Source organism: Nocardia sp. NPDC057668 (assembly GCF_042799795.1).
Taxonomy (GTDB): domain Bacteria; phylum Actinomycetota; class Actinomycetes; order Mycobacteriales; family Mycobacteriaceae; genus Nocardia.
This window is the reverse complement of the sequence record NZ_JBHVIC010000001.1, coordinates 1850482-1964055: the sequence shown is the minus strand read 5'-3', so window position 1 is coordinate 1964055 and position 113574 is coordinate 1850482. Positions and strand designations below refer to the sequence as shown.

General features: G+C 70.2%; 102 protein-coding genes (2 of these 102 cut by a window edge). 64 read left to right on the top strand and 38 right to left on the bottom strand.

What is annotated here, in order from left to right; translation table 11 throughout:
- The 5 genes from ACFVBH_RS09075 to ACFVBH_RS09055 form a co-directional block, all read right to left on the bottom strand.
- Window positions 1–227, bottom strand: partial view of a hypothetical protein gene (locus ACFVBH_RS09075; RefSeq protein ID WP_379000979.1) — the 5' portion only. It extends 43 nt beyond the left edge of the window; only the first 227 of its 270 coding nucleotides appear in the window; its start codon is at window positions 225–227; its stop codon lies beyond the left edge, outside the window.
- The gene (locus ACFVBH_RS09070) at window positions 224–1408 is read right to left on the bottom strand and encodes an ABC transporter ATP-binding protein (protein WP_379000978.1); all 1185 of its coding nucleotides are present in this window, start codon (window positions 1406–1408) and stop codon (window positions 224–226) included. Before ACFVBH_RS09070 ends, ACFVBH_RS09075 begins: the two co-directional genes overlap by 4 nt.
- 34 nt (window positions 1409–1442) lie before the next feature.
- Complete coding sequence (locus tag ACFVBH_RS09065; protein WP_379000977.1) at window positions 1443–2510, bottom strand: 2-aminoethylphosphonate ABC transporter substrate-binding protein; 1068 nt, start codon at window positions 2508–2510, stop codon at window positions 1443–1445.
- An 83-nt stretch (window positions 2511–2593) separates the two neighbouring features.
- Entirely contained in the window at window positions 2594–3247 is a 654-nt protein-coding gene (locus tag ACFVBH_RS09060; RefSeq protein ID WP_379001666.1) for a phosphonatase-like hydrolase, read from the bottom strand.
- Window positions 3248–3318: 71 nt separating this feature from the next.
- Complete coding sequence (locus ACFVBH_RS09055) at window positions 3319–4434, bottom strand: TIGR03364 family FAD-dependent oxidoreductase (protein WP_379000976.1); 1116 nt, start codon at window positions 4432–4434, stop codon at window positions 3319–3321.
- A 96-nt stretch (window positions 4435–4530) separates the two neighbouring features.
- Between ACFVBH_RS09055 and ACFVBH_RS09050 the strand changes: the two genes are divergently transcribed.
- The 6 genes from ACFVBH_RS09050 to ACFVBH_RS09025 all read left to right on the top strand — a co-directional run bounded on the left by ACFVBH_RS09050 (window position 4531) and on the right by ACFVBH_RS09025 (window position 8786).
- The gene (locus ACFVBH_RS09050; RefSeq protein WP_354989979.1) at window positions 4531–5322 is read left to right on the top strand and encodes a GntR family transcriptional regulator; all 792 of its coding nucleotides are present in this window, start codon (window positions 4531–4533) and stop codon (window positions 5320–5322) included.
- Between the two features lie 281 nt (window positions 5323–5603).
- Window positions 5604–6098 carry a hypothetical protein gene (locus ACFVBH_RS09045; protein ID WP_354989980.1) on the top strand — a complete coding sequence of 165 codons (495 nt, stop codon included), beginning with the start codon at window positions 5604–5606 and terminating at the stop codon, window positions 6096–6098.
- A gap of 101 nt (window positions 6099–6199) precedes the next feature.
- Entirely contained in the window at window positions 6200–6655 is a 456-nt protein-coding gene (locus tag ACFVBH_RS09040) for a DUF4259 domain-containing protein (RefSeq protein ID WP_379000975.1), read from the top strand.
- Window positions 6656–6886: 231 nt separating this feature from the next.
- On the top strand, window positions 6887–7207 hold the full coding sequence (locus tag ACFVBH_RS09035) for a hypothetical protein (RefSeq protein ID WP_354989982.1): 321 nt from the start codon (window positions 6887–6889) through the stop codon (window positions 7205–7207).
- A 111-nt stretch (window positions 7208–7318) separates the two neighbouring features.
- Window positions 7319–7708 carry a VOC family protein gene (locus ACFVBH_RS09030; RefSeq protein WP_379000974.1) on the top strand — a complete coding sequence of 130 codons (390 nt, stop codon included), beginning with the start codon at window positions 7319–7321 and terminating at the stop codon, window positions 7706–7708.
- A 103-nt stretch (window positions 7709–7811) separates the two neighbouring features.
- Window positions 7812–8786, top strand: coding sequence for an alpha/beta hydrolase family protein (locus ACFVBH_RS09025; RefSeq protein WP_354989984.1), 975 nt, complete (start codon window positions 7812–7814; stop codon window positions 8784–8786).
- Window positions 8787–8843: 57 nt separating this feature from the next.
- Here ACFVBH_RS09025 and ACFVBH_RS09020 read toward each other — a convergent pair whose 3' ends face one another.
- Entirely contained in the window at window positions 8844–9740 is an 897-nt protein-coding gene (locus ACFVBH_RS09020; protein WP_379001664.1) for a DUF1295 domain-containing protein, read from the bottom strand.
- Window positions 9741–10067: 327 nt separating this feature from the next.
- Window positions 10068–10757, bottom strand: coding sequence for a TetR family transcriptional regulator (locus ACFVBH_RS09015; protein ID WP_379000973.1), 690 nt, complete (start codon window positions 10755–10757; stop codon window positions 10068–10070).
- Window positions 10758–10844: 87 nt separating this feature from the next.
- Between ACFVBH_RS09015 and ACFVBH_RS09010 the strand changes: the two genes are divergently transcribed.
- The 4 genes from ACFVBH_RS09010 to zomB all read left to right on the top strand — a co-directional run bounded on the left by ACFVBH_RS09010 (window position 10845) and on the right by zomB (window position 17134).
- Window positions 10845–11918: a DUF3089 domain-containing protein gene (locus ACFVBH_RS09010; RefSeq protein ID WP_379000972.1), complete on the top strand. Its 1074-nt coding sequence runs from the start codon at window positions 10845–10847 to the stop codon at window positions 11916–11918.
- A gap of 4 nt (window positions 11919–11922) precedes the next feature.
- Window positions 11923–13263 carry a hypothetical protein gene (locus ACFVBH_RS09005; protein ID WP_379000971.1) on the top strand — a complete coding sequence of 447 codons (1341 nt, stop codon included), beginning with the start codon at window positions 11923–11925 and terminating at the stop codon, window positions 13261–13263.
- A 421-nt stretch (window positions 13264–13684) separates the two neighbouring features.
- Entirely contained in the window at window positions 13685–15121 is a 1437-nt protein-coding gene (locus ACFVBH_RS09000) for a glycosyltransferase 87 family protein (RefSeq protein WP_379000970.1), read from the top strand.
- A gap of 84 nt (window positions 15122–15205) precedes the next feature.
- Window positions 15206–17134 carry a flagellar motor control protein ZomB gene (zomB, locus tag ACFVBH_RS08995; protein WP_379001662.1) on the top strand — a complete coding sequence of 643 codons (1929 nt, stop codon included), beginning with the start codon at window positions 15206–15208 and terminating at the stop codon, window positions 17132–17134.
- Between the two features lie 62 nt (window positions 17135–17196).
- Here the strand turns inward: zomB and ACFVBH_RS08990 are convergent, their stop codons facing one another.
- Together ACFVBH_RS08990 and ACFVBH_RS08985 are read right to left on the bottom strand one after the other, a co-directional pair.
- Entirely contained in the window at window positions 17197–17907 is a 711-nt protein-coding gene (locus ACFVBH_RS08990; protein ID WP_354988980.1) for a hypothetical protein, read from the bottom strand.
- 122 nt (window positions 17908–18029) lie between these two features.
- A complete protein-coding gene (locus ACFVBH_RS08985) occupies window positions 18030–19043 on the bottom strand; it encodes an LLM class flavin-dependent oxidoreductase (RefSeq protein ID WP_354988984.1) in 1014 nt (337 codons plus the stop codon).
- Between the two features lie 123 nt (window positions 19044–19166).
- Here ACFVBH_RS08985 and map point away from each other — a divergent pair, with 123 nt between their 5' ends.
- The 3 genes from map (at window position 19167) to ACFVBH_RS08970 (ending at window position 22618) form a co-directional block, all read left to right on the top strand.
- A complete protein-coding gene (gene map, locus ACFVBH_RS08980; protein WP_354988979.1) occupies window positions 19167–20030 on the top strand; it encodes a type I methionyl aminopeptidase in 864 nt (287 codons plus the stop codon).
- 154 nt (window positions 20031–20184) lie between these two features.
- Window positions 20185–21975 (top strand): cobyric acid synthase, encoded by a 1791-nt coding sequence (locus tag ACFVBH_RS08975; RefSeq protein ID WP_379000969.1) that lies wholly within the window; start codon window positions 20185–20187, stop codon window positions 21973–21975.
- A 79-nt stretch (window positions 21976–22054) separates the two neighbouring features.
- Window positions 22055–22618 (top strand): alpha/beta hydrolase, encoded by a 564-nt coding sequence (locus tag ACFVBH_RS08970; protein WP_354988978.1) that lies wholly within the window; start codon window positions 22055–22057, stop codon window positions 22616–22618.
- Here the strand turns inward: ACFVBH_RS08970 and ACFVBH_RS08965 are convergent.
- A complete protein-coding gene (locus ACFVBH_RS08965; RefSeq protein WP_379001660.1) occupies window positions 22598–23536 on the bottom strand; it encodes an alpha/beta hydrolase in 939 nt (312 codons plus the stop codon). The genes ACFVBH_RS08970 and ACFVBH_RS08965 overlap by 21 nt on opposite strands.
- A gap of 279 nt (window positions 23537–23815) precedes the next feature.
- Here ACFVBH_RS08965 and mqo point away from each other — a divergent pair, with 279 nt between their 5' ends.
- The 8 genes from mqo to ACFVBH_RS08925 all read left to right on the top strand — a co-directional run bounded on the left by mqo (window position 23816) and on the right by ACFVBH_RS08925 (window position 31740).
- Window positions 23816–25339 (top strand): malate dehydrogenase (quinone), encoded by a 1524-nt coding sequence (gene mqo / locus ACFVBH_RS08960; protein WP_379000968.1) that lies wholly within the window; start codon window positions 23816–23818, stop codon window positions 25337–25339.
- Between the two features lie 18 nt (window positions 25340–25357).
- Window positions 25358–25807, top strand: coding sequence for a GNAT family N-acetyltransferase (locus ACFVBH_RS08955; RefSeq protein ID WP_354988976.1), 450 nt, complete (start codon window positions 25358–25360; stop codon window positions 25805–25807).
- A gap of 276 nt (window positions 25808–26083) precedes the next feature.
- Window positions 26084–28210: a magnesium chelatase subunit D family protein gene (locus tag ACFVBH_RS08950; RefSeq protein WP_379000967.1), complete on the top strand. Its 2127-nt coding sequence runs from the start codon at window positions 26084–26086 to the stop codon at window positions 28208–28210.
- Between the two features lie 302 nt (window positions 28211–28512).
- On the top strand, window positions 28513–28683 hold the full coding sequence (locus tag ACFVBH_RS08945) for a hypothetical protein (protein WP_379000966.1): 171 nt from the start codon (window positions 28513–28515) through the stop codon (window positions 28681–28683).
- Between the two features lie 81 nt (window positions 28684–28764).
- Window positions 28765–29385 (top strand): cob(I)yrinic acid a,c-diamide adenosyltransferase, encoded by a 621-nt coding sequence (gene cobO / locus ACFVBH_RS08940; RefSeq protein WP_379000965.1) that lies wholly within the window; start codon window positions 28765–28767, stop codon window positions 29383–29385.
- A complete protein-coding gene (locus ACFVBH_RS08935; protein WP_379000964.1) occupies window positions 29379–30968 on the top strand; it encodes a cobyrinate a,c-diamide synthase in 1590 nt (529 codons plus the stop codon). The genes cobO and ACFVBH_RS08935 overlap by 7 nt, the downstream gene beginning before the upstream one ends.
- Window positions 30955–31332 carry a cobalamin biosynthesis protein gene (locus ACFVBH_RS08930; protein WP_379000963.1) on the top strand — a complete coding sequence of 126 codons (378 nt, stop codon included), beginning with the start codon at window positions 30955–30957 and terminating at the stop codon, window positions 31330–31332. Before ACFVBH_RS08935 ends, ACFVBH_RS08930 begins: the two co-directional genes overlap by 14 nt.
- A 54-nt stretch (window positions 31333–31386) precedes the next feature.
- The gene (locus ACFVBH_RS08925) at window positions 31387–31740 is read left to right on the top strand and encodes a VOC family protein (protein WP_379000961.1); all 354 of its coding nucleotides are present in this window, start codon (window positions 31387–31389) and stop codon (window positions 31738–31740) included.
- Between the two features lie 97 nt (window positions 31741–31837).
- Here the strand turns inward: ACFVBH_RS08925 and ACFVBH_RS08920 are convergent, their stop codons facing one another.
- The gene (locus ACFVBH_RS08920; RefSeq protein WP_379000960.1) at window positions 31838–32947 is read right to left on the bottom strand and encodes a hypothetical protein; all 1110 of its coding nucleotides are present in this window, start codon (window positions 32945–32947) and stop codon (window positions 31838–31840) included.
- Between the two features lie 5 nt (window positions 32948–32952).
- The gene (locus ACFVBH_RS08915; RefSeq protein WP_379000959.1) at window positions 32953–34089 is read right to left on the bottom strand and encodes a phosphotransferase family protein; all 1137 of its coding nucleotides are present in this window, start codon (window positions 34087–34089) and stop codon (window positions 32953–32955) included.
- Between the two features lie 316 nt (window positions 34090–34405).
- On the opposite strand from ACFVBH_RS08915, the gene ACFVBH_RS08910 reads away from it, so the two are divergent.
- A complete protein-coding gene (locus ACFVBH_RS08910) occupies window positions 34406–35779 on the top strand; it encodes a DoxX family protein (protein ID WP_379000958.1) in 1374 nt (457 codons plus the stop codon).
- Between the two features lie 4 nt (window positions 35780–35783).
- Here ACFVBH_RS08910 and ACFVBH_RS08905 read toward each other — a convergent pair whose 3' ends face one another.
- The gene (locus ACFVBH_RS08905; RefSeq protein ID WP_379000957.1) at window positions 35784–36779 is read right to left on the bottom strand and encodes a hypothetical protein; all 996 of its coding nucleotides are present in this window, start codon (window positions 36777–36779) and stop codon (window positions 35784–35786) included.
- Between the two features lie 146 nt (window positions 36780–36925).
- On the opposite strand from ACFVBH_RS08905, the gene cobA reads away from it, so the two are divergent.
- The 4 genes from cobA (at window position 36926) to ACFVBH_RS08885 (ending at window position 42120) form a co-directional block, all read left to right on the top strand.
- Window positions 36926–38203, top strand: coding sequence for a uroporphyrinogen-III C-methyltransferase (gene cobA / locus ACFVBH_RS08900; protein WP_379000956.1), 1278 nt, complete (start codon window positions 36926–36928; stop codon window positions 38201–38203).
- Window positions 38204–38393: 190 nt separating this feature from the next.
- The gene (locus ACFVBH_RS08895; protein ID WP_379001658.1) at window positions 38394–39854 is read left to right on the top strand and encodes an MFS transporter; all 1461 of its coding nucleotides are present in this window, start codon (window positions 38394–38396) and stop codon (window positions 39852–39854) included.
- A 102-nt stretch (window positions 39855–39956) separates the two neighbouring features.
- On the top strand, window positions 39957–40589 hold the full coding sequence (locus ACFVBH_RS08890; protein WP_354988964.1) for a metal-dependent phosphohydrolase: 633 nt from the start codon (window positions 39957–39959) through the stop codon (window positions 40587–40589).
- A gap of 427 nt (window positions 40590–41016) precedes the next feature.
- The gene (locus tag ACFVBH_RS08885) at window positions 41017–42120 is read left to right on the top strand and encodes a metallophosphoesterase (RefSeq protein ID WP_379001656.1); all 1104 of its coding nucleotides are present in this window, start codon (window positions 41017–41019) and stop codon (window positions 42118–42120) included.
- A gap of 208 nt (window positions 42121–42328) precedes the next feature.
- Here ACFVBH_RS08885 and ACFVBH_RS08880 read toward each other — a convergent pair whose 3' ends face one another.
- Window positions 42329–43702, bottom strand: a complete 1374-nt coding sequence (locus ACFVBH_RS08880; RefSeq protein ID WP_379000954.1) for an aspartate aminotransferase family protein — start codon at window positions 43700–43702, stop codon at window positions 42329–42331.
- A gap of 11 nt (window positions 43703–43713) precedes the next feature.
- The gene (locus tag ACFVBH_RS08875) at window positions 43714–45204 is read right to left on the bottom strand and encodes a CoA-acylating methylmalonate-semialdehyde dehydrogenase (protein WP_379000953.1); all 1491 of its coding nucleotides are present in this window, start codon (window positions 45202–45204) and stop codon (window positions 43714–43716) included.
- A gap of 122 nt (window positions 45205–45326) precedes the next feature.
- Between ACFVBH_RS08875 and ACFVBH_RS08870 the strand changes: the two genes are divergently transcribed.
- The gene (locus ACFVBH_RS08870) at window positions 45327–46955 is read left to right on the top strand and encodes a PucR family transcriptional regulator (protein ID WP_379000952.1); all 1629 of its coding nucleotides are present in this window, start codon (window positions 45327–45329) and stop codon (window positions 46953–46955) included.
- A 185-nt stretch (window positions 46956–47140) separates the two neighbouring features.
- Here ACFVBH_RS08870 and ACFVBH_RS08865 read toward each other — a convergent pair whose 3' ends face one another.
- Entirely contained in the window at window positions 47141–47755 is a 615-nt protein-coding gene (locus ACFVBH_RS08865; protein ID WP_379000951.1) for a DUF4126 domain-containing protein, read from the bottom strand.
- Window positions 47756–48103: 348 nt separating this feature from the next.
- The gene (locus ACFVBH_RS08860; protein ID WP_379000950.1) at window positions 48104–48946 is read right to left on the bottom strand and encodes a hypothetical protein; all 843 of its coding nucleotides are present in this window, start codon (window positions 48944–48946) and stop codon (window positions 48104–48106) included.
- A gap of 112 nt (window positions 48947–49058) precedes the next feature.
- Here ACFVBH_RS08860 and ACFVBH_RS08855 point away from each other — a divergent pair, with 112 nt between their 5' ends.
- A complete protein-coding gene (locus tag ACFVBH_RS08855) occupies window positions 49059–49508 on the top strand; it encodes a nucleoside deaminase (protein WP_379000949.1) in 450 nt (149 codons plus the stop codon).
- 37 nt (window positions 49509–49545) lie between these two features.
- On the opposite strand, the gene ACFVBH_RS08850 is transcribed toward ACFVBH_RS08855, so the two are convergent.
- Window positions 49546–49905 carry a DUF4189 domain-containing protein gene (locus tag ACFVBH_RS08850; RefSeq protein WP_354988957.1) on the bottom strand — a complete coding sequence of 120 codons (360 nt, stop codon included), beginning with the start codon at window positions 49903–49905 and terminating at the stop codon, window positions 49546–49548.
- Window positions 49906–50115: 210 nt separating this feature from the next.
- Window positions 50116–50595: a nuclear transport factor 2 family protein gene (locus ACFVBH_RS08845; RefSeq protein ID WP_354988956.1), complete on the bottom strand. Its 480-nt coding sequence runs from the start codon at window positions 50593–50595 to the stop codon at window positions 50116–50118.
- Between the two features lie 94 nt (window positions 50596–50689).
- On the opposite strand from ACFVBH_RS08845, the gene ACFVBH_RS08840 reads away from it, so the two are divergent.
- From ACFVBH_RS08840 to ACFVBH_RS08830, 3 genes are read left to right on the top strand one after another with little or no spacing between them, the layout of a single operon-like run.
- Window positions 50690–51448, top strand: a complete 759-nt coding sequence (locus tag ACFVBH_RS08840) for a sporulation protein (RefSeq protein ID WP_379000948.1) — start codon at window positions 50690–50692, stop codon at window positions 51446–51448.
- Between the two features lie 60 nt (window positions 51449–51508).
- Window positions 51509–52582: a dihydrodipicolinate reductase gene (locus ACFVBH_RS08835; RefSeq protein ID WP_354988954.1), complete on the top strand. Its 1074-nt coding sequence runs from the start codon at window positions 51509–51511 to the stop codon at window positions 52580–52582.
- Window positions 52579–53088, top strand: a complete 510-nt coding sequence (locus ACFVBH_RS08830; protein ID WP_354988953.1) for a carboxymuconolactone decarboxylase family protein — start codon at window positions 52579–52581, stop codon at window positions 53086–53088. The genes ACFVBH_RS08835 and ACFVBH_RS08830 overlap by 4 nt, the downstream gene beginning before the upstream one ends.
- A gap of 50 nt (window positions 53089–53138) precedes the next feature.
- Here the strand turns inward: ACFVBH_RS08830 and ACFVBH_RS08825 are convergent, their stop codons facing one another.
- Window positions 53139–53930, bottom strand: a complete 792-nt coding sequence (locus ACFVBH_RS08825; RefSeq protein WP_379000947.1) for an alpha/beta fold hydrolase — start codon at window positions 53928–53930, stop codon at window positions 53139–53141.
- Window positions 53931–54119: 189 nt separating this feature from the next.
- The gene (yaaA, locus tag ACFVBH_RS08820; RefSeq protein ID WP_379000946.1) at window positions 54120–54863 is read right to left on the bottom strand and encodes a peroxide stress protein YaaA; all 744 of its coding nucleotides are present in this window, start codon (window positions 54861–54863) and stop codon (window positions 54120–54122) included.
- Between the two features lie 58 nt (window positions 54864–54921).
- On the opposite strand from yaaA, the gene ACFVBH_RS08815 reads away from it, so the two are divergent.
- Window positions 54922–56679 (top strand): proline--tRNA ligase, encoded by a 1758-nt coding sequence (locus ACFVBH_RS08815; RefSeq protein ID WP_379000945.1) that lies wholly within the window; start codon window positions 54922–54924, stop codon window positions 56677–56679.
- A 393-nt stretch (window positions 56680–57072) separates the two neighbouring features.
- Here the strand turns inward: ACFVBH_RS08815 and ACFVBH_RS08810 are convergent, their stop codons facing one another.
- From ACFVBH_RS08810 to ACFVBH_RS08800, 3 genes are all read right to left on the bottom strand, one after another.
- The gene (locus ACFVBH_RS08810; RefSeq protein ID WP_379000943.1) at window positions 57073–58479 is read right to left on the bottom strand and encodes a three-helix bundle dimerization domain-containing protein; all 1407 of its coding nucleotides are present in this window, start codon (window positions 58477–58479) and stop codon (window positions 57073–57075) included.
- A 175-nt stretch (window positions 58480–58654) separates the two neighbouring features.
- Window positions 58655–59089, bottom strand: a complete 435-nt coding sequence (locus ACFVBH_RS08805; RefSeq protein WP_379000942.1) for a ferritin-like domain-containing protein — start codon at window positions 59087–59089, stop codon at window positions 58655–58657.
- A gap of 109 nt (window positions 59090–59198) precedes the next feature.
- Window positions 59199–59744: a hypothetical protein gene (locus tag ACFVBH_RS08800; RefSeq protein ID WP_354988947.1), complete on the bottom strand. Its 546-nt coding sequence runs from the start codon at window positions 59742–59744 to the stop codon at window positions 59199–59201.
- Between the two features lie 314 nt (window positions 59745–60058).
- On the opposite strand from ACFVBH_RS08800, the gene rimP reads away from it, so the two are divergent.
- From rimP to car, 8 genes are all read left to right on the top strand, one after another.
- Entirely contained in the window at window positions 60059–60748 is a 690-nt protein-coding gene (rimP, locus tag ACFVBH_RS08795) for a ribosome maturation factor RimP (RefSeq protein WP_354988946.1), read from the top strand.
- Window positions 60745–61773, top strand: coding sequence for a transcription termination factor NusA (gene nusA, locus ACFVBH_RS08790; RefSeq protein WP_354988945.1), 1029 nt, complete (start codon window positions 60745–60747; stop codon window positions 61771–61773). Before rimP ends, nusA begins: the two co-directional genes overlap by 4 nt.
- 123 nt (window positions 61774–61896) lie before the next feature.
- Window positions 61897–62211, top strand: coding sequence for a YlxR family protein (locus ACFVBH_RS08785; RefSeq protein ID WP_354988944.1), 315 nt, complete (start codon window positions 61897–61899; stop codon window positions 62209–62211).
- 111 nt (window positions 62212–62322) lie between these two features.
- Entirely contained in the window at window positions 62323–65412 is a 3090-nt protein-coding gene (infB, locus tag ACFVBH_RS08780) for a translation initiation factor IF-2 (protein WP_379000941.1), read from the top strand.
- A 179-nt stretch (window positions 65413–65591) separates the two neighbouring features.
- Complete coding sequence (locus tag ACFVBH_RS08775; RefSeq protein WP_379000940.1) at window positions 65592–65882, top strand: DUF503 domain-containing protein; 291 nt, start codon at window positions 65592–65594, stop codon at window positions 65880–65882.
- A 27-nt stretch (window positions 65883–65909) separates the two neighbouring features.
- Window positions 65910–66359 (top strand): 30S ribosome-binding factor RbfA, encoded by a 450-nt coding sequence (gene rbfA, locus ACFVBH_RS08770; RefSeq protein WP_354989960.1) that lies wholly within the window; start codon window positions 65910–65912, stop codon window positions 66357–66359.
- Window positions 66360–66392: 33 nt separating this feature from the next.
- Entirely contained in the window at window positions 66393–67388 is a 996-nt protein-coding gene (locus tag ACFVBH_RS08765) for a bifunctional oligoribonuclease/PAP phosphatase NrnA (protein WP_379000939.1), read from the top strand.
- A gap of 516 nt (window positions 67389–67904) precedes the next feature.
- The gene (gene car, locus ACFVBH_RS08760; RefSeq protein ID WP_379000938.1) at window positions 67905–71378 is read left to right on the top strand and encodes a carboxylic acid reductase; all 3474 of its coding nucleotides are present in this window, start codon (window positions 67905–67907) and stop codon (window positions 71376–71378) included.
- A 20-nt stretch (window positions 71379–71398) separates the two neighbouring features.
- Here car and ACFVBH_RS08755 read toward each other — a convergent pair whose 3' ends face one another.
- Complete coding sequence (locus tag ACFVBH_RS08755; RefSeq protein ID WP_354989940.1) at window positions 71399–71623, bottom strand: hypothetical protein; 225 nt, start codon at window positions 71621–71623, stop codon at window positions 71399–71401.
- A gap of 398 nt (window positions 71624–72021) precedes the next feature.
- Here ACFVBH_RS08755 and ACFVBH_RS08750 point away from each other — a divergent pair, with 398 nt between their 5' ends.
- From ACFVBH_RS08750 to ACFVBH_RS08740, 3 genes are all read left to right on the top strand, one after another.
- The gene (locus ACFVBH_RS08750; protein WP_379000937.1) at window positions 72022–72261 is read left to right on the top strand and encodes a hypothetical protein; all 240 of its coding nucleotides are present in this window, start codon (window positions 72022–72024) and stop codon (window positions 72259–72261) included.
- A gap of 112 nt (window positions 72262–72373) precedes the next feature.
- On the top strand, window positions 72374–72835 hold the full coding sequence (locus ACFVBH_RS08745; RefSeq protein WP_379000936.1) for a hypothetical protein: 462 nt from the start codon (window positions 72374–72376) through the stop codon (window positions 72833–72835).
- Between the two features lie 164 nt (window positions 72836–72999).
- Window positions 73000–74373, top strand: coding sequence for an MATE family efflux transporter (locus tag ACFVBH_RS08740; RefSeq protein ID WP_379000935.1), 1374 nt, complete (start codon window positions 73000–73002; stop codon window positions 74371–74373).
- A 64-nt stretch (window positions 74374–74437) separates the two neighbouring features.
- Here the strand turns inward: ACFVBH_RS08740 and ACFVBH_RS08735 are convergent, their stop codons facing one another.
- Together ACFVBH_RS08735 and grpE are read right to left on the bottom strand one after the other, a co-directional pair.
- A complete protein-coding gene (locus tag ACFVBH_RS08735; RefSeq protein WP_379000934.1) occupies window positions 74438–75574 on the bottom strand; it encodes a Rieske 2Fe-2S domain-containing protein in 1137 nt (378 codons plus the stop codon).
- Between the two features lie 93 nt (window positions 75575–75667).
- Entirely contained in the window at window positions 75668–76255 is a 588-nt protein-coding gene (gene grpE / locus ACFVBH_RS08730; protein ID WP_379000933.1) for a nucleotide exchange factor GrpE, read from the bottom strand.
- Between the two features lie 50 nt (window positions 76256–76305).
- On the opposite strand from grpE, the gene ACFVBH_RS08725 reads away from it, so the two are divergent.
- The 6 genes from ACFVBH_RS08725 to truB all read left to right on the top strand — a co-directional run bounded on the left by ACFVBH_RS08725 (window position 76306) and on the right by truB (window position 84925).
- On the top strand, window positions 76306–77988 hold the full coding sequence (locus ACFVBH_RS08725) for an Hsp70 family protein (RefSeq protein WP_354989961.1): 1683 nt from the start codon (window positions 76306–76308) through the stop codon (window positions 77986–77988).
- Window positions 77989–77998: 10 nt separating this feature from the next.
- Complete coding sequence (locus tag ACFVBH_RS08720; RefSeq protein ID WP_379000931.1) at window positions 77999–80422, top strand: Ig-like domain repeat protein; 2424 nt, start codon at window positions 77999–78001, stop codon at window positions 80420–80422.
- Between the two features lie 278 nt (window positions 80423–80700).
- A complete protein-coding gene (locus ACFVBH_RS08715; protein ID WP_379000930.1) occupies window positions 80701–81657 on the top strand; it encodes a metallophosphoesterase family protein in 957 nt (318 codons plus the stop codon).
- 382 nt (window positions 81658–82039) lie between these two features.
- Window positions 82040–83218 carry an XdhC family protein gene (locus ACFVBH_RS08710; protein WP_379000929.1) on the top strand — a complete coding sequence of 393 codons (1179 nt, stop codon included), beginning with the start codon at window positions 82040–82042 and terminating at the stop codon, window positions 83216–83218.
- 97 nt (window positions 83219–83315) lie between these two features.
- Window positions 83316–83990 (top strand): 4'-phosphopantetheinyl transferase Npt, encoded by a 675-nt coding sequence (gene npt, locus ACFVBH_RS08705; RefSeq protein WP_354989962.1) that lies wholly within the window; start codon window positions 83316–83318, stop codon window positions 83988–83990.
- Window positions 83990–84925: a tRNA pseudouridine(55) synthase TruB gene (truB, locus tag ACFVBH_RS08700; protein ID WP_379000928.1), complete on the top strand. Its 936-nt coding sequence runs from the start codon at window positions 83990–83992 to the stop codon at window positions 84923–84925. Before npt ends, truB begins: the two co-directional genes overlap by 1 nt.
- A gap of 35 nt (window positions 84926–84960) precedes the next feature.
- Here the strand turns inward: truB and ACFVBH_RS08695 are convergent, their stop codons facing one another.
- Together ACFVBH_RS08695 and ACFVBH_RS08690 are read right to left on the bottom strand one after the other, a co-directional pair.
- On the bottom strand, window positions 84961–86058 hold the full coding sequence (locus ACFVBH_RS08695; RefSeq protein ID WP_379000927.1) for an amidohydrolase family protein: 1098 nt from the start codon (window positions 86056–86058) through the stop codon (window positions 84961–84963).
- A gap of 142 nt (window positions 86059–86200) precedes the next feature.
- On the bottom strand, window positions 86201–86797 hold the full coding sequence (locus tag ACFVBH_RS08690) for a TetR/AcrR family transcriptional regulator (protein WP_379000926.1): 597 nt from the start codon (window positions 86795–86797) through the stop codon (window positions 86201–86203).
- A 101-nt stretch (window positions 86798–86898) separates the two neighbouring features.
- On the opposite strand from ACFVBH_RS08690, the gene ACFVBH_RS08685 reads away from it, so the two are divergent.
- From ACFVBH_RS08685 to ACFVBH_RS08670, 4 genes are all read left to right on the top strand, one after another.
- Entirely contained in the window at window positions 86899–87348 is a 450-nt protein-coding gene (locus ACFVBH_RS08685) for a DUF4345 domain-containing protein (RefSeq protein WP_379000925.1), read from the top strand.
- Between the two features lie 153 nt (window positions 87349–87501).
- Window positions 87502–87888 (top strand): hypothetical protein, encoded by a 387-nt coding sequence (locus tag ACFVBH_RS08680; RefSeq protein WP_379000924.1) that lies wholly within the window; start codon window positions 87502–87504, stop codon window positions 87886–87888.
- A gap of 231 nt (window positions 87889–88119) precedes the next feature.
- Window positions 88120–88947, top strand: a complete 828-nt coding sequence (locus tag ACFVBH_RS08675) for a hypothetical protein (protein WP_379000923.1) — start codon at window positions 88120–88122, stop codon at window positions 88945–88947.
- A gap of 45 nt (window positions 88948–88992) precedes the next feature.
- The gene (locus ACFVBH_RS08670) at window positions 88993–89889 is read left to right on the top strand and encodes a LysR family transcriptional regulator (protein WP_379000921.1); all 897 of its coding nucleotides are present in this window, start codon (window positions 88993–88995) and stop codon (window positions 89887–89889) included.
- A 44-nt stretch (window positions 89890–89933) separates the two neighbouring features.
- Here ACFVBH_RS08670 and ACFVBH_RS08665 read toward each other — a convergent pair whose 3' ends face one another.
- Window positions 89934–90722 (bottom strand): metal-dependent transcriptional regulator, encoded by a 789-nt coding sequence (locus ACFVBH_RS08665; RefSeq protein ID WP_354989955.1) that lies wholly within the window; start codon window positions 90720–90722, stop codon window positions 89934–89936.
- 164 nt (window positions 90723–90886) lie between these two features.
- Here ACFVBH_RS08665 and ACFVBH_RS08660 point away from each other — a divergent pair, with 164 nt between their 5' ends.
- The 4 genes from ACFVBH_RS08660 to ACFVBH_RS08645 all read left to right on the top strand — a co-directional run bounded on the left by ACFVBH_RS08660 (window position 90887) and on the right by ACFVBH_RS08645 (window position 96471).
- Window positions 90887–91858 carry a bifunctional riboflavin kinase/FAD synthetase gene (locus ACFVBH_RS08660; protein WP_379000920.1) on the top strand — a complete coding sequence of 324 codons (972 nt, stop codon included), beginning with the start codon at window positions 90887–90889 and terminating at the stop codon, window positions 91856–91858.
- A 138-nt stretch (window positions 91859–91996) separates the two neighbouring features.
- The gene (gene rpsO, locus ACFVBH_RS08655; RefSeq protein ID WP_354989957.1) at window positions 91997–92266 is read left to right on the top strand and encodes a 30S ribosomal protein S15; all 270 of its coding nucleotides are present in this window, start codon (window positions 91997–91999) and stop codon (window positions 92264–92266) included.
- Window positions 92267–92726: 460 nt separating this feature from the next.
- A complete protein-coding gene (locus ACFVBH_RS08650) occupies window positions 92727–94988 on the top strand; it encodes a polyribonucleotide nucleotidyltransferase (protein WP_379000919.1) in 2262 nt (753 codons plus the stop codon).
- Window positions 94989–95106: 118 nt separating this feature from the next.
- Entirely contained in the window at window positions 95107–96471 is a 1365-nt protein-coding gene (locus tag ACFVBH_RS08645; RefSeq protein WP_379000918.1) for a M16 family metallopeptidase, read from the top strand.
- 245 nt (window positions 96472–96716) lie between these two features.
- On the opposite strand, the gene ACFVBH_RS08640 is transcribed toward ACFVBH_RS08645, so the two are convergent.
- Window positions 96717–98261, bottom strand: a complete 1545-nt coding sequence (locus ACFVBH_RS08640) for a long-chain fatty acid--CoA ligase (protein WP_379000917.1) — start codon at window positions 98259–98261, stop codon at window positions 96717–96719.
- 142 nt (window positions 98262–98403) lie between these two features.
- Here ACFVBH_RS08640 and ACFVBH_RS08635 point away from each other — a divergent pair, with 142 nt between their 5' ends.
- The gene (locus ACFVBH_RS08635; protein ID WP_379000916.1) at window positions 98404–99564 is read left to right on the top strand and encodes a PucR family transcriptional regulator; all 1161 of its coding nucleotides are present in this window, start codon (window positions 98404–98406) and stop codon (window positions 99562–99564) included.
- A 46-nt stretch (window positions 99565–99610) separates the two neighbouring features.
- Here the strand turns inward: ACFVBH_RS08635 and ACFVBH_RS08630 are convergent, their stop codons facing one another.
- Entirely contained in the window at window positions 99611–100312 is a 702-nt protein-coding gene (locus ACFVBH_RS08630; RefSeq protein ID WP_379000915.1) for a lipase family protein, read from the bottom strand.
- 97 nt (window positions 100313–100409) lie between these two features.
- Between ACFVBH_RS08630 and ACFVBH_RS08625 the strand changes: the two genes are divergently transcribed.
- The gene (locus ACFVBH_RS08625) at window positions 100410–102143 is read left to right on the top strand and encodes a VWA domain-containing protein (protein WP_379000914.1); all 1734 of its coding nucleotides are present in this window, start codon (window positions 100410–100412) and stop codon (window positions 102141–102143) included.
- A gap of 522 nt (window positions 102144–102665) precedes the next feature.
- Here ACFVBH_RS08625 and ACFVBH_RS08620 read toward each other — a convergent pair.
- Genes ACFVBH_RS08620 through ACFVBH_RS08610 form a run of 3 tightly spaced genes read right to left on the bottom strand, consistent with a single transcriptional unit; the run spans window position 102666 to window position 104271 of the window.
- The gene (locus ACFVBH_RS08620) at window positions 102666–103352 is read right to left on the bottom strand and encodes an SMI1/KNR4 family protein (protein WP_379000913.1); all 687 of its coding nucleotides are present in this window, start codon (window positions 103350–103352) and stop codon (window positions 102666–102668) included.
- A gap of 36 nt (window positions 103353–103388) precedes the next feature.
- Window positions 103389–103898: a GNAT family N-acetyltransferase gene (locus ACFVBH_RS08615; protein WP_354990098.1), complete on the bottom strand. Its 510-nt coding sequence runs from the start codon at window positions 103896–103898 to the stop codon at window positions 103389–103391.
- 31 nt (window positions 103899–103929) lie between these two features.
- Entirely contained in the window at window positions 103930–104271 is a 342-nt protein-coding gene (locus ACFVBH_RS08610; RefSeq protein ID WP_354990097.1) for a helix-turn-helix domain-containing protein, read from the bottom strand.
- Between the two features lie 93 nt (window positions 104272–104364).
- Here ACFVBH_RS08610 and ACFVBH_RS08605 point away from each other — a divergent pair, with 93 nt between their 5' ends.
- Complete coding sequence (locus ACFVBH_RS08605) at window positions 104365–105612, top strand: MFS transporter (RefSeq protein ID WP_354990096.1); 1248 nt, start codon at window positions 104365–104367, stop codon at window positions 105610–105612.
- A gap of 218 nt (window positions 105613–105830) precedes the next feature.
- The gene (locus tag ACFVBH_RS08600) at window positions 105831–107288 is read left to right on the top strand and encodes a pentapeptide repeat-containing protein (protein ID WP_379000912.1); all 1458 of its coding nucleotides are present in this window, start codon (window positions 105831–105833) and stop codon (window positions 107286–107288) included.
- Window positions 107289–107390: 102 nt separating this feature from the next.
- Here the strand turns inward: ACFVBH_RS08600 and ACFVBH_RS08595 are convergent, their stop codons facing one another.
- Entirely contained in the window at window positions 107391–108494 is a 1104-nt protein-coding gene (locus ACFVBH_RS08595; RefSeq protein WP_379000911.1) for a PQQ-dependent sugar dehydrogenase, read from the bottom strand.
- Between the two features lie 289 nt (window positions 108495–108783).
- Between ACFVBH_RS08595 and ACFVBH_RS08590 the strand changes: the two genes are divergently transcribed.
- Window positions 108784–109554 carry a hypothetical protein gene (locus tag ACFVBH_RS08590; protein WP_379000910.1) on the top strand — a complete coding sequence of 257 codons (771 nt, stop codon included), beginning with the start codon at window positions 108784–108786 and terminating at the stop codon, window positions 109552–109554.
- A gap of 302 nt (window positions 109555–109856) precedes the next feature.
- Here the strand turns inward: ACFVBH_RS08590 and ACFVBH_RS08585 are convergent, their stop codons facing one another.
- Window positions 109857–110519, bottom strand: coding sequence for a methyltransferase domain-containing protein (locus ACFVBH_RS08585; protein WP_354990092.1), 663 nt, complete (start codon window positions 110517–110519; stop codon window positions 109857–109859).
- Window positions 110520–110616: 97 nt separating this feature from the next.
- Between ACFVBH_RS08585 and ACFVBH_RS08580 the strand changes: the two genes are divergently transcribed.
- Window positions 110617–111732, top strand: a complete 1116-nt coding sequence (locus ACFVBH_RS08580) for an alcohol dehydrogenase catalytic domain-containing protein (RefSeq protein ID WP_354990091.1) — start codon at window positions 110617–110619, stop codon at window positions 111730–111732.
- A gap of 24 nt (window positions 111733–111756) precedes the next feature.
- Here ACFVBH_RS08580 and ACFVBH_RS08575 read toward each other — a convergent pair whose 3' ends face one another.
- Window positions 111757–113322 (bottom strand): esterase-like activity of phytase family protein, encoded by a 1566-nt coding sequence (locus ACFVBH_RS08575; RefSeq protein WP_379000909.1) that lies wholly within the window; start codon window positions 113320–113322, stop codon window positions 111757–111759.
- A 195-nt stretch (window positions 113323–113517) separates the two neighbouring features.
- Here ACFVBH_RS08575 and dapB point away from each other — a divergent pair, with 195 nt between their 5' ends.
- Window positions 113518–113574 carry the start of a 4-hydroxy-tetrahydrodipicolinate reductase gene (dapB, locus tag ACFVBH_RS08570; protein ID WP_354990105.1) on the top strand. It continues 684 nt past the right edge of the window, so only the first 57 of its 741 coding nucleotides appear in the window; it begins with the start codon at window positions 113518–113520; its stop codon lies off the right edge, out of view.

Sequence of the window (113574 nt, the reverse complement as noted above, 5' to 3'; positions counted from 1 at the left end):
AGCTCCGCCCAGCCGTCGCTCGAGGCGGGCCGTAATGCGAACGACTCCGCCGGCGCGACCGGAGGCACGGCGGGCTCTGCCTGCGCGGCCGGGGATGTCGAAGCCTCGGCTCGCCGGGACGGCGCGGCGGGCCCCGCCGCCCCGGTCAGCACCGTCACCTTGCGCCCGGCGAGCCCGAGAACATCTCCGGTCGCCGCGCGAAGTCGTTGCGGCAGCGCGTCACTCATGCCCGCACCTCGGGATCGGCCGTGGCGGCGTCGGTCCCGATGCCCGGCGGAATGAGCACGCCGGCCGGGTCGGGGAAGCGCACGCCCACCTGGTCCCCGGCCACCAGTTCGGTGTGCCCCGGGGTCTCGGCGGTCAGCTCACCGGGAATTCCGGCGACCGACAGGTGCAACCGGGTGACCGCGCCCTTCCAGACCGCGGTGATCACGGTGCCGCGCAACGCGTCCCGCTCGGTGAGCGGCACGATCCGCACCGTGTGCGGCCGCACGCACAGTTGGGCCCGCGCGTCGGGAACCCAGTCGGGTCGCCCCACGCCCGGCAGCGGCGCCTCCGCCCGCAGCGTGTGTTCGCCGACGGTCACCAGCGCCGCGGTTCCCGAGACGTGATTCACGCGGCAGGGCAGCAGATTCGCGCCGCCCAGGAACGCGGCGGTGAATTCGGTGGCCGGCTGCCGCCACAGGTTGTGGGCGGTGTCGATGTCCACCAGCCGTGCGTCGCGCATGACCGCGATCCGGTCGGCCAGGGCCAGCGCCTCGGACTGATCATGGGTCACATACAGCATCGCGGTGTCCGGCAACGCCTTTCGCAACTGCTGCAACTCGCCCAGCATGGATTGGCGCAACTGGGCGTCCAGCGCGGCGAGCGGTTCGTCGAGCAGCAGCACCTTGGGCCGGATGGCCAGCGCGCGGGCGATGGCCACCCGCTGCTGCTGCCCGCCGGAGAGCTCGCGCGGCAGCCGCCCGGCGTACGCGCCCATGCCGACCATCTCCAACGCCTCGCGCACCCGGTCGCCGATCTCCTTGCGCGGCACCCGATGCGCCTTCAGCCCGAAGGCCACGTTCTCGCTCACCCGCATGTGCGGGAACAGCGCGTAGGACTGCACCACCACCCCGATCCCGCGTTTGGCGGGGGACAGATCGGTGACCTCGCGCCCGGCCAGCCGCACCGCGCCCGAGGTCGGCCGGACGAATCCGGCCAGCGCCTTGAGCGCGGTGGACTTGCCGGACCCGCTGGGCCCCAGCAGCGCAACCGTTTCCCCCGCGGCGACGCGCAGGTTGAAATCGGCCAGTGCGACGGTGGTCGTGTGGCCGCGACGGTAGGTGACACCGACCCGGTCGAACACGATGGCCGGCTCGGTGGCGGTGGCCGCCGTCGCCGTGGATGTCGTCAACGCGGAGGACATGGTTGCTGCTCCTGGGCTCTGCGGGATCGAGAACTCAACTACCGGTTGCCTTCTGGTACGCCGCGACATCGGCGTCGAGATCGGTCAGGACCTGATTCCAGTCCGGGCGCACGATCTCCACGTTCTTGACCAGCGCGGCGGGGGAGGGGCCGTTCCCCGCGGCGGGCGCGTCCTTGGCGTCGGTGCGCGCGGAGACCGCGTTGGCCTCGGGCAGGGTCTTCTGCACGTCGGCCGAGAGCAGGAATTCGATGAGCTTCTTGCCCTCGTCGGTGTGCGGGGCGCCCTTGGCCAGGCCCACCAGGTACGGCAGCGCCACGGTGCTGGCCTTGCCGTCGGCGGCGGCCGGGAAGAACACGCTGAACTTGGAGCCCTTCTCCTTCACCGTGGCCAGGTTCATCTGGATGTCGCCGTTGGCGATCAGGATCTCGCCCTTGTCGACCTTGGCCTGCAGCTTGCCGGTGGAGGAGGACGGCCCGACGTTGTTGACCTGCAGCTTGGTCAGGTAGTCCAGCGCGCCCTGCTTGCCGTAGAGCTGCTGCAGCAGGATCAGCACGGCGGTGCCGTCACCGGCCTGGCCGGGGGTGGAGTACTGCAGCTTGCCCTGGAACTCCGGCTTCAGCAGGTCGTCCCAGGTCAGCTTGGCCGCGTCGACCGACGGGTTGGCGATGAAGCACAGGTAGTTGCCCGCCAGGGTCACCCACTTGCCGCCCGCGTCCTTGTCCGCGGCCGGGAACGCGGCGGTGTCCACGCCACTGGGCTGCAGCAGCCCCTGCTTGTCGGCCTTCTGCATGAACGGCGGCAGGGTGACGATCACGTCGGCCTGCGGGTTGGACTGCTCCTTGTCGACCCGGTTGACGACCTCGCCCGAGCCCGCCTCCACCAGGTTGACCGCGATGCCGGTCTGATCCTTGAACTTGGCGAACTGGCTCTTGTACCAGTCGCCGACGCCGTCGGCGGAGTACACGGTGACGGTCTTGCCGTCAGCGGAATCGGTGCCGGTGCCGCCGCATGCGGTCAGGCCGAACGCGAGCGCGGTGGCCGAGGTGAGCACGAGTGCGGTGCGGGCGAGGGTGCGTGCGAGGCGGTTGTTCGTATTACGCACGGTGACTACAACTTTCGGTTCGATGGGAGACGAGTCGAAGGGATGGGGGCAACCCCGCGTCGCGAACGCGGGGAGTCTTCGGGTCAGGCCCGCTGATCCAGCACCAGGCGCGCGAAGTCGGCGACGGAGGGCACCACGTGGGTCGCGCCCGCCGCACGCAGCTGTTCTTCCCCGTGCGCGCCGGTCAGCGTGCCCGCGACGATCCGCGCGCCCGCGGCCAGGCCGGTGGCGATGTCGCTGGTCGTATCGCCCAGTACCGCAACGCGATCCACGGCGTCGATCTCCAGGCGCAGCACCGCGGTGAGAACCATGTCGGGGAACGGGCGGCCGCGCCCGGCATCGGAGGGCGCCAGGGTCAGGTCGGCGATCTCGGTCCAGTCCAGTGCCCGCAGCAGCCGGTCCTGGGTCTCGCGGCTGAATCCGGTGGTGAGCGCGACCCGCACGCCCGCCGCGCGCAGCTCGGCGATGGCCTCGGCGGCGCCGGGAATCGGTGTGACACCGGCTTGTTCGGCGAGTTCGGTGTACGCCGCCTCGAAGGCGCGGTTCGCGGTCTGCGCGAGCTCCTCGTCGCCGAGCAGCGTGCGGAAGCACCAGATCTTGGACTGCCCCATGGTGTCCAGGACGAAGGCGCGCGCCGCCTCGCGTTCGGGGCCCTCGGCCGGGATGCCCGCGGCGGTGACCGCGGCCTCGAAGGCGCGTTCCACCAGACCGTCGTCGGCGACGGTGGTGCCGGCCATGTCCAGTACCGCGAGGTCGATGCGCTTGTCGGACAAGATGATTCCCCTGTCGGGTAGGTGTGGTGGGTGGTTCACAGGTGCAGCAGGTCGGCGGTTTCCTCGCCGAGCGCGGGACCCAGGGTCATGCCGCGCCCGCCCGGGCCGGTGATCACCCAGACGGCGTCGCTCGCCTGCGCGCGGGTCACGATGGCGCCCGGATCGATGGACTGGCTGTACACGCCCGCCCAGCGGCGCACCACCTGCGGCAGCTTGCGGCCCAGCAGTTCCTCGGACACCGAGATCAGGTGTTCGTACGGGGCCTCGTCCACGTCGAAGGCGAACGGTTCGTCGTATTCGTGGGTGTCGCCGATGGTGAGCCCGCCGTGCAGGCGCTGCACCATGAGCAGCTGCATCTTGTGCTGCGCGGCGGTGAACGGTTGTGCCTGTTCGAGATTGAGGCGATCGAGCTCCGCGCCCGCGAAGGCGGGGTAGTAGCGGAAGCTGTCGCCGTCGGCGACGGCGGTGGTCAGCGGCTCGCCGAGCGGCGCGGTCTGCATCATCTGCAACCGGACCCGGCGGACCGGGAGATCGCCGGCGAGTTCGCGGGTCAGCCCGGAGTGCGCGGCGCCGGGGCAGACCAGGACGAGATCGCCCTCGTGCCGGCGGCCGCGGTCGTCGATCACGGTGCTGCCGGTGACGGTGCGCGCCTCGGTGCCCGCGAAGAAGCTGTAGCGCTCGGTGGCCTCCATGTAGCGGCGCAGCGCGGGCAGGGCCTGGCGGGATTCGACCGCGGCGTCGGTCGAACAGTGCAGTCCGGCAAGGAATTTGCCGCGCAGGGCCGGGTTGAGCGCGCGCACCCGATCGGCGTCCAGGAGTTCGAAGCCGCGGTCCGCGGCGCCGGGGTTCGCGACCGCGGCCTCGGCCACCGCCAGTTCGTGTTCGTTGCGGACCAGGGTCATCGATCCGGTGGCGCGGAACCCGACGCCGGGCACCTGGCCGCCGATCTCCTCCCACAGCTGCCGCGAACGCAACGTGATGTCGAGTTCGTTCGCGCTGCGGCCCGAGACCCAGACCAGGCCGAAGTTGCGGACGGTCGCGCCGCGGGCTTCGACCTCGCGTTCCAGGTGCACGACCTCGTGCCCGCGCCGGACGGCGGCGAGCGCATGGGCGGTGCCGAGGATGCCGCCGCCGATAATCACCAATCGCATGGGCTCATGGTGGCCAATGGTCTAGACCTAGGAGTGTTTCGTGGGATAACGCTGGGTAAACAATTGGTATAGACCAATAGTCTGTATGCTGGGGGCATGGACACAACCGAGGTTGCCGGGGTGGGCGGCCGGCGGTCCGGGGGCCGTGCGAGCGATGAAACGGCATCCGGCGCAGCGTCTTCCGCCGCCGAGGCGCGTTTGCCCAAGTCGTACCGGGTGCGGACCGAGCTCGAATCGCTGCTGGGGGAACTGGGCGAAGGGGATCCGCTGCCGTCGGAGCGCGATCTGGCGCTGCGCTGCGGGGTGGCGCGCGAGACCGTGCGCCAGGCGGTGCGGGAACTGCTGGTGGAGGGGCGCATTCGCCGTCAGGGCCGGGGCACGGTGGTCTCGCGCCCGAAAATGGTGCAGCCCCTGTCGCTGCGGTCCTACACCGAGGGCGCGCTGGCGTTCGGGCGCACGCCCGGCCGTGTGCTGATCGGCTGGACCGACGAGCCCGCCGATCCCGATACCGCCGCCGCCCTGGGCATCGCGCCGGGCACGCCGGTCATGCATCTGGAGCGCGTCCTGCTCGCCGACGGGGAACGCATCGGCCTGGAGTCGACCTTCATGCCGCTGCCGCGGTTCGCCGGGCTGCGCGCCACCTACGACCCGCAGACCTCGCTCTACGCGGCCACGCGGGGCATGGGCGTCGTCTACGCCAGTGCTACCGAACGCATTCAGACCGTGCTGGCCTCCCCGCGCGAGGCCGCGCTGCTGGAATGCACCACCGCCCTGCCGATGCTGCTGCTCAACCGGCGCAGCGTCGATGCCGCGGGCGTCGCCATCGAGCATGTGCGCTCGCTCTATCGCGGGGACCGCATCGCGTTCCAGGCGACCCTCACCGACTGATGCGCGGCGGCGCGTTCGCCACCCCCGGATTCGCCGTGATGTGAGTCCGGGTTCGCGGCCGATCTCGGGCCGGCGGCGCGGGTGCGTCAATCGTTATGCCTGGTCCCGGGGCCGCGCCGTGTCGGTCGTGGCACGGATTCGTAAGCGAGGCTAACCTCGAGATCGGGACAATTACGGCGCTCACTCACCGGCGCGGGGGCGTCCGGAGTTGTTGTTCCCACCTGCCTTTTTCGGGTTTGGGTTTGAAAGGTACTGAAGAACAACGAGTTTGGAGATCCACCGTGACGATGAGAACCGCGCCGACGGCTGCCCTGAATCTACGCGGAAACACCCTGCCCGCCACCAATGCGGCCGCACAACCCGGTTCGATGTGGTGGAACGCGCTGTCGGTGCTGGTGACCCGCCCGATCGCGCCGAACCGCATCGCGACCACGCCGCACCTCGTGGTGCCCGCGGAGTACGGCCGCTTGAACTTTCTGCTCTCCTCCTATGACATCGAGTCCGAGCAGCTCGCTCACGATCGCCGGGTGGTGATCCAGGCGGGCGACTGGCGCGGCAGACCCGCGATCGGCAGTCGTCAGCACTACGGGGTCGTGCAGATCGTCCGTGATGATCACTGGGCCGCCCACCTGAACGAAACGGTTCGCACGAAGCACGGCTTCCGCTCGGCCCTGGCCCGGTTGGGCCACCGCTTCTCGCACGGCACCGCGCCCTACGGCGACCTGGTGGCCACGATCCATCTCCAGCCGCACCCGCCCCGCATGCTCGCCCCGTAGCCTCGCGCGTCCAATGACGCTCTGCCGCGCCAACTCCCGCGTCGGTGCGGACTTTTGTCGGCCCGATTGCGTACGGTGCCGGTACCGACGAAAGGATGCTGATGGGTACCTGGGACACCGGCCCGTTCGACAACGACAGCGCCGCCGACTGGTGCGGCGCGCTCCACGACGCCGACCCGGCGCTGCGCCCGGAATTGGTGCGCCACGCCCTGACGGTGACCGCCGAGACCACCGGCTACCTCGACGACCACGAGGCCTGCGCGGCCGTGGCCGCCGCCGCGATCGTGGCCTCGACCCTCCCCGGCGGCACGCCGATAACCTCCCACTACGCCCCGGCGTTCCTGGCCGAAGGCGGCACGATCGCCTTCTCCGAAGACTTTGCGCCGCTGGCGGTCCGGGCCCTGACCCGCGTGGTCGGCGAGAACTCGGAATGGTTCGACCTCTGGACCGAGGACGGCGCCGACAGCCCCGACGAGGCCTTCGCTGCCATAGCCGACCTCCGCAAGGTCCTCCTGCCCGCCACGGTGGACAAGGACCAGCAGGCTCTCCCGCTGTAGACCGGCGCTGCCCATGCCCGGGCGGATGCTCGGCCGGGCACGGGAATCGGTGCGACGCGAGTCGCTCGGGCGGTCCGGGGCGCGGGCGGGAACTTCCACCGGCATAGCGGACTTTTCGGTCTGATCCGGTGCGGGGCCGATCGCAATCCCCGGTTCCGGGGGATCGGGCCGGTAGATTCCGGGCATCGGTCATAGCGGCCGGGTATCGGTGGAGATGGAAGGCGGGTTCTCGTGTTTCGTCGGATCGTCGCGGTCGGCATCGCCGCCGCCGCACTGTCGCTGGCCGGGTCGGTGCAGGCGCAGGCCTATGCGCCGCAGGACGAGTTGCGGCTGCTGCTGATGGGTGACCAGGGTCAGTCCGATGCGTTCAAGCAGCTCTCGATCAAGCTGGGGCGCAAGACCTGTGCGGACATCGATCGCAACCCGGGCCGCAAGGGCGTGCTGATCGCCTTCGACCGCCTGCATCCCGGGACCAACGTGGGCATCAACGGCATGACCGCCACCGAGATCGACATCATGACCTACTGTCCGAATCACCTGCTCACCCCCTGATGTAACCCGCCCCTCGGGGAGCCCGCCCCGGCGGGCTTCCGACCTCGGCGCCACCCCGCTGCACAGCAGCGCCGGGCGATGGATCAGAACCGACGAATCGGAGTGCACCCCATGCGGATCAACCTGACCAGTGTTTTCGTCGACGATCAGTTGCGGGCGCTCACCTTCTACACCGAGATCCTGGGCTTCCAGGTCAAACATCAGGTTCCGATCGGCGCGGACTGGTGGCTCACCGTGGTCTCCCCGGAACAGCCGGACGGCGTCGAACTGCTCCTCGAGCCGTCCGGTCACCCCGCCGTCAAGCCGTACCGTGACGCGCTGCTCGCGGACGGAATCCCGCTGGCCTCCTTCGCCGTCGACGACGTGCGCGCGGAGTACGAACGCCTGCGCGGGCTCGGCGTCCGCTTCACGCAGGAACCCGCCGAGATGGGCGGGGTCACCACGGCGGTGCTGGATGACACCTGCGGCAACCTCATTCAGATCATGCAGACGAACCGGTGAACGCTGCCCGGTAGCCGAGTGGGCCTGTCCGCTATGTCGGACATCCGCGAAGTCGCCGCGTGGGATACCGGAAACCGGGCCGCTGCCGGGGAATAATCCCTCCATGCGCCGGTCCTCGCTCTGTCTGCTCGTCCTGATAGCCGCATTAGCCGCATTGGTGCCCGGGGTGGCAACGGCGGCCCCGGGCGGTGCGCCCGCGCTCGTGGACGTGCGTCCCCTCGGCGGCCGCCAATACGAGGCCACCGTCTACTCCGCCGCCATGGATCGCACAGTGCCGGTGTGGATTTCGCACGCCGGCGGCTCCGCGCCCGCGCTGTACCTGCTCAACGCCATCGACGGTGGCGAATCCGGCGGCCCGTGGACCAACCGCACCGACGCCGCGCAGTTTTTCGCGGACAAGCCGGTCACGGTGATCCAGCCCATCGGCGGGCGCGCCTCGCAGTACACCGACTGGGCGGTCGACGATCCGGCGCTGGGCCGCAACAAATGGTCGAGCTTCCTGCTCGACGAACTGCCCGCGGTGCTCGGCGACCGCTTCGGCCTCAACGGCCGCAACGCCATTGCCGGAATCTCCATGTCGGCCTCCGCCGCGCTGGCCCTGGCCCTGGCCGCCCCCGGTCACTATCAGGCGGTGGGCGCCTTCAGCGGCTGCCCGCGCACCAACGACCCCTTCGCCCGCGCGGTCGTGCGCTCCTCCCTGCGCCTGTTCGGCGCGAACCCGGACAACATGTGGTCACCCGACGATCCGGCCTGGGTCGCCAACGACGCGGTCGTCAACGCCGAACGCCTGCGCGGCACGGCCCTGTACATCTCGGCGGGCAACGGCGGTCCCGGCGTGCACGACACCCTCGCGGACCCGTCCATCGGGGGCGATGTGGCTCGCCTGACCGATCGCATGCTGGTCGGCGGCGCGATGGAGAGCGTGGTGCGCGACTGCACCCTCTCGCTCACCGGCCGCCTTGCCGCACTGGGCATTCCGGCCACCACCGTGTTCCGGGCAGGCACCCACGCCTGGCCGTACTGGCAGGACGACCTGCACGACTCCTGGCCGGTGTTCGCCGCCGCCCTGGGCGTGTGAGGTCCGCGCGCCGCAGAGCCAACGGACCCGCTGAACCCCGCACCCGCGCAGCCTGAATCAGCCCCGCACCGCCGCGGGCTTGCGCGGCGGCCGCGGCAGGAACTTCGACACCCGGTCGACCACATCCTGATACTCCGGCCGCCGCGCCAGCGAACGCTGCTCCATCATCGGAATGCTCGCGCCCAGGAACATGGCCAGCATGGCCAGCGCCCCGACGAACATCCACCACGCGTCCCGCGGCGCGGCGGCCACCCCGAACAGCGCCATGGCCGTCCAGAAACTCACCTCGCCGAAATAGTTCGGATGCCGAGACCAGCTCCACAGCCCCGAATCCATGGCCTGCCCCGGCGCGCGCCGCGCCACGAACCGGTGCATCTGGGTGTCGGCCACCAATTCCAGTGCCACCGCGGCCGTTCCGAGCGCGAAGGCCACCCACAGCAGCCAGGTCACGCTCGCACCGGGCCGGGTGACGGCCACGTACACCGGGATCATGCCCAGGAACACCTGGAAGGTCGGCACCAGGTGGATCGCCACCAGATCGGCCAGGAACCCGAATCGCCCCGCGCGTTCGCGCAGCATCGGATAGCGCCAATCCTCGTGATGCAGACCGGGAAACGCGTACACCCAGTTCCCGGTGAGCCGCACGGCCCACAGCATCATGACCGTCGCGATCAGCCAGCAGCGCAGCTGATCCACGCCCGGCCCGGCCTGACTCCACCAATACACCAGCAGCAGAGGCGGAATGACGCTCCAATACGCGTCATAGAAACTCGAATTGCGGTAGGCCCGGCTGAATCCGAACACCACCAGGGTCGCCAGGACGTCGGCGATCAGCCCGTCGAGCCACAGCCGGCCGGTATCGGGCCCCCACGCCAGCCATGCGCCGCCGACCGCCACCACGACGACATAGGCGAGGCCGACCAGCCCCAGCGACGCCGACTTGCTCCGGACCACCGATGAACCCGCGCTCGGGGACTCCACTGACCGCCACCTCCTACCGGCCGTACCTGCCGGCCTCGGCCCTGAGCTGGCGCGACGCCGGGTACGGCGGCCAAAAATGTAACACGTTTCACTGAACGGGGGACGGCTCGGCGAGATCCCGGCCCGGGAGGTGCGGCCGCGCCCCGCGACGACGCCGGGCATCGCCACCGTCTGCTCGGTGGCGCCCGGCCCGCCTACCGGATCGGCGGCATCGGGCTGCGGTGCCGCCGGTCGGGCGCGAAATACGCACCGCCCGAATCGATCTCGAGCGTCCCCGGGCCGGCGGTGAGCCCGCGGCGGTCAAGCCCGGTTGGCGTGGCTTTCCGGGGGCTGGGTGCGGGTGACCATCTGGCCCAGGCTCTCGGAGACATCGGCCAGCGAGGCGTTGATCTGTCCCTCCGCGTGGCTCGCGGTGCGCTGTTTCGAGGCGGTCTCGTTGTCGGCGGTGAGCCGGTAGACGGTCCGCTCGAGAATCGGCAGAATGCCGGTGATTTCCAGTGTGCCGGTGGCGAATCGGCTGATCAGCGCCAGCGCCATATTGGTCAGGATGATGGCCAGATCGTGAATGTACTCGGGGTCCAGGTCGCGCAGCGCGTCCACCGCGACCGGCATGACGGCGGCCAGGCCCTGTTGGTCCAGCCGCTGCCCGCCCGGTCCCGACCGCGCGTGGTGATACACCTCGAGCATCGTGGGATTGCGCTCCCACGGTTCGAACACGCAGCGCAGCACGCGGGTCAGCGCGTCACGCACGGATTCACCGGGCACGGGCAATTCGACCTCGGCATAGGCGTGTTCGGCCATCCACTGTTCGAGTGCGACCAGGATCAACTCGTCCCGGGTGGGGAACAACTTGTAGATCCGGGTCAGCGAGACGTGCGCCCGGCTCGCGACCGTGCGCAGGTGCACGCCGTTGTAGCCGTCGGCGGCCAGCAGTTCCAGCACCACCGCGAGGATTCGCGCCGTCACTTCCGACTCTTGCTCTCGTCCCACTCCCCAAGGGTAACGGCGTTACCGGGGTGTGGCCGACAGGCGCCGCGCTTCGCCGCCGCGGCGGCGGCGACCTGCTAGATTCCGCGCATGCGCCCGAAGACGAGTCCGGCCGGTCGCCGGCGCGCCCGGCTCCCGATCGCCGCGACCCTGGCCCTGCTGGCCGCCGGACTCGGCGCCGTGCCCGCGCCCGCGGCACGCGCCGACGCACCGGAAACGGTCTGGCTGTGCCGCCCCGGGCAGGCAGGCGACCCCTGCGGCGGGCGAGCGGACGCCCCCGTCGACTGTTTCTACGTGTACCCGACCATCTCGGCGCAGCTCACCGACAACGCCGATCTGACCCCCGGGCCCGAACAGCGGTTCATCGCGCAGCAGCAGGCCGCGCCCTTCGGCGCGGCGTGCAATGTCTGGGCGCCGGTCTATCGGCAGAGCACGCTGCGCGGCCTGCAGAACTCGCCCGGTCCGGCGCGCTCGGCGGCGCTCGACATCGCCTACGACAGCCTCGAGAGCGCGTGGCAGGACTACCTCGCGCACCACAACAACGGCCGCGGTGTCGTCCTGATCGGGCATTCGCAGGGTTCGACCATGCTGCGCGCCCTGATTCGCAACCGCATCGACGGACAGCCCGCGCAACGGCAGCTCGTCGCCGCGATCGTGCCGGGCAGCAACGTGCTGGTCCGCCGGGGCGCGCTGACCGGCGGCGATTTCGATTCCGTCCCCGGCTGCACCGAGCCCGGCCAATTCGGCTGTGTCATCGCCTATTCGGCCTTCGCGGAGACCCCGCCGCCCGGCACCCGCTACGGTGTCGTGCCCACCGAGGTCGGAACCTCCGGCACCCGTGGACGTTTCGTCTTCGGCCCCGACTACGAGGTGCTCTGCACCGACCCGTCGGCGCTGACCGGCCGCTCGGACCGCACCCTGCGCAGCGCGGTCGCGGGACGGGAAGTGCGGGCCTACACCGCGTCCTGCGCCACCGGCGACGGGCCGCACGTGCTCATGATCGGCGGCGGCGGACCCGGCACCGGCGCGCCCGCGGCGACCGCGTTGCCCACGGTGCCCAATCCCACCTGGGGCCTGCACCTGTGGGACGTGAATCTCGCGCAACCCGATCTCGTCGATATCGTCGCCGCGCAAACCCGCGCCTACCTGAACAACGAGGAATAGCGACATGTTCGACCGATTCCGTGGCCGGGCCGCGTCGCTCGCGCTCGCCTCCGCACTGCTGGCGAGCGGGACAACGGCCTTGGCCGCCACCGCCGCGGCCGCACCGGGCGGAAATATCCTGCTCGGCCCGAATACCGCGTGCGCGTGGGGATTCCAGGCCGGACCGGACAAGGTCAATATCGCCTACCCGGACACCGGCGCCACCTACTGGGGCTCGAACATGGCTGTCCCGCGGGGCGGATACATCGAGATCGGCGGACAGTTCCCGCACGCGCGCTACCTGTCCATGGCGACCTACAGCCGCACCTCGGCCTCGGTGGACGGGCTCAACGATCAGGCCATCGTTCCCGACGCCGGGTCGGTCAACCCGTTCCTGGACGGCGCGGACCGCACGGCCGGCAACCGCTCCTACACCGTCCGGCTGGTCGACGGCCGCGCACCGGAAACCGATCGCCCGGCGAACACGCTGTACACCACCAGCTCCGACGGCGCCCGATCCACGGCGCCGAACGGCGCGCTGTTCCTGATCCGGGTGTACCTGCCCGACACCGGCGCCGACCTCGCCGGCGGCGTGCCCCTGCCGACGGTGACCCTGGTCGAGGCCGACGGCAGGCGTAGCACGGTGCCCGCCTGCGAGCCCGCCGGATACGCCGCGCCGGCAACCGATCCCGGTACCGGAGCTGCCCTGATCGACACACCGGCGGTCGGGCTCTTCGGCACGAATCCGCCCGCCTGGTCCAAGTTCACCAACCTGCCCACCGCGATCGCGGGCCTGCTGTTCGGCAACGAGATCACCGGGGACACCGTGCTGCCCCGGGTGCAGGAGGTGACCGAACGCCTCGGCGCGGCGGGCGGTTTCTTCGACAATCCCGACAACAAGTACATCGCCACCACCATGGACACCGGACTGGGGGAGGTGCTGGTGCTGCGCGGCAAGGCGCCCACCGCGCCGCACACCCTGGCCGGCACCGCCCGCATGGGCGCGGGTCAGGTGCGGTACTGGTCGGTGTGCTCGAACAATCCGTGGTCGACTGCGGTCTATCAGTGCGTCTACGACGAGCAGATTCCCGTTGACGCGCAAGGCTTCTACACCATCGCCGTCTCCACCGGCCCGCACCGCCCGGCCAACGCCCGCACCGAATGCGGAATCGCCTGGCTGCCCGCGGGTACGCTGCCGCAGGCGGTACTGATGGTGCGCAATATGATGCCCGCGCCCGGCTTCACCGAATCGATTCAGAACCTGACCCGGGGGTCCGAGGCGGCGGGAATGGGCCCGTACTACCCCGGCGGCGAGTACTACCGGACGGTCGCGGATTTCGAAGCGACCGGCTGCCAAGGCAATTAGCGCCGTTTCACTCGGATGAATACCGCCTGACCAGCGTTTTGGCATGCACGAGGGCCACTGCCGGGCGGTATGCTCTCGCAAGACATTTCGAGTACCCATTCTTCGGGCGTGGAATCCCACAGCCTGATTTTTTCTTCGGGGCCGCAACTTCTCACGGGGTTGCGGCCCTGTCGCATTTGTGACTTCGGCGTGCTGCCGACATCGAATTCACCGAATCGATAATGAAATCCTGTCCGGTAAGCCGGTTTTGGGGTGTTTCATGGCTCCGAGCGGGTGAAAGATACCGCTAGTATTCGCATCGGCTGAAATACCCCCATTCTTTGCCCGGCCGATTTCCATCCGGCCATCCGCCAGCACGGGCGAATCGGTTCCAGCTCTCTCGCCCTGCTCGACGCACAGTTCTGCCGGACAGGAGACGATGGTGAGGACCGTTCGGAACGACAGCACGGCGCTCGCGATCGCGGCCGATCGCGGCGGAATCGACCGCGAAAACCGCCGGGGGCGTGCGGATTCGCCCGATCGCGGCGACCATCGAATGGTGACCAACCGGGTACTGGCCGTCTGCGCCTGCCTCTCGGTGGGCGTTCTGGTGTGGCACGTATTCGCGCTGCCGCTGGGCAATCCGTACTACGGGCTGTTCAATTGCGACCTCGATATGCAGGTCTACCGTGCGGGCGGACAGGCGCTGCTGGAACGGAACCCGCTGTACCGGGGACCGGTGGTGTGGGAGATGGAATTCACCTACACGCCGTTCGCCGCGATCACCTTCGTCCCGCTCGCCCTGTTCGGGCTGACCGCGACCAAGGTGATCTGGTGGCTGGCCATCATGGCCGCGCTGATCGCGCTGGTCGCCCGGTGCCTGCTGGTACTGCGGTTCGAGCGGACGCCACGCACGTGGCTGTTCGCCACGCTGCTCGCGCTGCTGTGCACCGCGCTGGAACCGGTGCGATCCACCATCTGGCTCGGTCAGATCAACGTGTTCCTGGTGCTGCTGATCGTGTGGGATCTGACCCGTCCGGCCTCGGCCCGCACTCGCGGCATGGGCGTCGGCATCGCGGCCGGCATCAAACTCACACCCGCGTTCTTCCTGGTGTATCTCGCCTGCACCCGGCAGTGGCGCGCATTCGGCGTCGCCGTCGCGACCTTCGCCGGCACCATCGGCGTCGGATTCCTGGTCCGCCCGCGGGATTCCTGGACCTACTGGGGCGCGCAGGTGGCCACGTCCGGCCGCGTCGGCTCGGTCGATTCGCCCGGCAACCAGTCGATCAACGGCTTTGTCGCACAGCTGCTCCGGTTTCTGGACGCGCAGAGCTTCATCTCCACCGCACCCGGCTGGGCCGTGTACACCCCGCCGACGTGGCTGTGGCTCGCCGCGGCCACCCCGGTCATCGTGCTCGGTCTCGCGGCCGCGGTCGTGGCGCACCGCACCGGCCGCACCCTGCTGGCGGTCACCCTGACCGGCATGACCTCGGCCTGCGCGTCCCCGTTCTCCTGGGGGCACCACTGGGTGTGGTTCGTGCCCCTGCTCGTGCTCGCCCTGCACCACGGACTCACCACCCGGGAACGACGGCGGTGGGCGCCCACCGCCGTCGTGCTGGCCCTGAGCCTGTGCTGGTGGTGGAACTATCCCGACCGGCCGCCGCTGGCGGAGTCGCCGCACCCGATCGGCATCGGGCTGTTCATGTTGCCGCGCGACGACATTCCGGACTGGTGGTCCTATCTCGCGGTGCCGTTCTACTCCGGCTGTTACCCGCTGCTGTGCGTCATGGCCGCGGTGTACGTCCTGCTGCGCCGCGACCGCGACGCGGCCGAGCCGGACTCCAACCACTCACGCACATTTCCTCGATCGGAGTCGTAGGTGACGCTGTCCATCTCGCCTGATGTCGAAGTGGAACCCGCCCTGCCGCCCATTCCCGTCGTCATCGAGCCGATCGACCGGCTCGTGCGCGCACCGCTACCGGATCCGGGTCCGGCCCCGTCCCGGCCCTGGCAGCCGGGCGTCCTGCTGGGCGCGGGAATCGCGCTGACCGCGGTGCTTTTCGCCGCGGGGGCGTGGCAGCGTCGCTGGATCGCCGACGACGGCCTGATCGTGCTGCGCACCGTGCGCAATCTGCTCGCGGGCCACGGCCCGGTCTTCAACATGAACGAGCGCGTGGAGACCAACACCAGCGCGGCGTGGACGTACGTGGTGTGGTTCTTCAGCTGGCTGACCGGACTGCGGCTCGAATACGTCGTACTGGGCATCTCGCTCACCCTGTCGGTCGCGGCGATCGTCATCGCCATGCTCGGTGCGGCCCGGCTCTGGGGCGGAACGACGTCCGCGCTGCTGGCGCCGGCGGGGGCGATCGTCTACATCGCGCTGCCCCCGGCCCGCGACTACGCCAGCTCGGGCCTCGAGAGCTGTCTGGTGCTGTTCTGGCTGGCCGTGCTGTGGTGGTCCATGCTGCGCTGGTCGCAGACCGACACGGTGCGACCGGCGGCGTTCTTCGCCACGGTGTTCTGGGCCGGACTGGCTCCGCTCATCCGGCCGGAACTGGCCATGGTCGGCGGGCTGGCGCTGCTGACGCTGTTCTGCGCACCGGTGCCGCGGACCCGGTTGCGGCCGTGGCGTTTCCGCGCGGCGACGGTGGCGGTGGCCGGGGCGGTTCCGGTCGGCTATCAGATCTGGCGCATGGGTTACTACGGACTGCCCTACCCGAACACGGCCGTGGCCAAGGAGGCCAGCGGTGCGAAATGGGAACAGGGTCTGATCTATCTGGGCGATCTGGCCGTGCCGTACTGGCTGTGGCTGCCGCTGGTCCTGCTCGCCGGCTGGGCGGCCGTGCTGCGGTGGCGGCGGCGCGCGCCGCACGTTGCGGGCACCGAGGCGTCCGTACCCACCGACCGTACTGCGTTGTCGCGCGCCAGGATCGACGAGTTCAGCCGTCGCCTGCACAGTCCCGCCGCCGTCGTCGTCCTCCTGGTCGGCAGCGGAATCCTGTTGACCGTCTACGAGACTCGCGTCGGCGGTGACTTCATGCACGGGCGCATGCTGCTGCCCCAGCTGTTCTGCCTGCTGCTGCCGGTCATGGTGCTGCCGCTGCGACCGGTGGCGACCGCGGCCGTGCGCCGCCGCGCGGACTGGACAGCGACGGCCGCGCTCGTCGCGCTCTCGGCCATCATCGGCTGGGCGCTGTTCGCGGCCAACACCACCGCGATCACCTCCGGCACCGAGATCCGCGCCACCGGCATCGTGGACGAGCGCATCTACTACGTCCTGCTCAGCGGCCACGACCACCCCATCCGGGCCGAGGACTACCTGGACTTCCCGCGCATGCGGCCGCTGATCAACGACCTCGCCGAGACGCCGAACGGCGGGCTGGCGATCAACCTGCCCGACCAGACCTATTGGTACGTCATCCCGCCGCCGGAGCCCGTCCCCGCCGGCGGCACCGGCCACACGGTGTACTTCCTGAACCTCGGCATGTCGAGCATGAACGTGCCCCTGGACGTGCGCGTCATCGATCCGGTCGGATTGGCGTATCCGGTTGCGGCGCACAGTGACCGGCTCACCGACGGCCGGATCGGGCACGACAAGAACCTGGACGCCAGCTGGGCGGTGGCCGATACCGGGGTGGTGGCCCTGCACCCGTGGATGGCCGCGCACATCCGGGTCCTGCACGTCGAGCAGGCGCGACAGGCGCTGTCCTGCCCGCAGACCCAGGACCTGCTGGCCTCGTCCCGCGCGCCGCTGACCTTCACGCGGTTCCGGAACAATCTGCGCCAGGCCTTCGGCTTCGCGAGCACCCGCATCGAGCGGATCGCGAAATACGATCTGCAACGCTGCGATCTGCCCGAACCCCCGTTCCCGGGGCCGTACTACCCCAACTGACGGTCGTGACCGCGGTGCGATCACGCACCGCGGTCACGGAATAGCAAGGGCGCGAACGCCAATCAGGGTCCCGCCGCGATCCGCCCCGGCCCGGGTTCGGGCGCCGGTGGCGGCGGCGGGGTGGTGTAGAAGTAGATCGCGCCGCCGCCCGCGCCCAGCGCCGCCCCGGCCGCGCCGCCGATGATGCCGCCGGTCAGGGCCCCGCCGCCGCAGCCGACGATCGCGCCGACCGGGATGAGCACGACGCCGAGCCCGCCGAGTCCGATGATCGCCGTGCCCAGCACCGTGGACAGGCCGCCGAGGATCGCGCCGATCCCGCCGCCCAGCAGACAGCCGCCGACCGCGCCGGTGGTCGTGCCGACCAGCAGGCCGATGCCCGCGCCCGCGGCCAGTTCGCCGTTGAGCCGGTCCTGGGCCGCGCCCTGATCGACCGGACCGGTCACCGGCCGGTAGAACGCCTGGGCCACATCCAGACTCGGGGTGATGACGGCCGTGCCGCCGTCGATCTTCACCGAGATCGGGAACAGGAAGTCCGCGAGCCGGAAGCTCAGCGGCAGGGTGGAGAGCACTCGGCCGTCGCCGCTCAGAATCACCAGGTGATTGCCGTCCATGGCGAAGGTGCCGTCGTCGATCGCCACCTCGAGGCTCGACGCCGTCCGGTGCACGTGGAACGGCGTGGCGGGCAGCACCGGCTCGGCGCCGCCCGTGCCGCTCGCCAGGAGCGGGAACACCAGTGCCGGGACGAACAGAAGCGGTACGTGGCGCAGCTTCATTCGAACTCTCCTGATCGGTGCGCAAACCGTTGATCCGGGTAGTCGAAAACGCGTTCGTTGCCAGGGCCCCGCAAGGCCCTAGCAGACAGTACTCGCTGCGGTGCCGCGCCGGAAGGCCGTGCTCAGCGCACCTGCGGGGCGACCTTCGTGCCCAGCAGGTCGATGGTGTGCAGCACCTTCTCGTGCGCCAGCGTGCCCACGCTCGCGTGCAGCATGAAGCGGTCCAGTTCGAGGGTGTCGCGCACGTCCGCGATCTTGGCCGCCACCTGGTCCGGGGTGCCCACGAACAGCGACCCGCCGGGCGAGCGCAGGGCGTCGAACTGCTGCGGGGTCATCGGGCCCCAGCCGCGCTCGCGGCCGATGCCGCTCATGGCCCGCGCGTACGGCTTGTAGAAGTCCGCGACGGCCTGTTCCTCGGTGTCGGCGACGTAGCCGTGCGCGTGCACGGCCACCGGCTGCCGGTCGTGCCCGCCCTGCTCCAGCGCGCGGTGGTAGAGATCCACCAGCGGCTTGAACCGGGCCGGCTGCCCGCCGATGATGGCGATGGCCAGCGGCAGGCCCAGCAGGCCCGCGCGGATCACCGATTCCGGGCTGCCGCCCACCGCGATCCAGACCGGCAGCGGCCGATCCTCGGTGCGGGGGTAGACGACGGCGTTGTCCAGCGGCGCGCGGAACTTCCCGGACCAGGTGACCGGGCCCTCCTCGCGGATTTTCAGCAGCAGGGCCAGCTTCTCGTCGAAGAGTTCGTCGTAGTCGGCCAGGTCGTAGCCGAAGAGCGGGAACGATTCGGTGAACGAGCCGCGCCCGGCCATGAGCTCGGCCCGGCCGCGGGACAGTCCGTCGAGCGTCGCGAAATCCTGGTACACCCGTACCGGATCGTCGGAGCTCAGCACGGTGACCGCGCTGGTGAGCTGGATCCGCTCGGTGCGCGCGGCGATGGCCGCCAGCACCATGGCGGGGGAGGAGGCCGCGAAATCCTCGCGGTGATGCTCGCCCACGCCGTAGACGTCCAGCCCGGCCTGTTCGGTGGCCACGGCCTCGTCGACGACCTGGCGCAGCCGCTCGCCGGCGGTCGGCACCGGTCCGTCGCCGCCGACGGGATGAGTCTCGGCGAATGTCGTCAAACCCAGTTCCATGGCAAGCCGCCCTTCCATCATTGTTTCCAAGTCAACCGAAAGCTTAAACGGACTGCGGTCCGGAAATGTTCCCGGCTGGCCTCCGCCGCGAAGCCCCCGCGCGGTCCGGATACTCTTGATCCCATGTCAGTGCGCACCCGCAAACCCCTCGTTCCCGGCACCCAATCACCCATTCGCGAGGTGCCGAAATCCATCGAGCGGCCCGAGTACGTCTGGAAGAAGACGGCCAAGGAGGGCAACGAGCCCTGGGTGCAGACCCCCGAGACGATCGAGGCCATGCGGGTCGCGAGCAAGCTCGCCGCGCAGGCCCTGGAAGAGGCCGGCAAGGCCGTCGCCCCCGGCGTCACCACCGACGAGCTCGACCGCATCGTGCACGAGTACCTCATCGACAACGGCGCGTACCCGTCGACGCTGGGCTACAAGGGTTTTCCCAAATCCTGCTGCACCTCGCTGAACGAGGTCATCTGCCACGGCATTCCGGACTCCACCGTCATCGAGGACGGTGACATCGTGAACATCGATGTCACCGCGTTCATCGGCGGCGTGCACGGCGACACCAACAAGACCTACCTCGCCGGTGACGTCGACGAGGAGGTGCGACTGCTGGTCGAGCGCACCGAGGAGGCCACCGCGCGCGCCATCAAGGCCGTCAAGCCGGGCCGCGCGCTCAATGTCATCGGCCGCGTGATCGAGGCCTACGCGAACCGCTTCGACTACGGCGTGGTGCGCGACTTCACCGGCCACGGCGTCGGGCCGACCTTCCACAGCGGCCTGGTGATCCTGCACTACGACCAGCCCGCCGTGGAATCGGTCATCGAACCGGGCATGACCTTCACCATCGAGCCCATGATCAACCTCGGCGGCATCGACTACGAGATCTGGCCCGACGGCTGGACCGTGGTCACCAAGGATCGCAAGTGGACGGCTCAGTTCGAGCACACCCTGGTCGTCACCGACACCGGCTCGGAGATCCTGACCCTGCCGTGAGCGGTTCCTACCTTCGTGCCACCGGGGGTCCCCGGCGGGTGCGTGGCGCCGATTTCTCCCGGTCGTCGCTCGAACGCGAACCGCTTCCCCGGGTACTCGTCGTCCGGGCCGGTGGCTCGGCGCCGATGTGCGGTGTGCGCGCGGAGCGCGACCGGTGAAGGGCGCCCTGCTCATCGCGGGCACCACCTCGGACGCGGGCAAAAGCGTTGTGGTGGCGGGGCTTTGCCGGTTGCTCGCGCGCCGGGGCGTGCGGGTCGCGCCGTTCAAGGCGCAGAACATGTCCAACAACTCCGTCGTCACCCTGGACGGCGGAGAGATCGGGCGTGCGCAGGCCCTGCAGGCGCGCGCCGCCGGGCTCGAACCGAGCGTGCGGTTCAATCCCATCCTGCTCAAACCGGGCAGTGACCGGCGCTCGCAGCTGGTGGTGCGTGGGCGGGCCATCGATACCGTCGGGGCCAAGGACTACTTCCGGCATCGCACCGAGCTGCGCGCGATCGTCGCGGAGGAATTGGCCGGTCTGCGGGCCGAATTCGACGTGGTGATCTGCGAGGGCGCGGGCTCACCCGCCGAGATCAACCTGCGGGCAACGGATCTGGCGAACATGGGCCTGGCCCGCGCGGCCGATCTGCCGGTGCTGGTGGTCGGCGACATCGACCGCGGCGGCGTGCTCGCGCACCTGTTCGGCACCGTCGCGGTGCTGGAACCCGAAGACCAGCAACTCATCTCGGGCTTCGTCATCAACAAGTTCCGCGGCGACGTCGATCTGCTGCGCCCCGGCATCGACCAGCTCGCGGCCCTGACCGGCCGCCCCACCCTCGGCGTCATCCCCTTCGCCGAGGATCTCTGGATCGACGCCGAGGACTCCCTGGGCACCGTCGCCGACGCCCCCGTCGGCCGCTCGCTGCCCCCGCGCGGCGCGGACTGGCTGACGGTGGCCGCTGTCCGCCTGCCCCGCATCTCCAACTCCACCGACGTCGAGGCCCTGGCGTGTGAGCCCGGCGTCGCGGTGCGCTGGGTCACCGACCCCTCCCGCCTGGCCGGCGCGGACCTGGTGATCCTGCCCGGCAGCAAGGCCACGGTCTCGGACCTGGACTGGCTGCGCCGCACCGGAATAGCCGACGCGCTCCTCGCCCGCGCCGCCGCGGGCGGCCCCATCCTCGGCGTCTGCGGCGGCTACCAGATGCTCGGCCGCACCATCATCGACACCGTCGAGTCCGGCGCGGGCACGGTGCCCGGCCTCGGCCTGCTCGACCTCGAGATCGAGTTCGCCGACCCGAAGGTGCTGCGCCGGGCCGCCGGCCACCTCGCGGACGGGCCCGGTCTCGCGCGCGGCGCGGATCGGGTCTACTCGCCCGAGGCCGACGACGCGATTCCGGGCTTCGTTGCGCCGGACGCGATATCGAACACAGCCGTCGCGGCCGCGATCTCCGACACAGCTCGGGGCTCGGCGGCTGTGGCCCCGGGCACGTCGGCGTCCGGCCCCGCGCCCGTCGCCGGGAGCGGCCCGACGGGCGCGAGCGGGATCGTTCCGGCATCGGCAGCTCCTGCCGGCCCCGCGGGGCCGGCAGCGGTCGAAAAGGCAATCCCCGTGCGGGGCTATGAGATTCACCACGGGCGCGTCCGCTCCAACGGCGACGCGCCGTGGCTGGTGCTCGAGGGGGAGCCCGAAGGCAGTGTGCGCGGGGCGATCTGGGGTACGCACCTGCACGGCGCGCTGGAGTCGGACGACTTCCGCAGGGCGTGGCTGCGGGAGGTGGCCGCTCGCGCCGGTCGGCGGGGTTTCGTTGTCGCCGAGGACGTTTCGGTGGCCGCGGTGCGCGAGGCGCAGCTGGACCTGCTCGCCGACCTCCTCGAGAAGCACCTCGACCTGGACGCCCTCGAAAGGCTCATCGCGGCGGGCGCGCCCGCCGGCCTGCCGACGCTGACGGTGCGCGCGAGCCCCTGACGCGGCGGCGGTGACGACCATCACGAGAATCCGCGCGACAGGCGTCCGGGAGTTTCGCGCGCCGTGTAGCGTCTTCGAAATGGAATCTCGGCGGATCACGGTCGGTGATCGCGAGTGGGGCGTACGGGTCGGAGGCAACGACTCCCGGCATCACGTCGTACTACTACCCGATGCGGGCGATCCGGCCGACGTATACGACGGGGTCTGCGATCGACTGCAGACCTCCGACCTGCGCACCATCGTCATCGAGCCCGCGCCCGGGCTCGACACCAAGACGGTCTTCGCGCTGCTCGACGAGCTGAAGGTGCCCTGGGCCAACCTGGTCGGCTGCGGCACCGGCGCGGACCTCGCCTGGCAGCTCGCCGCGCGCGGCTTCGGGCGTTTCATGAGCCTCATCGCCGCGGGCAGCGGACACCCGGCCGCCCCCGGCGTCGACGGTGAGATCGCCGACGCGACCTGCCCGCCGGTGGAGATCCCCACCACGCTGCTGGCCACCAAGCGCCTGCCGGCCCCCGTGGCCGAGGGCTCGGGCAGGCACGTCTACGGCGAATTCCGGCTCGTGCCGGTCGATGTCGCGGACGTGGCCGCCGAAGCGGGCCACGAGCTCGCCACCGAGATCGTGCTACGCACCAGCTTCTGGTGAGGTCGGCAACCACCTGAGCCACGAATCCAGTTCGTCGAACGCCCGCGTGCGCGGGCGTTCGGCCGACAGGAACACGTCGTGGCGCGCACCCTCGATCGGCACGATGTTCGTGCGCGTGCCCAGGCAGCCCGACCAGCGCTGAATCTGCCGCACGTCGAGCACCACGTCGGCCACGTCGGCGGCCGGGCCGTACTTGCTCATGAACCTGGTCACCTTGGACCGCAGGATCAGCGCGGGCACACCGATGTCCAGGCCCTGGTGCAGGCGCGCGTGCCCGCGGCGCACGGCCCGCAGCCAGCCCGCGTGGACCGGGAATCCGGCGAGCGGCTTCCAGTCCAGGTTGTAGTCCCACTCACCGGACTTGGTGTGGTGCAGGCTTTCTCCGTACGTGGAGATCGAACCCAGCGGCAGTTTGGCCAGCCCGCTCAGCCGCCCGATCGTGTTGATCAGCGGCGTGCCCAGCGAGCGGTAGTACGACGGGCCCTGCAGGTCGAACCACGGGCTGTTCAGCACCAGCCCGGTCACGCCCTCGGCGCGCGTGCGGCCCGCCGCGTGCAGGCGATGCATCCACAGCGACAGCACCAGCCCGCCGGTCGAATGTCCCATCATGAGCACGGGCAGGCCGGTCTGCTCGCGAATGACGCGCAGCGACCGATCGAGTTCCACGTCGTACAGCGACAGGTCGCTGACGTAGTGCGGCGTCTGCCCGGGTCGCCGGGACCGACCGCATTTGCGCAGGTCCAGTGCGTAGAAGGCGTATCCCTGGGCCGACATGTGCTCGGCCAGGTGCTCCTGGAAGAAGTAGTCGGTGAATCCGTGCACGAACAGCACCGCCTGGGTCGCGACGGGCGCGTCGGCGGGGGTGTACCGGACCAGCGTGGCGATCGCTTCGCCTTCGCCGTCCGGATCGATACCCATGGGTATCGTCAATTGCTGATAGGCGTCTCCGAGGACATCGGGTTGCCAGGTACCCGGGGCCTTGGACGGCGCGGATGAGACGGCTGCAGATGACGTATCGGAGGTCACATATCCAAGGTAGCCGCCCGGCCGCCCAGTGAGAACCGGAGGTATCTCTCACATTCGGGGTTTTCGTTGCGGGATTTGTTCGTGTCCAGGGGCACAATTGGCCGTAGGTGAACGACGGGTAACCTAGCTGCCGCTGGATTGCCCTAAACAGACAAGGAAGTCGACAAAGCCGTGTCGAACGCTGCGAAGATCGAAAAGACCGATGTAGTACTCATCGGCGCCGGCATCATGAGCGCCACGCTCGGCGCGTTGCTGCGCCAGGTGCAGCCGAACTGGTCGATCTCCGTCTTCGAACGGCTGGACTCCGCCGCCGGCGAGTCCAGCGACCCGTGGAACAACGCGGGCACCGGCCACTCGGCCCTGTGCGAACTGAACTACACGCCGCAGAACGCCGACGGCTCGGTGGACATCACCAAGGCCATCGACATCAACGAGCGTTTCCAGGTGTCGCGCCAGTTCTGGTCGTACTCGGTGGAGAACGGCGTGCTCGGCAATCCGTCGAACTTCATCAACCCCATTCCGCACGTGAGCTTCACGCACGGACCGGACGGCGTCGAATACCTGCGCAAGCGCCACGCGGCGCTGTCGCGGCATCCGCTGTTCGAAGGCATGGAGTTCATCGACGACGCCGAGGAGTTCAAGCGGCGACTACCGCTGATGTCCAAGGGCCGTGACTTCTCCGACCCGGTGGCGCTGAACTGGACCGACTCCGGCACCGATATCGATTTCGGTGAGCTGACCAAGGAACTGCTGGCCTACCTCGGCACGTCGGGGGCGAACATCGCCTTCGGTCACGAGGTGCGCAACCTGTCCAAGCAGTCCGACGGCTCCTGGTACGTGAAGGTCCGCAATCTGCGCACCGGCAAGACCCGCGTCATCAACGCGAAGTTCGTCTTCGTGGGCGCGGGCGGCGGCGCGCTGCCGCTGCTGCAGAAGGCGGGCATCAAGGAGATCTCCGGTTTCGGCGGCTTCCCCGTGTCGGGTCTGTTCCTGCGCGCCACCAACAGAGCCCTGGTCACCCAGCACGAGGCCAAGGTGTACGGCCAGGCGTCGGTCGGTGCGCCGCCGATGTCGGTGCCGCACTTGGACACTCGCGTCATCAACGGTGAGCGCGGCCTGCTCTTCGGCCCGTACGCCGGCTGGACGCCCAAGTTCCTCAAGGACGGCAAGCTCACCGACCTGTTCAAGTCGGTCAAGCCCAACAACCTGTTCTCCATGCTGGGCGTAGGCGTCACCGAGATGGGCCTGGTCAACTACCTGGTCGGCGAGCTGCTCAAGTCGCAGGCCGGTCGCGTCGGCGCGATGGAGGAGTTCATCCCGCGCGCCAACGGCCAGGACTGGGAGCTGATCATCGCCGGTCAGCGCGTGCAGGTCATCCGCCGCAAGGGTGCGGGCGGCGTGCTCGAGCTGGGCACCGCGGTGGTTGCGGCCGAGGACGGCACCATCGCCGGTCTGCTCGGCGCCTCGCCGGGCGCCTCGACCTGTGTGAGCGCCATGCTCGACGTCATGCGCAAGTGCTTCCCGGGCGAATTCGCTTCGTGGGAGCCGAAACTCGCGGAAATGGTGCCTTCGCTCGGAGTCAAGCTCTCGGAGAACCAGGCCCTGTTCAACGAGGTGTGGGACTGGTCCAACAAGGCCCTGCTCCTCGAGGGGATCAACACGCCGAAGCACGTAGGGGTTCCCTCGCACGCATAGGTGTGATAGCAAGACTCGATGATGTCAACGGTTGCTTTGAAACGGTCGTGGGCCCAGGACCTGGATACCGAGACCCTCTACAAGCTGTTGAAACTTCGCGTAGAAGTTTTCGTCGTCGAGCAGAAGTGCGCCTACCCGGAATTGGACGGGCTCGACCTGGGTGTCGAGACCCGTCATTTCTGGCTCGACGACGAAGGTGACGTGATCTGCACCCTCCGCCTGCTGGAGGAGCACGACAACGGCGTGAAGTCCTTCCGCATCGGGCGACTGTGCACCGCGCCGTCCGCGCGCGGCCACGGCTACACCACCCGGGTCCTGCAGGCCGCGCTGGCCGAGGCGGGGTCGGCGACCGTTCGCCTCAACGCCCAGACCTACCTGGTCGATATGTACACCAAGCACGGTTTCAAGCGCGACGGCGAGGAGTACATCGACGACGGCATCCCGCACATCCCCATGCGCAAGGGTTGATGCGAACCGGATCCGCCGAGTATGGCCCGCAACCGAATGTGGTTGCGGGCCATTGTTTTCGGTGCGGGACTCCGGACGGCCGCGCAGGTGGTGCGGCGAACGGCGCTGTCGGCTGCCCGTATCGGCGACAGCGTCCGAATCGGTGCCGCTCGGGGGTGGTCGAGCTGCCCCCGCCGGCGGTCGAGCGTGGTTCACCGCACGGGATTCCGGAGGTGGCTCGGTGCGCGGCGGGGAGGCCGACGCCGACCGCCGCGGCGCCGCGCCTAGAGTTGGGGCGTGTCCGTTTCCTCTGTGGCTTATTCGGAATCCAAGCGCGCGGCCTCCGGTGACGAGGTCGGGTTCCCGTTCTCCGCTGTCGTCGGGCAGGAACGGTTGCAGCTGGCGCTGACGCTGTGCGCGGTACATCCCGGTATCGGCGGTGTGCTGGTGCGCGGGGAGAAGGGCACCGCGAAGTCGACGGTGGTGCGCGCGCTGGCGCAGCTGCTGCCCCCGGTGGTGGACGAGCGCGGTGCGCGCCCGGCGCGACTGGTGGAGTTGCCGGTCGGCGCGACCGAGGACCGCGTGGTCGGCTCGCTGGATCTCGAGCGGGTATTGCGCGACGGCGAACAGGCGTTCAAACCCGGTCTGCTGGCCGCGGCCCATCACGGCGTGCTCTACGTCGACGAGGTGAACCTGCTGCACGACCACCTGGTGGACGTGCTGCTGGACGCCGCCGCCATGGGCCGGGTGCACATCGAGCGCGACGGCGTCTCGCATTCGCATCCCGCGCGCTTCGTGCTCGTGGGCACCATGAATCCCGAAGAGGGCGAACTGCGCCCGCAGCTGCTGGACCGGTTCGGGCTCACCGTGGACGTGGTCGCCTCCCGCGACGTCGATGTGCGCATGGCCGTGGTGCGCCGCCGCCTGGACTTCGAGGCCGATCCCGCCGGTTTCGCCGATCTGTACGCGGCGGCCGATCGCGAGGTCGCCGACCGGATCCTCACCGCCCGCGACCGGGTCGGCGCGGTCGAGCTCGACAACGTGGAGCTGCGCCGGATCGCCGCGCTGTGCGCCGCTTTCGACGTGGACGGTATGCGCGCCGACCTGGTCGTCGCGCGCACCGCCACCGCGCACGCCGCCTGGCGCGGCAGCCTCGTGGTGACCGAGGACGACGTGCGCGTGGCCGCGGAACTCGCACTGCCGCACCGGCGTCGGCGTGATCCGTTCGACGAGCCGGGCATCAGCGAGGAACAACTCGATCAGGCCATGGAACAGGCCGCCGAACAGGCCGCGCGCGCACAGGACGGCGGTGCGGACGACCTGGGAAAAGGTGAAGCGGTCCCGCGCGACGGTGCGGGACCGCAGGATCCAACCGCTTCGAACGACCCGGACGATGATCCGGACGGCGGGCCGGATTCGCCCGGCGGCGGCCGCGACGACTCGGAGTCGGGCAACGCACAGGGAGACGTACCGGCCGCCGACCACCGCGACGCGGATGCGCCCGGGGGCGCGGACGATCCCCGGCCGGAGAACTCTTCCGGCACACCGGAATCCGGTCGGGACACCGCCGGCGGAGACCCGTCGGGCAAGCCCGCGCGGGAGGGTCGCACCGGGCTGCCCGGGCACACCGCGGCCAAGCCGCCGCGCTGGGAGGTTCCCGGCGTCGGCGAAGGCGCGCCCGGCCGCCGGTCCCGCGCCCGCACCCGGCAGGGCCGCGTCGTGCGCGCCACCCCTGAGACCGGCACCGGTCTGCACCTGCTCGGCACCGTCTTCGCCGCCGCACCGCATCAGCGGTCGCGCGGCCGCCTGAGCGGCCCCCTGGAGTTCGCGCCGAGCGATCTGCGCGGCGCGTATCGCGAAGGGCGAGAAGGCAATCTGGTCGTCTTCGTGGTCGACGCCTCGGGCTCGATGGCCGCCCGCGACCGCCTCTCCGCGGTCACCGGTGCGGTGGTGGCGCTGCTGCGCGACGCCTATCAGCGCCGCGACAAGGTCGCCGTGATCACCGTGCGCGGCGCGGACGCGGAGCTGGTGCTGCCGCCCACCTCCTCGGTCGACATCGCGGTCCGCCGCCTGGCCGATATGCGCACCGGCGGCAAAACCCCACTCGCACAGGGCCTGCTGAAGGCCCGCGAGGTGATCGCCCGCGAACAGGTCCGCGACCCGCACCGCCGCCCGATGCTGGTGCTGCTCACCGACGGCCGCGCCACCGGCGGCACGGACCCGGTCCCGCGCGCCCGCGCCGCGGCCCGCCTGCTTGCCGCCCGGTCGGTGACCGCCATGGTCGTGGACTGCGAACGCGGCATGATCCGCCTCGGCCTGGCCCGCGACCTCGCCGCCGACCTCCGCGCGGGCTACCTGGCCCTGGGCGAGCTGACCGGCGAGGCGGTGGCTGGGATCGTCCGCGCCGGTTCCCGCGCGGCCTGAACGGGAATGGGTTCGCGCCGGTCATCTGCGTCGGCGACGTCGCGAGAACGGTTCGTCATCTCCATCTGTTCGGCGGGCATTGTCCGCGCCGAGCCCGCGGTCCGAACCCGATCGGTACCTCGCGCTCGATGAGAGCACCTGCGAGGTGTCGCGCGGCGGGTCGGCCGGGTTCCGCGTCGCCCGAGGCGAATCGAGGCGAGTGGACCCGGGTGGACCAAGTCGCCCCGGCGGATCTGGGGCACGGCGGCGAAAAATCGTGGCGGGGAGGGAACTCGAACGGGGTCGCGTGCGTAGTACCGGGTATGGGGATATTTCGTCGTAACAGGTCCAGGCGGAACAAGCGGCTCGCGGACGGGGCCGATTTCGCGGGGGAGGCGGCGGGCGCGCTCGTCGAGGCCGCGCCGGGAATGCTCGCGGTGGCCGGGCGGGCGATCGGGCGGATCGTGTCCGGAATCGTGCACGCGTTGACCTGAGCGCGGCGGGGACTGGCGGGTATGGCACGGTGAGGGGGCGCACAGGGTCACGCGACCGTGTGGTGAGAGGAGTCCGGATCCATGCCCCAGGGTGTTCCGCTGCCGGAGAGCATTCCCGACGACGGCCTGACCACGCGGCAGCGGCGCAATCTGCCGGTGCTCGCGGTGCACACCGGGCCCGGCAAGGGGAAGTCGACCGCGGCGTTCGGCATGGCGCTGCGGGCCTGGAACCAGGGTTTCGACGTCGCGGTCTTCCAGTTCGTCAAGAGCGCCAAATGGAAGGTGGGGGAGGAAGCGGCTTTCCGCACCCTCGGCACACTGCACGAGCAGACCGGCGCGGGCGGGGCCGTGGAATGGCACAAGATGGGCGAGGGCTGGTCCTGGACCCGTAAGCAGGGCTCGGACGACGACCACGCGGCCGCCGCGCTCGCCGGCTGGCAGGAGATCGCGCGCCGCATCGCCGCCGAGCAGCATCGCTTCTACGTGCTCGACGAATTCACCTACCCGCTCAAATGGGGCTGGGTCGACGTCGACGAGGTCGTCAAGACGCTCAGCGAGCGGCCCGGCAATCAGCACGTGGTGATCACCGGCCGCGACGCCCCGCCCGCCCTGCTCGAGGTCGCCGATCTGGTCACCGAGATGACGAAGGTCAAGCACCCCATGGATTCCGGCCGCAAGGGCCAGCGGGGCATCGAATGGTGAGTGTGCCCGCGGTGGTGATCGCCGCCCCCGCGTCGGGGAGCGGAAAGACCACCGTCGCAACGGGATTGATCGGCGCGCTGCGGCGCGCCGGGCATCGGGTCGCGCCGTTCAAGGTCGGGCCGGACTACATCGATCCCGGGTATCACGGCCTGGCCGCCGGGCGGCCGGGCCGCAATCTCGATCCGGTGCTGTGCGGGGCCGAGCGGATGGCGCCGCTGTACCGGCACGGCAGCGCGGGCTGCGACATCGCCGTGGTCGAGGGCGTCATGGGCCTGTTCGACGGCCGGATCGACGAGAACAACGCCGAACCCATCGCCGAGGGCTCCACCGCCCAGATCGCCGCCATGCTGGGCGCGCCGGTGATCCTGGTCGTGGACGCGCGCGGGCACAGTCAGAGCCTGGCCGCGCTGCTGCACGGTTTCGCCACCTACGACAGCGGGATCCGGCTCGGTGGCGTCATTCTCAACCGGGTCGGCAGCGAACGCCACGAACAGGTCCTGCGCGCCGCCTGCGATCGGGTCGGCCTGCCGGTGCTCGGCGCGCTTCCCCGCCTGGCCGAATTGGCCGTGCCTTCCCGGCATCTGGGCCTGATCACCGCCGCCGAACACGGTTCTGCCGCACAGTCGGCGGTGGACGCCATGAGCGATCTGGTGGCGGCCCACGTGGATCTGGCCGCGGTGGTGGCACTGGCCACCGCCGACGCCGCCGGGACCACGTGGGATCCGGTCGCCGAACTGCGCGCGGCGGCGTCTCCCCGGTCCGGTTCGGCCGCAGCGTCGTTCGGGTCCGGCTCCGCCGCAGCGTCGTTCGGGACCGGATCCGCCGCGGCGTCGTTCGGGTCCGGCTCCGCCGCGGCGTCGTTCGCGTCCGGCCCCGCCGCGGCGCGATCCGACGCGCCGGCGGCCGAATCCACCTCCGCTCGCGGGGGCAGCGCCGATCCCACCCCGCTCGCGGCCGCGCCCGTGATCGCCGTGGCGGGCGGCGCCGCCTTCACCTTCGGCTACGCCGAGCACCGCGAGCTCCTGGAAGCCGCGGGCGCGCGCGTGGTCGTCTTCGATCCCGCGTTCGACGAGTTGCCCACCGGCACGGCGGGATTGGTCATCCCCGGCGGCTTCCCCGAGGAACACGCCGCCGCCCTGGCCGCCAACGTCCCGCTGCTGACCAGCATCGCCGAGCAGGCCCGGAACGGCCTCCCGATCCACGCCGAATGCGCGGGCCTGCTCTACCTCGCCCGCTCCCTCGACGGCCACCGCATGGCGGGCGTGATCGACGCCGACGCCGAGTTCGGCCCCCGCCTGACCCTCGGCTACCGCGATGCCGTGGCCCTCACCGACTCGGTCCTGTTCCCGGCGGGCGCCCGCGTCCGCGGCCACGAGTTCCACCGCACCAGACTCACCACCCCCGCCACGGCTCCCGCCGCCTGGGCGTGGCGCGCGCCCACCGGCGGCACGGTCCGCGAAGGCGCGACCCTCGCCAACGTCCACGCCTCCTACCTCCACACCCACCCCGCCGGAAATCCCGGCTCGATCGCCCGCTTCGTCACGGCCGCAGCAGAATACGCGCGGTCCTATGTTGCAGCCTGAACTGGCCATCGGCATCGGCATGCGCCGCGGTGCGACCGCCGAATCGATCGTGGCGGCGGTCCGGGATGTCGCGGCGGACGCCCGCATCGCCTGCCTGGCCACCATCGACCGCCGCGCCGCCGAACCCGGCCTGACAGCGGCGGCGAAACAACTGGGCGTCCGCGTCATCGCGTACACCCCGGCCCAGTTGACGGAGGTGGCCGTTCCCAACCCCTCCGATCGCACCGCCCTGGCCCTGGGCACCGCCAGCGTCTGCGAAGCGGCCGCCCTGCTGGCCGCCCGCTCCGGGGAACTCCGCATCCACAAACGCAAGGTCGCCGGAATCACGGTGGCCGCGGCCGTTATTCGCCGCGCCGTTCCCTGATCACCGCCGGCTGATCGGCGACCGGCGTCGCGGTCGGCACGCCATACTGACGCGATGGTGAACCGGTGGGTGGGTGTCACGATCGATTGCGTGGACGTCGAGCGGGTGGCGGGGTTCTGGAGCGCACTGCTCGACAGGGCGCCCGGGCCGTCGGAGCCAGGGTGGGTCTATCTGGGGCAGGCGGGGGATGCGCAGCCGCGGTTGGTATTTCAACCGGTGACCGAGCCGCGCCGAGGGAAGGTGCGGCTGCATCTCGACATCGCCGTCGACGACATCGAGGCGGGGGTGGCCCAGGTGATCGCGCTCGGGGGGAGTGCCACCGGGGAGCGGCACGAGCATCCGGGCGGGGTGGTCGTGGTGCTGGCGGACCCCGAGGGGCACCAGTTCTGTCTGGTCGAATACCGCTGAGAACGAGCGACCGCCGCACCCCCGGCAGGTTGGGTTGGAGGGTGCGGCGGTCCGGCGAATCACCCTGTGTGGGAGAGCGATTCGCGGTCGGGGTGGATCAGGGGGCCACCGAGCCCCAGTCGGCGAAGCCGGTGGGATCGTGCCGGCCCAGCGAGCCGTGTTCGAACAGGCCCCAGCCCTGGTCGCCGTTGCAGCGGGCCTTGCCGACGTGGTCGATGACGCCGAAGGGCACGCGGCCCGCGATGGCGGGATCGGTCAGGTCGTAGCTCTGGCTCTGCGCGAAGTCGCGGCCCTTCCACTGGCCGTGCACCCAGTCGGGATCGCCGCCGTACCCGCAGCCCACGTGCAGGGCGATGTTGGTGCCCGCCTCGACCTCCACCTCGAGCGGCTTGCCGTCGGGGGTCATGAGCTCGAGCCGCAGCGCGGTCGGGATGCGGGTGCCGGACCTGTAGGTCAGATGCACACGCGGCCAGCCCAATTGCTCGATGCGCCCGTCGTGCCAGATACGGGTCGCGTCGTTGAGCGTGCGGAAGCCGTTGGGCTCCTCCTGCACGATCACGATGATCGAGTAGTCGTCGAACCGCAGCGGCACGTAGAGCCACCAGAAGCCCTCGGACGGCTCCGCGGCCACGCGCCCCGCCGGATCGGCGTCGCCGACCGGGCGAATGCCCCAGGAGCGGTCGCGGGTGCCGACCCACGCGCCCGGATCGATCGCGAAGTCGGTGTTGTCCACGTGCAGTGTGCCGGACCAGGTTCCGACCTGCGCGAAGCGCTGCGCGTCGATCATCGCCTTGTTCATGCCGGTGATGATGGTGTGCGGTTCCTCCTGCACGACCGGATGCGAACCCTCCCAGGTCATGTCGAAGGACAGGTCCTCGTGCTCGCACACGACCCGCAGCTTGTGCAGCGGTTCGATGACCTCGATGCGGTAGCCGCCCACGGCCAGGTCCAGCCCGCGCTGGTCCAGCGCGTCGGAGAACCGCACCGTGTGCTGGGCGTTCCCGCGCCGCACGGTGGCGAACGCGTCCTTGACGCCCAGGTTCGGGTACACGCCGAACCCGGTGATGAGCATGAGGTCGCCGGTGGTGTCGATGGCGTTGTAGTAGCTGCGGTCGTAGAAGTTCTTGTCGCTGGAGGCCACCCGCGCCATGGGCTGCGGCGTCTGGTGGATGGGGTACTCGTCCAGCGGGCCGATCGTGGGTCGCATATCTCTCAATCCCAGGCGTAGGTGCCGTCGAGGAGTGCCTCGAGCAGCGGACGGTGCATGACGTAGTCGTCGCGATCGGCGGTGTCGGTGTCCTCGCCGAAATGGATCATGCGGCGCTTGATGCGGCCCATGACGATGCCGTGGCGCAGCGCGGCGTACATGAGGTACCAGTCCAGATCACGCACCGCGTGCCCGGTGGCCTCCTCGTACAGCTTCTCGATGTCGCTGCGGCGCAGGAAGTCCGGCAGTCCGGGCTGGTCGAACTTGGTCGCGATGTCCTGGAAGAAGCGGTGAATCAGGATGGGCCAGGCCACATCCAGCTCGCGCGGTCCGATGGCCGCCATCTCCCAGTCGAGTACTGCGACGGTGTCCGCGCCCTCGTTCTCGGCGAACATGATGTTGCCGGGCCGGGCGTCGCCCCAGTTGAGCACGTCCGGTCCCGAATCCTGCGGCCAGTTCGCTTCGAGCCAGTCGAAGGTGCGCTCCAGCAACGGAATTCGGTAGCCATCCCGGGCCAGCGCCCAGTCGTACCACTGTTTCTGCGCCTCGAAGTGCCTGCGCAGCGCCGAACCCTCGCCGTCCAGCATGGGGAAGCGCTGTTCGGGATTGTCGATCTCGTGCACCTTGGCGATGACCTCGACGGTCTTGCGGGTGATCTCGAGCCGCTGTTCGGGCGTGGCGTCGAAGACCCAGCCGAAGAACACGTACGGCGGATTGTCCTCGCACACCCGCCCGTTCACCCGGCGCATGACGAAGAAGGTGGAGCCGAGGACCTTCGGATCGGTCTCGAGCCAGCACAGCGGCGGCAGCGGCGCGTCGGTGGCCGCGGCCACCCCGGCCATGATGGCGTACTGGGATTCCAGGTCGTACTTCTCGAAGACCGGGAACGAGCTCTCCTCCGGCGCGAGCCGGGCCACGAACGAGCCGCCCTCGGGCTGCCCGGCCACGCTCCACTCGGCGTCGAACAGCAGGGTCGTGCTGGACATGCCGCCCGCCTGCGGTTTGTTGAGCGAGGTGACGCGCGGCGCTTCGTCGGCGTCGACCTTGGTGGCGAGCCATTGCGCCAGCTGATTCGCGAGTTCGTCATTATCCCGGTCGGAGACGGTGAGTTCCCATCTCTGATTCGGATCGTCGGCCGACATTTCGGTTTCCTCCTGGCGCGCTGAAGCGGGCGTGTCGATGCGGCTCGGGTCGGACAGGACCGAGTGTGACCCGGATAACACGGTGTTCAGAAATGTAACGTGTTCCAGTTCGTTTGGGCAGTGCTTTGTCTGGTAAGTACCGGTGAATGGGACGGGCGTCGCCCCCGGTTCCCGGCCCCGGTAGTGCTGGCACGTAATCCCCCGGGGGTATGCGCGCGGTCCCGCGAACCCGGGTTCCGTTCAGGGTCATCCCGGAGGTGTGCGCCCCCGCGAATTCCTATCGTTCGGAGCGAACTGTTCCGAGTGGGAGGACCGGATGAGCACCCGAACGATCGATGCCGAGCCCGAGCGCGCCGAACCGGCTCGGGCGCCCGAGGCCCCGCCGTCGCCCGCGTGGAACCCGTTGGCCCGGATCGGATTCCGATTCGTCGTCGCCTACGTCACGCTGTTCTGCTTCGGCTATCCGCAGCTGGTCTTCGCGTTCCTGGGCCCGCTGGCGCGGTTGCTGCCCGACGACGCGGTGTTCGGCTTCGCGACCCTGCCGAGTCCGGCGGTGGAGTGGCTGGGGCGCACCGCCTTCGACACGGAGGCGGTACTGAGCGAGGACTCCGGCAGCGGCGATCAGACGTACCTGTGGGTGCTGGTCTTCGGCCTGCTGCTGCTCGCGGTGGCGGTCACCGTGCTCTGGACCCTGCTGGATCGCCGTCGCACCGAGTATCGCCGCCTGGCCGGCTGGTTCCTGCTGCTGACGCGCATGTTCCTGGCCGGGCAGATGCTGTTCTACGGCTTCGTCAAACTCATCCCCACCCAGATGCCGGAACCGGCGCTGTCCACACTGCTGACCCCGGTGGGCGAACTCTCGCCCATGTCGATGCTGTGGACCCAGGTGGGTTCGGCCCCGGCCTATCAGATCCTGCTCGGCGCGGCCGAGGTCCTGGGCGGCCTGCTGCTGCTCGTACCGCGCACGGCCCTGGCCGGGGTGCTGTTGAGTCTGGTCAGCATGGCGCAGGTGTGGGTGCTGAACATGACCTTCGACGTCCCGGTGAAACTGCTGTCCTTCCACCTGCTGCTGCTGTGCCTGGTGCTGCTGGCCCCCGAGGCCGGGCGGCTGACCCGGCTGCTGACCGGTGCGGCGGCCGGGCCCGCGCGCACCCCGCAGCCCGTGCGGGGCCGGCGCGCGGTCCGGGTCGTGGCCGCCGCGCAGGTCGCGCTCGCGGTGTGGTTCGTGGCCGGCATCCTGCCGTCGAGCCTGGAGGGCTGGGAGAAGTGGGGCGGCGGGCGTGAGCGTTCCCCGCTGGCCGGCATCTGGGACGTCACCGAGTTCACCCGGGACGGGCAGCCGGTCCCACCGCTGCTCACCGATGAAACCCGCTGGCGCAGACTGGTTCTGGAGGAGATCGAGTTCGCGCACTACCAGCGCATGGACGACGGGCTGGTGCCGGTGGCCCTGGACCTGGATACCGCGGCGCACCGGCTCACCCTGACCTCGATGCAGGCCGCCGATCCCGCCGCGACCCCGGAACCCTTGGGCGCGTTCGGCTACGAGCAGCCCGCGCCCGATCGCCTGCTGCTCACCGGTGAGCTGGCGGGCCGGCCGGTGAGCATCACGCTGACCCTGTTGGACGCGGACCGATACCCGTTGCGGCGGGGCGGAATTCACCTGGTGCAGGACTTCCCCGACCTGGGGTGAGGCCTCACCCGGTGATGTTGCCGATCTGATTGACCCAGTTGGGATTCGGTGCGAAGAACTCTCCGGTCCCGGAGACGAAGACCCGCTGGGCGGCGGTGTCGCCCAGCAGGCGGGCCGCCAGCCACGCGGTCGGATAGCCGAGGTAGCCGTGAACGCCCAGCGCGCACAGCGTGATCGCGGGTGCGCACTGCGGTTGTCCCTGCACGTCATTGTGATTCACCTCGGCCAGGGTGCCCCAGGCCTTGGGGATCGTCGCCGGGATCGCCTCGTAGTACGCCTGGATCGATTGCAGCCCGATGACCGGCGGCGGCAACAGTTGCCGGGAGGGAGAGATCACCGCGTCCGCCGACCCGTTCACCAGGAAGATCGAACCGTTCCCGGGACCGGTGATGTCCGGGCACCACGACCCGGTCGAACACCACAGCTGAATCGGCAGCTCCAGCGGAACCACCGTCTTGATTCTGCCGCCGGACAGCGCCATCGCGTTGATCACGCCGGTGGCCCCCTGCGAATGCCCCACCGCCCCCACCAGGTCCGGATCGACCCTGCCGTACAGGGGGCTCGCCGGATCCTCGGCCTGACGCAGCAGGTACTCCACCGCACCGGCGATGTCCTTGCCCGAACCGGTCTGCCGATTGCGCGCCGCGATCACCACGAAGCCCCAGGAGGCCCAGTGCTCGAGCAGGTGGGTGTACTGCTCCGGCGCGGCGTCGGTGCCGTTGCCCCAGGTGATGATGGGGTGCCGCACGCCGCCCGCGCCCAGATCGGCCGGTCGCCACAGGTCATAGGACGCGCCGCTGGAGTCGCAGCACCCGAAACCCGGCACCGCGGTGACCGCCCACGGCCCGCGCTCGGCGTACTTCGATTCGACGGTGGTCACCGCCGGGGCGTCGGCGGTCACGATCGCCGAACCCGTCGCGGGCAGGAGTAGGACGGTCAGCACCGCGCAAATCCGTAGTGCGGGAACGAGCATCGCGTGCGCTGTGCTGGCGAGTGTCATAGCGGCACAGCATAGGAACGTGCCCGGGCGATCCGCCGCAGGTGGTCGCGCTGATCGCCCGCGCCACGGACCTTTCGGGCGAACCCGGCAAGACAGTCGCGAGGCGATTATTACCCTCGCGAACACACGCCGTAGGCTCAATCCTTGTGCCGAACACGTCAGCCGCATCGCAGGACCAGCCCGTAGGCGACCCGAACTACCTGGTCGGGCTCGATCTGAACGGTCGCCGCGTCGTCGTGGTCGGCGGTGGCACCGTCGCCCAGCGCCGTCTCGGCCTGCTCATCGCCTCCGGCGCGCAGGTGCACGTGATCGCCCGCGAGGCCACCCCGGCCGTCGAGGGCATGGCGACCTCCGAGCAGATCACCCTGGAGCTGCGCGACTACGCCGACGGCGACCTCGACGGCGCCTGGTACGTCATGGCCTGCACCGACGAGCCCGAGACCAACGCGGCCGTCGTCGCCGAGGCCACCGGCCGCCGCGTGTTCTGCGTGCGCGCGGACACCGCCCGGCTCGGCACCGCCGTCACCCCAGCCACCGCGCGCTACGACGGCATGAGCCTGGGCGTGCTCGCGGGCGGGCAGCACCGCCGCTCGGCCGCGATCCGCAACGCGCTGCTCGAAGCCCTGCAATCCGGTGTGGTGAGCGATGATTCGGAGCCCGTCGCGCCCGGCGTCGCCCTCATCGGCGGCGGTCCCGGCGATCCGGATCTGATCACCGTGCGCGGCCGCCGCCTGCTCGCGCACGCCAATCTCGTTGTCGCCGACCGGCTCGCCCCGCCCGAGCTGCTCGCCGAACTCGGCCCCGACGTCGAGGTCGTGGACGCGGCCAAGATCCCGTACGGGCGCGCCATGGCGCAGGAGGCCATCAACACCGCGCTCATCGAGGGCGCCAAGGCCGGCAAGTTCGTGGTCCGGCTCAAGGGCGGCGACCCGTACGTCTTCGGCCGCGGCTACGAGGAACTCGAAGCCTGTGTCGAGGCCGGGATTCCGGTGACCGTCGTTCCCGGGGTCACCAGCGCCATCTCGGTGCCCGCCCTGGCCGGCATCCCGGTCACCCATCGCGGCGTCACCCACGAATTCGTGGTCGTCAGCGGCCACGTCGCGCCCGATCACCCGGACTCGCTGGTGGATTGGCCCGCGCTGGCCAAGCTGCGCGGCACCATCGTGCTGCTGATGGCGGTCGAGCGGATCGAACAGTTCGCCGCCGCCCTGCTCGACGGCGGGCGCGCCGCCGACACCCCGGTCACCATCGTTCAGGAGGGCAGCCTGCGCACCCAGCGCATCGTGCGCGCCGAGTTGTCGACGGTGGCCGAACGCGTGCGCGCCGAAGCCATCCGCCCGCCGGCCATCATCGTCATCGGCCCGACCGCGGGCTTCACCGCGGGCGCTCCGGACGCCACGGCGGCGGAGTCCGGCGCGCACTGAGCCGGCCCGGACCCGCCATTTCCGGAACAACTGTGCCGATCGCGACCGTGGGTCCCGGCTCTGACCAGGCTGTCCAGCGCGGCGGCGGTACTCGCCGTCGCCCACATAGCCCATTGTGGAAGAAGTTCGATCCGGTGTGCGGCAGCCCATCCACTACAGTGGGCGCGTGCTCGATAACCCCGCTGCGACGATGCAGTATCCGGTGACCAAGCGGGCGTTCGGGCTCGCGATTCTCGTCTTGAGCGGGTTGCAGCTGATGGTGGTGCTCGACGGCACCGTCATGATTCTCGCGCTGCCCCGGCTCCAGGAGCAGATGGGCCTGTCCAGCGCGGGCAGCGCGTGGACCGTCACCGCGTACGGTCTGCCGTTCGCGGGTCTGATGCTGCTGGGCGGCCGGCTCGGCGATTCCTTCGGCCGCAAGCGCATGCTGATCTACGGCGTCGCGCTGTTCACCCTCGCGTCGGCCCTATGCGGTACCGCGCAGAACGAAGCCTGGCTGATCGCCGCGCGCGCCCTGCAGGGCACCGGCGCGGCCATCGCCGCCCCGACCGCTTTCGCGTTGGTGGCGAGCACCTTCGCGCCCGGCCCCGCGCGCAATCAGGCGGTGGCGATCTTCGGTTCCATGGTCGGCGTCGGCTCGGTCGGCGGCCTGGTGGTCGGCGGCGCGCTCACCGAACTGGATTGGCGCTGGATCTTCTGGATCAACGTGCCGATCGGCATCCTCATCGTGCTCGGCGCGATCAAGGTGCTGCAGGACACCGAACATCACCGGGTCTCGCTCGACGTGCGCGGCGCGGTGCTGGGCACGGTCGCGTGCGCGGCCATCGTCTTCGGCGCGACCGAGGGGCCGCAGATGGGCTGGGACAGCCCGATCATCCTCGGCTCGCTGCTCGGCGGCCTGGCCCTGCTGCTGCTGTTCGTCTTCGCCGAGCGCAACGTGGACAACCCGCTGCTGCCGTGGTCGCTGTTCGACAGCCGTGATCGCGTCATCTCCTTCATCGCGATCTTCCTGGCCTCGGGCGTGCTGGGCGCGACCACCTTCTTCGTGGCGCAGTTCCTGCAGAACGTGCTCGACTACACCCCGCTGAACGCCGGTCTGGCCAGTATCCCGTTCACCCTCGGCGCGGGCGTGGGCACGGCCGTGGCGTCCAAGGCCGTGCAGTACGTGCAGCCGCGCTGGCTGCTGTTCGGCGCCGCGATGCTGCTGTCCGCGGCCCTGTACTTCGGCTCGACCCTCGACGGTTCGGTGCAGTACTTCCCGACGCTGCTGTTGCTGCTGTCGGTGGTCGGCGCGACGGTCGGCGTGGTCATCGTGATCCTGCCGCTGTGCGTGCTGGTCGGGGTGGACATGGCCAACATCGGGCCGCTGTCCGCGGTCGGGCAGATGTTCATGAACATGGGCACGCCGTTCGCGGTCGGCCTGCTGAGCCCGGTCGCGCTCTCGCGCACGCTGTCGCTGGACGGGACCAACGGCAAGGTGACCGATATGAACGATATGCAGATCGCCGCGCTCGGCAGCGGCTACATGCTGGTGCTGCTGGTGTGCGCGCTCGGCACCGCGGTCATGGGTCTGCTCGCGCTGACCCTGCGCTACACCCCGGACCAGCTGTCGCAGGCCCAGCACGCGCAGGACGAGGCCCAGAAGTCCTGAGCGAGAGCGCAAATCGGGCTTATGCCGTGAAGCGGGCGGCGTGGTGAAAAGCACCGCCCGCGAGGGGTGTTGCCGGAGCCGCTGATTCGGCAGACTGCCCTGATGGGGAACCTCGACGCAGTACTGCTGGACCGCTGGATCGAACTGGCCGGGCCGTCGGCGCGCGGGGTGGGGGAGGATCTGGTGCGGCGCTATTCCGAGGCCCACCGCCGCTACCACACCGTGGAACACCTGGCCGCCATGCTCACCGTCATCGACGATCTGCAGGCCGACGCCGGGGACATCGCCGCCGTCCGGTACGCCGCCTTCTTCCACGACGCGATCTACGCGGTGGACCGCCCCGACAACGAGGAGGCCAGCGCGCAGCTGGCCGAGAAGACCCTGCCCGCATTGGGACTGAACGCCGGCGCCGTCGCCGAGGTGGCCCGCCTCGTCCGGCTGACCGCGGGGCACACCCCCGAGCCGGGCGATCGCAACGGTGCGGTCCTGTGCGACGCCGACCTGGCCATCCTGGCCGCCGACGCGCCGTCCTACGCCGCCTACACCCGCGCGGTCCGCGCCGAGTACGCCCACGTTCCCGACGACCTGTTCCGCCCCGGCCGCGCCGCGGTCCTGACCGCACTCGTCCAGCAGGACAACCTCTTTCGCACCCCCACCGCCCGCGCCCGCTACGACGCCCCGGCCCGCGCGAACCTCGCCGCCGAGATAGCGAGCCTGACCGCCGAGACCGCCTGAGGCCCCGCCGCACCCGATGCGCGTCGATCGCGCGGATGCGGCACGCGGCCACCGGGTTCGGCACTCGCACGCGGCAGCAGCGTGATGCGGCACCGTTCCGCCGGTTACCAGGCGGCTGCGGCGGCGCGGAAGAACCGATCGCGCCGCGCCGCGCCCGATGCTCGCGCACGGTGGGCGGGCCCGTTGCGCTCAGCGCGAACGCCGGACCGCTCGCGCGGGACGGGGGGTTCCGGCGAAACGCGTCGTCGGGGCGGTCCTGGCATGCGGACGGGGTGTTCCGGGCGCTCCGGACGTGGTTCGCGGGCTCGGCGGACGTGGCCTACCCGCGGGTATCGTCGAGGGAGTTTGCGGTGGCCGGAGGTCTTTCCGGGCACGGTCCCCTCTCGAGGATGAGCTCCTGGTGATAAAGATTCCGCGCGCGGTATTCATGCTGGTCGTTCCGGCCCTGCTGTTCCTGCTCCCGTGGTGGCTGCTGGTGTACACGACGCTGTCGGGTGCGGCGTTCTGGGCGGGGACCGCGGTGTTCCTGCTGGGATACATCGCGCTGCCGCTGGCGATGGTGAACGGGCACGGATCTCGGGAGTCGGACGCCGCGGCGCTGGTGGGCGACACCATGCTCGGCATCCTGTGGGTGCTGTTCAGCTGGTCGGCCATCGGCACGGTGGCCCGGGCCGTGCTGATCGTCGCGGGGGTGGACGATCCCGTGCGGTCGCGGGTCGTGGCCCTCGGCGTCCTGGCGATCTCGGCCGTGCTGACGGCGTGGGGCATCTACGAGGCCCGCCGCCTGCCGCGGGTGAAGACCGTCGAGGTGACCATTCCCAAGCTCGCGCCCGCGCTGGACGGGCTGCGCGTCGTGGTCGTCACCGACACGCACTACGCCGCCACCGACCGGCTGCGCTGGTCCGAGCGGGTGGTCGAGACCGTCAACGCGCAGCGGCCCGACATCGCCTGCCACGCGGGCGATCTGGCGGACGGCTCGGTCGCCAAGCGGCGCGCGCAGGTGGATCCGCTGGGCAAGGTCGAGGCGACGCTGGGCCGGTTCTACATCACCGGCAACCACGAGTACTTCGGTGACGCGCCCGGCTGGATCGAGCATATGGCGGGCCTGGGCTGGCAGCCGCTGCGCAACCAGCACGAGACCCTGACCCACAACGGCGAGCGCCTGATCATCGCCGGCATCGACGATCCCACCGGTGTGGCTGTGCCCGGGCACGGCCCCGATCTGCCCGCCGCCCTGACCGGCGCGGACCCGGCGCTCCCGGTGGTCCTGCTGGCCCACCAGCCCAAGCAGATCACCGACGCGGTGAAAGCCGAAGTGGCGCTCCAGATCTCCGGCCACACCCACGGCGGCCAGATCTGGCCGTTCCGCTACCTGGTCCGCCTGGATCAGCCGGTGGTCGCGGGCCTGAGCCGGCACAGCGAGCACACCCAGCTCTACACCAGCCGCGGCACCGGCTTCTGGGGTCCGCAGCTGCGGGTCTTCGCACCCAGTGAGATCACCGTCCTGATCCTGCGGTCGCCCGCGGCCTGACGGCTCGCCCGCCGCCTGGCGAGTCGGCCGGGGCGGCAGCCGATTTCGGTCCGCCCCGGCCGTCGCCGCCCGGCCTGCTTCCAAGTCCGCCGTCGGGTGAACTCGGTCGCGGAGGTCGGGTCGGCACGCGTGGTGGCGGGGACGGGCCTGGCTATGGGTGCAGGCCGGAGCCGAATCCCGTTGGACGGACCGATATTCGGTGACCCGGCTACCCGGCCGAGTTCGCGTGCTCGTCCGCCACCTTCAGTACCTGATCCAGAATCGCGAGCCCCTCCCGGGTCTCGGCCTCGGTGACCGTGCACGGCGGCACGGCGTGAATCCGGTTGAAGTTGTTGAACAGCAGCAGCCCGGCGGCCTTGGCGGCGGCGACGGTCTCGGTCATGGCCGGGCTCGTCCCGCCGTAGGGGGCCAGGGGTTCGCGGGTCTCGCGATCGCGCACCAGTTCCACCGCCCAGAAGACCCCGCGCCCGCGGACCTCGCCGACGCTCGGATGCCGTTCGGCCAGTTCCCGCAGCCCCGGCCCGAGTACGTTTTCGCCGATGTGCGCGGCGTTCTCGACGATCCGCTCCTCGGTCATGGCGTTGATGGTCGCCACCGCCGCGGCCGTGGCGAGGGGATGCCCGGAGTAGGTGAGCCCGCCCGGGTACGGGCGGTCGGCGAAGGTCGCCGCGATGTGCGGCGCGATCGCCACCCCGCCCAGCGGCACGTACCCCGAGTTCACGCCCTTGGCGAAGGTGAGCAGATCCGGCGTCACGTCGAAATGCTGGATGGAGAACCACTTTCCGGTCCGCCCGAACCCCGCCATCACCTCGTCGGCGATGAGGACGATGCCGTGCCGGTCGCACAGCTCGCGCACACCCGCCAGGTAGCCCGGCGGCGGCACCATGATCCCCGCGGTGCCCGGCACCGGCTCGAGGATGATGGCGGCGATCGTGCCCGGCCCCTCGAACGCGATCGTCTGCTCGAGATGCTCGAGCGCGCGCTGCGCCTCCTGTTCCTCGGTGCCCGAATGGAATTGCGTCCGGTACAGGAACGGCCCGAAGAAGTGCACGACCCCGGCATTGCCGTGATCGTTCGGCCAGCGCCGCGGATCCCCGGTCAGATTGACCGCGGTCTCGGTGCCGCCGTGGTACGAGCGATACCGCGCGAGCACCTTGTAGCGCCCGGTGTGCAGGCGCGCCATGCGCACCGCGTGCTCCACCGCGTCCGCACCGCCGTTGGTGAAGAAGACCCGGTTCAGTTCACCGGGTGTGCGCTCGGCGATGAGCCGCGCGGCCTCCGAGCGCGCGTCGTTGGCGTGCTGCGGCGCGACGGTGCAGAGCTTGGCGGCCTGGGCCTGGATGGCCGCCACCACCTTCGGATGCTGGTGCCCGATGTTCGTGTTCACCAGTTGCGAGGAGAAATCCAGGTAGCGGGTTCCCGCGCCGTCCCACACGTACGAGCCGGCGGTGGCGGCCACGACCATGGGCTGCAACGCGGCCTGTGCCGACCACGAGTGGAAGACGTGCGCGCGGTCGAGTTCGTACGCGCGGTCGGCCTCGGCGCGCGCGGTCTCGAGGGTCAATCCGTTGGGCAGGGTCATGACGGGTCCTCTCAACTGTTCTGCGGGAAGCCGAGATTCAGCCCGCCGTGACTGGGATCGAGCCAGCGGGTGGTGACGGCCTTGGTGCGGGTGAAGAAGTGCACGCCGTCCACGCCGTGCGCGTGCGAATCACCGAAGAGCGAGTTCTTCCAGCCGCCGAAGCTGTAGTACGCCATGGGAACCGGGATGGGGACGTTGATCCCCACCATGCCGACCTCGACCTCGTTGTGGAAACGCCGGGCCGCGCCGCCGTCGTTGGTGAACAGGGCGGTGCCGTTGCCGTAGCGGTTGGCGTTGATCAGGGCCAGGGCCTCGTCGTAGGTCTCGACCCGCACGACCGAGAGCACCGGGCCGAAGATCTCGTCGGTGTACACGCTCATCTCGGGGGTGACGTGGTCGAGAATCGTCGGGCCGAGCCAGAATCCGTTCTCGTCGCCGTCGGCGCGCACGCCCCGCCCGTCGAGCACGACCGCGGCCCCGTCGGCTGCCCCGGCGGCGATGTAGTCCGCGACCCGGTCGCGGTGCGCCCGCGTGACCAGCGGTCCCATATCCGATTCGGCGGTGCCGTCGCCGGTGCGAATCGTGCGGGCGCGCTCGCTGATTCGCGCCACCAGCGCGTCGGCGATCGGCCCGACCGCGACCAGCGCGCTGATGGCCATGCAGCGCTCGCCCGCCGAGCCGAAGCCCGCGTTCACCGCCGCGTCCGCGGCCAGATCCAGATCCGCGTCGGGCAGCACCACCATGTGGTTCTTGGCCCCGCCCAGCGCCTGGACGCGTTTTCCGGCGGCGGTGCCGTGGGTGTACACGTATTCGGCGATCGGCGTGGAACCGACGAACGACACCGCCTTGATCGCCGGATGCGCCAGCAGTTCGTCCACCGCGACCTTGTCGCCCTGCACCACGTTGAACACCCCGGGCGGCAGCCCGGCCTCCTCCCACAGCGCCGCCAGCCACAGCGACGCGGAGGGATCCTTCTCACTCGGCTTGAGCACCACGGTGTTTCCGGCGCCGATGGCCAGCGGGAAGAACCACATGGGCACCATGGCCGGGAAGTTGAACGGCGAGATGATGGCGACCGGGCCCAGCGGCTGGCGGATCGAGAAGATGTCGACCCGGCTCGACGCGTTCTCGGTGTAGCCGCCCTTGAGCAGGTGCGGTATGCCGCAGGCGAATTCGACGATCTCCAGTCCGCGCGTGACCTCACCGAGGGCGTCGCCCAGCACCTTGCCGTGCTCGGCGGTGATCAGTGCCGCCAGTTCCTGCTTGCGCGCGTTGAGCAGTTCGCGGAAGCGGAACAGCACCTGGGTGCGCCGGGCGAGGGAGGAATCGCGCCACGCGGGGAAGGCGGCCACGGCGGCGTCCACCACCGCGCGCACGTCGGCGGCGGTGGCGAGCGCGACCTGTCCGGTCACCACCCCGGTCGCCGGATTGGTCACCGGCGCGGTCGCGGTGCCCGAGCCGGGAAAGGGTTTGCCGTCGAGCCAGTGTCCGATGGTCTGCATAGCTCCTCGATTCCGGAGGCGGTCGGGACGGGCCGCGGCCCGGTTTCCACTGTGCGCTCTGAGCGCCGGTGCGGATCCCGACGATCTGTACGAAATTCCGTTGGCGGTATTACGATTCGTCGGTGCTCCTCACCGTTGCTGACATTCTGGCGATGCCGGTGGTGCGCGCCGGGCAACCCGAGGTCGCGGGCGGCGGGTCGCTGATGCGCCCGGTGCGCTGGGTGCACGTGAGCGAGTTGGCCGAGGTGGCGACACTGCTCGCGGGCGGCGAGCTGATCCTGACCACGGGCCAGGCGCTGGCGGGCGGCGACGCCGCGACCGTCGGCTATCTGGAGGCGCTCGCGGCGGCCGGGGTCGCGGGCCTGTTCGTCGAATTGGGCACCTCGGTGCCGGAATTGCCGCCGTGCGTGGCGGAGACCGCGGATCGGCTGGGCCTGCCGGTGGTGGCGCTGCGCGCGGTGGTGCGATTCGTGGAGATCACCGAGGCGGTGCACCGCATCATCGTGGCCGAGCAGTATGCCGAACTCGAGTTCGCGCGCACCGTGCACGAGACCTTCACCGCCCTGAGCGTGCGCCGGGCCGCGCTGGCGGAGATCGTCAAGACCGCCGCCGGGATGCTGGACGCCTCGGTGGTGCTCGAGGATCTGACCCACCGCGTGCTGGCCTCGACCGCCCGGCACACCGCCACCTCGGCGCTGCTCGAGCGGTGGGAGACGATGTCCCGGCTGCTGCCCGACGGCGACGCGAGCGTGGTTCCGGTCGGCCCGCACACCCAGCCCTGGGGCAGGCTCATCGTGCGCGCGCCGGCGGTGTCCGACGCGCGGGCCGCGGCGATTCCGGCCGCCCGCGCCCGGGTGGTGCTCGAACGCGCCGCCCAGACCCTGACCCTGCACCGCATGATCGAGCGCGATCGTTTCGGCCTGCACCGCCAGGCCCAGACCGGGCTGATCGACGACATGGTCACCGGCCGCCTCACCGATGAGCGCGACGCGGTCGCCATGGCCGCGACCCTGGGCCTGGCCCGCCGGGCAAGGTACCTACCGCTGGCCCTGGATGTGGCGGGGACGGTCGAGGCCGATCCCGTTGCGCACCAGCGTCGTACGGCCGCGATCATCGACGCCGCGCTGCACGGGGTGGCGCTGTCCAAGACGACCGCGCTGGCCACCGCCGAGCACGGCAATCGTGTGAATCTCGTACTGGCGCTGTCTCGTACGGGCGATGTGGACGCGCTGTTGACAGCCGTGTGCACCGCCGTGCTCGGCGAGGTCCGGCGGGTGCCCGGGGTGGACCGCGCGGTCATCGGGGCGGGCTCGGCCTCGGAGTCGTTGCTGGACACCGCCCGTGAGCTCGCCCGCGCGGCGCACGTGGCCGAGGTCGCGCTCGCCCTGACCCCCGCCGCGCCCCGCCCGTTCTACCGCAGCGGCGACGTCCGCCTGCGCGGCCTGCTCGCGCTGATTCGCGACGAGCCCGGCGTGCAGGGTTTCGCCGAAACCGAGCTGAGCGCCCTGCTGCGCCACGACATCCGCCACGCCACCGACCTGACCGGCACCCTGCGTCAATTCCTGGACCTGGCGGGCAACAAGACCGAACTCGCCAAACGCCTGATGGTCAGCCGCCCCACCCTCTACGACCGCCTGGCCCGGATAGAACGCCTCCTCGACGTGGATCTAGACGCCGGCGAGACCCGCACGTCCCTCCACACCGCCCTGCTCATCCGCGATCTCACCGTCTCGGATCACCTCCGCCGCTGACACCGACCGCGGACCACCGGGACGAATTTCCCTCGGCGCCGGAGTATCTGACCTTCGTCGTCACGCCAGGTCGTTCCGACTCCTCGGCGTCATCCTGATGTCGAGCATCAGCCTGCGTCATCCAGTCGTGCTCTCGGCCGGGATACCGTGTGGGTCCGGGGACTCTGGCTACCGCACCGCCTGCGTCAGCCGATCGGTTCCGCGCCCGCCGAGGCGTCGCGGCGCTGACGGCGCTCCCGGAGCCAGCGGCGGGCGCGGAACGCCAGCCAGCCGAGGCCGATCAGCAGGATCAGGACGGCGACGAACGCGAGGATCGGGACCGCCAGGGCCAGCACGGTCAGCACCAGGGAGGTGCCGTCCTCGGCGGTCGAGACCACCGGATTGCCCACGCCGCCGGTGGTTCCGGTGACGAACGGGCGGGCCACCGTGCGCCCGGCGTGAATACTGCCGGCGGTGACCGCGCCGAGGATCGCGGCGACCGCGGGCGGCAGTTGCGAGGACACGCTGGTCTCGGCCGCGAACAGGATCGCCCCGGACGCGGGGGCGACCAGCGCCCCGAACCCGTGCAGCACCGAGTCCAGGGCCGGGATCTTGTCCCCGATCAGGTCCAGCACGAACACCACGGCGATGCCGATCAGCGCGGGCGTCGAGGACAGCCAGCTGTACGAGTCGCCCAGGTCGATCCACCCTAACCGGTCGGCGAACCCCACCAGCAGCAGTGGCAACCAGGCATTGAGCCCCGCCGCACCCGAGAGCCCGAACGCGCCGAGCACCGCTCCGACGGCCGCTGTTATCTCCATGCCACGAGTCTGCCGGGTATGTCCGACATCGGCTCGTATTCGGTGCGCGGATGTTCGCACGAACACGCTGTGCCCGGTGCTCCCGCGCACGTGACGGCCGGCACGGCACCACCGCCGGACCACGGCGGTTGTTCCTGCGACACGATCGGCCGATCGGCCGCCGCGAGCCCGGCTACCGCCCGTGTCATACCCGCGGTTGGATCCCGCAGGGTCGGCCGAACGGGCGTCTGTTCCGTGAATGCGTCGAATACCTTGCGGCAGTGCGTAATGGGCGGGCACCGTGGTCGGCGTCGATCCGGTCCCACGGCCGTCGGGCCCTTGTGGATCGTGCCGGCGCCCGGCCGTGCGTCAGGCCGGGTCGGCGCCCATCGGGTTGGGGTAGGGGACATCCCCGCTGCGGGCAACGAGCACGGCCGCGGGCGTGAGGACGTCCAGGGTCGCCGCGGCGGTGTCGATGTCGCGGTAGGCGGTCATGGCGAGCGCGTCGGTGCGAGCCTCGATGTGCTCGTGCAGGGCGCGCCCCGCGGCGGTGAGCGTGTCCCCGTCGAGCAGGCCGCGATCGTGCAGGCGGGATCGAGCTGCGGCCCAATCGGTTTCGGTCCAGCCGCGCACGCTCTCCCACAGCGCCAGGGGAACGCCGGAGGCGGCGGAGAACAGCAGGTGGGCTTCGCAACCGTCGACGCCCTCGCTCAGCAGACAGGCCACGTGACCGTCGCCGCGGTGTTCGCGCAGGCTCGTGACCGCCTGCCACAGTTCCTCGACCGGATCGGCGGGCGCGGGCAGGTCGCGATTGGCGGCGAAGAGCGGGCGGCCGGTGTTCGGTGCGCTCGCGATGGCCGCGCGCAAACCCGGCAGCGCGCCGGCCGCGGCCGCCTCCACCTCGGGAATCAGCTTGCGCAGCACCGCGGCCGCCGCGGCCGATCGCCCCGCGAGCACCGACTCGCGCGTGGCGTAACCCCACGCATCGGGCAGCGCGCGCCGGACCATGGCCGGGTGGAAGTTGTAGAAGGTGGCCTCCACCACCCCGGGACCCACCGCGCCGATCGGCGCCGCGCGGGTCGCGAAGTAGCCCATCCAGAATCCGCGCAGCCCCAGGGCTTTGTGCGCGGCGATGGCGTCGGGGGAGAAGTAGGTGATGGCGTGCAGTGGCTCGATTGCCCGCCACATCGACCGGGCGAAGTCGTTGTCCATGCCGCCCACCCTACTGGCTGGGTTTAGTAAACTGAAGTCAGAGAGGAAGATTCGGGCCCGCGCCGGATCCGCGTACGCGGCAGCGGGCCGCGCCGATGGCACCATGATCGGCATGATCAATCCGAACGATCTGCTGGTCACCGCCTACGACGAGGCGCGCCTGGGACTCTCCGAAGGCGGCATCCCCATCGGCGCGGCCCTGTTCGACAGCACGGGAAAACTGCTGGGGCGCGGCCACAATCGCCGCGTGCAAGCCGATGATCCCAGCCTGCACGCGGAGACCGACGCCTTCCGCCGGGCGGGCCGCCGCCGCGACTACCGCGACACCATCATGGTCACGACGCTCTCGCCCTGCTGGTACTGCAGCGGCCTGGTCCGGCAGTTCGGCATCGGCGCGGTCGTCGTCGGCGAGGCACGCACCTTCTCCGGCGGCCACGAATGGCTTGCCGAACAAGGGGTTTCGATCACAATCCTGGACGACCCGGCCTGCGTGGACATGATGTCCCGCTTCATCGCCGAGCGGCCCGAACTCTGGCACGAGGACATCGGCGTCACGGACTGAGCGGCGAGCCCGGGTCATCTCACTCGCCGCAGCGGGCTCACTCGTTGCAGACGGCGTCGTGCACCAGCACCGAATCGCTGTACCAGCGCGCGCCGTTCTCCGCCTCGACCCGGGTCGCGCCGTAGCCGCCGGTGTACTTGTTCATGACCTCGGAGAAGGCCACCGCGCCGCAGCCGGTGAACGAAGTGACCGTCGAGCAATCGCTGAAACCGCACTTCTCCTCCGCGGCCCGGCTGGCCGCGGCCTCGGAGTCGTAGTTCCACGACCAGCCGAGGTCGCCGTTGCTGGAAACCGCGATGGCGCCCCAGTAGGTGTACGCCTGCGCCGGGGCGGCGGGGAGCACGGTGGCGAGGGCGGCGAAGGTGAGGCCGGCGGTGCCCAACAGGATCTTGCGCATGAAATGTCCTTGCTTGGAAGTGAACTGAAGTACTACCGATCAAGACCGTCTGACCGGTACGAACAACTATCGCGCAGGACACCGACAGCGTTTACACGCGACCGAACGCGCTGTTGCGGCCCGGTGCACGCGAAAGCCCGCGCCCCGATGCGGAATCGGGACGCGGGCCTCCGGATGCGTGAGCGTGCGGGCCGGGAAACCGGCGCGCGGCTAGGAGACTTCGGTCGGCGCCCAGCGATTGGCGGTGATGAGGTATCCGGGCTGATCCGCGGTCGAGGTGCGGGTCTCGTAGATCCGCTGATACCCGGTGCTGGCGATCACCCAGCGACCGTCCTCGCGCACGTAGGTGTCGTGGTAGTACGCCGCGCCGCGAATCGTGATCTGGAAGTCCGGAACGATCACGGTGTCCTCTAGACACCAACTGGCCCTTGCGGTTTCGCCGGTCACCTCGATCTCCGGATGGTTCGCAACGTGCACGGTGATGATGTTGCCGCCCAGCGCCGTGCGCATGTAGTCGACCAGTGCCTCGCGACCGGTGAATTCGAGCGGCTGACCGCCCGAGGGCGAGCCGTACGAGCCGATCACGTCCGTGCTCAGTGTCGCACCGAACCCGTCCCACTCCTTCAGATCCAGCGTGCGGAGATACCGGTACTTGAGCTGGCGGATCTCTTCCAACGCGGTGTGGTCCATAGCGATTACCTCCCGAGAACTAGTCGGGATGAATTGGAACACAGGCTCGCCCATCCTGGAATCGCTCGGGCCGATCACCGGACAGACTGTTCCCATGTTCAAGAAGTTGTTGGCGGCGGCCGGAGTAGGCGGCGCCGAGGTCGAAACCGAACTGCACACCCCCGGCGTCCAGCCCGGCGGCACCGTGCACGGGGTGGTCCGGCTGCGCGGCGGCAGCGTCGCCCAGGACATCTCGCGGGTGGCCCTGGAGTTCGTGACCCGGGTGGAATTCGAGCACACCGAGGAGGAGACCAGCGGCCTGCGCGGTTTCCACCTGACCCCGGTGCACGGCCCGATCCGGCTCGAGCCCAAGGCGCTCTACGACATTCCGTTCGGCCTGTACACGCCCCTGGAAACCCCGATCACCTTCTACAACGGCCGCCATCTGCCCGGCGCGCAGGTCGCGGTGCGCACGATCGTCGAGATCTCCGGCGCGGTCGACGCCGGGGACAGCGATCCGCTCGGGGTGGGCGCGCTGCCCGCCCAGCACCACATTCTGGCCGCCATCGAACAGCTCGGCTTCCACCTGCACTCCGCCGATTGCGAATGGGGCGGGCTCAGCGGCATCCAGCAGGAGCTGCCGTTCTACCAGGAGATCGAGTTCCTCGGTTCGCCGCGCCATCCGCACCTGAAGCAGATCGAGGTCACCTTCGTGGCCCGTGAGCACAACCTCGACGTGATCATCGAGGCGGACAAGAAGGGCGGCTGGTTGCACGAGGGCCGCGATGTCTACGACGTGATACGCGTCGACTATCACACGTTGGACCAGGTCAACTGGGCGCACGTGCTGGACCAGCGTTTCGGTTCGATGTAGTCCGAAACTGAACATCTCGTTCTACCCACTTAGCAACCAAGCGCTTGCTACATTGCGGCCATGATTCCCACCGTGGTCTGGGGCACCGGCAATGTGGGCCGGGCCGCCATTCGTGCTGTCGCGGCCCATCCCGGACTGAAGCTCACCGACGTTCTGGTCAACAACCCCGACAAGGTCGGCCGGGACGCCGGCGCCCTGGCCGGCCTCGACACCGAACTGGGTGTGGCCGCGACCAACGACATCGACGCGGTCCTGGCCGCCGGACCGCGGGCGCTGGTCTACGCCGGCTCCGGCGAGATCCGCCCCGATGACGCCCTCGCCGACATCGCGCGCGCGATCCGCGCCGGTGCGGTCGTGGTGACCCCCTCGCTCTACGCCCTGTACGACCAGCGCAACGCGCCCCCCGAACTGCGCGAGCAGGTGCTCGCCGCGGTGGCCGAGGGCGGCGGCTCGCTCTTCGTCAGCGGCATCGATCCGGGCTGGGGCAACGACGTACTGCCGCTGCTGATCAGCGGACTCGGCCACACCGTCGACGTCATCCGCTGCCAGGAGATCTTCGACTACACCACCTACGACCAGCCCGATTCGGTGCGCTGGCTCGTCGGCATGGGCCAGCCCCTGGAGTACGAGCCGCCCATGCTCGCGCCCGGCATCCCGACCATGGTGTGGGGCGGGCAGATTCGGCTCATCGCCCGCGGCCTCGGCGTCGAGATCGAAGAGGTCCGCGAGGTCGTGGAACGCCGCCCGCTCGAACAGACCGTGACCACGGAGCTGATGGGCGATTTCGAGGCCGGCGGACAGGGCGCGGTGCGCTTCGAGGTGCAGGGCATCGTCGACGGCCGCCCGCGCATCGTCATCGAGCACGTCACCCGCATCCACGCCACCTGCGCCCCCGACTGGCCCATCCCGCACAGCGGCGCGGGAGCGCACCGGGTGATCATCGAGGGCAGCCCCCGCATCGAGGTCACCATTCAGGCCACCGACGAGGGCGGAAACCACTCCGCGGGCGGAAACGCCACGGCCGTAGGCAGATTGGTGGGCGCCATCGAATGGCTCGCCGCCGCCGAACCCGGCCTCTACGACGCGCTGGACATCCCCCTGCGCAACGGCACACTCGGAAGGAACCAGCCGTGATCATCGACATTCCCGAAGGCAAGGACCCCATCGGCTACGTCTGGGGCGAAATGGTCCCCGGCATCGGCGTCGCCGCGGCCGCGTTCTCGCTCGCGGTCTACGAGCACACCACGCTCGGCCTGCCCGAGTTCGAGGCCGCCCGGCTGCGCATCGCGCAGATCAACGGCTGCCTGTTCTGCCTGGACTGGCGCACCGACCGCAACGGCGAAAAGGTCGACGAGTCCTTCGCCGACGAGGTCACCAACTGGCGCACCGCCGAATCCTTCGACGAGCGCACCCGTTTGGCCGCCGAGTACGCCGAGCGCTACGCCCTCGATCACCACGGTCTCGACGACGCCTGGTGGGAGCGCATGTTCGCGCACTACACCCAGGCCGAGGTCACCGAGCTGTCGATGTGCCTGGGCTCGTGGCTGGCCTTCGGCCGCCTGAACCACGTGCTCGGCCTGGACGCGGTCTGCGTGCTGCCCAGCCACGCGCAGGCGTCGGCCACACTGGCCGCGGAGTAGTTCCGGTCGCGAGGTGTTGTCCGGACCTGCCGGGCAACACCTTTCGCCGCTCAGGCGGGCAGCGCGTCCAGGAACTCGCGCAGCAGCGAATTCACCTGCGCCGCATGGGTGATGTTCGCGCCGTGCGTCGCCCCCGCCACGGTGTGCAACCGGGCCGGGCCGCCGAGCTGGGCCGCGAGCGCGGTCATGTCCGCGTGGCTCTCGGCCTGATCGTGTTCCCCGCGCACCAGCAGCGCCGGGCAGCTCAGGTCGCCGATCGCCGCGGCCACCGAATCCCGTTCGATCAGGCAGTCCGCGGCCAGCCGTAGTCGGCTCCGATCGGCGTTGCACCACTTGGTGATCCAGAGCTGCTGCTCGGCCGGGGTGCCGCCGATCATGGTCTTGGCGATCATGGCGGCCAGCGGATGGAACGGCGTGGACTCCATCCAGGCCCGCATGATCCCGCGATAGCGCTCGCGTTCGGCGGCGTCGTAGGGCTCGGCCGAGGTGCCCATCAGCACCAGCGCGCGGACCCGGGCCGGCTGTTGCAGCGCCATCCGCAGGGCGGTGTATCCGCCCTGGGACATGCCGCCCGCGACCACCTCGTCGATGCCGAGTTCGTCGAGCACGGCCCAGACGTCCTCGGCCAGATCCCAATACGTGAACGGATCCCGGTAGTCCTCGGTCAGCCCGTGCCCGCGCGCGTCGACGGCGATCACCCGGTAATCCGGTGCGAGCCCGGCCCCTTGACGCGCGAACATCTCCTCATCGAGAAAGAATCCGTGGCTGAGCACCAGGACCGGGCCGTCGGCCTCGGTGTCGGTGTAATGAACTTTCGCCCCGGCGGAACTCACGAATGGCACGGCAATCTCCCATCTCCCACTGTGCGCCACCATAACCGGAACCGGATTCGCCTGTGGTGCTGTCCGATAGCTTCCGGCCGGTAGCAGACGGCCCGAGCCCGTGCGGTCGGGCCGCGGCGCGCGCGGATACCGGCGGGCGGTGGGCCGGCAGGACGGCGGGATTCCAGCGCCGGCCTACGTCACACGACGCTAGGTGAGCACCAGAAGTTCGGTGGGGGAAGCGATTTCGATGCGCAGGCCGAACTTCTCCGCCACCCGGGCCAGGCCGTTGATATCGGCGGGCTCGGTACGGGTCAGCACCAGCGCGCGGGCGAGCAGGCCCTTGTGATGTTTGTTGAAGTGGCTCACCACGGTTCGGCTGCCGTCGGGCCGTTCGGTGAGCACGGTGGCGGTCACCGCGCCCGGGATGCGGCCCAGATTCTGGTAGGTGCCCGAGCGCAGATCCACGGTCAGCTCCCCGTCGGTCTCCGCGCGCAGCGCCTCGGGCAGCACCTGCTTCCACAGCGACTGCAGCGTGGGCAGGCCGGGCAGCTTCGATCCGCCCGAAAGCCGGTACGCCGGAATGGGATCGCCCGCGCGCACCACGCCGAACAGCGCGGATCCGATGGCCAGGCGCGCGTCGGCCTTGGCGCGCTGGGTTCTGGTCAGCGACGCGGCGTCGAGGGCGTCGTAGAGAACGCCGGTGTAGCGGTCGAGCGCGGCGCGGGTGGGGGAGGACCGCAGCGCGGCGTTGCGCGCGATCTCCGCGTCGGCCCCCTTGCCCAGGCCGAGCGCCGAGCGCGAGGCGTCGGGATCGGCGGCCAGTTGGCTCAGTTCGGTGACCAGCTTGTCGCGGACCGCGGTGAGCTGCGGCATCGCGAGGGAGTCCAGGTTCAGTGGATCGCCCGAGCCACCGTCGGACTTGGTTTCGGAGGGAGGCAGCAGCACCAGCACGAGCCAACACGGTAATGCCTTGTGAGCATCGCGTGTGCAGCGGCTACTCTGTGGATCCGTGATCACCCGTCTCTCGCATCTGTTCCTGCGCACGCTGCGCGATGACCCCGCCGACGCCGAGGTGCCCAGCCACAAGCTGCTGGTCCGCGCCGGATACGTGCGCCGCCTGGCGCCGGGCATCTACTCGTGGCTGCCGCTCGGCCTGCGCACGCTGCGCAAGATCGAGAACGTGGTCCGGGAGGAAATGGACGCCATCGGCGCCCAGGAGATCTCGCTGCCGGCGCTGCTGCCGCGCGAACCGTACGAGGCGACCAATCGCTGGACCGAGTACGGCGACGCGCTGTTCCGCCTCAAGGACCGCAAGGGCGCGGACTACCTGCTCGGGCCCACCCACGAAGAGCTCTTCGCGCTGACGGTCAAGGGCGAGTACAACTCCTACAAGGATCTGCCGGTCACGCTCTACCAGATCCAGACCAAGTACCGCGACGAGGCGCGTCCCCGCGCGGGCATTCTGCGCGGGCGCGAGTTCATCATGAAGGACTCGTACTCCTTCGATCTCGACGACGAGGGCCTCAGCGCCAGCTACCAGGCGCACCGCAGCGCGTACCAGAAGATCTTCGACCGCCTGAACGTCTCGTACGTGATCGTGGCCGCCACCTCCGGCGCCATGGGCGGTTCGGCGTCCGAGGAGTTCCTGGCCAACAGCCCCGTCGGCGAGGACACCTACGTCATCAGCCGCGAGTCCGGGTACGCGGCCAACGTGGAGGCCGTGGTCACCGCCGTTCCCGCCGAGATCCCGCTGGAAGGCTTGGCCGAGGCCGTCGTTCACGAGACCCCGGACACCGCGACCATCGCGAAACTGGTGGAGTGGGCCAACGCCAACGGCGTCGCCGACCGGCTGGGCCGTCCCGTCACCGCCGCGGACACCCTGAAGAACGTCATCGTCAAGCTGCGCTACCCGGACGGCAAGTCCGAGATCGTGGGCATCGGCCTGCCCGGCGACCGCGAGGTCGACGAGAAGCGCCTGGAAGCCTCGGTCGAGCCCGCCGCCGTGGAACTGCTCGGCGACGAGGACTTCAAGGCCAACCCCTTCCTGGTCAAGGGCTACATCGGCCCGAAGGCGCTGCTGGCCAACGGCGTTCGCTACCTGCTCGATCCCCGCGTGGTCTCGGGCACCGCCTGGATCACCGGCGCCGACGAAGCCGGTAAGCACTACGTGAACCTGGTCGCGGGCCGCGACTTCACCGCCGACGGCACCATCGAGGCCGCCGACGTCCGCGACGGCGATCCCTCGCCCGACGGCAAGGGCGTGCTCGAGTCCGCGCGCGGCATCGAGATCGGCCACATCTTCCAGCTCGGCCGCAAGTACACCGACGCCTTCGACGTCGACGTACTCGGCGAGAACGGCAAGCCGGTCCGCCTGACCATGGGCTCCTACGGCGTCGGCATCTCCCGCATGATGGCCGTGGTCGCCGAGCAGCAGCACGACGACAAGGGCCTGCGCTGGCCGAAGGAGATCGCGCCCTACGACGTGCACGTGGTCATCGCCAACAAGGACGAGACCGCTCGCGAGGGCGCGGAAAAGGTTGTCGCCGAACTGAACGCCGCCGGCCTGGACGTCCTGTTCGACGACCGCAAGGCCTCCCCGGGCGTGAAGTTCAAGGACGCCGAGCTCCTGGGCATGCCCCTGGTCGTGGTCATCGGCCGCGGCTGGTCCGAAGGCAAGCTCGAGCTCCGCGACCGCTTCACCGGCGAAAGCGAGGAGTTCCCCGCCGAGACCGCCGTGGCCTCGATCATCGCGAAGGTCCGCGGCTGACACGGTCCGTCGCACGAACGATCGAGCCGCGCACAGCCTGTGCGCGGCTCGATCTGTATGTGGGGCGTCGGCCCCCGCTTTTCGGGGCACTCGATCGCGCGTCACGGAAGGCCGTGGTGCAGTAGCTTCCGCGCCATGAGAAAAATATGTACTTCAGTTGTCGCTGCCGGATTGCTCGTGATGTCGCCGTCCGTGGCCTTCGCCGAATCTGGAAGTGGCGCTCTCGGTTCGGGGAGTTCCGACCTGATCACCGCCGGATCGAGCGGGACCGGCGCTACCGGCTCGTCGGCCCTGGACGGGTTCTCCGAGTGGTGGTCTTCGCAGTTCAACAACTGCCCCGAACCGTGGGAGTGTGACGGCAGCGGGTGGGGCTGACCGGCCGGGGTCGCCCGGCTAGTTGTAGGCCCTCGCGACCCCGTCCAGCAGGTGTTCGAGGGTGTCGTAGTCGGGCGGGTCGACGACGTCGATCAGGGTGGGGTTCACCGGAACCCTGTGGTCGGCGGCGACTTTCGTGAACAGGGCCGGATCGTTGGGGCGGAAGCCGTGGTCGGCGGCCAGGCGCTGGAGGTCCGGATCGGTGGCGAGGAGCTTGCCCAGGCGGTCGCCGCCGTCGTTCAGGGGGATCACGGTGTGCTGGGAGAGCACGGTGGGGGAGGGGTACATCAGCACCATGCCGGGCTTCAGCTGGTTGCTCACCGCGGCCGCCACGTACTGGGATTCGTAGATCCAGACCATCGGGGTCGGGCCCATCCCCGCGGCCAGGTACTCCTTGAACGGGCCGTCCGAGGTGTTCTCGGTGTAGCCCTGGCGGGTGAACAGGCGCGAGACCCGGGACAGGGCGTGGGCCTCGGCGGTCGCGCCGCGCACGATGGTGTTGTCGTTGGCCACGTAGGCGGTGACCGCCAGGTACATGGCCGCGGAGTTCGAGGTGCGCGGGTCGGTTGTGCCGACCAGCACGTTCTTGCGGACCGGGTAGACGGTGTTGCCGTCGAGCTGATCCCACTGCACCCCGCGCTCGGCCAGCGCCAGGAACTTCTCCGCGTCGAAAACCGGCGCCGCACCGGGCGTCACGATGCCGGCGGCGGTCAACAGGTCCACGATCGGCGCGAAGGTGGCGATGGCCATGGGGGAGGAGAACGGGGTGTACTTGGCGCTCACGCCGCGCCCGCGCTGGATGCGCTCGGCCGCCGCCGCGCTGGACGGGAAGGCGAAGTCGTAGCCGGCCAGATCCACCGAGGTGGCGATCTGCCGGGAACCGGCCGGATCGACCTCGACGCGGATCCCGTTGCGGGCCAGCACCTCGGCCACCCGCGGATCCTCGAAGTACGCGACCTTCTCCGACCCGACCACGCCGCGCACGGTGGTGAGCGGCGCGGCGGCGGGAGCCACCGGCGCCGGATCCGGTTCGCGCACAACGGCGAAGGCCGCGATGGCGACGACCGTCACAATCGCGCCCGCGCCGAGCAATACCGAACGCCGCCGCAACACCGAGAGGTCCAAGGTGTCGAATAGATGACTACGCGCTGAATTCGAATTGTCTGCCAATGGAATTGCCGTAGTCAATTCCGTATCCGCCTGTTCCGGATCGGCTTTCGCGTCGTCCGGTTCCAGTTCCCGGCGTGCCATGCGCTCCACCAGAATCGGTACGAATTCCCGCACCGCATGCCCGTCGAAACGCCGCTTCGCCGCGCCGACAACGGCCTCGACCTGCTCCGTCGTATGCACCTCGACATAGCGTTCCACCAGGCGATTCGTCACCGCGTGCAGTGCTTTTTCTTCCCGGGCCGCATCGACCGCCACAATCTCTCCTCGACTCCCACCGGAAATTGATTGCGCGGCAGGAAAATACATCGGACCGCGCCGGTGCGACCTTACTAGCAATTCGTGACGCGTTCAGGATCGGTGTGCGGGAAATGACTCGGCCCGCACACCGATTCGGGTGTGCGGGCCGGGAATCGAGTTCGTTCGACTTACCTCACGGCTGCCCCGGGAACGCTGTCGTAGCCGGATTCACGCCCAGAATCGACTGCCAGGTCGCCAACCGCAGCGCGCATTCGGTGAGCGCCTCCACCGCGGTGCGCCGCACCTCCGGCGCCGACGCCGCCTCGGCCGCCGCCCGCCACGCGGTCGCGGTATCGGTCTCCACCACGACCGCCAGCTTGGCCGCCGGAATCGGATCGTCCACCGGGACCGGGCTCGTGTACGCGGCCGCCGGCGCGGGCACCGTGCCGCCCAGGCCCTTCAGCGCGTCGATCGTCGCGTCCCGGCGCGCGCGGTGCGCGGCGGTGTACTCCGCCACCAGCCGCTCCCGATCCGGATTGGCATAGGCCGCGATCACCCCGTACGCGAACACCGCCGCGTACTCCGCGCTCAGCGCGTCCGTCAGCGCCTTCGAATCCGCCCCGCTCATAGCGTGTTCCTCCCCGCCCGAATGATGTACCGCGGTCCGGTGCGCAACCGCCCGCCGTGTTCCGTCTGCTCATGTGCGGCCCGCGTGCTCGGCCGCCCGCCGGGCCGGCTCACGCGAGCAGCACCCCGGCGTGCGTGGCGCACGCGGCGCTGATCGAGGCCAGTAGCCCGGCCCGATACCCCGACAGCTGCACCGCCAGTTCGCCGCTCGAGCGCTGCGCACCCGTGAGCGCGGCCTGCACCTGCGCGACCGACGGCGGGGCCGCGGGCGGGGCCGCCGAAATCGGCGCGCTGCGCTGACTCGGCACCGTGCCGTCGCCGTAAACGCCCACCACGCGGTCGATTTCGGCCCGCAGCGCATCGGCGTGCGCGGTGCGCTGGGTGGCGATGACCTGTAACGCCCCCGCGCGATCGGGTGCGACGGCGATGGCGGCGGTCGCCGCGGCCGCGTCCTTGCGCGCCGACTCCTCCTGTGCCAGAAGCGGATCCGGCAGTGCGGGGGCCTCGTCGCGGGTGCACGCGGTACCGGCCCCGAGCACGGTCACCAGCAGCGTCCCGCCGCCGGCCAGGCGCAGCGCCGCCCGGCGGTCCAGGGTGGCTGCCGAGCGGCGATCGAGCGGAGATACGGGTAGGGGCGCGCGTGTGACACCGGCCATAGGGCCGCTCTGACTGCTGGGCACGGATACATGGTGCCAGTCGTTCCGGCGTGCTCACCGCACCCCGGCCGTCCGATAGGCTGTGATCTCGATCGATATGTCCCCGGTACGGGCGCGTCGCCGCCGTTGTCGCACCCGCGACACGGACACGCCGCGATGCCGGTAGCGCAAACCATGCCGAAGTCGCCACGATCGGCTGGTCCTTTACACTCTTTCCGCGCGTTACGCTAGACCTTCGGTGCGGTTATTCAGCGTTTCCGCCCCACTGCCAGACACAACTCAAACCGTCACAACTGAACCAGGAGCCGCCCCACATGCCGATGCCGTCCGAGGAAAGGGTGAGCCAGCTAGTTGCTGTGCTCGTCGAACGCCGAGGATTCGACCTCGAAGGCGTTGCGATTTCGGCTGCCGGTACCGCGCACGCCAAGGTGAAGGTGACGGTGGACAGCGACGAAGCCGCTCCCCTGGACGCCGTTGCCGTGCTGAGTTCGGAAATCTCCGAAGCCCTGGACGCCGCCGGTGATTTCGGCGAGACCCCGTACCTACTGGAGGTCACCACCCCCGGTGTCGAACGACCCCTCACCGAGCTACGGCACTGGCAGCGCGCTCGCGGCCGCAAGGTGAAACTCACCCTCCGCTCCGGTGTGCAATCCCCGGAGGAGAAGGGCAAGGCCCGGTTCGAAGCCCGCGTCGGCGCCGCCACCGAGACCGAGGTGGCCCTGGTGCTGGGCGGCAAACGCAAACCCCATCGGGTGAGCGTGCCGCTGGCCGATATCGAATTCGCCGTCGTCCAGGTGGAGTTCGCGCCGCCGGGCGCGGCCGAACTGGAACTGGCCGGGGGCGTCGCGCCCGGCCGTCCGCAGCCCGGCGCCGAGGCGCGGGACCTATCCGGTGACGGTGACGACACCGAAGACGGGGACGACGCCGAAGACGGCGACGGCTCCGAAGACGAACAAGACGTAGAAGCTGCATCCGATTCACCGACCGAAGGGATCGTGGAATGAACATCGAAATCGAAGCCCTGCGCGCGATAGTCGCCGACAAGGGGATCTCGATGGAGACAGTGATCTCCGCGATCGAGTCCGCGCTGCTGACCGCCTACCGGCACACCGACGGCCATCAGGCCAGCGCCCGCATCGACATCAACCAGAAGACCGGTGTCGTGCGCGTGATGGCCCGTGAGGTCGACGCCGACGGCAACCTCATCTCCGAATGGGACGACACCCCCGAGGGTTTCGGCCGCATCGCCGCGACCACCGCGCGCCAGGTCGTGCTGCAGCGTCTGCGCGACGCGGAGAACGAGAAGTCCTTCGGTGACTTCGCCACCCACGAGGGCGACATCGTCGGCGGCGTGGTCCAGCGTGATGCCCGCATGAACGCGCGCGGCACGATCGTGGTCCGCATCGGCAGCGAGGCGCACGGCGCCGAGGGCGTCATCCCGCCGGCCGAGCAGGTGCCGGGCGAGACCTACGAGCACGGTGATCGCATCAAGTGTTACGTGGTCGGCGTCTCGCGCGGTCCGCGCGGACCGCAGATCACCCTCTCGCGCACGCATCCGAACCTGGTGCGCAGACTGTTCGCCCTCGAGGTTCCCGAGATCGCCGACGGATCGGTCGAGATCACCGCCGTGGCCCGCGAGGCCGGACATCGCTCCAAGATCGCCGTGCGCTCGACCGTGCAGGGCGTCAACGCCAAGGGCGCGTGCATCGGCCCGATGGGTCAGCGCGTGCGCAACGTCATGAGCGAGCTGGCGGGCGAGAAGATCGACATCATCGACTACGCCGAGGATCCGGCGACCTTCGTGGGGAATGCGCTGTCCCCCTCGAAAGTTGTCTCTGTCACGATCGTGGACCCCGACGCGCGTGCGGCGCGGGTCGTCGTGCCCGACTTCCAGCTCTCGCTGGCGATCGGCAAGGAGGGCCAGAACGCCCGCCTCGCGGCCCGGCTCACGGGCTGGCGAATCGACATTCGCAGTGATGCGGCCCCGGACGTGGCCGGTTCGGTGCGCTCGGAAGCGCATCGATCTTGATCGTGGCGAGACGCCGATCTTGATCCCGGTCCGGCCCAGCGCCGGGCCGGATCGGAAAAAGAAACAGACCCCACGGATGACATGTTGGTAACTTCCCACGGGGACGGATGCGGAGATCGGGACATGACAGCGGTAGAGTGGACGCAGGCTCAGCCCGAGTCTTCGGCTTCCTCCTCGTCCGCACCCGTGCGGACCTGCGTCGGATGTCGCAAACGCGAGCTGGCCGCCGATCTGCTGCGAGTCGTGGCGACCGAAACCACGGTTGTTCCCGATCCTCGGCGTAGACTGCCCGGGAGGGGTGCCTGGCTGCACCCCCTTTCGGCTTGTCTGAACAACGCAGTTCGGCGCCGAGCATTCGGCAGAGCACTACGAGTGTCCGGACATCTGGATATCTCAGCCCTGGAGCATTACGTAGAGAACAGGCACGAGCACTCATGAGCACACCGTGAAGCACCAACGATGATCGACCATCGGAAATAATCTGAGGTCGTGCGGGCCCGCCCTTTGTCCAAAAGGGTTGCCGCGCTCGACCTCTCAGTGAGGAGAGCAGTGGCAGGCAAGGCCCGCGTGCACGAGTTGGCCAAAGAACTCGGTGTCACGAGCAAGGAACTACTCGCGAAGCTCAAGGAGCAGGGCGAGTTCGTGAAGTCCGCGTCGTCGACGGTGGAGGCCCCCGTCGCTCGTCGCCTGCGTGAGTCGCTCGCACCCAAGAGCGCCCCCGCCAACGGCGCCGCAAAGCCGGCCGCCAAGCCCGGCGACGCCCCGCGTCCGTCCGGCCCCCGTCCGACCCCCGGCGCGAGCTCGGGACCCCGTCCCGGCGCCCCCCGTCCGTCCGCTCCGGCTCCGGCCGCACCGGCTCCCGCTCCGGCGGCGCCGCAGGCTCCGGCCGCCGAGCAGGCCGCTCCCGCGGCCGCCGCTCCGGCTCCGGCCGTGCGCCCGGGCCCGGCCGTCAAGCCGGGTCCCGCCCCCAAGCCCCCCGTGGCTGAAACCCCCGCTCCCGCAGCGGCTTCCGCGGCTCCGGCCCCGGCGCCCGCCCCGCAGCAGCAGGGTCAGCGGCCTGCTCCCGGCGCCCCGCGTCCGGGTCAGCCCGCACCCGCCCCGCGTCCGGCCCCGCAGGCCGGTGCTCCGGCGCCGACCCCGGGCGCGCCGCGTCCGGCCGGTCCCAAGCCGGGCCCCAAGGCCCCGCGCGTGGGCAACAACCCGTTCTCCTCGGCTCCCGAGCGTCCGGCGCCGCGTCCGGCTCCCGGTCAGGGCGCGCCGCGTCCCGGCCAGGGCGGCCCGCGCCCGACCCCGGGCCAGGGCGGTCCCCGTCCGGCTCCCGGCCAGGGTGGCCCGCGTCCCGGTGGCGCTCAGGGTGGTCGTCCGGCTCCCGGTCAGGGCGGTCCCCGCCCGGCCGCGGGTCAGGGTGGTCCCCGTCCCGGTGGCCCGCGTCCCAACCCCGGCTCCATGCCGCCGCGCCCGAACCCGGGTGCCATGCCCTCGCGTGCCGCTCGTCCGGCGCCCGGTGGCGGTCGTCCCGGTGGTCCGGGTCAGGGTGGCCCGCGTCCCGGTGGCGCCGGTCGTCCGGCCGGCGCCGGTGGTCCGTACCGCGGTGGCCAGGGCGGTGCCCCGGGTACCGGTGGTGGCGGTGCTCCGGGTGCCGGTGGCGCCGCAGCGGGCGGTTTCCGCGGTCGCCCCGGTGGCGGCGGTGGCGGTCGTCCCGGTTCCGGTGGCGGTCGCGGCGGTGCCGCGGGTGCCTTCGGTCGTCCCGGTGGCGCGCCCCGCAAGGGTCGTAAGTCGAAGCGGGCGAAGCGCGCCGAGTACGAGAACATGCAGGCGCCCGTCGCCAACGTGCGGCTCCCGCGCGGCAACGGCGAGGTCATCCGCCTCGCCCGCGGCGCGTCGCTGTCCGACTTCGCCGACAAGATCGGCGCCAACCCGGCTTCGCTGGTGCAGGCGCTGTTCAACCTCGGCGAGATGGTCACCGCGACCCAGTCGGTGAACGAGGAGACCCTCGAGCTCCTCGGCGGCGAGATGAACTACGTGGTGCACGTCGTCTCCCCGGAGGACGAGGACCGCGAGCTGCTCGCCAACTTCGACCTCACCTACGGCGAGGACGAGGGCGACGAGGACGACCTGCAGATCCGTCCGCCGGTCGTGACCGTCATGGGCCACGTCGACCACGGTAAGACCCGACTGCTGGACACCATCCGTCAGGCGAACGTCCGCGAGGGCGAAGCCGGCGGCATCACCCAGCACATCGGCGCCTACCAGGTGCTCACGCACGTCAACGAGCTCGACCGCCTCATCACCTTCATCGATACCCCGGGTCACGAGGCGTTCACCGCCATGCGTGCCCGTGGCGCGAAGGCCACCGACATCGCGATCCTCGTGGTCGCGGCCGACGACGGCGTCATGCCGCAGACGGTGGAGGCCATCAACCACGCGCAGGCCGCCGACGTGCCGATCGTGGTGGCGGTCAACAAGATCGATAAGGAAGGCGCGAATCCGCAGAAGATTCGCCAGCAGCTGACCGAATACGGTCTGGTCGCCGAGGAGTACGGCGGCGAGACCATGTTCGTCGACATCTCGGCCAAGCAGGGCACCAATATCGATTCCCTGCTCGAGGCCGTCGTGCTGACCGCGGACGCCACCCTGGATCTGCGGGCGAACCCGGACATGGACGCGCAGGGTGTGGCCATCGAAGCCCACCTCGACCGCGGTCGTGGCCCGGTTGCCACCGTCCTCATCCAGCGCGGCACGCTGCGCGTCGGTGACTCGATCGTGGCGGGCGACGCCTACGGTCGCGTGCGCCGCATGGTCGACGAGCACGGCGACGACGTCACGGCGGCCATGCCGTCGCGGCCCGTCCAGGTCATCGGTTTCACCTCCGTCCCCGGTGCAGGCGACAACCTGCTCGTGGTCGAGGAAGACCGCATCGCCCGTCAGATCGCGGACCGTCGCAACGCTCGCAAGCGCAACGCCCTGGCCGCGCGCAGCCGCAAGCGCATCTCCCTGGAAGATCTGGATGCCGCGCTGAAGGAGACTTCGGAGCTGAACCTGATCCTCAAGGGCGACAACTCCGGTACCGTCGAGGCCCTCGAAGAGGCGCTGCTCGGTATCGATGTCGGCGACGAGGTGCGACTGCGCGTCATCGACCGCGGTGTCGGTGGCGTCACCGAGACCAACGTCAACCTGGCGTCGGCCTCGAACGCGATCATCATCGGGTTCAACGTCCGTGCCGAGGGCAAGGCGACCGAGCTGGCGAACCGCGAAGGCGTGGACATTCGCTACTACTCGATCATCTACCAGGCGATCGACGAGATCGAGAAGGCCCTCAAGGGTCTGCTCAAGCCGATCTACGAAGAGGTCGAGCTGGGTCGGGCGGAAATCCGCCAGATCTTCCGCTCCTCCAAGTTCGGCAACATCGCCGGTTGCTGGGTCACCTCCGGCTCGGTCAAGCGCAACGCCAAGGCGCGACTGCTGCGTGACAACGTGGTCGTCGCCGAGACCGTCACCATCGCCTCGCTGCGTCGCGAGAAGGATGACGCCACCGAGGTTCGTGAAGGCTACGAATGCGGTATGACGTTGACCTACAACGACATTCGCGAGGGTGACATCGTCGAGGCCTACGAGCTGCGGGAGAAGCCGCGCGACTAGGTCGGACACAGCATTCCTGCCGGGTCCGGAGCGATCCGGATCCGGCAGGGTTGTGCTGACCGCCGGATTTCCGGCACCCGCCGGATTTCCGGCACCCACAATCCGACGCGCTCGTGCGTACGCCGATTGGGCGCGTCGGTCATACGAGGTAAGCGCGTACGCATTACATGAAAAACGACATGTTCGTCGGAGCGCTCGAGTTCGACATCCTGCTCGGCGATGTGCATTCGCTGAAGCAGAAACGCTCCGTGATCCGCCCGGTGTTATCCGAATTGCAGAAATTCGGGGTGAGTGCCGTCGAAGGCGGGGAACACGATCTATACCGGCGGACGTTGCTCGGTGTGGCCATGGTCAGTGCCGGCATGGACCACCTGACCCAGGTACTGGACAAGTGTGAACGGCATGTCGCGGGACGGCCGGAGTTACAGTTGCTGGCGGTACGCCGCCGCGTCTTCGGACCCGAAGACTGAATCAATCCCTGTGAGGAGGGCATGACCATGGTGGATCAGGCCAGGGCACGCCGACTCGCCAAGCGGATCTCCACGATCGTGGCCACGGCCATCGAATACGAGATCAAGGATCCGCGGCTGCGTTTCGTCACCATCACCGACACCAAGATGACCGGTGATCTGCGAGAAGCCACGATTTACTACACGGTGATGGGGGAAACCCTGGACGCCGAACCCGATTACACCGAGGCCGCGGCCGGACTGGAGAAGGCCAAGGGCATTCTCCGTTCCAAGGTCGGCGCGGCCACCGGCGTGAAGTTCACGCCCATCCTCGGTTTCAAGCTGGACACCGTGCCGACGGCCGCCAAGGAGATGGAGGAGCTGCTGGCCCGCGCCCGCGCCGCCGACGCTCGGGTGGCCCAGGTCGCGGTGAATGCGAACTACGCCGGTGACGTCGACCCCTACAAGGCCGCCGACGACGCCGACGACGAAGACTGACCTGCGTTCACGCGTAGCGGGAGGAGACCGCCGGTGACCGAACCGGTCGATCTGTCCGCGGCGGTGTCGACACTCGACACCGCCGTTTCGGTCACGGTGCTGTGCCACGTGCAGCCCGATGCCGACACCATCGGCAGCGGGCTCGCCCTGGCGCAGGTGCTGCGCCGGCGCGGCGTGCCCGTGCAGGTCTCGTTCGCCGAGCCCGCCGAACTACCGGTCTCCATGCGGTCGCTGCCCGGCACCGATCTGCTCGTCCCGGCCGATCGGGTCGCGCGCGAGGTCGATGTGCTGGTCGCGGTGGATTGCGGCAGCGCCGGGCGGCTCGGTTCCCTGAAGGATCGACTCGACGGCGCTCGCGTGTCCCTGGTGCTCGATCATCATCGGTCCAATACCCGCTTCGGCACGGTCAACGTCATCGACGAGGCCGCCGAGTCGACGGCGGGGCTGGTCGCCCGCGTCCTGGACGCCTGGGGCGAGCCGATCGATCGCGATGTGGCGCACTGCCTCTACGCCGGTCTGGTCACCGACACCGGCTCGTTCAAATGGGCCCGCCCCGGCTCGCACGCGCTGGCCGAACGGTTGCTCGCCACCGGTATCGACGGCCCCGGAATCACCCGCACCCTCATGGACACCCACCCGTTCGCGTGGCTGCCCATGCTGTCGCGGGTGCTGGGGACCGCGCAACTGGATCGCGAGGCCGCCCACGGCGCGGGCCTGGTCTACGTCTTCGTCCGCCGCGCCGACACCGGCGGCGTGCGCTCGGAGGAGGTCGAGAGCGTCGTCGACCTGGTCCGCACCACCTCCGAGGCCCAGGTGGCGGCGGTCTTCAAGGAGGCCAGGAGTTCCGCCGAACACTGGACGGTGTCCCTGCGCTCCCACGAGGCTCCCGACGGTTCCCCCGGCGTGGACGTCTCCAGGGTTGCCACGGTCCTCGGCGGCGGCGGACACCGTTACGCCGCGGGCTATTCCGCGACCGGCGCTCCCGAAGACCTGGTAGCCCGCCTCCGCGCCGAACTCGCCCGCGACTGAACACATCCCGAGCGCGGTGCGCCGGCCGTGTCGCGGTCGGCGTCGCTGCGGCCCGTCGTACCGGCCTGAACTGAGGATCCGGCTTCGGATGTCGCACAGTGATGCGGCGAGCCGCAGCGGGCCGTCCGGCCGCCGCGTGGCCGGTTCGACCGCGGTAGCCGCCGGTCTCCGTTCGCCTTTCGTAGCGGGCCGCGGGATGACCTCTCCGGGATCATGTCGGAAAGAACCGCGTTCGAAGGACTTTCGCACCGTTCTGTCCGTCCACGGGCCGTCCGGGGGTCCGGCGACGCGGTCGACGGGGTACCGACGCCTGTGGATCGGGCCTGGGGCGACGGCGGTCGTGTGGGTCGTCGGCGGTGGGGATGGTCGCCGGGCGCTTTGGCGCGTGGTGCCCTTGACAGGGTGCGGGCGGGCGGTCACCGTGAGGGGTGTTACGCGTAGCTAAGTTAATCGTGCGGGGTGGTGGACCTGTGGCCCGAGGTCGCGGTCCGGTGCGCCGGGCCAGGGAGGTCTTTCGTGGAGCTGGACGTCAAGAAGGCTCGGCGTGAACGGCGGATCGCGGACGCGTTGCAGGACCCACAGGTGCGGGCGACGCTGGGGGAGCCGGGGATCGCGGCTCGGCTGCGGGAGCCGGGGCTCGAGCTCGGGGCGATCGTGGACACGGTGCTGAGCGGGTACGCGGACCGGATCGCGCTCGGGGAGCGGGCCTTCGACGCGGGGGCCGACGGCGACGGGGCGCGGGGGTTGCTGCCGGAATTCCGGACCATCACCTACGGGGAACTCGGGGCACGCGTGCGGGCCCTCGCGGCGGTGTGGGCGCGATCGGGAGCGGTCGGGACGGGTGACTTCGTGTGCACCCTGGGCTTTTCCAGCGCGGACTACGTGACGATCGACCTGGCGTGTGTCCGGCTCGGGGCGGTGGCGGTGCCGCTGCAGGCCGGTGCGCCGGCGGCACAGTGGATGTCGATCCTGGACGAGACGCGGCCGCGGGTGCTGGCCGTCAGCGTGGACGCGCTGGACGCGGCGGTGACGGCCGTGACGACGGGGGTCGCGCCGGGGCGGCTGCTGGTGTTCGATCAGGCGCCGGGGGACCGAACTCACCGTGCCGCTGTCGATTCCGCGCGCACGCGGCTCGCGGACGCGGGCATCGATATCGCGGTGGACCTCCTCGGCGAGATCGTCGAACGCGGCCGGGAGCTGCCCGATGCCCCGGCTCCCGACTTCGGGGACGAGGATCCGCTGTCGCTGCTGATCTACACTTCGGGCAGCACCGGAACGCCCAAGGGCGCCATGTACACCCGGCGGCTGGTTGCGGCGTTCTGGGCGGCGTACGAGCTGCGGGTGCCCGCCATCACGCTCAACTACATGCCGCTGTCGCACGTGGCGGGCAGGCTCACCCTGTACGGGACGCTCGCGCGCGGCGGTGCCGCGTATTTCACCGCGCGCCCGGACATGTCGAGCCTGTTCGAGGACTACGCGCTGGTGCGGCCCACCGAGCTGGTCTTCGTGCCGCGCGTGTGCGAGATGGTGCATCAGCGGCGGCTGGACGCGATCGAACGGCGGGTACTGGCCGGCGACGACCGGCCGGACGCGGTCGAAGCCGTGGAAGCCGAACTGCGCGAACAGGTTTTCGGCGGGCGCTACCTCACCGCGCTGAGCGCGAGCGCGCCCCTGTCGGCCGAATTGAAGGCCGTGCTCGAATCCGCGCTCGAGGTGCAGGTGCACGACGGGTACGGCTCGACCGAGGCCGGGGGCGGGGTGCTCATGGACAACCGGATCAGGCGCCCACCGGTGCTGGACTACCGGCTCGCCGACGTGCCCGAACTGGGCTACTTCGGCACCGACACCCCGCATCCGCGCGGTGAGCTGCTCATCAAGACCACGACGATGTTCCCCGGGTACTACCGGCGACCCGAGATCACGGCGCAGATGTTCGACGACGACGGGTTCTATCGGACCGGTGACGTGGTGGCCGAGCTCGAGCCCGATCACCTGGTGTACGTGGACCGGCGCAACAACGTGCTCAAACTGTCCCAGGGCGAGTTCGTGACTGTGGCGACGGTGGAGGCGGCGCTGGGTGCGAGCGAGCTGATCCGGCAGATCTTCGTGTACGGCAACGGCGAACGGTCGTACCTGCTGGCGGTGATCGTGCCCACCCCGGCCGCCGCCGAGCTCGACCCGATCGAACTGCGTGCGGCACTGGCGGATTCACTACAGCGCTGCGCCACCCGCGCGGAGCTGGAACCGTACGAGCTCCCGCGCGAGTTCCTGATCGAATCCGAGCCCTTCACCCAGGAGAACGGTCTGCTGTCCGGCATCGGGAAACTGTTGCGGCCCAAGCTGACCGAACGCTACGGTGCGCGCCTGGAAGCGCTGTACACGGAATCGGCCCGCCGGCGCGACGACGAACTGCTCGCCCTGCGCCGCACTGTCGCCGACCAGCCCGTCCTGGACACGGTCCGGCGCGCGGCCGGTGCGGTGCTCGGCTGCCCCGCCGCGGAACTGCGGCCGGACGCGCGCTTCGCCGATCTCGGCGGTGACTCCCTCTCCGCGCTGTCGTACTCCTCGCTGCTGGGCGAACTCTTCGGCATCGAGGTTCCGGTGGCGTTGATCGTCGGTCCTACAGCCGATCTGGCCGCCGTCGCCGAATTCGTCGCCGCCGCTGGATATTCGGGGCGGCCCACCGCGCGGACCATCCACGGTCCGGGTGAGAAGCTGCGCGCGGCCGATCTCACGCTCGGCAGGTTCATCGACGCGGACACCCTGCGCGCCGCACCCGGCTGTCCGCCGGTCCCGGCCGGTCCCGCCCGCACGGTGTTGCTGACCGGCGGCAACGGCTACCTGGGCCGCTTCCTGCTCCTGGAATGGCTGGAGCGACTGCGTGATTCGGGCGGCACGCTGATCTGCCTCGTGCGCGGCACGGACGCGGCCGCGGCCCGCGCGCGCCTGGACGCGGTGTTCGCCGGCGGTGATCCCGACCTGGCCCGCACCTACCGCGAACTGTCGGACGGCAGACTGCGCGTCCTCGCCGGCGATGTCGACGCACCCTGTCTCGGTCTGCCCGAGGCGGACTGGTGTGCGCTGGCCGCGTCGGTGGATCTGATCGTGCATTCCGCGGCCCTGGTCAATCACGTCCTGCCGTACAGCCAGCTCTTCGGTCCCAACGTCCTGGGCACCGCCGAGGTCATCCGGCTCGCCCTGACCACCCGGCTCACCCCCGTCACCTACCTCTCGACGGTAGCCGTGGGAACGGGCGCCGACCCGGACCGCTTCACCGAAGACGCCGACATTCGCGAGGTCAGCGCCGTGCGTGTGGTGGACGACAGCTACGCCAACGGGTACGGCAACAGCAAATGGGCCGGCGAGGTGCTGCTGCGCGAGGCACACGACCTGTGCGGGTTGCCCGTGGCGGTCTTCCGCTCGGACATGATCCTGGCGCACTCCCGCTACATCGGACAGCTCAACCTCCCCGACATCTTCACGCGCCTGCTGCTCAGCATCCTGGCCACCGGGATAGCCCCGAAGTCGTTCTACCGCAGCAGCTCCCGCGGCCTGCGCCCGCACTACGCGGGCCTGCCCGCCGATTTCACCGCCGCCGCCATCACCGCCCTCGGCCCGCACGCCGGCGCCGGCCTGGCCACCTATGACGTCCTGAATCCGCACGACGACGGCATCGCCCTGGACGAATTCGTCACCTGGCTCATGGATTCCGGAGAACGCATCGAGCGCATCGACGACTACGACGAGTGGCTGACCCGATTCGAGTCGGCCCTGCGTGCGCTACCGGATCGCCTGCGCCGCCACTCGGTGCTGCCCCTCCTGCACGCCTACCGCCACCGAACGCCCCCGGTCGACCTGACCGCGACCGCTACCCGCTTCCGTGCCGCGGTCCGCGCCGCCGGACTCACCCCCGACGCCGACATCCCGCACCTGACTCCCGCGTTGATCACCAAGTACGCCGCCGACCTTCGCGTCCTCGGCCTGCTGTAGACCCGGGGCCGGGTCGGTGTTCACCCGCGAGAGCGGCGGGTCAGGAGGCCGACTATCCAGCCGACGGCGAAGGTGATCAGCAGCACCAGCCACATCGGGGAGGTGATGGTCACGAGCAGGAACTCGATGTCCACCCGGTTGCGGTTCTCGGCGATGAACAACACCGCCAACACGGTCAGGACGATGGCCAGCCACTGGTTCAACGAGATCCGGCTCAGCGCAGAGGGTTTCGCGGGTTCGGTCACGGACGGCCTCCTCGGGGACGCCGACGCGACAGTGTGCGGTCCCGAAACGAGTGCACGGACGGTGCCTGCGCCGGCAGGCGGGCGGACTCGTTCGAGCGTAACCCGGGCACTCGTGGATGGCTGATTGTTAGCCAACCTGTGACATCTGCTCGAATGCATGACGGTTGATTGCCGGGTGGGCGGGGCCGAATGGACTGTCGGCTGCGACCGGTTCGGGAAGATCGGTGGTGTTCACCGGTACGCTGCCATCGTTGATGATGGCCTGACCCGGGTGTCGTCGAGCGGGCCCTGCGAATCCGGACGACTCGCCGAAATGTTTGCTGAATGAGTGCTAGCGTCACTGTATTTATCTCTTCGAAGTTCGCAGCCATGGAACGACGACTCGAAGGAGCAATGAGATGTTTGCAGGAATCAGTCGCGTGGCGGCGGTCACCGCCATGGCGGTTCCGCTGGTCGCCTTCGCGGCGCCCGCCGCGTTCGCCGACCAGCCCGTGTCGTCCGCCGCCGAGCAGCCCGCGGGTTCGAGGACGGACCTGCCGTTGCGTACGAACGCGGACGCCCCCTACATCTGGATCAACATCTGTGTCCACATCCCGACTCCGGGATCCGCCACCCTGGACTGGTGCTGGGGCTTCTGAGTCGTCGCGTCGTGGGCGTCGATCGTGTGCGCCCACGCGCGAATCGTGCTCGGCCCTCGACGAATTCGATCTCCGGGAAGCACCACATCCACGTTGGCGAAAGGAGCATCGCATGAGGTATCCCGCACGCGTCGCCATCGGCGCGGCGCTCGCCACGGGCACACTGCTCACGGGCGGAGTGGGTCACGCCCAGCCCGGCGAGTCGCCGGCCCCCCAGTGCACCGTGCCCGACCAGGCGGTCGGCAAATTCCTGATTCTGCGCGGCAACTCTCCATCGGTGCCGTTGGCGCCGGCCAGTGACTTCTCCATGGTGGTGGCCCGTTTCCCCACCGCCGATTCGATGCAGTACATGGTGGTCGGCACCGGAATCTGGCACGACGGCACCTACACCTACACGGTGCCCGAACCCGGCCGCGCGGTCCTGGACGCCACGCAGACCGATACGGGTCAGCCGATCAGTTACTCGCTGTCGCTGCGATGCAGCGACAACATGTCGGGCAACTTCACGGTCGGCGACTCGGAGCCGAGCCCCGATCGCACCGCGACCTACATGTTCCAGAACATGCGGCCCTGAAACCCGCCGTCGGCGGCGGATGCCCGCCGCCGACGCCCGGTCCCTCGCCGGAGGCGCTCGAACACGGCGTGGAACAACGGATTCGGGGACAGGACCGGACCGACGCGGGGTGCGAAGTTTTCGGAGGGGCCGGGGCCGCCGGACGGGTGTGCGATGGTGGGGGCATGCGGGAGGACGAGGGCGGCCGGTCGGTGGCGGAGCGGGGGCGGGAGGCGGCGCAGGCGGGGCCGCGCCGGATCCTCGGGATCGCGGTCCCGACACTGGGGGTACTGGTCGCGGAGCCGATCTATCTGCTGTTCGACATGGCGGTGGTGGGGCGGCTGGGGGCTTTGGCGCTGGCGGGGCTGGCGGTGGGGGGTTTGATTCTGGCGCAGGTCAGTTCGCAGTTGACGTTCCTGAGTTACGGGACCACCGCGCGGGCGGCGCGGCGGCACGGGGCGGGTGACGAGCGCGGGGCCGTGGGGGAGGGGGTGCAGGCCAGCTGGATCGCGGTGGGGGTCGGGGCGGCGATCGTGGCGCTCCTGCAGGGGTTCGCGGAGCCGGTCACGCGGGCCATCTCGGGTGGGGGCGACATCGCGGGGGAGGCGCTGCCGTGGCTGCGGATCGCGCTGTTCGGGGTGCCGTTGATTCTGCTGTCCATGGCCGGGAACGGGTGGATGCGCGGGGTGCAGGAGACCCGGCGGCCGCTGCTGTACGTCGTTGCGGGACTGGGACTTTCCGCGGTGTTGTGCCCGGTGCTGGTACACGGGCTCCTGGGGGCGCCGCGGTGGGAGCTGGCGGGGTCGGCGGTGGCCAATGTGATCGGCCAGACGGTCACCGCGTTGCTCTTCGTGGCGGCGCTGGTGCGCACCCGGGCGCCGCTGGCCCCGCACATCGAGATCATGAAGGCGCAATTGGTGCTCGGCCGCGACCTGATCGCGCGCAGCCTGGCCTTTCAGGCCTGCTTCATCTCCGCCGCCGCCGTGGCCGCCCGGTTCGGGGCGGCGTCGGTCGCCGCCCACCAGCTGGTGCTCCAGCTCTGGAACTTCCTGGCCCTGACGCTGGATTCGCTCGCCATCGCCGCCCAGACCCTGGTCGGCGCCGCACTCGGGGCCGGGAACGTCCGGGGCGCACAGGGTTTGGCGCGCCGGATCACCGCCTGGTCGACGGCGTTCGCGGCGGCTCTCGCGCTGATCTTCGCGGCCGGTTACTCGATCATCCCGCGCCTGTTCACCGACGACCCCTCGGTCCTGGAACGCACCCACGTGGCCTGGTGGTTCTTCGTCGGCATCATCCCGCTCGCGGGCGTGGTCTTCGCCCTCGACGGCGTTCTGCTCGGCGCGGGCGACGCCGCGTTCCTGCGCAACGCCACCCTGGGCGCGGCCCTGCTCGGCTTCCTTCCGCCGATCTGGCTATCGCTGGCCAACGATTGGGGCATCGCCGGAATCTGGTCGGGCCTGGTCATTTTCATGGTCCTGCGGTTGGCCGCGGTCTCCTGGCGCGCCCTGTCCGGCCGCTGGGCCCGCGCGGGTGCGGAGGTGCCGCGGACGCTGGCCTGACACCGGCGGGCGATCCCGACCTCGCCCCGTTCCCGTGCGGAACCGTGCACCGCCGATCCGCGCGTCAGCCGTCCTCGGCCGCCCGGGCGGCGAGATTGGCCGCGACCTCGGCCTGCCAGTTCTCGTTGGCGTGCGTGGTGTCGACCTCGAACTCGAAGCGCGCCGTCATATCCGGGGTGATGTCGGCGACGTCCACGTAGAACTGCTCGTACCAGCGCCGGTGCTGATACACCGGCCCGTCCTCCTGGGTCAGCAGGGGATTGTCGATGCGGGTCTTGTGCTTCCAGATCTCCACGTCCTGCAGGAAGCCGACGCCGAAGCTCTTGCCGAACGCCCCGGCCAGCTTCTTCGACTTCTCCGGCGGCAGGCCCTCGATGCGCTGCACGCTGACGCCCCACTGCAGCATGAACGAATTGTGTGTGACCGGATAGTGGCAGTTGATGAGCGCCACCTCCACCGTGTTCTCGCCGAAGTCGTTGTGCAGATAGTTGATCATGTACGACGGCCCGAAATACGAAGCCTCCGAGCGCAGCAACTGCATCTCGGTCGAGTAATTCGAGGACGTGTGCACATCCGGGCGGCCCTTGGAATGCAGAAACTGCGTTGCCACATGTCCTTCGAACACATTCTTGAAGAACACCGGGTACGCGTAGTGGATATAGAAGAAGTGCGCCATATCCACGTTGTTGTCGATGATTTCCCGGCAGTGCGCGCCCTCGATGAGCAGCGAGTTCCAGTTCCAGTCGCTCCACCGGTCGGTGCCCATGCCATCGATGTGCGGGATGGCGACCTCGGGCGGCGGCTTGTTGCCCTCCGGGTCGTTCCAGACGAAGAACTGCCCGTTCTCCTCGCAGGTGATCCAGGACCGGGTCCTGGCCAGCGGCGGCACCCGGCGCGCGTAGGGGATCGCGTCGCATTTACCGTCGCCGCGCCAGCGCCAGTCGTGGAACGGGCAGGCGATGGTGTCGCCCTTCACGCTGCCGTAGCTGAGGTCCGCGCCCATGTGGCGGCAGTAACCGTCCAGCGCGTTGAGTTTTCCGGTGCTGTCGGCCCAGATGACGAGCTTGGTGCCGAAGGCGTTGATGGAATGTGGTTCCCCGTCACGGAAACTCTCCGCCAACCCCAGGCAGTGCCAACCGCGCGCGAAGCGCGTCATCGGCTGACCGACATCAATGGTCCGAACGTGCGCGGAGCCTGTCATTCCCCGAGATTAAGCATGTTCGCTTAAATAGACAAGGCTTGATTTCGGGCTCGCGGTGATCGGACCCGAGTTCGCGGCGGCGGCCCGCTCCGATCAGGCTTCGGGTTCCCGGTACCGGCGCACAACGACTTTCGCCGTGCGCAGCAGTCGATCGGCCACGGCCAGTCCCGGTTCGATGACCGCGGCCACGGTCCGGTCCTCGGTCGCGGTCACCGCGGCGGTCACGTCCATGGCCTCCATGGTCAGGGCGTCGAACGCGGTGCCGGAGGCCGGTTCCACGATGCGCCCGCCGCGACCGGCGACCAGGCGCTCCACCCGCGCGGCGAAGGCGTCGAAGGCCGCGCGCTCGGTGTCGGACTCCGCGGTGGCGGCGCAGGTGCGGGCATCGCCGTGCAGCGCGAAAAGCTCAACCAGCAGCGGCACGTCCGCCCCGGCCCGCTCGCGCCGGTCCCGGGCCTTGGCGTCGTCGGCCAGGCGCTCGATGGTCCCGGCCTGGCGGGCGATCACCCGGGCCAGATCCTCGACGCGTTCGTTGATGCTCGCCACCGCGGGCTCGATCCCGGCGGGCTCGATCGGTGCGGCGGGCGGTGCGAGATCGACCGGAAGCTGCACGGGAAACTGATCGGTGGTGGGTTCGGTTGCGCTGTCGGAATTCCCGGTCACAGCGGCGGGTTCGGTCATGCTCGAAACCTTAATCCCGGGCGTCACCGGTGACTGCTACGATCGCCGCCATGGGGGTCTTCGGTATTGACCTGGGCACAACGAATTCGGCTATCGCGCGGATCGACGCTGACGGCCGTCCTGATGTCCTGATCGGCATGAACGGGGAGCCCACGGTTCCCTCGGTGGTCCTGTTCGCCTCCGCGAACGATCATGTGGTGGGTGAGGGCGCGCGCCGGCAGGCTCGCCTCGATCCCGAACACGTGTGCGCGCTGGTCAAACGGCGCATGGGTGACGCGGATTGGCGCTTCGTCGCCCACGGGCAGACCTGGTCCGCGCCCGCGGTCTCCTCGCTGATCCTCAAGAGCCTGGCCGCCGACGCCGAGTTCGGCGGCGGCGAAACCGTCTCGCGCGTGGTCATCACCGTGCCCGCCTACTTCGGCGACGAGGAGCGGCGCGCCACCATCCAGGCGGGCACCTACGCCGGATTCGATGTGGCGGGCGTGCTGTCCGAGCCCATCGCCGCGGCCCTGTCCTACGGGTTCGGCCGGCTCGACGGCAGCATCGACATCGGCAAGGGCGGCCCGCGCGAAACCGTCATGGTCTACGACCTGGGCGGCGGCACCTTCGACGCCACCGTCATCGAACTGTCCGACCGCCGCATCGCGGTGCTGTCGGTCGAGGGCGATCACCAGCTCGGCGGGGCCGACTGGGACGAGCGCATCGCCCTGCACCTGTCCCAGCAGTTCTGCGCCGCCAACCCCGACGCCGAGGATCCGCTCGACGATTCGGCCGGTTCGCAGATGCTGGTGCTGGCCGCCGAGCGCGCCAAGATCGAGCTCACCGACGCCGAGAGCACCGAGGTCGTGGTGGCGCACGACGGCGTGCGCGCCGTCATCACCCTGACTCGCGCCGAGGTCGAGGCCATGACGGCCTCGCTCATGCGCCGCACGGTCGATCTCACCCGGGCGTGCCTGGCCGCGGCCGGCCAGCGCGGGGTGCACAAGGTGGACAGGCTGCTGCTGGTCGGCGGCTCCTCGCGCATGCCCATGGTGGCGCGGGAGCTGCAACGTGAACTCGGCCTCGTCGGCGAACTCCGCGACCCGGATCTCTCGGTGGCCCGCGGCGCGGCGCTGTACGGGGAGAAGCTGGAGATGGAACGCCTCGTCCTGGCCGACCTGGTGACCCGCGGCCGGCTGCGTGACGGTTCGGAACTCGGCGAGGCCGACCCCCGGGAACTGGAACAGTCCCTGGCGCGGGTCGCGGCCTCGTTCGGGCAGCCGGTGGCGCTGGTGCGGCGCATGCTCGAGATCCAGGTCGACACCGTGGTCTCGCGCGGTTTCGGCGTGCTTGCCCTGGACCCGTACAACGGGCTGGCCGCGAGCTGGCTGGTGCATCGCAATCAGACGCTGCCCATCAAGGTGCGGCGGTCGTACGGCACCGTGCGCACCGATCAGGATCAGATCGAGCTGACGATCGTCGAACAGCAGGGCCAGGCCGCCTCCACCCGCCCCGAGGATTCGAAGATCCTGGTGGAGGGCAAGATTCGCGATATCCCGCCCGGGTACGAGGCGGGCAGCGAAGTGCGGGTCACCTTCGAGATGGGTTTCGACGGCGTCCTGCACGTCACCGCCTACCACGTGGACGCCAAGATGCCGCTGGTGCTCTCGGTGCAGACCGGGGCCACGCTGTCCCAGGCCGACGTGGCACGGGAACTGGATCAGTTGCAGCGCACCCGCCGCCGGGCCGTCTGAACGAAAAACCATGCACGCCTTCGATCCCAATGACTACCGCAAACGTGTGCTGGCCGCGGTGGAGCGCCGCGGCGGCGTCGACGCCTCCGATCCCTTCGAGCTGTACGACATTCCGCTCGACGAAGCCGAACAACTCACCGACGCCCAGGTCGGCGCCCGCGTGGACGAGGTCTGGGCTTTCTGGCAGAAGCAGCGCGATCATCCCAAGTACCGGGTGCTGGTCGGGTTGCTCGTCGATGGGCACGAGGAGTGCTCCGAGCCGCTGCTGAGCGCCGCGTCGCGGCGCGTGGAGGCCGAACGGGTGCGCCGCACCCGGGACCGGCGCGACTCCGAGCGGTACGAGATGCTCGACAGCGCCATCGAACGACTCGTGCAGCGGCACGGGGGAATTCCGGTCGGCAAGATCGCCGGGCTGGAGGATCTCGGCAAGCTCGGCGGCTTGGATCCGAAGGAGATCGAAGCGCGCCTGCGGCGGCATCGCCGGATCGAGGATGCCGCGACGCCCGCTCCGGCCGCGCGCACCAGTGAGATCAGTACTCAACGGCGGCAACAGATTCGCAAGCTGCTCGCCGAGTACGAGCGGCTGTTGCCGGGTGATCCGGTGCCGACCCTGCTGGTGCTGCTTCGCCTGGATTTCACCAAGGCGCACGAGACCAGCGAGATTCGCCTGCGCGCCGAGGCGCTGCGCAGCCGCACCAGGGAACTGCCGCCGGGGCGCATTCGCGTGGTGCTGGACGAGTTGCTGGTGCACATCAGCGATGTGCTCGAGGCGGGCGGCGACATCGTCGACGACTACCTGGCGGCCATCGTCGAGGACGTGACCGAGACGCTGCGCCCGCAGGTGCGGGCCGCGGTGCTGGTCGAAGACCATTTGGTGGCGGGCGATTTCGAATATCTCGTGGGTGAGGCCATCACCGCCGGACTGGACCGGATCGCCGCCGAGACGGTGATCATCGGGTTGGTGACCGAGCTCGGGACGACCGTGGAGGGTCGCGAGCGAGGCGTGGATTCGATTCCGGGACACCGGGGTTCGGGAAATCGAGGTTCGGCGAATCGGGCCTCGGGCGCCGCGTCCGGATCCGCCGCAGGCACGAGCGCCGGCGGCGGTTCCTCGCGCTACACCCATCCGGGGCGCGGCGCGGGCTCGCCCGCGCGCACCCCCGTCACCCCCGCGAGCGGCAGAACGCCCACCGGCCCGCCCATTCGGGCCTGGGAGGCGCCGCTCAAGGCCGCTCGCGCCGCCCTGCGCGCGGGCCGCCCGTTCGAGGCGTCGCAGCGGGTGGACGAGGCCAAGCTCGCCGTGGGCGGCGACAGCGCCGGGAACACCGCGGTGCGGCCCGTCGCCGAGGAAGTGGACCGCGTCCTGGCCGAGGCTGCCCTGCGCTGGCGTTCGGCCGCCTCCGGCTGCGACGGCCGCCGCTACGTCGATGCCCTCGAACATCTCGAGTTCCTCAGCGGCAAGGCCGCCGACGTCCCCAATCCGGACGGTCGCGGCCCCCGGCTCGAACAGCTCCTGGCCCAGGCCCGCAACGCGATGTCCGAGGCCGACCGGCTGTTCGCGGCCGCTCCCGCCGCTCCGGCTGCCGCTCGCATGCGCGCCCTGCTGTCGGTCCTGGACCTGTGCGCCGATCACACCGGCGCGACCGCGGCCCTGGCCGAGCTGCCGGTCGATGCTCCCGGCAAGGTCTCCGCGACGCGCAAGCCCGACGGCACCGTTGTCGTCGCCTGGTCGCCGTCGGTGACCGAACAGGTCGAATACCGCGTCACCCGTTTGCAATCCGACGGTTCCTGGCGCGTGGTCGGCCGCACCCGCACCACCGCCCTGGAGGACGGCGGCGCGAGCACCGGCCCGGTGCCTGTCTACGGGGTGGTCGCCTCGATCTCGGGCCGCGCCTCGGCGGTGAGCCGCTCCGACGGCCCGGCCGCCGAGCCGGACCGTTCCGCGGCCGGAGCGGCGACGTCGAACTTCGGCGGTGCCACCGGAGCGATGCCGCGGACCACCGATGCGTCCGGCGCCGCGGCGCGGACGACGGGATCCCATCCCGATGCCGCGTCCTCCGGCCCGCGTTCCGGCGGATTCGACGCCGCCGCGGCGCGCGGCCCGGCGGTCTCCGACACCCCGAGCGGCATGCCCGCGGTGCGCGGCCTGACCGCGAACGCCGGTCTGCTGACCTTCGAGTGGCCCGCCGGAATCACCGAGGTCATGGTGGTGGCCCGCGCCGACGCGCCGCCCACCGACCCGGACGATCCGGCCGCCGTGCGCAAGTGGAAGGTCACCAACACCCGCTACCAGATCGACGGCGGCGCGAAGCTCCCCGCCGACGTCCCCCGCCCCTGCCACATCGGCGTCGCCTCCTGCCGCCGCGAGCCGACCGGAACCCTCACGGTGGCAGCCGGATTCGCCCCCGCCGCGCGAATCCACGTCACCGGCTGATCTACCTCGGGCCGGTGCGCGACGCCGGTCAGCTGTTCGCGCGGCGCGATCTCGACCCGAGCTTGCGCTGTCCTGCGTGCCGGGGCGGGCCTGCCGCACGTGTGCGGCTGCCGATTCTTCGCCGGTGCGGTGTGTGACCTGCCCGGATCGGGTGGCCGCCGAGCGAGGATCGGTGTGTGACGGTCCCTGCGCGCAGGGACCGGGCCCAGGCGTGGGAATCTGTTCGGGATCGGTGCTGTTGCTGCGAGGACCGTTCGTGAACAGGAAGGCGGAGCTGGGTGATTCCGAAACTGGTTGCGGTGAGCGACATCCATGTCGGTCATCAGGGCAACAAGCCGGTGGTCGAGGGTATTCGCGCGGACTCACCCGAGGACTGGCTCATTCTCGCCGGGGACGTGGGGGAGAAGACCGACGACTTCCGGTGGGCGCTGGAGACGCTGCGCAAGCAGTTCGCCAAGGTGATCTGGGTGCCGGGCAATCACGAATTGTGGACCACCGCAAAGGATCCCGTGCAGATGCACGGCGCCGGGCGGTACGACTACCTGGTCTCGATCTGCCGCGACGTGGACGTGCTGACACCCGAGGACCCGTTCCCGGTGTGGACCGGCGCGGGCGCGGAGGAATTCGGCGGCGCGGTCACCCTGGTCCCGATGTTCCTGCTCTACGACTACTCCTGGCTGCCCGAGGGCACCGTCACCAAGGCGGCGGGCCTGGCGCTGGCCCGGGAACGCAACGTCGTGGCCACCGACGAGTTCCTGCTCTCGTCCGAGCCGTACCTGACCCGCGACGCCTGGTGTCACGCGCGCGTGCAGTACACCAAACGCCGCCTGGACGCCCTGCCCGCGGACACCCCCGTGGTGCTGATCAACCACTTCCCGCTGCTGCGCGAACCCACCGACATGCTCTGGTATCCGGAGTTCGCCCTGTGGTGCGGTACGGACCTGACCGCCGACTGGCACACCAGCTACAACGTGGTCTGCTCGATCTACGGCCACCTGCACATCCCCCGCACGACCTACTACGACGGCGTGCGCCACGAGGAGGTCTCCCTCGGCTACCCGCGCGAATGGCAGCGCCGCGGCCTCCCCGAGCAGCTGCTGCGCCAGATCCTGCCGGTCCCGGACTACGGCGACACCCTGAACGAATGGGGCGGCCACTTCAAGATCACCCCCGAGATGGCCGAAGCCGCCGCCAAGATGCGCGAACAGGCCCAGCGCCGCCGCGGCATGGCCTGATCCGCGCCCGGCGCACGACCGCTGCCGAGAGACATCGAGTCCGTGTTCGCCGGGTGGCGTCTTCGACGCCGCCGCCCGGGCGGGCTGGTGCGCCGGTCGGTCGATTGCCGAAAGTTGGTTACCGGGTGAAGGATTTGTAGTCCTCGGGGACCACGCGGTTCAGTCGCCGCCGTCTTCGCCGCGCACGATCGGGTCGTGGACGCGGGCCGCGCCATCGGCGTGCAGCCCTGCCGCTCTCGCGTGTATCGCTCACGGTCGAACACCGCGCGGCGTCCGGCCGCGTCGACGGGGACGGACGTGCTGTGAGTCGGGGGCGTTGCGGTGGTGTTGCCATCCGGTGTGGGGTCGTGCGCATCCCCTGATCCGCGGTGATGATGGGGGCATGCGGGATGTGCTTGCGGAGCTGATCGACCGGGCCTCGGAGGGTTCGGTCGTGCTCGCGCGCGTGGTGGGGGTGACCGGGGCCGGGCCGCGCGCGGTCGGTGCGAGCATGGTGGTCACCGGGGACGGGGAGGTCGTCGGGTCGCTGTCGGGTGGCTGTGTGGAGTCGGCGGTGGTCGAGTCGGCGGCCATGGTCCTCGCGGACGGGATCGCGGTGCTCGAGCGATTCGGGATCGCGGACCAGGACGGGATGGCGATCGGGCTGACCTGTGGCGGGGAGATGGAGATCTTTCTCGAACGGGTTGATCGCACGCGGCTGGGGATGCTCACGGCCCTGGCGCGGGAGATCGACGCGGGCCGGGCGGTGGCGCTGCTGACTTCGCTTGCGGGCGAACCCGATTGGCGACTGCTGCTGGATATCGGCGCTGGGGGACCCATCACCGGCGAGCCGGCCGCCGACGCGCGCGGGGGCCGCCCATCCGAGTCCACGGCTGCCGACGGCGTCCACGATGGCATGCGGCCCGGTCCGGACGCCGCGTCGGCCGCCGTGCCACGGGACGCGGTGAAGATGGCGCGGGCCGGGCGGACCGGGACCATCGGATCGGATGAATGCGAGGGCGGGGACCTGCCGCGCCGCGCGTTCGTGCACAGTTTCGGACCGCCCGCGCGCATGATCCTGGCGGGGGCCAACGACTTCGTGCGGGCGCTGAGCAGGCTCGGGAGTCAGCTGGGATACCGCGTCACGGTGGTGGACGCGCGCGAAACCTTCACCACCGCGGCGCGATTCCCGGCGGCGGCCGAGGTCGTTGTGGACTGGCCGCACAGATACCTGCGCGCGGAGCACGAGGGCGGGCGGATCGACGCGCGCACCGTGGTGCTGGTGCTCACCCACGACGCCAAGTTCGATGTGCCGCTGCTCGTCGAGGCGCTCGGCCTCGCCGAACTCGCCTTCGTCGGCGCGCTGGGCTCGCGGCGCACGCACGCCGACCGCCTGGCCCGGCTCGTCGCGGCGGGCGTCACGCCGGATCGCCTGGCGCGCTTGCGAAGTCCGGTCGGCCTGGATCTCAACGCCACCACCCCCGACGAGACGGCGGTCTCGATCGTCGCGCAGATCATCGCCGAGGCGGGCCGTGGGTCGGGGCGTCCGCTCGGGCCGCTGGACGGTCCCATCCATCGCTGAGCGTCACCGGGCGGGCCGGTAGGCTCGTCCGGGCAAGTAGCGGTGCGATCAGGAGGCGGTCATCGAAGAGCGGGCAGTCGCGGCGGAATCGGCGCGCATTCTCGGCAGGATCCTGCCCTCGGGCGTCGCGTCCGCCGAGCTGGTGGTGTATCCGGAGGATCTGAAGCCGCACCCGAGCGAAGAGCACCTCATCGCCAAGGCGGTGGAGAAGCGCCGGCGCGATTTCATCGGCGCACGGCACTGCGCCCGCCAGGCCCTGACCCAGCTCGGTGAACCCGCCGTGGCCATCGGCAAGGGCGAGGACGGCGGCCCGCTGTGGCCGCGCGGGGTCGTCGGCAGCCTCACCCACACCGACGGTTACAAGGCCGCGGCGCTGGGCCACAGCCTGCGTTTCCGTTCCATCGGCATCGACGCCGAACCGCACGCCGCCCTGCCGGACGGCGTGCTGGACTCGGTCAGTCTGCCCGCCGAACGCGCCTGGTTGAAGGCGGCGCTGCAGGCCACCGATCTGCACCTGGATCGACTGCTGTTCTGCGCCAAGGAAGCCACCTACAAGGCGTGGCGCCCGCTCACCGGCCGCTGGCTGGGTTTCGAGGACGCGCACATCAGCTTCACCGTCGATGACGAGAACGCGGACGGCGGCGCGGGCTCCTTCCACAGCGAACTGCTCATCCCCGGGCACACCACCGACGGCGGTGCGGCCCTGAAGACGTTCGACGGCCGCTGGGCGATCACGGACGGCCTCATCCTCACCGCGATCGTGGAGGCCTGATGGGCGAGCGCAAACCCCCGCTCGTCGACGCGCTCGGCGGGCTGCTGATCGTGGACAAGGACGGCGGCTGGACCAGTCACGACGTGGTGGCCAAGAGCCGAAGGTTGTTGCGCACCAAGAAGGTCGGCCACGCGGGCACCCTGGACCCGATGGCCACCGGGGTCCTGGTGCTCGGCGTGGAACGCGCCACCAAGATCCTGGGCCAGCTCATCCTGACCACCAAGGCGTACACCGCCACCATTCGCCTGGGCCAGTCGACGATCACCGACGACGCCGAGGGCGAGGTCACCGTGACCACCCCGGCCGCGCACCTGACCGACGCCGAGATCGCCGCGCGCGTAGCGGAATTGACCGGTGACATCCAGCAGGTGCCCGCGACCGTCAGCGCCATCAAGGTCAACGGTGAGCGCGCCTACGCTCGCGTCCGCGCCGGCGAGGATGTCCAGCTCGCCGCCCGCCCGATCACCGTGAGCCGCTTCGACATCGTGGAACGCCGCGACATCGACACCGGCACTGAACAATTCGTGGACCTCGACGTTGAGGTGGAGTGCTCCTCCGGCACCTACATCCGCGCATTGGCCCGAGACCTCGGTGAAAAGCTCGGCGTAGGCGGCCATCTCACCGCCCTGCGCCGCACCCGCGTAGGCCCCTTCACCCTGGAACACGCCCGCACCCTGGCCACCCTGGAAGCCGCCGCCGAGGCCGAGGAACCCCTCCTGAGCCTCGACATCGATGCCGCCGTCCGCACCGCCTTCCCCCTGCGCGAGGTCCAGGACACCCAGGTGGCCGACCTCCGCAACGGCCGCTGGCTGGACCCGGTGGGCATCCCCGGCGTCTACGCCGCCGTGGACGCGTCCGGCAACGCCATAGCCCTCCTCCAGGAAAGCGGCAAACGCGCCTCCTCGGTAATGGTGGTCCGCCCCGCCAACCTCTGACTGGCTCCCGCTACCCGCCCCGGGTAGCGACGCGGTCAGGATGGCCCGGTGGCCGGCCGGGGGTGTTCGACGCCCGCGCACCAGACCCGGGTCAGGGTACGGGTGGCGCGGATGTCGGTCAGGGGGTTGGCGGCGAGCAGGATCAGGTCCGCGCGGGCGCCGGGGGTGATCGTGCCGCGGTCGCGGAGGTCGAAGTGGTCGGCGGGCAGGGTGGTTGCCGCGTGCAGGGCCTGGGTGGGGGTCAGGCCGGCCGCCACCAGGAGTTCGAGTTCGTGGTGCAGGGACGTGCCGTGTTCGGGGTGGAAGGGCACGCCGGGTTCGGTGTTGGCGTCGGTGCCGGCCAGGACAGGGACGCCCGCGGCGTGCAGGTTCGCCACCGTGGCGAGGATGCGTTCGAGGCCGCCGGGGATGCCGACGCGGGCCGCTATGCCTTCCATCATGGTCAGGGTCGGGATCACGATGCGGCCCAGTTCGGCTGTGCGCGTGGCGTCTTCGGGGGAGACGATGGCGTCCAGGGGGACATGGGTGAGCACGTCGACGCCGGTGTCCAGGGCCAGGCGGTAGGCGCTGACCGTGGTCGCGTGAGCCACCACGCGCAGGCCGCGGGCGTGGGCCGCGGCGACCACGGCCGTGGCGGTCTCCGCGTCCGGGCCACCGCCGCCGGGCGCCTCGAGCATGATCTTGATGTAGTCCGAGCCGCCCGCCACCCGGTCGGCGATCACCGCGACGGCCTGATCGGGGCCGGTGATGACGGCGGCCCCGGCCAGCCCGCGCAGTTTCGAATGCGGCCCGCTCGGGCCGATGACCGGCGTCCCGGAACTGCGAATGTCGCTGCCGCCCGGTTCCTTTCGCAGCGCCGCCACGCGATCGGGCGGAAACGTGGTCATATCCAAGCCGGTGGTGACCCCGTGGTCGGCGAGCCGGAGCAGCGACTCCGGGCCAGCGGTGTGAATATGCGCGTCGATGAATCCGGGCAGCAGGAACGCGCCGCCCGCGTCCACGATCTCCGCGCCCGTCGCGTCGCCGCCGAGCACCGCCCCGTCGATCACGACCGTGGTCGGCGCGGTCATCCCCGTCCCGTCGAAGACCCGGACATTCGTCAGCGCCGTCACCCGCGGATTGTCGAAGCTCATAGTCGTTCCCCTCCTACCGTGCTGTGCGGCAATCCATTACGCCGCGATTTCACCCTAGGTGCACGGTCGGAGCCGCGCCGTTCCCGCTGCTGACGCGCGCCCGGCGCACCCGCTCGCGCCGCGGGGGCTCTGTGACATGGCGCTAGGGTGTGCCGCCGGTCGGCTCGGCGCGCAGCGGCTCGATGGCCCCGAGCAGCGCGCCCACGCAGATGTCGCGCAGCACGGGGCGCGGGCAGGTGGGGGTTTCGAGCCACTCCACCGTCAGGACCCGCACGAAGGTCAGCCAGCTCATCAGGACCGTCGACATCAGTTGGCGGGCCGCTCCTTCCGCGCCGAGCGCGTCCAGCAGCCGTTCGCGCAGCTCGCTCAGTTCGCCGGTGATGATCGACTGGATCGTCGGATCGGCCGCCAGCAGCCGGTTGGCCACGATCACCGTGCGGGCGTTGGCCTCGAAGTAGTCGAAGTGCACGTCCAGCCCGGCGGCGAGCTGCTCGGTGAACGGCAGCGCGGGATCCAGGGTCGTGTCCACCAGCAACTGCGCGGTGGCCTGCCGGTACACGGCCGCGAAAAGGTCCGGCTTGCCGGGGAAGTGGCGGTATAGCAGCGCCCGCGAGACCCCGGCGGCCGCGGCCACGTCCTCCATCAGCACCGTCGGATAGTCGCGCTCGGCGAACAGCTCCGCGGCCGCGTCGACGAGCAGGCGGCGGCGTTCCTCGGGCGGCAGGCGGCGGCGGGTCATCGCGCCAGCTTAGTTGACGCGTGTCTACTAGCGTCGTAACCTCAACTAGTAGACGTGCGTCTACTAAGAACGCCGCGTCCACCCCAGACCCGGAGGTTCGCATGAACGCAACGGCCGAAATCAGTACGAACGACACCGCGCCCGCCCGGTCGCACGCCGCGCTCCGGTGGATGAGCCTGATCGTGGGATACGCCTGCGTGGCAATCGGACTGGCGCACCTGGTTCTCGGCGAAGCGGCCGTGCCGGACATGGGCACGGCCGCCGCCACCCCGGACAGTCAGAGCCGCTTCTTCGGTGCGATCTTCGTGGGCTACGGCCTGGCCTGGATCTGGTCGGTCCGCGGCCCGATCATCGACACCCGGGCCGTGCGCTGGCTGGCCGGAATCTTCCTGCTGGGCGCGGTGGGACGTTTCATCTCGATGGCCGTGCACGGCTGGCCGCACCCGTTCATCCTGGTGCTGACCGCACTGGAAGTGCTGATCCCGCCGCTGTTCATCTGGCTCGCGGTCCTCGAGCAGCGCCGGGTGGCGACCACCCCGATCGGACGATAGGAACCGTTGTGCGACCGCCGGTGTCGATCAACCGCGGCGGTTCCGGCCCGCGTCCCCGCCGCGCACCACTCCGCGAGCCGACGCTATCGGAGCCAATGGAATTGGGGGCACCGGCCGCGTTGCGCCACCAACGTCCCGCCGAGATAACTCGGTATGAAGAGCTATGGCACGCGAATTGTTCAGTCGGCGTTCGCTATCGGAGTGGTGCTCGCGGCCGCGGCGTGTGAACCGGACACCGGCAGCGGACCGACGGTGGTCAGCACCCCGCCCGATTCGACCCCATCGGCCTGCGCGGCAGCGACCATCGTCAAGGATCTGAAGATCGACGAGTGGCAGCGCGACGCCGAGGCCACCGTCACCGATTGCAACGGCGAGTGGGCGTTCATCAGCTGGGACTCTCCCGGCGACAACGCCCGCATCGTCTACCGCGCGGCCTCGAAATGGGCCGACTACGTGCGCTTCCCGCACGACAAGTGCTGGAGCGAGGCGAGCGCCGCCGGCGCCCCGGCGACCCTGCAGAAGTACTTCCAGTCCTGCTGACCCGCTGGACCGCGTCCGTCCGCCGGGGCGCGTCCGTCGACGCGCCCCGCGGCCCCGGCGTGGCGTGCCCGATTCCCCGCGTTAGCGGTGTACGCGCGATCACACCCCTGCATCATGTTCTTGACCGTGATCGGACGAGTGTCCCTGTCGGAAAGGGGTATTGCCGAGGTAATTCCGGGTCCCCGGACCGGCGACGGACCGGCATCGGGGGCGGCTCCAAGGACGGTGCGAATGTACGTTTCCCGAGTTGTACTGACAGTGCTCGCTCTCGGTGTCGTGGTGGCCGCCACGGCCTGCGGCACCACGGACCCGCCGTCGAGTGACGGCACGACGTCGGTGACCGTCACCGAGACGGCCCCGTCGAGCCCGCCCGGCTCCGACGCGCCGACGACGCCGGGAGCGCCCGGCGCTCCGGCCACCTCCTCGCTCACGGTCTCCAAGACCACCGCCCCGCCGGGCGGCCAGCCCACCACCCCGGCCAACGGCGCGGTCGCCATCCGCACCGCGACCCTGACCGATGTCGCGATTCCCTATGTGCCCGTACACCTGCGGCTCTATCGCCCGTGCGATCCCGCCACCCACGACCTGCCCGAGGGCACCCCGGAATCCCAGCGCTGGGACGCGGTGACCGACATCAACGGCCAGGCCGTGTTCTCGGTTCCGGTGGGCTGCTACCGGTTCGGCATGGATGCCCCGGCCGGCACCAACCCGGTGCCCGAGGGCCTGCACACCCTGTTCGTGGAGACGGCGGGGCAGGTGGTGAACGGCCGCTTGCGATTCCAGGATCCGGCACCGCAACCGCTGTGCGCGTCGCAGACCATCGTGCACGATCTGGCGGTGGAGGACGCGCTGAAGAAGGCGACCCCGACCGTCACCGACTGCGACGGCTTCTGGGCCGTGATCTCCTGGAACGTCCCGGGCGACAGTCAGCGAATCGTGCACCGCGGCGCGGACTTCGGCTGGAAGAACTACGTGACCTTCCCGCACAAGGTCTGCCTCGACAAGGCCAAGACGGACGGGGTGCCCGCCCCGTTGCACAAGTACTTCCAACCCTGCTGATCAGCTCGGCCCCGAACCGACACCTGAGCCGCCTACAGTGCATGGGTGGTCGAATTGCGGCAGTTGCGGTACTTCGTGGCGGTGGCCGAGGAACTGCACTTCCGCCGTGCCGCGGAACGCCTGTTCATCTCGACGCCCACGCTGAGTCAGCAGATTCGGGCCGTGGAACGAGATGTGGGCGGGCCGTTGCTGATTCGCGGATCGCAGGGGGTCGAACTGACCGCGGCCGGTGAGGTGTTGCTCGAGGCCGCCCGGGGCGTGCTCGAGGCCGCGGAGACCGCGATGCGCGAGACCCGGGCGGTCGCCAACCCCGAACGCGCCCTGCTGCGCCTGGGACTGGTGAACGGGGCCCCGCGCTGGCTGGCCGCGCGCATCGAAGCACTCCTCGAAACCCGCGAACCCGGTGCGCGCGTACAGCTCACCGGTGGACCGGCCGTCGATCAGGTGCGCCTGCTCGACCGTGAGGACGTGGACCTGGCGGTGCTGCGGCTGCCGGTGCGCCTGCCCGAGCATCTGTCCTCCGCGCCGCTGGCCGCGGAGGAACTCGGCATCCTCATGTCCCGTACACACCCCTTGGCAGCGGGCGCGCACGTCGAGCCCACCCAGTTGTGCGAACGCGAACTGATCATGTTTCCCCGGGACACCGCCCCCGAACTGCACGACAGCCTGCTCGCCCAATTGCGCGACGTCGGCGCGGCCGTGGTGCTGAGCGCGCTCGCGGTCGGCCACGCGCAGCTGCTGGCCCTGCTGCCGCTACGCCCCGAGGCGATCGGACTCGGCTCGGCCCGCACCGCGACGGCGACCCCGGGGCTGGCCTGGCGGCCGCTGCGCCCGCGCCCCCTCACGATCACCTACATCGCCGCCTGGCGCCCCGCCGCCCGCAATTCGGTCCTGCACTCGCTCGCCGAGGCGCTCACCGGCGGGTTTCCTTCCGTGCCGTAACCGCGTGTCACGCAGCGCATGTCGAATGACCGCCGGGCCGGCCCTCAGAGCTCGCTGGTCAGCCAGATCGCCTCGGCCGCGATGCTGCCGAGATCGATCGTGCGCTCCTGATCCACCCGCACCGCGATGGTCCCCGCGAAATCGCGCCGTTCCACCACCGCGATCGGGGTGTCCAGGGCGATCCCGAGGGAGTCGAAGTACCGCAGCATGGCCGGATCGGAATCGGAGATCCGTGCCACCCGCCCGGCTTCGCCGTCGCGGAAATCGCTGAGCTGGCGTGCGGGCGGGGTCGGCACCGCGCCGTCCACCGAGGGAATCGGGTCCCCGTGCGGATCCCGGTCCGGATAGCCGAGTTTGGCGTCGATGCGCGCCATGAGGGTCTCCGACACCGCGTGCTCGAGCACCTCGGCCTCGTCGTGCACCTCGTCCCAGCCGTAGCCGAGCTCGTGGACCAGGAAGGTCTCGATGAGCCGATGCCGGCGCACCATGGCGATCGCGGCCTTGCGGCCGTCGTCGGTCAGCGTGATGGCGCCGTAGCGCGCGTGCTCGACCAGACCCTGGTCGGCGAGCTTGCGGACGGCCTCGGAGACCGTCGAGGCCGACACGCCGATGCGTTCGGCCAGCAGTTTGGTGGAGACCTTCTCCTGCGGCGACCACTCCTGCGCGGTCCAGATCACCTTCAGGTAATCCTGGGCGACCGAGGACAACACGGGGGCGACACTGTTCGCGGTGGCGGCGGCGGTGATCGCGGCTTCGGAAGGCGCGGACGGATCGGCCAGCTCGCGGCGCGTGGCGATGTCTCGTTTTCCGGGCACGTACTCGAGCTTAGGCATACCTGGTCCGGTTTCCCACATTGGCGCGCCTGCTGGTAGATCACCTGCCGGGCGCATGTGAACGGGCGGTGACGGGCGTGGCTTCCACGTGAACTTCCGGGCCGTCCGGGGATTTGACCGAGGCGAGAATACTGTCTGTGACGCGCTTTGCGTAGGCTTCCGGTGTGCAGAGATGGCGAAGTCTCGATGAGATGCCCGCGGAGTGGGGCCGATGCGTGCTCACGATCGGGGTGTTCGACGGCGTGCACCGCGGTCACGCCCAGCTCATCAGCCGTGCGGTGAAATCCGCTGCGGTCCGGGGTGTTCCGTCGGTGCTCATGACGTTCGATCCGCATCCGCTCGAGGTGATCCGGCCGGGCTCGCATCCGGCGCAGTTGTCCACGCTGCCGCGGCGCGCGGAGCTGGCCCGGGAACTGGGCATCGACGTCTTCCTGGTCATGCCGTTCACGCGCGAGTTCATGAAGCTCACGCCCGAGCAGTACGTCGAAGAACTTCTCGTGAACAAGCTGCATGTCTCCGAGGTCGTGGTCGGGGACAACTTCACCTTCGGCAAACAGGCCGCGGGCACCGTCGAGACCATGCGCGAGCTGGGCGGCCGGTTCGGTTTCGACGTGGACGCGGTGCAACTGCTCGGCGAGCACGCGGTCACCTTCTCCTCCACCTATATCCGCTCCTGCCTGCTCTCCGGTGACGTGGCCGCGGCCGCCGAGGCGCTGGGCCGCCCGCACCGGGTCGAGGGCGAGGTCGTACACGGCGACGGGCGCGGGCGCGGGCTCGGCTTCCCGACCGCCAACGTGAACCCGGTCCCGCACAGCGCCATCCCGGCCGACGGCGTCTACGCCGGCTGGTTCACCGTGCTCGACGAGCCCGGCGCGGTCCGCCGCCCGGCCGCCATCTCGGTCGGCACCAACCCGACCTTCGAGAGCGGCCGCAATCGCACCGTCGAGCCGCACATCCTCGATTTCGAGGGTGACCTCTACGGCAAGCATGTCGCGGTCGACTTCGTCGAGCAGCTGCGCGGGATGCGCAGGTTCGAATCCATCGACGAACTCGTCGAGGCCATCGGCGCGGACGTGAACGAGGCCCGCAAGGTGCTCACCGCGCACACGGTCGAGAACGAGACCGCCGAGCGCTAGCTCGTTCCCGGACCCGATTTCCGGTCCAGGTCAGCGGTCCGGTAGCCTGGCTCGTCGGGTTTGCTGCGGTCCGCGGCGGCGCCCGCCCGGGTTCGTCCCGGTCCTTCGAGCGCGGACTGAGAAATCAGGAGTGAATCAGTGGCGTTGACCACCGAGCAGAAGAAGACCATCCTGGCCGAGTACGGCCTGCACCCGTCTGACACCGGCTCCCCGGAGGCTCAGATCGCGCTGCTGTCCAAGCGCATCGCCGACCTGACCGAGCACCTCAAGAAGCACAAGCACGACCACCACACCCGGCACGGTCTGCTCGCGCTCATCGGTCGTCGTCGCCGCCTGTCGAAGTACCTGCAGGCCAAGGACATCAACCGGTACCGCTCGCTCATCGAGCGTCTCGGCCTGCGTCGCTAATTCACGCGACAGGGCTTCGTTGCCTTTGCAACACTGTGTCGTGCCTGGGGCCGACACACTACGACTGCCTAGGTAGTTGACGAACCGGCCGACGGGGAGGCATAGAATCTCCTCGTTGGCCTTTCGTGCATCCGGTGAAAGCTGCCCGATGCACGCCAACAGAGCCGTATGCATCCGTCGCGTGGCGTCGGTCTTCGGTAGTGGCTTTTCGGCGCGCAAGCAAGAGGATGAAACACGCGCCGCCGGAGAGCTTCGATCGATGACCGCCTCTGCGTCGTCGTTTCCGGCCCCGGACAAGCCGGGGGGAAGCGGCCGGGTGTGCGCCCGGTGGCCAGGAGGGTCGCCGCGCGCCCGAGTCCGGGTACGGCTCACCCCGCCAAGGGGACAACACAGCTGGAATCGCGCCTGCGCACGGCACGGGCGCTCGAATCCGGCGAAGACGAGAGGTTGAGAGAAGAGAATGACCGATACAGTGACCAGTTCCGCCGCCGAGGTCGAGCCCGGCGTATTCGAGTCCGTCGCCCTGATCGACAACGGCAGCTACGGCACTCGCACCATCCGTTTCGAGACCGGCCGTCTGGCCAAGCAGGCCGCCGGCTCCGTCGTGGCCTACCTGGACGACGAGACCATGCTGCTGTCGGCGACCACCGCCGGCAAGCACCCCAAGGACCAGTTCGACTTCTTCCCGCTGACGGTGGACGTCGAGGAGCGCATGTACGCCGCGGGTCGCATCCCCGGCTCGTTCTTCCGTCGTGAGGGCCGTCCCTCCACCGACGCGATCCTGACCTGCCGCCTGATCGACCGGCCGCTGCGCCCGTCCTTCGTCGACGGCCTGCGCAACGAGATCCAGGTCGTCGTGACCGTCATGTCCCTGGATCCCAAGGACCTGTACGACGTGGTGGCCATCAACGCCGCCTCCGCCTCCACCCAGCTCGCGGGCCTGCCGTTCTCCGGCCCCGTCGCCGGTGTGCGCGTCGCCCTCATCGGTGACCAGTGGGTCGCGTTCCCGACCGTCGAGCAGCTCGAGGGCGCCGTGTTCGACATGGTCGTCGCCGGCCGCGTCGTCGAGGGTGACGTCGCGATCATGATGGTCGAGGCCGAGGCCACCGACAAGGTGCTCGCCCTGGTCGCCGACGGCGCCACCGCTCCGACGGAAACCGTTGTGGCACAGGGCCTCGAGGCTGCCAAGCCGTTCATCGCCCGGCTCTGCAAGGCGCAGTCCGACCTGGCCGCCCTCGCGGCCAAGGAGACCGCCGAGTACCCGGTCTTCCTGCCGTACCAGTCCGACGTGTTCGAGGCCGTGCTCGGCACCGCCAAGGCGGAGCTGAACGAGGCGCTGTCCATCGCGGGCAAGCACGAGCGCGAGGACCGCATCGACGAGATCAAGCTCGATGTGCTCTCCAGCCTGGCCGAGACCTTCGAGGGTCGCGAGAAGGAGATCGGCGCGGCGTTCCGCTCGGTCACCAAGAAGCTTGTGCGCCAGCGCATCCTGACCGACGGCTTCCGCATCGACGGCCGCGGTCTGGCCGACATCCGCGCGCTGTCCGCCGAGGTGGCGGTCGTCCCGCGCGCCCACGGCTCGGCGCTGTTCGAGCGTGGCGAGACCCAGATCCTGGGCGTCACCACCCTGGACATGGTCAAGATGGCGCAGCAGGTCGACTCCCTCGGGCCCGAGACCTCCAAGCGCTACATGCACCACTACAACTTCCCGCCGTACTCCACCGGTGAGACCGGCCGCGTTGGCTCGCCCAAGCGTCGCGAGATCGGCCACGGCGCCCTCGCCGAGCGCGCCCTGATGCCGGTGCTGCCGTCGCAGGAAGAGTTCCCGTACGCCATCCGTCAGGTGTCCGAGGCGCTGTCCTCGAACGGCTCGACCTCGATGGGCTCGGTCTGCGCCTCGACCCTGTCGCTGCTGAACGCCGGTGTGCCGCTCAAGGCCCCCGTCGCCGGCATCGCGATGGGCCTGGTGTCGGACACCATCAAGAACGACAAGGGCGAGGACGAGGTCCGCTACGTCGCGCTGACCGACATCCTGGGCGCCGAGGATGCCTTCGGCGACATGGACTTCAAGGTCGCCGGCACCCCGGAGTTCGTCACCGCGCTGCAGCTGGACACCAAGCTCGACGGCATCCCGTCCCAGGTTCTCGCGGGTGCGCTGAACCAGGCGCGCGACGCCCGCATGACCATCCTGGATGTCATGGCCGAGGCCATCAACACCCCGGACGACATGAGCCCCTACGCTCCCCGCGTCACCGCGATCAAGATCCCGGTCGACAAGATCGGTGAGGTCATCGGGCCCAAGGGCAAGGTCATCAACCAGATCACCGAGGAAACCGGCGCCAACATCTCGATCGAAGACGACGGCACCGTCTACGTCGGTGCGACCAACGGCCCCGCGGCGCAGGCGGCGATCGATCTGATCAACGCCATCGCGAACCCGCAGCTGCCGAAGGTCGGCGAGCGCTTCCTGGGCACGGTCGTCAAGACCACCGCCTTCGGCGCGTTCGTCTCGCTGCTGCCGGGCCGTGACGGCCTGGTCCACATCTCGAAGCTGGGCAACGGCAAGCGGGTCGCGAAGGTCGAGGACGTGGTGAACGTCGGCGACAAGATCCGCGTCGAGATCGCCGACATCGACAACCGGGGCAAGATCTCCCTGGTTCCGGTCGAGGACGATGCGGACACCGCGGACAACGCGGTCGCCGAAGCCGTCGCGGCCGAGTGATCGCCGGTTCGCTGACGTAAGGTTCTGTGGCCCCTTGCTCCGGAAATGGAGCAGGGGGCCACGAGCTTTTCGTGGTTTCGCGGGAAACATCAGTCATTGCTCATGCGGGTTGGGAAGCATGGTTCGGAAGAAGGACATTCCACTGTCGGGTAAGAGTTCTGCGTTGGTTCGCACCGCCGCCGAGGCGCCGTTCGCCGATACCGGCGTGCGCAAGACCGTGCTACCCGGCGGGTTGCGGGTGGTCACCGAGCATGTGCCCGGGGTGCGGTCGGCATCGATCGGGGTCTGGGTCGGGGTCGGTTCCCGGGACGAGGGTTCCTCGGTCGCGGGCGCCGCGCACTTCCTGGAACACCTGCTGTTCAAGGCCACGCCCACCCGGTCCGCGCTGGACATCGCGGAGTCCATGGACGCGGTCGGCGGCGAGCTGAACGCGTTCACCGCGAAAGAGCAGACCTGCTATTACGCGCACGTCATCGACGAGGATCTGTCGATGGCCATCGATCTGGTGACGGACGTGGTGCTCAACGGCCTGTGCCGGGCCGAGGACGTCGCGGTCGAACGCCAGGTCGTGCTGGAGGAGATCTCCATGCGCGACGACGATCCCGAGGACATGGTCGGCGACGCCTTCCTCACCGCGCTGTTCGGCGATCATCCGATCGGCCGCCCGGTCATCGGCAGCGTGGAATCCATCGAGGCGATGGGCGCGGCCCAGCTGCGCTCGTTCCATCAGCGCCGGTATCGCCCGGACCGCATGGTGGTGGCGGTGGCGGGCAACATCGAGCACGAGCACACGGTGGATCTGGTGCATCGCGCCTTCGCCGCGCGGCTCGATCCGGTGCGCGAACCCGCGCCCCGGCGCGAGGGCAAGTTCCGCCCGCGCACCGATCCGGAACTGATTCGCATGTACCGCGACAGCGAGCAGGCGCACCTGGTGTTCGGCACCCGGGCCTTCGGCCGGCACGAGGGCCAGAAGCGCTGGCCGCTCTCGGTGCTCAACACCGTGCTCGGCGGCGGTCTGAGTTCGCGGCTGTTCCAGCGCATTCGCGAGGAGCGCGGGCTGGCGTACTCGGTGTACTCCAGCGTGGACACCTTCGCCGACACCGGCGCGTTCTCGGTGTACCTGGGCTGCTCGCCCGAAAACCTGGGCCAGGTGGCCAAACTCGCGCGCGACGTGCTGGAAGACGTTGCGGTGAACGGGATCACCGACGCCGAATGCGCCCGCGCGAAGGGTTCGCTGCGCGGCGGGCTGGTGCTGGGCCTGGAGGATTCAGGCTCGCGCATGAACCGCATCGGCCGCAGCGAACTGAGCTACGGCAACCACCGCAGCGTGTCCGAGACCCTGGCTCGCATCGACGAGGTGACCACCGACGAGGTGTCGCGGATCGCCGCGAAGCTGCTCTCGCGCCCCTTCGGCGCGGCGGTCGCCGGGCCGTACCGCCGCAACCGCGACCTGCCCGCGGTCGTCCGGCGGCTGGTCGAGTAACGCAATCAGTCGAAAGGCCGCGCGCGGGCAACCGGTGGGGGTGGCGCGCGCGGCCGTAGGGTGGGGGGGGGCCCGCCGCGGGCCCCGAAGGGGGGCCCACCCACCCCCCCGGGGGTGCCCGCGCGCGGCCTTTCGTTGCGTTCGGCCCGTCCGCGGACCGAGATGGCGTCCCAACCTCGCCACCTCGGCGCCGAGGGCCGGGAACCCATCCGGCGCAGCGGAACCCGGCCCTGCGGAACCCGGCGTCAGTGCACCTGACGGCCCGTGGCGTCCCAGTACTTCGCGCGCAGATCGCGCTTGAGGATCTTGCCCGCGCCGGAAACCGGTAGGGCGTCGACGATTTCGATCGTGCGGGGGGCCTTGTAGCCTGCGATCAGGGACTTGACGTGGTCGCGGAGATCCTCGGCGGTCAGGGTCGCGCCGGGCTGGCACACGATCACCGCGTGCACCCGCTCGCCCCATTCCTCGTCCGGCACGCCGATGACCGCGCAGGCCGCCACGGCGGGATGACCGGAGACCGCGTTCTCCACCTCGGCCGAGTACACGTTCTCGCCGCCGGTGACGATCATGTCCTTGAGCCGGTCCACGATGTAGACGTAGCCCTCGGCGTCCATGTATCCGCCGTCGCCGGTGTGCATCCACCCGTCGCGTACCGCGCTCGCGGTCTCCTCGGGCTTGTTCCAGTAGCCGAGCATGACGTGCCCGCCCGCGACCGTGATCTCGCCGACCGTGCCCGCGGGGACCTCCGCGCCGTCGGCGTCGACGATGCGAATCTCGCTGTGCGGGGCGGCGCGTCCGGCCGAGCGCAGCCTGCCGGCGGCGTGATCGGCCGGGCCGAGCAGGGTGGCGATGGGTGCGAGTTCGGTCATTCCGTACGCCTGGGTGAACCCGGCCTGCGGGAACGCCTTCATCGCGCGCTCCAGCACGGCCGCGGAAATCGGTGAGGCGCCGTACATCACGTGCTCGATGCTGGACAGATCGTGGTCACCGATGGCGGGGTGATCGGCCAGCACCTGGATCATCAGCGGCACCAGCACGGTGTCGGTGGCTCGGTGCCCGGCGATGGCGGACAGCACCGCGACCGGATCGAAGACCGGGATCATGATGTGGGTGCCGCCGAGCGCGAGCGTGCCGTACCAGCCCGCCAGATCCGCGAGGTGGAACATGGGCGCCACGTGCAGGAATCGCCCGCGCGGGCCGAACAGGAAGCCGCTGGCCACCCCGCCCAGCGCGGAGGCCGCCAGGTTGTTGTGGCTGAGCATGACGCCCTTGGGGAAGCCGGTGGTTCCGCCGGTGTAGAACACGCCCGCCAGGGATTCGCCGCCGCGGCGGGCATCGGGGATCGGCTCGGCCGCCGTGATCAGGGCCTCGTAGTCGAGCAGGCCGTCGGGGGTGGGCAGGTCGCCGCCGTGGATGATCGCGCGCAGGTCGGGGGCGCGCTCGGCGATGGCGGGGACCAGGGCCGCGAAGGCGTCGTCCACGACCAGCACCTCGGTGCCGGAATCCCGCAGCGAGTAGGCGATTTCGTCGGCGCTCCATCGGGTGTTGACCGGATTGAGCACCGCGTCCGCCCACGGCACCGCCAGCAGGTATTCGTGATAGCGATCCGAGTTGAGCGCGAGCATGGCCACCCGATCGCCGGATTCGACCCCGAGTCCGCGCAGCGCGCCCGCCAGCCGTGCCACCCGATCGCGGACCTCGGCGAAGCTGCGGGTGCGGTCGCCGCAGATCGTCATGGGGGCGTCGGGATGCTGCTGGGCGCCTCGGTGCAGGCCCTGGGTCAAATACATCGGCGATCCTTCGTCGAACGGCGGTGGTCGGTGTGACGAGTATCGCCGCGCGAGTGTGACCTGGGCCATGGAGAAGCAGCCGGACTATGAGTTGTCCGTTTTGTTGGTTTTTCCAAACGGCGGACGTAGCCTCGACAGTGTCATGACAGTTGCCAGGGACGCCTCGAGATCGCCGGCCAAGCGCCGATTGGCCGCGCATGTCCTCGGTCATTCCGAGTTGCTCGCCGGCCGGGTGGTCGCCCGCGCCCGCGCCGAGATGCCCGCCTACGCGGCCCTGCCCACCGCGTCCACGGTCACCGCCACCATCGGCATCCTGTCACGATTGCTGACCGCGCTGCGCGATGGCTCCCCGCTCGGCGCCGACGACCTGCGCGCCATCCGGGAGTTCGGGGAAACCCGTGCCCGGCAAGGGGTTTCGCTGGCCGAGGTGCAGAACGGCTGGCGCATCGCGGTGCGCGAGCTGCTGGACGATTTCACCGAGTCCGGCAAGACCGTGCGGGTCGGGGCGCGCGCGATGCTCGAGCTGACCCACGACCTGCTCGAGATCGTGGACGAGGCGGCCGCGCACTACACCGGCGGGCATCGCGACGTCGAGATCGAACTGGCCCAGCACGATCAGGATCAGCGCGCGGAGTACGCGCGCGGGCTGTTGCTGGGCGGGCTCGGGCCCGCCGACATCCACATCGGCGCGCAGAACTACGGCCTCGATGTCGAGGGCTCCTACCGGGCGTTCCGCGCTCGCCCGGACGATCACGCCGCCGATGCCGCCCTGCGCCGGGTGCTGCGCGGCGAACCCGCTCGCGCGCTGCGCGGCCTCGCCACCGTCATCGACGGCGACGTGACCGGCTTCCTGTCGGCCGCCTGCCCGGTCGAGACCACCGGGCTCATCGGCTTCGGCCCGCCGGTGCGCCTCGGCGAATTGGATCGATCGTTCCGCCTGGCCAGCCGCATGCTGGCCACCGCGCAGGTCTACGGCCGCACCGGCGCGGCCGACCTGACCACGCTCGGCGTGCTGCCCGCGGTGGTGGCCGACACCGACCTCAGCGAGGAACTGGCCCGCCGCTACCTGGACCCCCTGGGCACGGGCGAGCAGGCCCGCACCGTGATCGACACCGTGGAGCGCTTCTTCGACCTCGGCATGCGCGTGGAGGCCACCGCCGACGCCCTGATCGTGCACCAGAACACGGTCCGCTACCGCCTGTCCCGCTTCGAGGAACTGACCGGCGCCGACCTGCGCACCCCCCACTCGGCCGTCCAGATCTGGTGGGCGATCCAGCACCGCCGCACCCACCCCCGCCCCTGACTGCGTGGTCCCCCCGGGATGGGCGCCGTGGTTGGGGCGGTTCGGGTTACGAGCAGCCGGCGGGGGCCGGGACGCCGGCGAAGCGGTCGTCGAGGAAGTGCAGGGCATCGGCTACGCCGCTCAGGGCCGAGACCAGGTGGGTGGGGGTGCTCGTGCGGCGGTAGCTGACGGTCGCACCCGCGCCGCACCAGGCGGCGACCGCCGCGTCGGTCGCCGCGATCGGGAGTGCGTCGTCGCCGGTGGAGTGCCAGACGAAGGACGGTGCGCCGGGGACGTTGCCGTCCAGGCGGAATCTGTTCGCCAGGGCTGTGATTCGGGGGTGGGTGGCCAGGCCGGGGCTCGCGGCGTAGTCGTCGAGGTGGCTGAAGGCGTACTTGCCGCCGAAGTCGTGGCCGCAGGCGCGCGTGTTCTGTGCCAGGGCGGTCCGGCCGCGATCGTTGAGCAGGGCCGGGATATTCGCTTCGGGCACAATGCGATCCAGGGCCGACAGGGCCAGCAGGCCGAGTCCGGCGCTGTAGGTGCCGCTGGTGCCTCCTAGCGCGCCGATCAGCACCGTGCCGTTGGCCAGCGATCCTGGATTCGGCGGGGCGTCGTAGAAGGAGTCATGTTCCGGCGTCGGAACCCGTTCCGCGGCAGCTGTTCCCGTGGCCGCCACCGCCGCGGTGACCGCGGTGAGGGTGACGAGGAGCGCGGCGCACCAGCGCCGGATCGGGCCTGCGGATGTGGGGTTCAGCCGGGCTGGGATCATGGTTTCCTTCGGCTCGCCGGACTATTTCGCGCAGCAGACTATGTGCTGTTCGCGGGCATGGTCCCGAGATTCGCGGGAAGCGGGCAGACTGACACGGGTGACGAACCTCAGCAAAGGTGCGAATGTGCCCGTTACCGCGGGTGCGGTGCGAGCGGTCCTGGCATGGTCGGGCGGGGCAGGGGTGCCCGATGTAGATGTGTCGGCGCTTCTTCTGGGCCCGGACGGGCGGGTGCGCTCGGACGCGGATTTCGTGTTCTACAACCAACCCCAACACGCCAGCGGTGCCGTGCGGCATCTCGGTAAGCGCGACACCGTCGACGGCCTGGACGTGAATCTGGCCGCGGTCGAGGCGGTCGTCGATCGAATCGCGGTGTGCGCCTCCGCCGATGGCGGTTCGTTCGGCCGGGTGCCCGGTCTGCACCTGCGCCTGCTGGACGCCGCCGGGGCCGAGATCGCCCGCTTCGACATCGCCGCCGGCGCCGAGACCGCCATGCTCTGCGGCGAGCTGTACCGCCGCGGCCCCGGCTGGAAGTTCCGCGCCGTCGGTCAGGGCTGGTCCAGCGGCCTGGCCGGTCTGGCAACGGATTTCGGCATCACCGTCGACAAGGAGCAGACCGCCCAACCGGTCCCCCCGTCCCCATCGTTCGCCCCCGCGCCCGGTCACGTGCCCCCCGCGGCTCCACCGCCCGCGCCCGGTCACGTGCCCCCCGCGGCTCCACCGCCCGCGCCCGGCTTCGCGCCGCCCGCACCGGGATTCGACCCGGCGGGGCAGGGCTACGCGCCGCCCGCCCCGGGCTACGCGCCCCCTCCCGGCTCCGGTCAAGCTCCGCCGCCCGCGCCGGGATTCGCGCCGCCGGGGTACGCGCCCGCGCCCGGCTTCGGCCAAGTACCCCCGCCCGCGCCTGGATACGCGCCGTCGAGTGCGCCGGGCCACGCGCCCGCACCCGCCCCGGGCTACGCGCCCCCGCCGGGCCACCTGCCCCCGCCCGCACCCGGGTTCGCGCCGCCGCCCGCCGTCGCGGGAGCCGGTGCGCCGCAGGCGAGCCCGGGTGCGCCCGGGGTGCGGTTGACCAAAGGGGAGGAGCGGCTGCCGGTCGACATGCGGAAACGGTTGTCCCTGCGCAAGGAGCAGGTCGCGGTCTCACTCGCCAAACACGGTGTGCCGCAGCTGACCGCGCGGGTGATCCTGGTGCTGGACGCGTCCGGTTCCATGGCCATGCTCTACAGCAAGCAGGTCGTGCATCGGGTGGTCGAGCGCATGGCGGCGGTCGCCGCGCAGCTGGACGACAACGGCGCGATGGCGGCGTGGACCTTCGCCAGCAACTGCGCGCGCCTGCCGGATCTCACCATCGGTGATCTGCCGCAGTGGCTTTCGCTGCACGTACGCGGCGGTGAGTTCAAGATCCTGCCCGGTTCGGGGCGCAAGAAGCTCCAGCCCGGTCAGGTCGACATGCGCCGGATCGGCATTCAGAACGAGGAGCAGAAGGTCATCGCCGAGGTGCGGGCCCAGGTCCGGCACGAGCCGTCGCCGCTGCCGACCCTGGTGCTGTTCTTCTCCGACGGAGGCGTCTACAAGAATGCCGAGATCGAGGCCGAACTCCGTGCCGCCGTGGAGGAACCGATCTTCTGGCAGTTCATCGGCCTCGGCAGCAAGGCGGGTTACGGCGTCCTGGAGCAGCTGGACACCATGGCGGGCCGCCGGGTCGACAACGTCGGCTTCTTCGCGGTCGACGACATCGACACGGTGACCGACGCCGAGCTCTACGACCGCCTGCTCGGCGAGTTCCCCTCCTGGATCAACGACGCCCGCCGAGCGGGCATCCTGCACTGAGTTCCCCGGGTTTCGCCCCGCGCAGCGTTGCTGTGCGGGGCGACGAGTTGTCGCACGTACCAGCGGTTGAAGGTCAGCGGCGCACCGGAATCGTTCAGCCCCGGGTTCGGCTCGCTCCGTCCCCGCCCGATCGCCGGACAAACCGCTGCGGCGTGCGGCCCGCTGTCCTCTGCCACTGTGACCTGCGCTGCGGGGGCACGCAGGTCCCGGTGTGGTGCGACCTCGCCCGGCGCCGCGCTCGGATCAGCTTGCGCGGTAGCGGGTGTGGCTTCGACCGGAAGCCGGAGATCGCGGGTACGTGGCGGGATCGTGGGCTGCCGGCCAGGAAGAGGTCGTTTGTTCGTCCCTCCGATCGCCGGACAACCGCTGCTTCGGGCTGCCCATGATCACCGGCCACCGCGACGCGGGCTGCGGGGTCACGCTGGTCCCGGAGTGGTGCGACTTCGTACGGCACCGGTGCCGGATCTGCTTGCGCGGTAGCGGTGTGGCTTCGACCGGAAGCTGGGGATCGAGGGCGGGTGGTCAGGTCGCGGGCTCCCGTTCGGGGGAGGTCAGTCGTTCGGCCTCGTCGAGCCAGTTCAGGTACCAGCGGGTGAAGGTCACCGGTGCGCCGGAAGAGTCCAGCAGCGGGGTCATTTCGGCCCCGTCGACCCGATCGTCGGACCAGATCCGGCCGCCGTGCGGCCCGGTGATCACCAGCCACTGGCGCATGGCGCAGCCCAGGTGGCAGATCGCGGCCGCGCCCGCGGTCAGATCGTCGCTCCACCACACGGCCGTGTACCGCTCGTCCCAGGCTTCGTAGACCAGGTCGAACTCGTCCTCGTCGTCGAACTCGTCTTCGTCCGGCTCCTCGGCGCGCAGGGCGGTGAGCAGTTCCCGGTCCGGCCCGCGCGCGGGGAACGGTTCGGCCAGCCTGCCGAGTTCGGTCAGATCCGCGCCGTCGCCGTCCCAGCGCCAGCGGCCATCGACCCGCCGCACCGGGAACAGCCCGTAGGACGGTCCCGCGCCGCCCGCGCCGACCTCGAGCAGGAAGGCCCGGTAGTCCGCGGGCAGCGACGTCCCGATCTGCGCCTCCAATTCGGCGACCTCGCCGGGCGACAGCACCGGTTCGAGCTCGAACCGGTGGCCCTGCATGCCGAAAATCGAGCTGTTCGCACGCCCGAGTGCCGCGACGCGCTCGCGCACGCCGTCCCAAATCCGATCGCTCACCCGCGGCAGCCTAGCCGCACTTCGCCCCGTGGCGGCTCAGAGATCGCGGCGCATCACCGTGCGCGGCCAGCGATCCAGGCCGTACTCGGCCTCGCCCTTGCGGATCTTGCTGAGCCCGGGGGTCAGGTCCGAATCTTCGATGATCTGGAAGCCCAGCCGTTCGTAATACGGTGCGTTCCAAGGCACTTCGACGAACGTGGTGAGCGTCAGCGCGCCCAGGCCCGCTTCGCGCGCGAACCGGCCCGCGTGTTCGATGAGCTCGCGGCCGATGCCCCGGTGCGCGGCGTCCGGATGCACCGACACCTGGCCGATGTGCTCGGTCTCGTCCACTTCCTCGCTGATGAGGTAGGCGATCGGGGTGTCGCTGTCGTCGTCCACGGCCACCCAGGCGCGCCCCGCGCGGCGGTGTTCCTCCAGCATTTCGATGGTGGGCGGATCATCCTCCGCGATCTCCGTCATGCCTACGGTCCGGAAGGGTTCTCCGGCCGCGGCCTCGATGTTCTGAAGGGTGGGGAGGTCGTCGAATCTCGCCGCACGAATGCGCATTTTTCGAAACTAGCGCACCCGGGCGGCGGATTCACTCCGATACCCGGTTCGCCGCCCCCAGCACGGCGGACAGCAATCCCGGCAGCGCGGCGTCGACGTCGTCGAACCGCAGGCGCTGGCAGGTCTGGCCGTCGATCATCACCCGTTCGGTGAGCCCGGCCTCGCGCAGGATCTTGAAGTGGTGGGCGGCGGTCGACTTGCCGATGGTCTCGTACAGGGCCGAGCAGCGCAGCGGCCCGCCCGCGTTGCCCAGCCGGCGCAGCATTTCCAGGCGCACCGGATCCTGGAGCGCGCCCAGCACGGCCGGCAGCGGCGCCACCGGCAGGACGGCGGGCAGGGGGGACTCGTAGTGCAGCGCTTCGATGTCTGCCATGAGCTACCTCACTCGAATATCGGGTTTGACGACGATCGAACCAGGAGTAGCGTCAGGTTCGATCATTATCAAACTTACCTGATGGAGGCTTCGATGGCAGCGTCAGTGACGCACCCGGGCCGGGTCGACACGCAGGGCAGTCAGACGTGGGCGTACGCGCTGGTGCTGGCCGCCAGCGGCGTCGCGCTCGGGGTATCCGGCGCGCCCGCTCCGCTCTACGGGCTGTATCAGCAGGAGTGGCATTTCTCCCCGCTGACCACGACCTTCGTCTTCGCGGTGTACGCCGTGGCCGCGCTGGCCGCGGTCCTGGTCTCGGGCCGCATCTCCGACGTGGTCGGCCGAAAGCCCGTGCTGCTCGGCGCTTTCGGCATCATGATCGCGGGTTTGGTCGTCTTCCTGCTCGCGGACAACGTGGCCATGCTGCTGGTGGCCCGCGCCCTGCACGGCACCGCGGTCGGCGCGATCGTGGTGGCCGGGGCGGCCGCGCTGCTGGATCTGCGGCCCCAGCGCGGCGCGCGCTCGGGCCAGCTCTCCGGGGTCGCATTCAATGTCGGTATGGCCGTGGCGATTCTGGGCTCGGCGCTGCTCGCGCAGTACGCCCCGCACCCGCTGCGCACCCCGTACGTCATCATCACCCTGGTCTGCCTGGTCATCGCCGCGGGCGTGCTGCTGCTGCGCGAGCCGCACACCGCGCGCACCAACGGCCGCATCCGCATCGCCAAACCGGCCGTGCCGCAGGAGATCCGCGGGGACTTCTGGTTCTCCGCGCTCGGCGTCATGGCCGCCTGGTCGGTGCTCGGGGTGCTGCTGTCGCTGTATCCCTCGCTGGCCGCGGCCCAGACCGGCATCCACAACCTGGTCTTCGGTGGCGCGGTCGTGGCCTCCACGGCGCTGGCCGGTGCGATCACGCAGTTGTTCGCGACCGACATTCCCGCGCGGCGCGCCGCGATCGCCGGTGACATCGGCATGGCGATCGCGCTGGTGCTGACCATTCCCGCGCTGGCCACCGGCCGCTGGGGCCTGGTGCTGCTGGCCGGGTTCGCCCTGGGCGCGACCTTCGGACTCGGCTTCGGCGGTTCGCTGCGGCACCTGTCCAACGTTGTGCCGCAGCACAAGCGGGGCGAGACCATGTCCGCCTACTACCTGCTCGCCTACTCCGCCATGGCGCTGCCGACGGTGCTCGCGGGCTGGGCGGCGACCACCTGGGGCATCGAGAACATCTTCCCGTGGTTCGTGGGCGCGGTGGCCGTGGCCTGCCTCGGTGCGGCCGGGCTCGGGCTGCGGCGGCAGGTGGAGACCGTTCCGGTCGCCGCCGAGGTCACCGAACCGCAGTTGCCTTAGCGGGCCGATCGTGCCCGCCGGAGCCGTGTGCGGGGCTCGGCGTTCGCGCAGCACGGCCCGGTGGGATCCGCTCGTCCGGCGTCGCCGCCTGCGGCCCGGACCTGCGGTTCCAGCGCGAAACATACTGCCCGAGATCGCATATCGGGCCATGCTGTGCGTTTCGCGGGACCGATCGCTATCCTTCCGCTATGCGGTGGTGGGCGAGGTTCGGTGGGTCGTTGAGCCGGACGGTGAATCGATCGGCGCTGTTGTTCTCGGTGCTGGCCGCGGTGCTCGGCACCCTCGCGCTGCTCGGCGTCACGTGGTGGCTGCTGTGGCGTCTGCTCGGGGCGCAGGCCGAAACCCCGAGCCGGTTGGAACTCACCAAGATCGCCCTGGCGCTGGCGGCGGGCATCGGCGGCGCGGTGGCGCTGGTGGTGGCCTACCGGCGTCAGCGTGATCTCGAGCGCGGGCGCTTCGCCGATCTGTTCGGCGCCGCGGCCAAGCAACTGGGCGATTCCGATGTGGCCGTTCGCATCGCCGGGGTGTACGCGATGGCCGGGGTGGCCGACGAATTCTCCGCGGTCGGCCGGCGGCAGCAGTGCGTGGACGTGCTGTGCGGGTATCTGCGCCTGCCGTACGCGCCGGACGAGGGCGTCAGCCACCTGGTGTCCAAGTCCCAGCGCATCGAGGATTCCGGGACCGCGGTGGAGCGGGTCTACCACTTCCGCCAGAACGATCGCCAGGTGCGCGAGACGATCGTGCGCGTGATCGCCGACCGACTTCGGCGCACGGCCCAAACCTCGTGGTCCACCTGCGATTTCGATTTCTCTGACGCCACCTTCGAGAACGCCGACTTCTCCGACGCGGTCTTCGCGGGCCGCAGCACGCGGTTCAGCAACGCCGGCTTCACCGGCTCGCGGGTCACCAGTTTCGAACGGGCGCGGTTCCTGGGCGCACGGGTCACCTTCCGCGGGGCCATGTTCCGCGGGTCCGAGACCACGTTCGAGCACGCGCGTTTCGCGCACACCCATATCGCGGCCGCCGAACGGGACAGCGCGGGCACGACGTTCATCGACGCCACCTTCGGCGGTTCGGTCACCTTCGACAACGCGGTGTTCGGCGGCGGGCGGACCGCGTTCACCCGGGCCAGATTCGCGGGGGAGCGCACCGGATTCGCCGGTGCGCGCTTCGCCGCCGACCTGACCTCGTTCGAGCGCGCCATGTTCGACGGCGATCGGGTGACCTTCACCAGCGCCGAATTCACCGGGGCCCGAACGAGTTTCATCGCAACCCGGTTCTTCGCCGAGGCGACCGCGTTCGACTGCGCGCAGCTGGGGGCCAAGACCAGGTTCCGGGCCGGTCGCACCCGCGAGGTGTCCTTCGCGCGGGCCGAGCTGCACGGCAAGATCTCCTTCGCCGACGCCGTGCTGGGCGGGCGCGCGGTGGTTTTCAACGGCGGTGACTTCTTCGGCGAGATCTCCTTCCGCCGCGCGGTGTTCGAGGCCCGCGACATCAGTTTCGAACGGCCGAAGGCGTGGGTCGGGGTGCAGGTCGACTGGGCGGGCACACCCGGTGCGAAACCGGCCAACGTTCGCCCGGAGCAGTGGCCCCCGCCGCTCGCGGACACCCCGCCCGCGGTGACATCGGGCAAGGACGCGGTCAAGGAGAAGGCGGGCGCGGATTCCGCGGGCTGATCGGGGCGGGTGCCCGGAGACGGTCCGAGTCGAACTCGGCGCCGGGGGAGCGTGATCCGGGTTCCGACCCGCTGCCCGGCGCGCCTGGTACGGGCGGCCGAATCAGCGGGCGGGGAACCGCAGCAGGCGGTCGTCGCCGGTGCGCGCGTCACCCCGGCCGTCGCGGTTGGAGGTGCCCACCCAGAGGGCGCCGTCGGGTGCGACCGCCACCGCGCGCAGCCGCCCGTAGCGGTCCTCGAACCGGGCGCTCGGTTCCCCGGCCGTGCCGTCCCGCAGCGGGACCGTCCACAACCGCTCCCCGCGCAAGGCGGCCACGTACAGGGTGTCCCCGGCGATGGCGATCCCCGACGGCGAGGCGTCGGCGGGCTTCCACACCGTCACCGGGTCGGTGAACCGCCCGCCGCGGGTGTCGCCCCGCCCTTCGACCTCGGGCCACCCGTAGTTGCGCCCGGGCTCGATGAGGTTGATCTCGTCGAAGGCGTTGCGCCCGAACTCGGCCGCGAACAGCCGCCCGTCCCGGTCCCACGCCAGCCCCTGCACGTTGCGATGCCCGAGGCTGTAGACCGGCGATCCGTCGATCGGGTTCCCCGGTGCGGGCGCGCCCTCCGGGGTCAGGCGCAGGATCTTCCCGTCCGGGTTCCCGGCGTCCTGGGATCGCTCGGCCTCGCCCGCGTCCCCCGTGCCGGCGTACAACATGCCGTCCGGCCCGAAGGCGATGCGCCCGCCATTGTGGTTGGCGGCCTTGGTGATTCCGCTGAAGATGACCTCCGGCTCCCCGTCGAGCCGGAATCGGACGATGCGATTGTCCTGCGCGCCCGTGAAATACGCGTACACATACCCGTCGCGCGCATACCCCGGCGAGAGCGCCAGCCCCATCAGCCCGCCCTCACCCGACGCTTCCACCCCCGGCACGAGATAGACCTGTTCCGCCGCCCCCGCGCCCACCCGCACGATCCGCCCGCTGTCCCGCTCGCTCACCAGCGCACCCCCGTCGGGCAGAAACACGATCCCCCAAGGCGTGTCCAGCCCCTGCGCGATCTCCTGCCCCGCCCCGAGGTCCACCGTCCCGTTCGCCACACTGCCCGCGGTGGTCGCCGCGGTGGTCGCCGCCGTCCCGCCCGGCGGAGGATCCGCCCCGTCCCCGCAGCCCACGGCCACGACAAGCAGCAGCATTCCGGTCACGAGTCGAACGGGAACGGCACCCATACCCCCATCCTGCGCGAAAACCCCCGCGAGCGCCGCTCCCAGTGCGTCCCTGCCCCGTGTTCGCCACACCCGGCCCGGCCCGCGAGCTCGTCCGCGTACACCTCAACGGGGCCGGGGAGTTCACCATGCCGTCGCCCCGGCGGGTGTTGGGCCGAACGGCGAATCATGCTCCGTGGGTGGGGGTTCGGTGTTCGTCACATTGCCCGGGCTCGGGTGGGTGCGATAGCTTGCAGGCGCAGCGGGTTGGGAATTGTAGGCGATTCCACGTGTGGGGTGGGGAGTTTCGGACGTGCAATCTGTGCTGATCGGCACGGCGGTGGCGCTGCTGTGCGCGGCCGCCGTCGGGGGAGGGTTGGCGATCGCGAGAGTGCGACGGGTGCGGGGGAATTCCCCGCCCGGGCGGGCCGCGTTCGTGGCGCGGGTGCTCGCGCCGGCCATGGCGGTGCTGGGGTGGGCGGTGTTGATCGGCACGCTGATACCGGTGCTCGGGCCGCCGACCGGTGACACCGTCGCCGGGACGGCCGTGCCCGCCGCGCCCGGACTGATTCCCGCCGCCGTCGTCACCACGCCGACGAGCACGAAACCCGTTGCCCCCGATCCCATGTCACTGCTGAAGCCCGGCGACTGCGTCGAGGTGCCGATGGAGCGCACGACCGACGCGCAGGGCCGCACCGCCTGGCAGCCAGGCAGTCCCGTGCAGGCGGACTGCAACACGGTGGACGCGAACTACCGTGTGCTGCAGACCGGTCCGGGCGAGTGCACCGACCCGCTCTACAAACTCGAGTCCAGCCGCCGCGACCGTTCCGGCAATCTGATCTACCGCCTGTGCCTGGCCTTCGACTGGCGCGTCGGCTTCTGCTACGACACCGCCGACATGGACGAGCCCGCCAAGGTGGCCTGCGGCAGTCGCGGAGCCAATGTCGTGCGGGTCACCGCCGTACTGACCGACACCACCAGCGGCGCGGCCTGCCCCCGCGACGACCAGGGCGCGGTCTGGGTCGTCTGGGACAAGCGCCGCATGACCGTCTGCTTCCGCGGCTCGGACAAACCGGGCCACTGACCGGCGCGTGTCCCGGCGATCGGGGTCTGGCCCCGCCCCGCCCCGCGGCCGGGCGGCGCGTTCCGGTCTTCCGAGAGATCTCGCTCCGCCTTGCGGTCGGGCGGCCGAGCGGCGTGTGTTCTGGTGTCCCGGGTGACCTCGCTCCGCCTTGCGGTCGGGCGGCCGAGCGGCGTGTGTTCTGGTGTCCCGGGTGACCTCGCTCCGCCTTGCGGTCGGGCGGCCGAGCGGTGCGTGTTCTGGTGTCCCGGGAGATCTCACTCAGCCCTGCGGTCGGGCGGCGCACCCCGGCGTTCCGGGCGACCTCACTCCGCCCGCAGCCGCCCCACCGTGATCACGTCCGGGATCAGCCACTCCGGCACCGGCCGGCTCACCTTGCGCTGGTCGACGACCTCGAAACCGGCGTCCGACAGCAACTTCCGGGTCTCGCGGGGCGAGGGCGCGTGCGCGGGGAAACGCGGGCTCCGGGTCAGGCGCTGGATGGGTCGCACGGTCGGCGCGGAGGGGTGCATGGTGGCGATCGCGACCAGGCCGCCGGGAACCAGCACCCGCGCGAACTCGCGCAGCGCCACCGGGTGATCGAAGAAGTGGAATGCGCTGGTGGACACGATCGCGTCGAGCTCGCCGGCCCCCAGCGGCAGCTTCTCCGCCGCGGCATTGCGCCAGTGCACCGCGGCCGAGCGGGCCCGGCCCTGGGCGAGCATGCCGGTGGAGGCGTCCACGCCGTACACGACCTCGGGCTTCAGTTCGCGGGCGATACGCGCGGTGAGAATGCCGGTGCCGCAACCGATATCGGCGATCCGCCGGGATCGGGCCGCCCGCAGTTCGGCGATCACCTGATCCTGCGGCGGCAGGTAGACCGCGCGCTGCAGGGCCGCGGTGTCGTAGGCGCGGGCGACGTTGCCGAAGAACCGGGTCACCACGCTGTTGAGGCCGCGATTGCCCGCGGTGTGGGACGTGCTGTTCATGGGTGCTCCTATCCGGTCCCATCGAAGCAGATTTTCAACTGTCTGGGAAGGTTCACGGCCCTGCGCACCGGCGGGCCCGTGGAGTAGCGTCTGGCGCATGAGGATTCGTGGTGCCGTACTGGAACGAATCGGGCAGGCTGCGCCCTTTGCGAAGTCGAAGCCGATCAGCGTGAGCGAACTCGACCTGGGTGATCCCGGCCCCGGCGAACTGCTGGTGCGCATCGAGGCCGCCGGGCTCTGCCATTCGGATCTGTCCGTGGTGGACGGCAACCGGGTCCGGCCCGTGCCCATGCTGCTCGGGCACGAGGCCGCGGGCCGGGTGGAGGCGGTGGGCGATCCGGACGGCGACATCGCGGTCGGCCAGCGCGTGGTCATGACCTTCCTGCCGCGCTGCGGGGAATGCTCGGGCTGCATGAGCGAGGGCCGCACGCCGTGCCTGCCGGGCAGCATGTCCAACAACGCCGGGGAACTGCTCGGCGGCGGCCGCCGCCTGCTGCGCGACGGAGAGGCGGTGCACCACCACCTGGGTGTCTCGGGTTTCGCCACGCACGCCGTCGTCGATCGCCGCTCGGTGGTGCCGGTGGACGACGACGTGCCCGCCGACGTCGCCGCGGTGCTCGGCTGCGCGGTGCTGACCGGCGGTGGGGCGCTGCTGAATTCGGCGAAGCCCGGCCCGGCGGACCGCATCATGGTCGTGGGTCTCGGCGGCGTCGGCATGGCCGCCGTCCTGGTGGCAGCCGCGCTGCGCGAGGGCACCGGCCGCGAGGTCATCGCCGTGGACACCGTCGGCGACAAGCTCAAGGCCGCCCTGGAACTGGGCGCGAGCGAGTCCTACACCCCGGCCGAGGTCGCCGAGCAGGGCATTCAGGCCGAGATCGTGATCGAGGCCGCGGGCAATGTGCGGGCCTTCGAGACCGCGGTGAACGCGACCGCGCCCGGCGGCACCACGGTCACGGTCGGCCTGCCCGCCCCCGACGCCCGCGCGAGCATCTCCCCGCTGGCGCTGGTGGCCCAGGGCCGCTCGATCATCGGCAGCTACCTGGGCTCGGCGGTGCCCGACCGCGACATCCCGGAGTACGTGCGCATGTGGCGCGAGGGCAAGCTCCCGGTGGAGCGGCTGATCTCCGCGCGCATTCGCCTGGAGGACATCAATCAGGCCATGGACGACCTGGCGGCGGGCCATGCCCTGCGCCAGGTCATCATGTTCGACTGAGCCGCAACAGATTCCGGACCGCGATCAGCGCACGTCGATGCTGATGGTCGCGGTCCGGGTCTGCGCGGGCAGCTTGGTGGTGTCCACCAGCAGGATCTCACCCGAGTCCTGCACGCCGTTGGGCAGCGTCTTGGCCTTGAGCTTGAACGGCGGCTGCTCCCCGGTCGCGCCCTCCAGCCCGAAGTCGCTGTCGTTGGCGATGTACAGCGTCTTGCCGCCGTCGGTGGTGGCCACGCCCTCGACCTTGTCGTGCCCGAAGAACTTGCCGTCCGGGTTCAACCCCGAAACCAGCGCCGACAGATCGAGATTCGACTTCTTGGCCACGGCGGTGATGCCTGCCTTCTGCAACGCGGTGATCCCGTCCGCGGTCGGCACCGCGCCCACGTAGGTCTCGAGCGCCTTACCCTCGACGAGCAGTCCCCGCGCCGGATCGTACTGCGCCCCCGGCACCTTCGAGTCCGGCCCGACATCGGTGGCGCCGCTGATGTCGATGGTCCACAGCTTCTTGTTCGCCTTGGGCGCCTTGTTGCCGTCGCGCTCGTCGACCAGGAAGGTGGTGTTGCTCAGCGCGGTGATCTCCGAGACCGCCAGCTTCTCCTTCGGATCATGCAGCGGGTACACGAATTCCTTGACCGCCTTGGTCTTCAGGTCCACGGTGACGATGCGGGTCATCGGCACCTCACGCGCGGAGGTCAGGCCGGGCGTGGTGAGCCCGCTCTGCACGACGCCGACCAGGGTGCTGCCGTCGGGGGTGACGGTCAGGCCCTCCATGCCCTGATTGGGCGTGCGCAGCGACAACTCCCCGGGCAGCCCGCGGCCCGGCGACAGCCGCTCCAGCTCCACGCCCTTGGCGTCGAAATGCACCAGGAACGGCCCGTATTCGTCCGAGACCCAGAAGGTGCCGTCGGCGAGCGCGACCAGGCCCTCGCTGTCGATGCCGTGATCGGTGGGCGCGAGCACGTTGCCGTTCAGGTCGCGCATGGTCTCGCCGGTGTCGGCGGACAGATCGACCAGCCCGTTGAAGGGCTGCCCGGCCGGATTCTTCAGCGGGATGGTCGATTCCACCGTGGCCCGGGTGCCCGACAGCTTCAGCTTGGCGATGGTCGGCGTGAAATCCGGTGTGACGGCCAGCTTCTCGTTCTTGCCCTTGCCGTCCACGTTCGGCCCGCGATCGGTGAGCCCGTAGAACTCGTCCGTGGATCCGGGCACCGGGACGAACGCCGAGCCGAAGGCGCTGCCCTGCACGGTGACCCCGCCGAACTCGCCCAGCGGCTTGACATCGGTGGTGAACAACCGCACCGCGTCGGTGGTGGTGACGGTGATGCTGTCGCTGCCGGTGTACCCGGCGGCCGGGGTGTAGACCAGCGCGCCGTCGATGCGGCGGGTCAGGCTGCCGTGCTGCGGATCGGCGAGCGCGACGGCCGCGCTGCCGCCGGTCTTGCCGAGCAGCTCGTCCAGGGAGATCACCAGCGGCTGATCCTTGGCGGCGGTGAAGTCGGCCCCGGCGTCGGCGGAGCAGCCGGCGGTGACGGCGGCGGCGCACACGGCGGCTGCCACGAGCGCGGTACGGGTATTGCGGCGAATTCTCACCAGCGATGCCTATCGCGCCGAATCGTCCGCCAGTTGACCGCGCGCTGAACATTTGCCCGCACCCCGGGAGTGACACCGGTCATGCGGGTCAAGGGGGTCCGACCGCGCCGGACGCCGGGAGGATAGGCTCGATCGGCACCCGTGCGGGTGCGCAGGCGATGTAGGCGTAGAGGAGACCAGGTGACCACGAACCGGATCCGGGTGGGTGTGCTCGGGGCGCGCGGCAAGGTCGGGCAGGCTATCTGCGCCGGT

What these genes read in the sequence shown, in the direction of transcription:
- ACFVBH_RS08915 (WP_379000959.1), bottom strand. Translation starts at nt 34,089, where the DNA reads ATGTCGGCCGACGATCCGAATCAGAGATGGGAACTCACCGTCTCCGAC.
- ACFVBH_RS08740 (WP_379000935.1), top strand. Translation starts at nt 73,000, where the DNA reads ATGCGGGAGGACGAGGGCGGCCGGTCGGTGGCGGAGCGGGGGCGGGAG.
- ACFVBH_RS08860 (WP_379000950.1), bottom strand. Translation starts at nt 48,946, where the DNA reads ATGGACAACGACTTCGCCCGGTCGATGTGGCGGGCAATCGAGCCACTG.
- ACFVBH_RS08735 (WP_379000934.1), bottom strand. Translation starts at nt 75,574, where the DNA reads ATGACAGGCTCCGCGCACGTTCGGACCATTGATGTCGGTCAGCCGATG.
- ACFVBH_RS08855 (WP_379000949.1), top strand. Translation starts at nt 49,059, where the DNA reads ATGATCAATCCGAACGATCTGCTGGTCACCGCCTACGACGAGGCGCGC.
- ACFVBH_RS08585 (WP_354990092.1), bottom strand. Translation starts at nt 110,519, where the DNA reads ATGAACAGCACGTCCCACACCGCGGGCAATCGCGGCCTCAACAGCGTG.
- map (WP_354988979.1), top strand. Translation starts at nt 19,167, where the DNA reads ATGTCAGTGCGCACCCGCAAACCCCTCGTTCCCGGCACCCAATCACCC.
- ACFVBH_RS09040 (WP_379000975.1), top strand. Translation starts at nt 6,200, where the DNA reads ATGGGTACCTGGGACACCGGCCCGTTCGACAACGACAGCGCCGCCGAC.
- ACFVBH_RS08905 (WP_379000957.1), bottom strand. Translation starts at nt 36,779, where the DNA reads ATGACACTCGCCAGCACAGCGCACGCGATGCTCGTTCCCGCACTACGG.
- ACFVBH_RS08890 (WP_354988964.1), top strand. Translation starts at nt 39,957, where the DNA reads ATGGGGAACCTCGACGCAGTACTGCTGGACCGCTGGATCGAACTGGCC.
- ACFVBH_RS09025 (WP_354989984.1), top strand. Translation starts at nt 7,812, where the DNA reads ATGCGCCGGTCCTCGCTCTGTCTGCTCGTCCTGATAGCCGCATTAGCC.
- ACFVBH_RS08635 (WP_379000916.1), top strand. Translation starts at nt 98,404, where the DNA reads ATGACAGTTGCCAGGGACGCCTCGAGATCGCCGGCCAAGCGCCGATTG.
- ACFVBH_RS08595 (WP_379000911.1), bottom strand. Translation starts at nt 108,494, where the DNA reads ATGGGTGCCGTTCCCGTTCGACTCGTGACCGGAATGCTGCTGCTTGTC.
- grpE (WP_379000933.1), bottom strand. Translation starts at nt 76,255, where the DNA reads ATGACCGAACCCGCCGCTGTGACCGGGAATTCCGACAGCGCAACCGAA.
- ACFVBH_RS09055 (WP_379000976.1), bottom strand. Translation starts at nt 4,434, where the DNA reads ATGCGATTGGTGATTATCGGCGGCGGCATCCTCGGCACCGCCCATGCG.
- ACFVBH_RS08935 (WP_379000964.1), top strand. Translation starts at nt 29,379, where the DNA reads ATGGTGAGTGTGCCCGCGGTGGTGATCGCCGCCCCCGCGTCGGGGAGC.
- ACFVBH_RS08710 (WP_379000929.1), top strand. Translation starts at nt 82,040, where the DNA reads ATGCGGGATGTGCTTGCGGAGCTGATCGACCGGGCCTCGGAGGGTTCG.
- ACFVBH_RS08990 (WP_354988980.1), bottom strand. Translation starts at nt 17,907, where the DNA reads ATGAAGCTGCGCCACGTACCGCTTCTGTTCGTCCCGGCACTGGTGTTC.
- ACFVBH_RS08930 (WP_379000963.1), top strand. Translation starts at nt 30,955, where the DNA reads ATGTTGCAGCCTGAACTGGCCATCGGCATCGGCATGCGCCGCGGTGCG.
- ACFVBH_RS09070 (WP_379000978.1), bottom strand. Translation starts at nt 1,408, where the DNA reads ATGTCCTCCGCGTTGACGACATCCACGGCGACGGCGGCCACCGCCACC.
- ACFVBH_RS09030 (WP_379000974.1), top strand. Translation starts at nt 7,319, where the DNA reads ATGCGGATCAACCTGACCAGTGTTTTCGTCGACGATCAGTTGCGGGCG.
- ACFVBH_RS09060 (WP_379001666.1), bottom strand. Translation starts at nt 3,247, where the DNA reads ATGGCCGGCACCACCGTCGCCGACGACGGTCTGGTGGAACGCGCCTTC.
- ACFVBH_RS08720 (WP_379000931.1), top strand. Translation starts at nt 77,999, where the DNA reads ATGCACGCCTTCGATCCCAATGACTACCGCAAACGTGTGCTGGCCGCG.
- ACFVBH_RS08615 (WP_354990098.1), bottom strand. Translation starts at nt 103,898, where the DNA reads ATGCGCATTCGTGCGGCGAGATTCGACGACCTCCCCACCCTTCAGAAC.
- ACFVBH_RS08800 (WP_354988947.1), bottom strand. Translation starts at nt 59,744, where the DNA reads ATGGCCGGTGTCACACGCGCGCCCCTACCCGTATCTCCGCTCGATCGC.
- ACFVBH_RS08885 (WP_379001656.1), top strand. Translation starts at nt 41,017, where the DNA reads ATGCTGGTCGTTCCGGCCCTGCTGTTCCTGCTCCCGTGGTGGCTGCTG.
- rimP (WP_354988946.1), top strand. Translation starts at nt 60,059, where the DNA reads ATGCCGATGCCGTCCGAGGAAAGGGTGAGCCAGCTAGTTGCTGTGCTC.
- ACFVBH_RS08630 (WP_379000915.1), bottom strand. Translation starts at nt 100,312, where the DNA reads ATGATCCCAGCCCGGCTGAACCCCACATCCGCAGGCCCGATCCGGCGC.
- cobO (WP_379000965.1), top strand. Translation starts at nt 28,765, where the DNA reads ATGCCCCAGGGTGTTCCGCTGCCGGAGAGCATTCCCGACGACGGCCTG.
- ACFVBH_RS08880 (WP_379000954.1), bottom strand. Translation starts at nt 43,702, where the DNA reads ATGACCCTGCCCAACGGATTGACCCTCGAGACCGCGCGCGCCGAGGCC.
- ACFVBH_RS08835 (WP_354988954.1), top strand. Translation starts at nt 51,509, where the DNA reads ATGATTCCCACCGTGGTCTGGGGCACCGGCAATGTGGGCCGGGCCGCC.
- ACFVBH_RS08840 (WP_379000948.1), top strand. Translation starts at nt 50,690, where the DNA reads ATGTTCAAGAAGTTGTTGGCGGCGGCCGGAGTAGGCGGCGCCGAGGTC.
- ACFVBH_RS08805 (WP_379000942.1), bottom strand. Translation starts at nt 59,089, where the DNA reads ATGAGCGGGGCGGATTCGAAGGCGCTGACGGACGCGCTGAGCGCGGAG.
- ACFVBH_RS08955 (WP_354988976.1), top strand. Translation starts at nt 25,358, where the DNA reads ATGATGTCAACGGTTGCTTTGAAACGGTCGTGGGCCCAGGACCTGGAT.
- ACFVBH_RS08965 (WP_379001660.1), bottom strand. Translation starts at nt 23,536, where the DNA reads ATGGGTATCGATCCGGACGGCGAAGGCGAAGCGATCGCCACGCTGGTC.
- ACFVBH_RS08985 (WP_354988984.1), bottom strand. Translation starts at nt 19,043, where the DNA reads ATGGAACTGGGTTTGACGACATTCGCCGAGACTCATCCCGTCGGCGGC.
- ACFVBH_RS08640 (WP_379000917.1), bottom strand. Translation starts at nt 98,261, where the DNA reads ATGTATTTGACCCAGGGCCTGCACCGAGGCGCCCAGCAGCATCCCGAC.
- ACFVBH_RS08910 (WP_379000958.1), top strand. Translation starts at nt 34,406, where the DNA reads ATGAGCACCCGAACGATCGATGCCGAGCCCGAGCGCGCCGAACCGGCT.
- ACFVBH_RS08945 (WP_379000966.1), top strand. Translation starts at nt 28,513, where the DNA reads ATGGGGATATTTCGTCGTAACAGGTCCAGGCGGAACAAGCGGCTCGCG.
- ACFVBH_RS08745 (WP_379000936.1), top strand. Translation starts at nt 72,374, where the DNA reads ATGAGGTATCCCGCACGCGTCGCCATCGGCGCGGCGCTCGCCACGGGC.
- ACFVBH_RS08850 (WP_354988957.1), bottom strand. Translation starts at nt 49,905, where the DNA reads ATGCGCAAGATCCTGTTGGGCACCGCCGGCCTCACCTTCGCCGCCCTC.
- ACFVBH_RS08685 (WP_379000925.1), top strand. Translation starts at nt 86,899, where the DNA reads ATGAACGCAACGGCCGAAATCAGTACGAACGACACCGCGCCCGCCCGG.
- ACFVBH_RS08970 (WP_354988978.1), top strand. Translation starts at nt 22,055, where the DNA reads ATGGAATCTCGGCGGATCACGGTCGGTGATCGCGAGTGGGGCGTACGG.
- ACFVBH_RS08610 (WP_354990097.1), bottom strand. Translation starts at nt 104,271, where the DNA reads ATGGCAGACATCGAAGCGCTGCACTACGAGTCCCCCCTGCCCGCCGTC.
- ACFVBH_RS09010 (WP_379000972.1), top strand. Translation starts at nt 10,845, where the DNA reads ATGCGCCCGAAGACGAGTCCGGCCGGTCGCCGGCGCGCCCGGCTCCCG.
- ACFVBH_RS08665 (WP_354989955.1), bottom strand. Translation starts at nt 90,722, where the DNA reads ATGCCTAAGCTCGAGTACGTGCCCGGAAAACGAGACATCGCCACGCGC.
- rbfA (WP_354989960.1), top strand. Translation starts at nt 65,910, where the DNA reads ATGGTGGATCAGGCCAGGGCACGCCGACTCGCCAAGCGGATCTCCACG.
- ACFVBH_RS08605 (WP_354990096.1), top strand. Translation starts at nt 104,365, where the DNA reads ATGGCAGCGTCAGTGACGCACCCGGGCCGGGTCGACACGCAGGGCAGT.
- ACFVBH_RS08775 (WP_379000940.1), top strand. Translation starts at nt 65,592, where the DNA reads ATGTTCGTCGGAGCGCTCGAGTTCGACATCCTGCTCGGCGATGTGCAT.
- nusA (WP_354988945.1), top strand. Translation starts at nt 60,745, where the DNA reads ATGAACATCGAAATCGAAGCCCTGCGCGCGATAGTCGCCGACAAGGGG.
- ACFVBH_RS09050 (WP_354989979.1), top strand. Translation starts at nt 4,531, where the DNA reads ATGGACACAACCGAGGTTGCCGGGGTGGGCGGCCGGCGGTCCGGGGGC.
- ACFVBH_RS08580 (WP_354990091.1), top strand. Translation starts at nt 110,617, where the DNA reads ATGAGGATTCGTGGTGCCGTACTGGAACGAATCGGGCAGGCTGCGCCC.
- ACFVBH_RS08680 (WP_379000924.1), top strand. Translation starts at nt 87,502, where the DNA reads ATGAAGAGCTATGGCACGCGAATTGTTCAGTCGGCGTTCGCTATCGGA.
- truB (WP_379000928.1), top strand. Translation starts at nt 83,990, where the DNA reads ATGGGCGAGCGCAAACCCCCGCTCGTCGACGCGCTCGGCGGGCTGCTG.
- ACFVBH_RS08675 (WP_379000923.1), top strand. Translation starts at nt 88,120, where the DNA reads ATGTACGTTTCCCGAGTTGTACTGACAGTGCTCGCTCTCGGTGTCGTG.
- ACFVBH_RS08645 (WP_379000918.1), top strand. Translation starts at nt 95,107, where the DNA reads ATGGTTCGGAAGAAGGACATTCCACTGTCGGGTAAGAGTTCTGCGTTG.
- ACFVBH_RS08750 (WP_379000937.1), top strand. Translation starts at nt 72,022, where the DNA reads ATGTTTGCAGGAATCAGTCGCGTGGCGGCGGTCACCGCCATGGCGGTT.
- ACFVBH_RS08925 (WP_379000961.1), top strand. Translation starts at nt 31,387, where the DNA reads ATGGTGAACCGGTGGGTGGGTGTCACGATCGATTGCGTGGACGTCGAG.
- ACFVBH_RS08845 (WP_354988956.1), bottom strand. Translation starts at nt 50,595, where the DNA reads ATGGACCACACCGCGTTGGAAGAGATCCGCCAGCTCAAGTACCGGTAT.
- ACFVBH_RS08650 (WP_379000919.1), top strand. Translation starts at nt 92,727, where the DNA reads ATGACCGATACAGTGACCAGTTCCGCCGCCGAGGTCGAGCCCGGCGTA.
- ACFVBH_RS08865 (WP_379000951.1), bottom strand. Translation starts at nt 47,755, where the DNA reads ATGGAGATAACAGCGGCCGTCGGAGCGGTGCTCGGCGCGTTCGGGCTC.
- ACFVBH_RS08725 (WP_354989961.1), top strand. Translation starts at nt 76,306, where the DNA reads ATGGGGGTCTTCGGTATTGACCTGGGCACAACGAATTCGGCTATCGCG.
- ACFVBH_RS08895 (WP_379001658.1), top strand. Translation starts at nt 38,394, where the DNA reads ATGCAGTATCCGGTGACCAAGCGGGCGTTCGGGCTCGCGATTCTCGTC.
- ACFVBH_RS08920 (WP_379000960.1), bottom strand. Translation starts at nt 32,947, where the DNA reads ATGCGACCCACGATCGGCCCGCTGGACGAGTACCCCATCCACCAGACG.
- ACFVBH_RS09005 (WP_379000971.1), top strand. Translation starts at nt 11,923, where the DNA reads ATGTTCGACCGATTCCGTGGCCGGGCCGCGTCGCTCGCGCTCGCCTCC.
- ACFVBH_RS08875 (WP_379000953.1), bottom strand. Translation starts at nt 45,204, where the DNA reads ATGCAGACCATCGGACACTGGCTCGACGGCAAACCCTTTCCCGGCTCG.
- ACFVBH_RS08690 (WP_379000926.1), bottom strand. Translation starts at nt 86,797, where the DNA reads ATGACCCGCCGCCGCCTGCCGCCCGAGGAACGCCGCCGCCTGCTCGTC.
- ACFVBH_RS08695 (WP_379000927.1), bottom strand. Translation starts at nt 86,058, where the DNA reads ATGAGCTTCGACAATCCGCGGGTGACGGCGCTGACGAATGTCCGGGTC.
- ACFVBH_RS08785 (WP_354988944.1), top strand. Translation starts at nt 61,897, where the DNA reads ATGACAGCGGTAGAGTGGACGCAGGCTCAGCCCGAGTCTTCGGCTTCC.